The organism is Burkholderia ubonensis, assembly GCF_001718695.1.
Classification (GTDB): domain Bacteria; phylum Pseudomonadota; class Gammaproteobacteria; order Burkholderiales; family Burkholderiaceae; genus Burkholderia; species Burkholderia ubonensis_B.
Map to the genome: position 1 here is coordinate 114,506 of NZ_CP013422.1, position 112,791 is coordinate 227,296.

Consider the following 112,791-nt stretch of genomic DNA (forward strand, 5'->3'; position numbering starts at 1 on the left):
AGCGCCTGAGCCGGGCGGCCGGCGGCGATCGCGTCGGGCGGATAGAAGCGCGAGAAATGGCGGCCGACGATCTCGTCCTCGCGGTAGCCCTTGATGCGCTCCGCGCCCGCGTTCCACGTCGCGACGTTGCCGTGCGTGTCGAGCATGAACACCGCATAGTCGGTGATCGACGAGACGACCGTCTGGAACCGGAACTCCGCGTAGCGGTGGAGCAGCGGCTGATCGTGCGCGACCGGCTCGCGGTTCGAAGGGATGGGCGGCGGATGGTCTGGCGTCATCGGGATACTCGTTCTGCGTGGCGGTTGCGCCGCGTGCTCGGTCGCGGTGCGGTGGGTTCGTCGCTGGCTGGGCCGCGATGGGGATTGGTGCTCGCTTCGGCGTTGGCGTTGATGCTCGCGTGGGCGTTTGCAGCAGCACCAGCACCAGCACCAGCACCAGCACCAGCACCAGCACCGCGGCCCGTCGGCGCCGCCTCGCGACGGCGCCCGCACGCGGGCGCGCGACGCGGCGCGCTCAGGCCGGCATCGCCGCGAAATCGCGCTTCAAATTCTCCGGGTCTTGCGGCCGGTGATACAGAAAGCCCTGCGCATATTGCACGCCGACGGCGCGTAGTGCGCGATGCTGCTCCTCCGTCTCCACGCCCTCGGCGATGACGGTCACGTCGTAATGGCGCGCCAGCGCCGCGATGCCCTCGATCAGCCTGGCGTTGCCGGTCGTCAGCTGCGAGATGAACTGGCGATCGATCTTCACGTAGTCGAACGGAAAGCGCGACAGCAGGTCGAGATTGCTGTGATGCGTGCCGAAATCGTCGATCGCGAACTTCGCGCCCGTCGCGCGCAGCGCGGCGAACATCTCCGTCGTGCGTGCATTCTTCTCGAGCAGGACGCGCTCGGTGACTTCGAGCACCAGCGTGCATCCCGGCGGCAGCCGGCGAATCGCCTCGGCGACGAGGGCGACGAAGCGCGGCCGTTCGAGGTCCTGCGGCGCGATGTTGATCGCGATGCGCAGCGGCGTCGACGGCGCCAGGTCGGCCAGTTCCGACACGGCCGTGCGCAGCACGAATTCGGTGATCTTCGGCAGGATCGAGCTCGACTCGACCTCGGGGACGAATGCCGCCGGACCGATGGCCCCCCATTTGGGATGCTGCCAGCGCAGCAGCGCCTCGACGCCGACCGTTCGGCGCGTCTCGACGTCGACGATCGGCTGGTAGACGACGTGAAGCTCGCCGCGCTTGAGCGCGTGGCGGACCGCCTTCAGCAGCAGCCGGCGCGGCGCCATCGCCAGCAGGTACGCGGCCGCGACGAGACCGTTCACGAGCAGCGCGATCGTCAGGCAGACGAGCCGATAGCGCCGATACACCTGCGAGACGTACGGTTGCGACGCCGCGACCGACACCGTGAACGGCCACGCGCTCGACGTGATCGCGCTGCCCGCCGGCGCGGCCGCCGGGTGCGGCGGCATGAAGCGGCCGCGCTGATCGAGGCCGCCCCAGCCCGCGACCGACAGCGTGGCCGTCGCCGCGCCGAAGCGCGCGCCGTACGCGAGCATGTCGGCCACATAGTCGCCTTCGATCAGGTACAGCACGCCCGAGCCCGGCGTTGCCGCCCGCACGACCGCGAGCACCGGCACGCCGCGCTGAAACGGCGTCTGCTCCAGCAGCGCGAGCGTCGTGCCGGCCGACGCCGGCGTGCGCGTGTAAACGTCGAGCGGAACATCGACCGGGCCGAGCGCGGACGAGCAGGTGACGCGGCCGCCGTTGACCAGTCCGACCGCACGGAGGTAGCGCAGGCGCGTGGCCACTTCGGCGAGCGTTCTGGACACGCTGGCGCAGGGCCGGCCGATCAGCGCGTCGAGTTCGCCGGGATGCCGTGAGCGCACGCCGTCGAGGATATGGTCGATCGAGATCGCGATATCGGTCGCGACCGTGCGCTCGTGGCGCGTGACCGAGTCGCGCGCCATGCGGTCGGCCATGACGAGCGCGAGGACGAGCACGACGATGCAGGCGAGGAGGGCAATCGGCAACACGATGTGCTGCGCGGCGTCGGCGCGATGGAATACCGGCTTCGCGCCCGGCGTGGACGCGGACGTTCGTCGGGTCGCGCTCGTTGTTGTCCGTATGGGCATGCTCGTCGAACCGGTCGATGAATGGGCGCGAAGCATTCGCCGTGCCTGGCCGGAGCGCGGCGGTCCGCGCCGGTAGCGGGACGTCAGTCGATTCTACGCTCGCGACACACGCGAAGCGATAACGATGCGGGGACACGGGTTCGACGCGGCTCTCCATAACATACATCGATTATGCATATATATTGATGGCGCGTAAAAAAACCCGGCCGCATCGAATGCGGCCGGGCGGAACCCACCTTCTCTTGGCACGAGGACGGTGTGCGGCAAGTATACGATGGATCCCTCAATTGTTGATCGTAGTTTGTTAATTGAATGCTGTGTCGTAGATTAACGTGTGATCGTAAATATTCGTGGGACGGCGCATACGTTGCCATCAGCCGCCTATCTCGTATGAACGTCGGTTATCTGGGTGATACCGCGGCCAATCCGGGAACGCCGCGTTATGGCGCGCTGTAGGCCGAAGCGTCCGGCGCGCCGGGATTCAGAAATCGTCGCGCATCCGGTGCAACAGGGCGCGAGGCGATTGACGCGTGTCCACGGCGGTGAGCACGTCGGTGACGAACCACGGCAGGTTCAGCTGCGTGTCGGAATCGCCGACGCATACGCGGATCGGCGGCCGATTCGAAGGCTGACGCACGCTGGAGGACGGCACGCAGTTCTTCTGCTGCGGCGGAACCTGCGCGGTGGGGATGTTGGCGCTCGCGTCGGCGTATGCGGGCGAGCTGGCGGCAACGAGCACGAGCAGGATGGCGAGCGGGGCGGTGTGGTTCATGTCACTTTCTCCGACGATGCTCGTTCGACCTCGCGGTGTCGGCGGAGTTTCGGCGCGGCCGCTGGCTGTTCGCATGCGGTTCCGCGTTGGACCGTAGCCGCGCGTGCGGCGTTGCCATGAAAGCGTTCTTCAGGCCCATGACGGATGCGAATGGGAGCGCAGCGTTGCGGCGCGTATCGGGCCGCCGAGTGCGATTGCATCGACCACGTTGAAGAAATCGTCATGCAGCCGCTTTGTCATCCGGTACGTGACAGGCTCCGCGTCGCGGACGTTCAGCCTTTCCGATGACGGCGACCGTTCACCGCGTCGACCGCCGCAGCGATCTTCGTCTTGGTGTCACAACCTTCTGTGTATCGGTGAACCGGCGCCGTTGCGCGACGAGCGAGACGATGCACGCACCGTCCCGCCTCGGGAAGAAATCGATCAAGCCGGCGAATGTCGCAGCCGACTTTGACGGCAAAAATGCCAGCGCGTCGTCAGACGATGATCGGCATGGCGCGCCATCGCGCCCGACCAGCCGAGTGTATCCGTATGAACGCGCGCGGTTCAGTGCACGCTTGCCGATGCGAGCGCGTGCATCGTATCGGTGACGCGCATGCATCGCGACAGGCCGAAGATCTCGGCTTCGCGGCGCTCCGGCTCGCTGCTGGCGACGCCCACCGCGCATTCGGGCGGTACGCCGAGCGCTTGCAGCGCGACGTCGAACGGATGGCGGTTCGCTGCGGCATCCTGCTGATCGGCGTCGGTCACGACGACCGCGAAGCGGTCGAGGGTCGCGCGGCCGAACTGCCCCTCGAACATGTCGCTGAGGCGGGCGGCCGGCAGCGTCGTGACGAGGCCGAGCCGATAGCCTTGCTCGGATGCGCTGTCGAGCCACTGGATGATGGCGTCGCGCTGGTTGCGTGCTTCGTGCGAATCGGGTGTCGCTTCGATCTGCGCGAATGCAGCATCGAGTCGGGTGACGATGGCTTCGATGACCACGGTGATTCCTCTCCTGACACGTGACGATCCGTTCGCGGACGGGAATGCTCGACACCTTAGCGTCGATCCGGAATATGCGACCAATTAATATTTATATCCGACCCATACGATTCGACTAATGAATGGCATCGCGGGCCATGACTGGTGCGGAAGTGCGCGATGCAGCACGACACGCAGGTTCGGCATCGGCGCGACGGCCTTCGCCCGATGCACCAAACATGCGCAGCCGATCGCTGCACCACGGCCGTGCGCCGCAGCGGGCCGCGTATCGCGTGGTGCGCGCGATACGCGGTGTTGCGGCACCGTGCAAGCCGCGCTCAGTGCAGCTTGATCGACGGCTGGTTGCGACGCTGCAGCCAATGGCCGAACGCCTGGAGCAGCGCGCGCGTCACGCCGTGCACGCTGAACAGGTGCTTGCGATACAGAAACCGGTACAGCCCGGTCGCGGCGAGACCGTCGACGATCAGCGAGCGCGAGCGCATGCCGAGCTCCGCCTGATAGACCGCGCCGGCGTGGCCGAGCGACACGACGGTGCCGGCGTCGCGGAACGTGAAGCCGGCCACCGGCTTGCCGGACAGCCGCCGCGCGAACGCCTGGCTCAGGTACACGGCCTGCTGGTGCGCGACCTGCGCGCGCGGCGGCAGGAAGCCGTGCGCGCCGGCGGACGGGCAGGCCGCGCAATCGCCGAACGCGAACACGTGCGGATCGTCCGGCGTCTGCAGCGTGTCGGTCACGATCACCTGGTTCGCATTGTTGAGCGCAAGGTCGCCAATCGTCCGCAGCATTGCGGGGCCGGCCACGCCGGCGGCCCAGATCGTGATGTCGCTCGCGAGCCGCTCGCCGGTCGCGGTCGTGACCGCGTCGGCATCGACTTGCGCGACGCGCGTATCCGTCAGCACGTCGACGCTCAGCGTGCGCAACTGCGCATGCATGCGCGCCGACAGCCGCTCGTCGAGCACCGGCAGCACGCGCGGGCCGCCTTCGATCAGCCGGATGCGGACGTCGCGCGTGGACACCAGCGCCTTGAAGCGATACGTCGTCAGTTGCTGGACCGCGTGACGCAGCGCCGCGGCCAGTTCCACGCCGGTCGCGCCCGCGCCGATCACGTTGATGCAGACGGGCGTCGCGCGCCGGTCCGGCTGCCGTTCCGCCAGATGGTTGGCCTTCGCGCACGCGGCGAGGAACTTGCGGCGAAAATCCTCGGCCTGCTCGACGTTTTCGAGCGGGAGCGCATGGCGGGACGCGCCCGGCACGTTGAAGAAGTTCGTCACGCTGCCGACCGCGAGCACCAGGTCGTCGTAGTGCACGTCCCGCGGCGGCAGGATTTCCGAGCCGTCGCCGTCGCGCACGGCGCCGATCGTCGCGACGCGCCGCGCACGGTCCACGCGCTGCAGCTCGCCCTGGACGAACTGAAAGCCGTGCCGCTTCGCCTGCGCCGCGTATTCGATCGTGTGGCTCGCCGGGTCGCGATGCCCGGAGGCCGCTTCATGCAGCAGCGGCTTCCAGAAATGCGTCGGAGAACGATCGACGAGCACGACGTCCGCCAGGCCGCGCTGCCCGACGGCGTCGCCGAGGCGCGTCGCCAGTTGCAGGCCGCCGGCGCCGCCGCCGACGATCACGATGCGCGGAACGCGCGTCGCGCGATCCGTTGCTGGGGGGAAGAGGGGCGTGGCCATGAGAGGCTCCTCGTTGTTGTCGATACGGATGACAGATTTCGAGATACGACGATATAGTTCGGCATCCGCTCAGACAATTTAATGTTTATCGCCGACCCATATGTATTCGCTTATAGGAAAGACCGCGACGTTCCGGCAGCTGAAGGCGCTGGACATGATCGCGCGGCTGGGCAGCGTGTCTCGCGCCGCGCAGGAGCTGAACCTGACGCAGCCGGCCGTGTCGCTGCAGATCCGGCTGCTGGAGGAGGCGGTCGGCGCGTCGGTGCTGCAGCGGGTGGGGCGCGGCGTGCAATTGACCGCGGCGGGCGAGATCGTCGCGCGCTATGCGCGCGAGATCCTGCATCTGTGGAGCGAGGCGGGCGACGAGGTGGCGGCGCTGACCGGCGAGCTCGGCGGCACGCTGCGGATCGGCGCGATCACGACGGCCGAGTACCTGATCCCGCCGCTGCTCGTCAAGTTCACGGCGACGCGTCCGCACGTGAAGACGTATTTCAAGGTCGGCAACCGCGACGACATCATCCGCATGCTCGCCACGCATGAAATCGATCTCGCGGTGATGGGGAGCCCGCCGAAGGAGCTGCGCACCCACGCGGTCGAGTTCGCGAAGCATCCGATGGTGTTCGTCGCTGCGCCGGGACATCCGCTGATGCAGCGCAAGCGCGTGTCGCTGAAGGATCTCGAATCGGCGCACCTGCTGGTGCGCGAGCGCGGCGCCGGCACCCGCACGACCGTGGAGAGCCTGTTCAAGTCGTCAGGGTTCAAGTTTCATGTGGGCTCCGAACTGTCGAGCAACGAGGCGATCAAGCAGATGGCCGAGGCCGGGCTCGGCGTCGCGTTCCTGTCGCTGCATGCGTGCGCGCTCGAATTGCGCACGGGGCTGTTGGGCCAGCTGCCGTATCCCGGCAACCCGATCGAGCGAGAATGGGTCGTGGTGACGCTGGCCGACCGGCGGATCTCGCAGGTGACCGGGCTGTTCCGCGATTTCCTGATCAAGCAGGGCGCGCCCGTCATCGACGGCGCGACAGTGGCGCCGCACGAGCGGCGGCGGAAGCAGGCGATGTGAGTGGGTGATGCAAGCGGCCCGATACGGGCCGTGCCGTGCGGCGCCGCCGTCAGACGATGCCGAAGTCGTCGTTGCTGTCGGGAATCGACGCGAGCAGTCGCTCGAGCCGGTGCCAGCCGATCACGCGCAGGCAGCGTTCGGCAAGGGTCGGGCTGTGGTCGCGCGACGCGCCAAGCGCACGCAGGCGCACTGCGCGGGACGATGAAGTGGCGGCAAACGCCGCATGCGGCGGGCATGAACGGGGCATCTCGGTCTCCGTAGGTGTCGGATTCGCCCATCGTAGGCGGCGCGGCTGCGATTGGCGCGCACGCAAGGATTGGCCCGAGCAGAAACGGATGATCTTTTCCGACGCGACGTCGAAGTGACCGCGCAGGCCCGGCAAGCGCGCCGAAAAGGCGTCACAATGCGCGATCTGTATCCGCTTCGGTGGAGGGAAATCATGAGCGATCCGATTCTCGCCGCGCCACCCGACGAAGGCGTCCCCATCACGCTGCGCTCCAGCCGGGGGCTCGGATGGTGCGGCTTCGGCGCGGCGCTGCTGGGCATCCGCGCGGGCACCCACCGGATTCCGGCGGCCGACCATCACCGGGTCGGCGTGCACGTCGGCGCGCCCGTGCGCGCGCACTGCGTGTGCGACGGGAGCCGGTCCGCGCGCATCCAGGCGCACGGCGACGCCGACGTGATCCCGGCCGGGCTGCCCGGCCAGTGGACCGACGACGGCGACTGCCGGATCCTGCGCATTTCGATCAGCGACACGTTCGCGCGCGCGACCTTCGACCAGCTCGAACTCAAGCCGTCGCAGGCGCAGATCCGCCGCCGCATGCAGGTGCGCGACCCGCGCCTGCAGCACATCGCGTGGGCGCTGTCCGCCGAGCTGGAAGCGGACGACGCATCGGACCCGCTCTACGCGGAAAGCCTGTGCACGGCGCTGGTCGCGCGGCTGGCCGACAGCCGTCCGGCGCTACGCGAGCGCACGCCCATGCTGACGCCGAAGGCGGCGTCGCGCGTGATCGACTACATCGAGGGCAACCTCGAGCGGCGGCTGACGCTGTCCGAACTCGCCGCGCTGGCGGCGATCAGCGTGCCGCATTTCAAGGTGCTGTTTCGCGAGACGCTCGGCATGCCCGTGCATCAGTACGTCGTGCAGCGCCGCGTCGAGCGCGCGAAGGCGCTGCTGCTCGAAGGCCGGCTCAGCATCAGCCAGGTCGCGCTCGAAGCGGGATTCGCGCACCAGAGCCACATGGCGAACTGGATGAACCGCCTGCTCGGCGCGACGCCGACCGAAATTGCGCGCGCGGGGGGAAGGGCGGGCTGACGCGGGCTTAGGAGGTTGATGGCGGTAAGGGCAGCGTGAATGGCAACGCCAACCTGACAGCGCGCCTCCGATAACATCCACCGAGCCGCAGCTCACGCCGTCCACCCGCGCGCGCCCCGACCATCGCGTCATCCATTCCTGCTCGCTTCATCCATCCGTGCGCGCCATCCGAGTCGCGCACCGCGACAATCACCGCAACGTCATCCCCCAACAGGAGCGAATCGTGTTCGTGATCTTCGGCGCAACAGGCAATGTCGGTTTGTCGGCCGTCACGGCCCTGCGCAGCGCAGGCCATCCGGTTCGCGCCGTCCTGCGCGACGCAAGCCGGTGCGAGCGCTTCGTGCAACTCGGCTGCGAGGTGGCGATCGCCGACCTGACCGACGAGCGGTCGGTCGCCGCGGCGCTCGACGGCGCGCACGGCGTGCAGATGCTGTGTCCGGTGCCCGCCGCCGAGCGCGACCCGGCCGCGTCGATGGAGCGGATCATCGACGTCGTGACCGGCGCGCTCGTCGCCGCTGCGCCGCCGGCGCTGCTCGCGTTGTCGGATTACGGCGCGGAGCGTGACGGCAACACGGGCATCACGCGGCTCTTTCATCGGCTCGAAGCGGCGTTCAAGACGATCCCGACGCAGCTCACGCTGCTGCGCTCGGCCGAACACCTGCAGAACTGGGCGCGGGTCATGCCGGTCGCGCTGGCGACGGGCGTCCTGCCGAGCCTGCACCATCCGGTCGACAAGGTGTTTCCGACGGTCTGGGCGCAAGACGTGGGCATCGCGGCCGCGCGGCTGCTGACCGAGCCGGCCGCGGCGCGTACGGCGTTGCGCATCGTCAGCATCGAGGGGCCGCGGCGCGTGAACGTGCGCGACATCGCCCATGCGCTCGCCGAACGTGTCGGCCGCGCGATCGTCGCGCAGGAGCTGCCGCGCGACGCATGGACCGCTACGCTGTTGCGCGCCGGTCTCAGCGAACTTCATGCAAAGCTGATCGTCGATCTCTACGACGCGCACAACGCAGGACAGATCGACGTCGAGGCCGGCGTGTCGGAGCGCGTCTACGGCGCAACGTCACCGGAGCAGGCGATCGCGGCGCTGCTGCGCGAGCACACGCGCTGAGCCGACGTCTGCGCCGATGCGCGCGCGTCGCGTCACGCGTGGCGGCGCACCCGGCTTGACGCCGCATACGCGGCCGACCCGATCACGATGCCCCAGAACGCGGACCCGAGCCCCAGCCACGTCATCCCCGATGCGGTCGCGAGGAACGTGATCACCGACGCGTCGCGGTGCGCGTCGTCCTCGAAGATCCCGTGCACGTTCGCGCCGATCGCACCGATCAGCGCGAGCCCCGCGAGGATCGCGACGAACGCCTTCGGCAGCGCGAAGAACAGCGTGACGATCGTCCCCGCGAAGATCCCGCCGATCAGATAGATCACCCCGTTCGCGATGCCCGCGACATAGCGGCGGTCCGGATCCTCGTGCGCATCCTTGCCGGTGCACAGCGCCGCGGTGATCGCCGCGACGACGATCGTGATCCCGCCGAAGCAGGCGACGACGAGCGACATCACGCCGGTCGCGGCGATGATCGGCCGGGCGCTGGTGTGGTAGCCCGAGACGCGCAGGATCGTCATCCCCGGCAGGAACTGGCCGGTGAGACTGACGACGACCAGCGGCAACGCGAGGCTGAGCGTGGTGCCGAGCGTCCATTCCGGCGCGATGAACACGGGCCGCGTGATGCTCGGCGATACGTTGCCGATGTGCGCGATCCCCAGCAGCGTCGCGAGCGCGGCGCCCGTCAGCAGCACCAGCACGATGCTGTAGCGCGGCAGCAGGCGCCTGAAAATCACGTACGCGCCGATCATCCCGAAGCCGAGCACCGGCTGCGCGGTCGCGGCCGAGAACGCATGCATGCCGAACGGCAGCAGGATGCCGGCCATCATCCCGCACGCGATGCCGCGCGGAATATGGCGGACCAGACGGTCGAAACCGCCGCTCACGCCGATCGCCAGCATGATCGCCGCGGCCGTCAGGTAGGCGCCGACGGCCTGGTTCAGCGACAGTTGCGGAAACAGGCCGACGAGCAGCGCGGTGCCGGGCGCCGACCACGCGGTGATCACCGGCACCTTCAGCTTCCAGCTAGCGAACAGGCCCGACACGCCCGCGCCGATCGAAATCGCCCAGACCCACGACGCGACCATCTCGTTCGATACGTGCGCGGCCTGCGATGCCTGGAACAGGATCGCGAGCGGACCCGCATAGGAAATCAGCACCGCCAGAAAGCCCGCGGTGATCGCGGACACCGACCAGTCGTTGCCGATCGAGCGGACCGCGCCGGGTGAGGAGTTGGGTTGCATCGTCGTTCGGAGAGGGCGGCGCGCGGCCGCGGGCGGAGGCGGAGCGAATGATCGTGGGCGGCTCCGGACGAGCCGTCATTCTGGCCATTGCCGACGCAATTGGCAATTCGGCGGTAGAGCGCCGCATTGCGCTGGCGTCGGCGTTTCGTAAGGAATGCGCAGGGGGCGTGGACGGCGCGCCGTTGCGCGCAACGGCCGCCGCAACGGGCGGCTTCGCGACGCGACCGACGCGCTACGCGCTCGCGCGCATGACGTGCGTCAGGTACTGATCCGGAGATACCCGTCGACCACGGCGACCGTCGCGCCGCAGCCTGTGGACAGCGATGCGGTGCCGCGCTCGAACGGATGCACCGGCGCATCGGTCGGCCGCCACGCGTAGCGCGCGAGCAATGCCCGGTAGCCGCCGCGGATCACGAAGCCGCCGCACTTGTCCGCATACGCGTCGCGCCGCATCCGGTACGCGCGCGGCAGGTCGTACCAAGGCAGCTTCGGGAGGTCGTGATGCACGAGGTGGTAGTTGTTGTTCAGGTACAGGAGCCGCATCGCGAAGCCGGCCTCGTTGATCGCGATGCGCGCCTTCGGATCGCGGGCGGCGCGATGCTCGTACAGCGAGCGGATCATCGCGAGCGAGTGCGCGGGCCACGTGACCGCGAGCAGGTAGTACCACCAGGGCACGCCGATCGCGAGCTGCAGCCACGCGAGCAGCGCGACGACGCACGCGACGTGCGCGGTCCACATCGGCAGATAGCGCAGGTCGCCGCGCCGGAACGCCGCGAACGACGCGGCGAACATCGCGGCGACGCTCGCCGGCGGGCCGACCACGAGCCGCCCGATGAAGGTCTTGCGTGCGACCCACAGCGCGCGGCGCCAGCGCGGCAGCGCTGCCCATTGCCGGGGCGACAGGTAGTTCGTTTCCGGATCGACGCCGGGCACGGTGAGGTCTTCGTCGCGATGATGGTCGAGATGCGTATCGCGATACAGCGTGTACGGATACCAGACCGACAGCGGCGGATAGCCGAGCAGTTGGTTCACGCGCGCCGAGCGCGTCGGATGGCCGTGCAGCAGCTCATGCTGCAGCGACAGGTGCCACGCGCACAGCAGGATCAGCGGCGGCGTTGCGGCGGCGAGCGGCAACGCGCCCGCGCGCACGAGCAGCAGTACGGCGAGCCAGCCGCCGTAGATGACGGCGATCAGAAGCCAGGTCGGCCATTCGGTGCGCGCCGTGAAGCGGGCGTCGAGCGCCGCGATCGCGCGTGCGTGATCGACGTCGAAGTATTCAGCCATGGTGTGAAACGGGATGAAGTGCGCCGTCGGCGCGAAAGGCGGCAAGCGGACGAATGCGTCGATGCAGCGCACGCTCGATGTGCCCGCAGGTGTTTCGCCGGTGGCGGCCGTCACCAGGGCGGAATCCGACGGCGCCGCGCCATTTGAACGCTAACGGCGCGGCGTCGGCGCGCCAACCAAGCGTTTCGCATTTGCTTATCGCCGCGCGGCGCATAAGCATCGTTCGCGCGCTCGTGTTTCGGTGCCTGCGGAAGTTCGATCGAGCGTGCTTCCCGCGGTGCAGCGCCGCTGCGTAGAATGCGCGGATGAGCCGCTGGATTGCCGGACTGCCGATGTACAACGTGACGCCGCGCCACACCGCGCTGTGGCGCGCGCTGCTGCGCGACGCGCTCGACGCCTTCGCGCACGCGGGCGGGCCGGCCGGCATCGCGCTGCGCGACGAACCGTTCGGCGAGCTGCTGTCCTTCTGGCGCCGCGACGATCTGCTGCTGTCGCAGACCTGCGGATATCCGTACCGGATGCTCGGGCTCGGCGATGCCGTGCGCCTGATCGCGACGCCCGCTTTCGACGTGAAAGGTTGTGAAGGCGCGCATTATCGCAGCGTGCTCGTCGTGTGGGCGCGCGCGCACGCGGGCGGCGCGACGACGCTCGCCGCGTGTCGCGGCCTGCGTGCCGCATACAACGGCGACGATTCGCACAGCGGGATGAACGCGTTCCGGCATGCGGTCGCGCCGCATGCGCGCGACGGGCGCTTCTTCGCGTCGGCGGCGCCGTTCGGTTCGCATCTGAACGTGCTGCGCGCGCTGGGTGGGAACGAAGCGGACTGCGCGGCGATCGATTGCGTGACGTTCGCCTACGTGCGCGACGCGCTGCCCGGCCTGCTGCGCGGCGTGCGCGCGATCGGCATGACCGCGCCGGCGCCGGGTCTGCCGCTGATCGCGTCGCGCGCGCTCGGCGATGCGCAGGCGGTGCTGCTGCGCGACGCGCTCGATTATGCCGTCGCGGTTGATGCCGAGCGCGCGCGTGTGCTCCGGTTGCGCGGGTTCGAGCGCCTCGCGCCGGACGACTACGCGGCGATCGAGCGGTTCGCGACCGAGGCCGCGGCGCTCGGCTACCCGGCGCTGGGCTGAAGCAGCCCGCCCGGCGTCACTCGTCCATCAGCCGGACCTTCACCCGCTTGCCCTTGATCTTGCCCGCGTTGAGCTTGCGCAGCGCGTCGCGCGCGATGCCGCGCTCGACCGCGACGTACGTCGAGAACTCGGTCACGTTGATCTTGCCGATCTGCGCGCCGCTGAAGCCAGCGTCGCCCGTCAGCGCGCCCAGCACGTCGCCGGGACGGATCTTGTCCTTGCGGCCGCCGAGGATCTGCAGCGTTTCCATCGGCGGCAGCAGCGGTTCGCTGCTGGCGTCGGCCTTCAGCTCGGCGAGCGGGTGCCATTCGACTTCGCGCTTCAGCGCCTGCTCGATGCCGCCGACGCGCCCCATCTCGTCCATGCTCGCGAGGCTCAGCGCCCAGCCGTCCTGGTCCGCGCGGCCCGTGCGGCCGATGCGGTGCACGTGCACTTCGGGATCGGGCGTCACGTCGACGTTGATCACCGCCTCGAGCTGCGCGATGTCGAGGCCGCGCGCGGCGACGTCGGTCGCGACCAGCACCGAGCAGCTGCGGTTCGCGAACTGGATCAGCACCTGGTCGCGTTCGCGCTGCTCGAGCTCGCCGTGCAATGCGAGCGCGTGGAAGCCCTGCGCGTGCAGCACGTCGAGCAGGTCGCGGCATTGCTGCTTCGTGTTGCAGAACGCGATCGTGCTGACCGGGCGATAGTGGTTCAGCAGCAGGCCGACCGCATGCAGCCGCTCGTCTTCGGTCACTTCGTAGAAGCGCTGGCGGATCTTGCTGTCGTCGTGCCGCTCCGCGAGCTTCACTTCCTTCGGATTGCGCAGGAACTGCTGGCTCAGCTTCGCGATGCCGTCCGGGTACGTGGCTGAGAACAGCAGCGTCTGGCGCGTCGGCGGGCATTGCCGCGCGACCTTCGCGATGTCGTCGAAGAAGCCCATGTCGAGCATCCGGTCCGCCTCGTCGAGCACGAGCGTGTTCAGCGCGTCGAGCGCGAGGGTGCCGCGGTCGAGGTGGTCCATGATGCGGCCCGGCGTGCCGACGATGATGTGCGCGCCGTGTTCGAGGCTCTGCGTCTGCGGGCGCATCGGCGTGCCGCCGCACAGCGTCAGCACCTTCACGTTTTCCTCGGCGCGCGCGAGGCGGCGCACTTCCTGCGCGACCTGGTCGGCGAGCTCGCGCGTCGGGCACAGCACCATCGCCTGCACGTCGAAGCGGCGCGCGTCGAGGCGCGCCAGCAGCGCGAGCGAGAACGCGGCGGTCTTGCCGCTGCCGGTCTTCGCCTGTGCGATCAGGTCGTGGCCGGCCAGCGCGATCGGCAGGCTCGCGGCCTGGATCGGCGTCATGTCGGCATAGCCGAGCTGCGCGAGATTGGCGAGCGTGGCGGGCGTCAGCGGCAGCGTGCTGAACGGCGTGGCGGTCGGTTGGCTCATGTCAGGACAGGTCTCCGAGGTAAGGGCGGCCTTCCATCTGTTCGTAGACGACGGTGCCGTCTTCGGCTTCGAAGCGCTCGAGATAGTTGCGCGCGCCGCACAGCGGGCAGCGGAACAGCAGACCCTGGCCTTCGTCCTTGATGACGACGTCGGATTCTTCCCACTGCGTGCCGCAGCTCTGGTTTCGGCAGGTAAACACGGTCATTCTCCAGCTGAATTCGGTTGGTGGCGCGCCCGGCGGGCGCGGCAACGGCGTGCGGCGCTCGCGCGGCTCGGGCGCGGGCCGCACCGGCGGTCGCGGGGACCGCGGCGATGCGGATGGGTGGAGCGGGCGGCGACGGCGTCGCGCGTGCCCGCAATTCTAGCGGATGCGGCGCACCGGCAGTCGGGCATTCGGGCGGGCGCGCGGCGAGCGGGCCGATACGGCGGCAGCGCGCAACGGCGCGAATGCCGCGGCCGGCCGGTTGCGGCGGCCCGGACGCGGCCGCAACGACGGAAAGCGAACGCGTGCGGCCCGACCTGTGCGCTCGCGGCACGGCGCGAAGCGCGCCCGCCGATCGTCGAGCCGCGGCGCGGCATCGCGGGCCGGCGTTCGCGCCTGCCTCAGGTCAATTCGCGACGCCGTTCCCGCAGAACTGCTCGTACGCCTGCGCGCTGTTCGCGAAGCCGCGCGCGTGCGCGAGCTCCCATGGACGCTCGCATTGCTGCGTGTGCGCGCACCACGCGTAGCCGGCCGAGCCGATGCAGCCGTGCGCGTCGCGATCGCCGCCGAGTGCGGGCGGCGTGACCTGGGCGGTCTGCGTGCTCGGCGCGGACCGTCCGGCGACGTCCGGTGGAAGCGGCGACGGCGGTTCGGTGGTGCAGGCGGTCAATGCGAGCGCGAGCGCGAATGCGGCGGCGAGCGAGACGGAAGGCATGACGGGTTTCATGACGGGGTGCTCCATGGGATGACGATCGACGCGGATGCCGGCGCGGGCGGGAACGGACGCTTACGCATCGGGCACCGGCACGCGCGACGAGAACTTCACCTCGCGCAGCGCGAGGCTCGACTGAATCGACGACACGCCGGCCTGCTTCCTCAGCACGCGTTCGACGAACGTGGCATACGCGTCGAGATCGGACGCGACCACCTGAAGAATGTAGTCGGCCGCGCCGGTGATCTTGTGGCACGACGTCACTTCGTCGTGACTGCGCATCACGTCCTCGAAATGATCGGCGTCCTGGTCCGAATGCATGTTGAACGTGACGTGCACGAACGCGAACACGTTCATTCCGAGCGCGCGGCGGTCGAGATTGGCCTGATAGCCGGTGATCACCCGTTCGTCCTCGAGCCGCTTGCGCCGCCGCCAGCATGGCGTGACGCTCAACGACAGGCGCTCGCCGAGCGTCGCATTCGATAGCGCGCCGTCGTCCTGCAGCATGCGCAGCATCGCGCGGTCGACGCCGTCCAGTTCGAGCGGAGCGCGATTTTTGCTCATTGAGTGATCTCCGTAGGCGGTTTTTTCGAAATTGTAGGAAACGGCGAAGTCGAAAGCAAAACAATCGCCATCGGGCGTCGATAGACTGTCGCCTCAGTCACGCGTTTCACTGGAACGGCCAACCATGCTCACGATCTATAGCAGCGATCACCATCTGCATCGCGGCGTCGAACTGAAAGACGGCGCGATCACCGATTCGTTCGAAAACCCGCTGCGCGCCGAGACGGTGCTCGCGCAGGTGCGCGCGGCGGGCCTCGGCGACGTGCTCGTGCCGCGCGCGTTCGACCCCGCCTGCTACGCCGGCGCGCACAGCGCGCGTTACGTCGAGTTTCTTGCCGGTGCGTGGGACGAGTGGGCCGCGAGCGGCCGCAGCTGCCAGGCGCTGCCGCTGGTGTGGCCGGTGCGCGCGATGCCGTCGGCGGCGGCGCTGCCCGATTTCATCGACGGCAAGCTCGGCTTCTTCGCGATGGACGCCGGTGCGCCGATCAATGCCGGCACGTGGGACGCCGTGCGCGCGAGCGCGAATTCCGCGCTTACCGCGGCGGACCTGCTGTCGAACGGCGGCGCGCGTGCGGCGTTCGCGCTGTGCCGGCCGCCCGGTCATCATGCGGGTCGCGAATACATGGGCGGTTACTGCTATCTGAACAACGCGGCGATCGCCGCGCAGCGCGGCATCGCGAGCGGCGCTGCGCGCGTTGCGATAGTCGACGTCGATTTCCACCACGGCAACGGCACGCAGGACATCTTCTACGATCGCGCGGACGTGCTGTTCGCGTCGATCCACGGCGAGCCGGCCGTGTGCTATCCGTACTTCTCCGGCTACGCGCACGAGCGCGGCAGCGGCGCGGGCGACGGCTTCAACCTGAATCTGCCGTTGCCGAAGGGCACGCAGTGGGACGCGTATGCGCGTGCGCTCGAGCACGCGGCGGCAGCGGTCGCCGCGCATGCGCCCGATCTGCTGGTCGTATCGCTCGGCGTCGACACGTTCGAGCACGACCCGATCAGCCACTTCAAGCTGCGCTCGCCCGACTACCTGCGCATCGGCGAGGCGCTCGCGCGGCTGCGCGTGCCGACGCTGTTCGTGATGGAAGGCGGGTATATGGTCGACGAAATCGGCGTGAATGCGGTGAACGTGTTGCTTGGTTTCGAAGGGCGGGCGTAGGCGTTTCGCTGCGTTGTTGAACCGCTGAACCGCTGAACCGCCGCTTCGGCGAGCAGCGGCGATGCCGATCGAGCGCCCGCTGCGCCGCGCAGCCGCGCGACCATGCGGGCAACCGATCGAGGTACGAATTACGTGACGTACGCGACGCCGCGCATGCCGGAGCGTATCGCGCGGCGTGTCCTCGCGCGATACGCGCGGTCATGCACCGCGCCGCCTCACGACACCTGCGCGCGATGCGGATCGGCGCGTCGTTGCTGCTCGGCGTCGTGCACGATATGCAGCTCGCGGGTGCGGATCGGCAGTGCGCAGTCCGCATCGTCGAGCGTCTTGCGCACCTGGCGCGCGAGACGCCAGCGGGTCGCCCAGAACTTGTCGGTGTGGGTCCACACGCGCACGTTCGCGATCGCGGTGCTGTCGTCGAAGCGCATCACCATCACGTCGGGCGCAGGATCGCTCAGCACGTCGGGGTCGGCTTCGGCCAGCGCGCGCAGCGCGCCGAGTGCACGATCGATGTCGTCGTGCACCGACACCTCCACTTCGAGATCGAGACGGCGCGTCGGATTGCGCGTGTAGTTGCGGATCGAGCTGCCCCACAGCGCGCTGTTCGGCACGTATTCGCAGATGCCGTCGGGTTTGGTCAGCCGTGTCATGAACAGGCCGACCTCGTCCACGGTGCCCGCGACGCCGGTGCCGCCGTCGATGTAGTCGCCGACCTTGAACGGCCGCAGCAGCAACAGCATGATGCCGGCCGCGATGTTCTGCATCGTGCCTTGCAGCGCGAGGCCGATCGCGAGGCCGGCCGCGCCGAGCACCGCGACGATGCTCGCGGTTTCGATGCCGAGCTGCGACAGCGCGCCGACGATCGCGACGATGCGGATGCCCCACACGGCGACGTCGCAGAGGATCGGGCGCAGCGTGACGTCCACGCGCTCCTTGTTCGCGAGCAGACGGTTCAGCCAGTTGCCGATGCGCTTCGACAGCCACCAGCCGACGACGAGCAACGCGAGGCCGGCGCAAAGCCTGATCGAAAGCGTCGACAACGCGTTCCACAGGAACGTCCAGCGTTCCGGATGAAGATGATCGAGAAACATGACGGGATTCCGGTTCGATGACAAAAGGCGCGACGTGATGCACGGCTCGTCGTCGGACGGCGCTGCGCTCGCACGTCGGCAGCCCTCGACTGTACAACCTTCCCGTGCGCGGCGCGAACGCAACCGGGCGGGACGCATGCAGTGTCGCGCCGATCGTGCGCGCGCGTGCGCGGCCTGATACACCTGACAGGCGAACATTTTCCGGATTGGCGATATCGTGCGGGCAGCGCGCGCGCGCGTTTCAGCGGCTTTTCAATCAACCGGCCCGCGACGGGCCTTCACGAGGAAAATGCGATGACGAAACCCGACTCACTGCGAGGCGACATCAAGGAGCAGGCCCAGGAAGCAGACCGACACAACCTGGCGCGCCCGGCGACGAACGGTGCGTTGTGGGCGCGCGGCCTGACGACGCAACGCGTCGCCGATCTGTTCAGAACGCTGCCCGGCCTGGCCGGCCACTGGATGCAGCTGCAGAACGAAGTCAACGCGGGCAATCGCTATTTCTACGGCGTGCAGAACGGCCACCAGACCACCGACGAAGGCAAGGAACTGATTCGGTGGATCGCCGATGCGGTGGTCAGCGCGGCGCAGAAGGCGTCGTTCGACTTCCCGTTGCAGCAGCTCCGCTTTACCGCCGACACCGGCTGGCTCAAGCTTCAGCGCGTGTCGGGGCGCGTGATGGTGATGTCGCGGCCGTGACGGTCGCCGCCGGGCGCCGCGCGCATCACTGGCCGAAGTGCTGCGCCGCGGCGTCCTTCAGCCGTGCGGCCGTGATTTCACCCATGTGCGATTCGACGAGTTCGCCCTTCGCGTTGAAGAACAGCGTCGTGGGCAGGCCGCGCGATCCGTACGCATGCATCGCGCGCAGCGTCGGATCGAGCAGCACGGTGTCGAAGCGCAGCCCCTGCTGCGCGAGGAACGCGCGTACCGCCGATGCGCTTTCTCCCTGATTGAGCATCAACACCGTGATGTCCGGCCGATCGCGCTGCACCTGTTCGAGAATCGGCATTTCGCGCCGGCAGGGCGCGCACCACGTCGCCCATAGATTCACGACGAGCGGCTTGCCGGCAAAGCGTTGCGGCAACACGGGCGCTCCATCGAGCGCCTGCAACTGCATTGCGGCGAACGGCGGCGCATTGCGCTGCAGCGTCGCGAGCGTGCCCAGCGCAATGCCCCATGCGGCCAGCCCGGCGACGATGCCGGCGGCGACGGGCCGGCGCAGAGCCGGAAGGCGGCGCAGCCGCCACACCGCGAACACCAGCGCGGTTGCGAGGCCGATCCGCCAGTCGAAGCCACCGTCGCCCAGCGCGACGATCGAGCGCGGCGTCGCCGCGTATTCGCGCCACCATTGCGCGACATAGCCGATACGGGCGGCGACGAGCCCCAGCAGCAGCGCGTCGAGGATCAGGCTCGACGCGCTCTTGTGCTGGCCGTCAGGCGGGCGGCGCTGGATCAGGCGGGCAACGAGCCACGCCAGCAATGCCGCGGCGGCTACCGCGACGACGCGTATCGAGAAGGGACCAAGGCTCAACATGAAGGAAAAGTTTCGGGGAACGAGGGATCGACCGGTGAATGCGACGCGGTCGACGCGTGATGCGGCGTTTCGACCCGGCGCGGCGCTTGCGGTTCCCGTCGTGATCGAGCGGCCTGCGCCGCGTTGCGGCGGCCGCTCGAATGGCGGATGCGATCGTTCAGGACGACGTCGCGTTCGCCGCTGTGCGGCGGCGCGCCCGACGATACGCGCGGCGCTCGCGCCGCAGCCCTGACTACCGGATGTCGCGGCCCACGCCGGCCGACGTGCCGCCGAGCCGGTACGCCGTGAAGAACTCATCCCATGGCGTGCCGTGACCGACGGGCACGCCGAGTGCCGTGGTGCGCTGCTTCAACGCGGCGAACACGTCGCCGATGCGCGCGGTCTGCGCGGCATCGCTGAACGGACGCTGCTTCGCGCGACCGGCCGCGAACGCGCCGTAGGCGATCGCGAGCAGACGTGGGCCGTCGTCGATCGAGAAAATCGCCCCGTTGATCGCTTCGACGAGGCGCGGCCGCTCGGCTTCGCGCGCTTCGGCGATGCACAGGAACACGAGCGCCGACACTTCGTGCAAATCGCGCGCCCGCAACAATGCCGGCAGACGCGCGGCGATCCGCTCGGCCGGTTCTTCTTGCAGCGCGGTACCGAAGTCGACGACGGCGAGCATCGGATTGTCGTCGTGCACCACGCGCTCGAGCGCCGGTGCAGCGGCGCTCGCTGCCAACTGCGCGGCGTCGTCGGGTGCGCTGCGCAGCACGTCCGCCACCGGCTGCTGCCACGCCGGAAAGATCATCCGCACGTTGCCGAACTGCTCGCCGCCTTGCGCTGCCGGATTCCATCGATAGACGATCGTGCCGCCGTGGATGAACGGGGAATACAGATGCTCGGGCGTTTGCGGCAGCGGCCGCCGGTTGATCGGCAGCCACGCGAGCGTGAGCCAGTCGTAACGGCCGGTGGCCGGCACCGCGGGGCTCGACGTCGCGACGACCTGCCAGGTGCCGCGGTTCGCATAGCGCCTGCGCGCATCGGGTACCGCGACGGTTTGGCGGGTCGCGGTGTCGAAGTAGGTGGGGCCGGTCACCGGCGCGCCGCTGTCGGCGGCCGGCGTGATGGTCGCGATGACCCACGCCGTGCCGTCGGCCGACCGGTAGTCGGACGGCCGCAGCGTGGCGACGTCGCGCACCATGCGCGTTTCGGCGGCGACGGTGCTCGGCGGCAGGGCGGCGGAACCGGCGATGATGCTCGGCATGGATGTCCCTCGGAATCGGGTGTGTATCGCGGCACGTGGGCGATGCGCAACGGTGCAGGTCGGTTCCCGTAACTGTAGAACGTCAGCGCGGGAAACGGAAAGCGGCGCGGACGTGCCGTTGGTTTCGCGCACCGTGCCGCATCGTCCCGCAACGTGGTGCAGCGCATCTGCGCCTGCCGCAGCCCGATCACGCGACGGGCCGTTGCAGACGTTTCGTCATTTAGCTAATATGCGAAACGTTAACCGAGGCCGACCCCATGGACGACGTAACCCGCATCAGTGCCCTTGCCAATGAAAGCCGGCTCGCCGTCATGCGCTGGCTCAAGAACCCGAGCAAGCATTTCCCGCCGCAGGTGCATGCCGATATCGACGAAGTCGGCGTGTGCTGCACGTTCATCACCGAGAAGCTCGGCATCGCGCCGGCGACGACCACCCGTCACATGCAGATCCTCGCGGATGCCGGCCTGGTGCGCGCGACCCGGCTCGGAAAATTCACCTATTACAAGCGGATCGACGCCGAGCTGAAGCGGCTGAGCCGCGATCTGTCGCAACTCTGAGAGAACCCACATGGATGAACTTGCCCTGCTGGCGGACGCGGACCGACGCGCGCGCGCCTATCTGACGTCGGTGGACACGCGCCGCGTGTTTCCGGATGCCGCCGCGCTGGCGAATCTGGCCGCCTTCGACGAGCCGCTGCCCGAACACGGGAAGCCGGCCGACGACGTGCTCCGGCTGCTCGACGGCGCCGGTTCGCCCGCGACCGTCGCGTCGAACGGCCCGAACTACTTCGGCTTCGTGATCGGCGCCGCGCTGCCGGCCGCCGCGGCGGCCGAGCGCCTGATGCTCGCGTGGGACCAGTGCGCGTCGTCGTTCGACAACTCGCCGGTGGCCGCGACGATCGAACGGCAGGCGGCGCGCTGGGTCGTCGATGCGCTCGATCTGCCGCGCGACAGCGCGGTCGGCTTCGGCACCAGCGCGACCGCGTGCACGCTCGTTGCGATCGCCGCCGCGCGGCGCGCGCTGCTCGCGCGCAAGGGGTGGGACTTCGAGGGCGACGGCCTGATCGGCGCGCCGGAGGTCAAGGTGGTGATTTCGGCGCTCGCGCACATCACGGTCAAGAAGGCGCTGCGGGTGCTCGGCTTCGGGATGAAGCGCATCGTCGTCGCGCCGGTGGACGCGCACGGGCGCATCGACCCCGAGCGCCTGCCGCCGCTCGACGACATGACGATCTTCTGCATGCAGGCCGGCGAAGTGAACACCGGCGAATTCGATCCGTTCGCCGCGCTGATTCCACGCGCGAAGGCGGCGGGCGCGTGGGTGCACGTCGACGGCGCGTTCGGCCTGTGGGCGCGCGCGTCGTCGAAGGCGGCGCTGACCGACGGCATCGACGGCGCGGACAGCTGGACGACCGACGGCCACAAGTGGCTCAACACGCCGTACGACGGCGCGATGGTGATCTGCCGGGACGCGGCGGCGCTCGCAACCGCAATGAACAGCGACGCCGTTTACCTGAGCGGCGCGCACGACGCGCAGATGAATCTCAACCTCGAGTTCTCGCGACGGGCGCGCGGCATCCCGATCTGGGCCGCGTTGCGCGCGCTCGGCCGCGACGGCGTCGCCGCGATGATCGACCGGCATTGCGCGCTGGCGTCGCGCGTCGCGACGGGCCTGCGTGCGGCCGGCTACGACGTGCTGAGCCGCGTCGTGCTCAACCAGGTGCTGGTGCGAGCCGGCACGGACGACGAAACGATCGCCATCATCGGAGCCGCGCAGGATTCGGGCGCCGTATGGTTCGGACAGACCGTGTGGCAGGGCAGGCCCGCATTGCGCATCAGCGTGTCGTCGTGGCGCACGCAGGACGAACACGTCGATCGTCTCGTCGCATTGCTGACGCAGTTGCGCGGCGTGCACGTGCGTTGAGCGACCGCCGCGCGGGCGGCCGCGCGCACCGCTGCGCGCGTGCGCGAAAATGTCCGACAATACCGTCGCATGCTTGCCGTGCCGCTTCGGCGAGCCCGTTCAACCGCTGCATTGCTGCCGACGAGGTTGCCATGTCCCCGACGCCTGCCAGGGCACTGTTGAAAGCCGCCGATATCGCGAAGATGGAACCGGCGCGCGAAGTGCATCCGCTGAACCCCAATGCGGTCCGCCTGAAACGCCAGCTCGGCGACCCGACCGGCCTCACGCAGATCGGCGCGCACCTGCTGACGCTGACGCCCGGTCGCGAATCGGCCGAATATCACCGTCATCTGTACGAGGAAGAATGCGTGTACGTGCTGTCGGGCACGGGCACGGCCACGATCGGCGAGCGTGCGTACGAAATCGGGCCGGGCGATTTTCTCGGCTTTGCGCGCGGCGGCGAAGCGCACACGTTGCAGAACACCGGCGCCGCGCCGCTCGAACTGCTGATCATGGGGCAGCGCCTGGAACACGACGTGTGCGAGTATCCGAGAATCGGCAAGCGGCTTCACGTCGCGGGCGCGCTCGAGGATTTCGTCGAACTGCCCGGCCAGCTATAAGCCGCGCTTGCCCGCAGCGGCCGCCGTCGCGCTTATGATGCGGGAACGCCACTGACAGGATCGCATCCCATGGACGCGCCGCTTCCGCCGTTGAACGACCCGCTTTCCGAAACCGAAACCGAAACCGAAACCGAAACCGCGGTCGAGCCGCGCGCGCTGCGCGTGCATCGGCCGGTCGCGCTCGTCACCGGATCGACGTCGGGCATCGGTGCGGCGATCGCGCGCCGCCTCGCGGCGGATGGCCATGCGGTGATCCTGCATTCGCGCAGTTCGGTCGACGCCGGGCGCGCGATGGCGCGGGAGCTCGGCGGCACGTACGTGCAGGCCGATCTCGCCGACGATGCCGAGCGCGTGCGGCTGATACGCGATGCGCTCGCGGTGCATGGCCGGCTCGACGTGCTGGTGAACAACGCCGGCGTGAGCCGCGTGATCGCACATGACGATCTCGCGGCCGCGACGCCCGACGTGTGGCGCGAGATGCACGAGATCAACGTGATCGCGCCGTTCCGGCTCGTGGCGCTCGCCCAGCCCGCGCTGCTCGATGCAGCGTCGCGCGGGCGCGCCGGTTGCGTCGTCAACGTCAGCTCGCATGCCGGGGTACGGCCGAAGGGCGCGTCGATTCCGTATGCGGCCGCGAAGGCCGCGCTCAATCACACGACGCGATTGCTCGCGCGCACGCTCGCGCCGGCGATCCGCGTCAACGCGGTGGCGCCCGGGCTCGTCGACACGCCGCTGACCGCCGGCTGGACGGATGCGCGGCAGCGTTGGCGCGAGCACGCACCGATGCGCCGCGCGGCGCAGCCGGACGACGTCGCGCAGACGGTCGCGATGCTCGTCGCGTCCGATTACATGACGGGCGAGATCGTGATGCTCGACGGGGGATTGAATCTGACGTGATGGGGGCGAGAGCGGCGAGGCCGTTTGATACCGGTGTCGGTGGCCGCGGCGACGTCGCCTTGAGCGCGTACTGATCGCAACCATTCGGTTTGCTTCGACAAGCAACGGGGCAGCCGAGTAGCAGCGACCAGAGCCCGCAGCCCGCACCGCGTTACCGCGTTACCCCAGCAACTGCCGCAGCACTCCCGCCGACACGACCCCGGCGATGACGGTCGGCAGGATCGACAGGCGGGTCGCGGCCAGCAGCGTGACGGCCAGCGCGAGCAGGTCCGCGGGCCGGCTCGACACGAAGGCCGGCGCGATCACCGAGATCAGCACGCAGCCGGGCACGTTCTCCATGACCGCCGTCATGCGCGGGCTGAGCGTGCGGTTGCGCAGCATCACGTAGCCGAGGATGCGCGACAGGTACGTCGTCGACGCCATCAGCACGATGGTCGCGACGGTATGGAAATCAGGCATCATCGCGCGGCTCCCACAGCACGGCGGCGATCAGTCCCGCGCACGCGCCGGCCGCGACGTACCACGCGCCCGGGACGGCCAGGTGCGTCGCGGCTGCGACGACGAGACTGACGAACCACGGCCGGCTCGCGCGCATGCCCTTCCACATGCCTCGGAGCAGCACCAGGAAAACCGCCGTGAACGCCATGTCGAAGCCGTACTGCTCGACGTCGCCGATCGTCGGCCCGAGCGCGGCGCCGAGCGTCGTCATCGACAGCCACGTCATGTAGAGGCCGGCGGCCACGCCCGCGTAATACGGGACGCTGATGTGGTCGGCCGAGCGCCGCCGCGCGTCGGCGAGCGACATCGCCCAGCTCTCGTCGCACATGAAGAACAGCGCCGCGAATGCGCGCCTGCGCGGCAGGCGCCGGATGTACGGCGCAAACGCGGCGCCCATCAGGATGTGCCGCGAATTGACCAGGAACGACATCGCGACGATCAGCGCGATGTGCGGCGGCGAGGTCCACAGCCGGATGGCCGCGAATTCGGAGCCGCCGCCGAAATTGAGGCCGGTCAGCATCGGCACTTCGAGCAGGCTCAAGCCCTTCTGGGCGGCCTGCGCGCCGAGCACCAGCGCAAACGGAACGAAACCCAGCATCATGGGCAGCGACGCACGCAGGCCGCGGCTCATCTCCAGCAAGAACGCGGACTGCTGGCGCAGCCCGGTCGACGTTGAAACACTACTGCTCATCACACCTCCTTCGGGAGGAGGATTGTCTGCTTTTTTGACTCGAATCGGGTTGCGTTGTGGCCAGTTCTTTCGGAGAATTTGGCATCGAATACGCGATTCGCGGATTTCTTGGAATTGGATGCCAAAATGAAGCTTGATGCCATCGACCGGCGAATCCTGAGCGCGCTCCAGCGCGACGGCCGCATGCAGAACGTGGAGCTCGCGCACGAAGTCGGGCTGTCGCCGTCGCCGTGCCTGCGGCGCGTGCGGCTGCTCGAGGAAGCGGGCGTGATCGAGAAATACGTGGCCGTGCTGAACCCCGCGAAGGTCGGCAAGGGGCTGACGATCTTCACGCGCGTGTGGCTGAAGGGGCAGGACGCGGAATCCGTGAACCGCTTCGCCGAGGCCGTCCAGCAGATGCCGGAAGTCGTCGAGTGCCATCTGATGGCGGGCGACTGCGATTTCCTGCTGCGCGTCGTCGCGGCCGACATCGACGACTACCGGCGTTTCCAGATGGAATACCTGACGCGCATTCCGGGCGTGCTGAGCGTGAAGACCGACATTCCGATGCAGAAGGTCAAGCTCACGTCGGCGCTGCCGACGTAGCGCACGGCGGACGCGCCGCGCCGCATCGCCGTTTCGTCATCGGCCGGTGACGATCGCCCGCTACACTGTCGATGCAGTTTCGTTTCGCCGCGTCGCGGCCGATGCGCGCGTCGGCTGCACCGGCAACTAACCGTCATCGCGCGACGATCGCCGCGCGGTGCGTTCTTCTTGTCGAGCCCTTCATGCCGCCATTCAACAATCCGTGGAATTCGCTGGAAATCGTCAAGCTCGTGCTCGGCGTGCTGACGCCGCTGTCGGTGGCCTGCCTCGGCTGGCTCGTCGCGCGCCGGCTGAAGCGGCTGGAGCTCGTGCAGTGGACCAACCAGAAGCTGATCGAGAAACGGCTCGCGCTCTACGACGCGGTCGCGCCGCTGCTCAACCAGCTGCTGTGCTTCTACACGTGGATCGGCCACTGGAAGGACATTTCGCCGGACGACGTGATCCGCGCCAAGCGCGAGCTGGACCGCACGTTCCACATCTACCGCTACCTGTTCGGCGACGACGTGTACGACGCGTACCACACGTACATCCATGCGCTGTTCGAGACGCACACGGGGCCCGGCCGCGACGCGCGGATTCGTTCGCTGATCCACGCGCCCGATGGCGACCGCAGCGTGCACGGCGCGTACGAATGGAAACCGGCATGGGTCGAGCGCTTCGCGACCGCGAACGTGACCGACAAGGCCGACGTGCTGCGTCACTACACGGCGCTGATGGAGCGGCTGCGCGTGGCGCTCGGCGCGAATCGCTGAGGATCGCGCGCGGGTTCGCCCGTTGCCGCATGCCGCCGCGCGTGGCGGCGTGCGGCTGCGTAACGGCGGGTGCCCGAAGCCGGCTTCGCGCACCCGCCGTTACGTCGTTGCGCGCTCAGTGCTGCGCGATCACGTCGATGCGCAGCGGTTCGCCGCCGGCCGCGATCGCGAGCAGGTGGTCGACGTTCGGATGCGCGCCCGGACGGTTGCGCGCATCGGCCGTATGTTCGGCGAACACCGCGAGGCCGTGCTCGGCCGCCTTCGCGTCCAGCGCGCCGAACGTTTGCCGCAGATAGTGATACACCGCGAGCGAGCCCTGCTTGCCCGGCTTGTTCTCGATGTTCGCGACCACGTCGCCGTTGCCGTTGACGAGATCGATGCGCTCGATGCCGTCGATGGACGGCAGTTGCGCGAGGTTGTCCTTGAATACGCTGGTCGGTTGAATCACTGGAAACGCTCCGTCGGTTCGGTAAAGGGCATCGCGGGCCGTATCTTATCCGATCGCTATCCCGCAGAACGGGGCGCGTCAGCGGATCGCCCGTCTCGCCTCATCCGGATCGACCGGCGCGCCGGCCCGCCCGCCGCCGGCATCCCGCGCCCTTTTCCGCTACAGTAAGAAATCACCGGCCGCTCGTGCCGCGCACGCCGGCACGCGGCGGCCCCGTTCCGCCAATGCACACGAGGGCCTCGATGGAAACCGAGCAACGCTACACCGCCAACGCGCCGACGCGCGCGGAAGTCGACGCACTGACCGGTGCCACCGTCATCGAATTCGGCGCGAACTGGTGCGGCATCTGCGCGGCCGCGCAGCCCGCGATCGCCGCGTCGTTCGCCGCGCATCCTGCCGTGCGGCATCTCAAGATCGAGGACGGCCCCGGCCGCCCGCTCGGCCGTTCGTTCGGCGTGAAGCTCTGGCCGACGCTGGTTTTCCTGCGTAACGGCGTCGAGGTCGCGCGCGTCGTTCGCCCCGTCGATGCGCGGCAGATCGAAGCCGACGGCTTCGCCGCGCTGGCCTGAGGCCGTCGACATGCAACAGACCATCACGCACATCGCCGTCGACGCGCGCGGACGCGGCCTCATCGAGTTCACGTCGCAGGTGCGCGCGTTCGTCGACCAGCAGTCGATCCGCACCGGCCTGCTCACCGTGTACTGCCGGCACACGTCCGCTTCGCTGCTGATCCAGGAGAACGCGGATCCGTCGGTGCAGCGCGATCTGGAACGCTACTTCGAGGCGCTCGCGCCCGAGGACAGCTCGCGCTACGAGCACGACACCGAAGGCCCCGACGACATGCCCGCGCATTTGCGCACGGCGCTCACGCAGGTGCAGTTGTCGATTCCTGTGGAGCTTGGGCGGATGGTGCTCGGGACGTGGCAAGGGATTTACCTGTTCGAGCATCGGCGTGCCGCGCATCAGCGGGATATCGTGCTGCATCTGATCGGCGAATAGGCGCGGGCGTACCGCCGTCAGCCGGACAGCGTGTCGACGAGCGCGCCGAGTTCGCCCAGGTGAACGGGCTTCGGCAGGAACGCGTCGAATGCCTGCGGGTTCTCGCGCAGCGCCGCCGCCTCGTACGCGCTGACGCCGACGATCGACACGAGCCTGCCGTCGTCGTCCGGCTGGGCGGCCGCGCGGATGCGCTGCGCGACTTCGAAGCCGCTCAGGTCCGGCAACTCGAGGTCGAGCACGACCAGGTCGTAATGCGCGTCGCCGAAGCGCGCGACGCCTTCGCTGCCGGTGCCGCACAGGTCCGCGTGGATGCCCAACGCCGCCAGCATCGAGCCGAGCGTCTCGCGCGCGTTGTCGTTGTCGTCGACGACGAGCGCGCGCCGGTCGCGATGCGGCGCCGCGTGCGGCGATGCCGGCGCGTCGCCCGCCGGTTCGCCGCTGTCGGGCACCTCGACCGGCAGCATCACGACGAATTCGCTGCCTTCGCCGACGACGCTGCGCACGTCGATGTGCCCGCGCAGCGTCGTCACGATCTGGCGCACGACGGCGAGGCCCATGCCGATGCCGTCCACGTGCAGGCCCGCCGCGTCGTTCGCGCGGTAGAACGGCTCGAAGATCTTCGACAGATGCGGCTTCGCGATGCCGGCGCCGGTGTCGCGCACCACCAGCTTCAATTGCCGCCCGGCCGGCGCGTCGACCAGCGTGACCGACACGTCGACCGATCCGCCGACGGTGTACTTGACCGAGTTCTCGATCAGGTTGGACAGCACCTGCCGCAACAGCTTCCGATCCGAGCGGATCGCCAGATCGTGCGGCTCGACGCGCTGCGTGACGGCGATCCGCTTCGCCGCGATCTTCGCGCGCAACGGATCGAGCACCTCGGCGAGCAACGACGCGATGCCGACGGTTTCGGCTTCGGCGAGGCGCCGGGTGGAGCGCAGCTTGATGTAGTCGGTGAGCTCCCTCACCAGCGCTTCGAGCGACGACGCGGAGTTCTGCAGCCGCCTGATCGTCTTCAGGTTCGCGTCCGACTGCGGCCGCGCGAGCAGGATCTCGATCGACCCGCTGATCGCCTGCAGCGGCGTGCGCAGCTCGTGGCTGACCATCCCGAGGAACGCGTTCTTCGCGTCGACCATCTCGAACGCGCGGTCCGATGCCTGCTTCTCCGCGACGAGCGCCGCGTGCTGCCGCTCGAGCAGGTCGTCGCGCGTGCGCACGGTATAGAACAGCAGCAGGAACAGCGCGCCGAGGATGACGCCGAGGATGCTGCCGAGGATCAGGATCGCCTGCTGCTTTTCCTTCAGCTGGTGGAACGTGAAGTCCCGCTGCGCCATCTCCAGCGCGCGGAAGTAGTTGGCGAGGGCGTTCACTTTGGGCCAGTACGCGTTGACGTCGTCGATCATGCGGCGTGCGTCGTCGTGCGGCGCCGTGCGCAGCAGCGGCACGTCGTGCTTGAGGCGCGCCATGAAGGCGCCGAGCTCGGCGATCTCGTCGCGCGCGCGTGGAATGCGCAGCCAGTACTCGGACACTTCGGACGGCCGCCGCAGGAAGCCGAACGACGCCGACAGCGCGTCGAGCTGCGTCTCGACGCGATCGAAGTCGTCGTCCTGGCGCGTCGCGTAGAGGATCAGCTGCCGGTCGAACCGGCTGTACGCGTTGCGATACTGCGCGGCCGTCCAGAACACCCCTTCGCGCGGTCCTTCGAGCACGCCTTCGTTGACCGACGTCGCGAGCAGGTCATGCAGCAGGAACGCCCATGCGGCGAAGCCCAGGATCCACAGGGAGCCGAGGACGACGATGATCTTGCGCTTTTTCCATCGCCTGGCGGTCATTTCACGGTGAGGCCGATGACCTGCCACGCGAACTTCGCTTCGCCGAGCGGCGTCTTCAGCTCGTCCGCGAACTGGTCGCGCGGATACATGACCCACAGCGGGCCGTAGCTCGCGTTGTCGAGCACCTTGCCGTTCATCTTGCGGGCGAGGATCACGCCGTACTTGTCGGCGTCCGACGCGGGGATCGTGAACGTGTATTCGTCGATGCAGTGAAGCTCGATCTGCGTGCCTTTCGCGCCGACGATCTTCAGCACGTCCGCGAGGCGCGGGCCGCTGAAGGTCGCCACCGGCGTCCAGCTCGTCGACGTCGTGATCGTGTGCTGCGGCAGCGCCATCAGCGCCTGTTCGGAGAACACGTACGCGGTTTTCCCGGGCTGATTCGATTTCGCGATGTTGCCGTCGACGGTGAACTTGAACGGCGCGGCCCAGGACGCGGCGGCGGCGCCCAGCAGGCAGGCCAGCAGCAGGCCCTGCAACCAGGTTTTCGGATTTCGCATGGTTTCCTCTTGCGTGTTGTCGATGTGTCTTGAGTTCAATCCGCGGGCGCGTTGAACGGCTGGGCGATCTTCAGCTCGCGCGCCACCTCGGCGAACAGGATCGGCAGGCGGACCGGCTTCTCCTCGCAGCGCGCATTGAAGTGCGACACCACGCGCGCGATCTCGTCCTCGCTCGCCTCGCCGGTGGAGATCTTGCCTGTCAGCAGGAAGATCGGCGCATCGCCATTTTCGCTCGAACGGATGCCGCGCACGAGATCGGCGGCCGTCTGGTCGCCGAGCATCCAGTCGAGGATGTAGCCGTCGAAATCCTCGACTTCCAGCGCTTTCCGGAATGAGGCGACATCGTAGTACGGGATCGCGTTAACACCTTTCTCGATGAAGTATTCGCATACCGTCTCGGCCACGTCCGGCGAATCGTCGACCACGGCGATCCGCGCCGCGTATGCCTGCTGCCGGGTGGAGCGCAGCTCGATCACGTCGACGGGATGGGTGCGGCCTTCATGCGCGTGGTGGCGTTCCATGACGATCCATTCGCCTTGCGACTGGATCGCGACGAAATCCGTTTCGGCGTGGCTGCTGGCCTTCGTCGAGATCGCGGCCCGGCAGCGCAGGCGCCGCGATTCGATGACGAGCGTCGCGTCGAGCATTTCGGGAGCCGCGCCCGCGTGTGCGCCCTGGTCGTCGAGCAGGATCGCGGGCGGCACGCCGAAGTGCGTCGCGATGTCCCGCAGCTGCGACAGGTTCCACGGGATCAGGCCTTTCATCTTGCGGGTGACGACGGAAAAGCTCAGGCCGAGCACGTTCGCGATCGTCGTGTTGTGGCTGCGCGGCGGAATGCCGTTCCGGGTCAGGAGGTCGCGCACCTTGGTGGCGGTGATGAGGTCGGCGTTGGCCTGCTCGCTGTTGGGCATCTCGAAGGGGTCTCCTGCGGTTGAGCGACCGAGAGCATATTCAAAAGTGACGTGGTATGCAAACTTTTAATTCGAGATACGCCTTGACATGCCATTTTTCTGCATTATTATTGCTCACCACGTCACTATTGTTTGTTGCGTCATGTTTGGAGTCCGAATGTCGACCAATCGACACGGCGAAGCCGGCGTTGCGCAGGTGACAAAACAATCCGAAGAGAGCCTGAGAGAGCCTGAGAAAAGCTGGGACTGCGTGTCGGCGTGGGTGAATTGTATTCGCCCCGCCGCGCGCACACCCGCTGCGCGCGCACCGCATGCCGCGTGCGCCGGCGTGCGCTTCGCAGTACGCATTCTTCGCCGACGTTCACGGTGACGCGCAGCGACGCGCGTGCGCGCGCGATTCGACCACGCGATCGGTCCCGTCCGATCCGCCCCACCGGCGACTTGACGACGAAATATCGTTCAAGTTCAAAACGAACGTTCGAACGAGTCGTACGTGTACTAAAAGGATAATCCGCGACGGATTTCCGCGTCGTCATTTGGCATGATCGGCATTCGTCATCCGAATCTATCCGTCGACATGCCGGGCGCGGCCGCCGTTGCGCCGCGAGTCCGCCGCCCGGGCGTCGTCACGTCGCGCCATGCAAAACAGCACGCTCCAGTTCATTCGCCGCTATCAGAGCATTTCGATGTTCGGCGGCGGCATCGTCGTCACGATCCTGATCCTGATCGCCTGCGGGCTCGGCATCTCGTCGATCGTGTACGGCTATCTGGACGCCGAGCGGCGCAATTTCCTGAACGGCGTCGACGAGACCGCCGAGGAGCTGCAGGTCGCCGAAACCGCATTCGTCAACGACGTGATGAATGCGCAGCTGATCTGGAGCGAGACGGCGCCGGCGCCTGCCGATGTCGTCGACACTTTTTTCACACACGGCCAGGAACTCGCGGTCACACCGTATCAATCGCTCGTGGTCGGCGTGCCCGGCCAGACCGCGCAGCGTGACGAGGTCGCGCGCTATCTGGCGCTGTCGTTCATGCTGCCGCACCTGTGCGCGACGAGTGCGGACAATCGCGCATGCACGGTCGAGGGCTATCACTACAGTACGCGTACCGGCGTATTCGGCATCGTGCCGCGCCCGGCGCGCGACCACCCGGCGCTCGCGACCGCGCGCACGCGCGCGCAATTGCTCGCGGCGCTGCACGTCGATTTCGACGGGCCGATGCCCGCGCAGAGCGATGGCCGGCCGAGCGTGCGCTGGCTGCCGCCTTATGTCGACCCCGTGACGGGCCGCTCGCGCATCCGCATCGCCGCCCAGGCCCGCGCGGGCGGCGGCGCGTTCGCGGTCCTCGTGACCGAATATGCGCCGGAATACCTGCTGTCGTGGCTGCCGGATCGCGGCCTGGCCGGCCGGTTCTTCGTGGCGTCGGCGGACAACCGGCTCATCGCGATCGACCCGGCCGTCGAGCACACCGGCGCGCTGAACGCGCGCCTGCTCGCGCTCGACGTCGCCCGCGGCGACGAGTCGCTCGGCGAGCCGCTGTTTCGCAGCGGCTCGATCGTATTTCGCAGCCGGCTCGCGACGACCGGCTGGACCGTCGCGTACGTGCTGTCGTGGGGCGACGTCGTCCTGGGCGTCGGCGTGCAGGCCGCGGTGCTCGCCGCGGCGACGCTCGTGACGATCGCCGTGATGTGGCTGCTGCTCGTACGCTTTCACCGGCGCGTGCTCGCGCCGGTTTACGCGCGCTCCGCGCGCGTATTCGACAGCGAGGAGCTGTGCCGCAACGTGATCGAGATGGCGCCGATCGGCATCGGCCTCGTGTCGTTGTCCGACCGGCGCGTGATGCTCGCGAGCGACGCACTCGTGCAGATGCTGCTGCCGCACGGCGGCGATCACCACGCGCTGTCGGCCCGCGTGCTCGAGCGATACGACGCGTTCGTCGCCGACGGCGGGCGCGGCCGCACGCTGGTGACGGAGCTCGCGGTCGACGCTCACGGCGATGCGCCGCTGCATCTGGAAATCATCGCGCACGCGGCGCGCTATCAGGGCGAGGACGTGCTGATCGCCGTATTCACCGACACGACCGCCCAGCGCCGGCTCGTGCAGCAACTCGAGGAAGCGGTGCGCGCGGCCGATTCGGCGAATGCGGCCAAGTCGTCGTTCCTGGCCGCGATGAGTCACGAGATCCGGACGCCGCTCAACGTCATCCTGGGCAATCTCGAACTGCTCGAACGTTCGGCGCTCGACGTGTCGCAGCACGGCCGCGTGCAGACGTTGCGCACCTCGGCCGGGAGCCTGCTGGCGCTCGTCAACGACATTCTCGATTTCTCGAAGATCGAGGCCGGCGCGATGACGGTCGAGTCGATCGAGTTCGAATTGATCGCGGTGATCGAGCAGCAGCTCGCCGCGTTCGCGCCGATCGCGAAGGCGAAAGGGCTGCCGCTGTTCGTCGAGATCGACGCGAGCGTCGAGCAGCGCATGCGCGGCGATCCGATGCGGTTCGCCCAGGTGTTCGGCAACCTGCTGAGCAATGCGATCAAGTTCACGAGCGAAGGCCATATCGCCGCGCGCGTCGCAGTGTGGCCCGATGCGCGCGGCGTGCCCGAGGTCGAACTGAGCGTCGAGGACACCGGCATCGGCATCGAGCCCACGCAACGCGCGCGTTTGTTCAAGGCGTTTTCCCAGGTCGACGCGTCGATCACACGACGCTACGGCGGCACGGGCCTCGGGCTCGCGCTGTGCGCCCGGCTCGTCACGGCGATGGGCGGCACGTTGTCGGTCGACAGCACGCCGCAGGTGGGCAGCGTCTTCAGCGTTCATCTGCCGCTGCAGGCCGACATCGCGCCGACACGCCCGCTCGACGCGAGCCGCGGCCACGTGGTACTCGTCGTGTCGCAGGACGAGGCCTGGCGCAAGTTCGTGTCCGCGCATCTGCGCGCATGGGGTTTCGATGTCGCGGTACACGCGAGCCCGGTCGGGATCGCGGCCGAGCTCGTCGCGCGCGCTCGTGCGCTGGTGCTCGTCGGCGATGCCGACCGATGGCGGCGCGACGAACTGGACCGGGCCGGGCACGACACGCCGATCGTGCTGGCAACGCCCGATGGCCCGCTGCAACCGGATGTCGCTGGCCGCACGATTCGCGTATCGAGCTACTCGGTGAACGGGCTGCGCATGGCGCTCGAGCGCACGCTGAGGGCCGGCGGCGAGTCGCCGCATGCGCCGATTGCCGATCCGCACGCGGCTGCGACGGCGCCAGCGGAGTCGTTGCCGCGCGTGCTGGTCGCCGACGATGCCGCGATCAACGGCTCGATTTTCCTCGAGCAGCTGGCTGTGCTCGGCAGTCCGTTCGACTGCGTGTCGTCCGGCGCGGCCGCGCTCGACATGCTCGCGCGCGGCGACTGGGACGTGCTGCTGATCGCCGCGGAGCTTCCCGACATGCTCGCTCGGGAGCTGGTGGAAGCCGTCCATGCGCGCGCGCTGCCGTGCGACGTGATCGTCGTCGCGTCCCATCTGGGCCCCGACGACGCCAGGCTTTATGCCGCGGTGAAGGTGGACTGCGTATTGACGAAGCCGGTGATGCTCGCCGATCTGCGCCGCAGTCTGACGCGGATCGCACGCCGGCGCGGGATCGGTGTGCTGGTGGGCGCAATGAACGAGCGTTGTGTGGTTGGTAAGGCGCGGGCAACCGCGGATATGTCGGGAAGATAAGAAACCGACGCGTCACGGCGGCACAGACCGTCGGCGTCGATCATCGAAGGCAGACACGCCGCGTCGTGCGGGTGCGGTGTGATTTCGACTGAAGGAAGGGTACGGCCGTGCGCTATATGGGAAAGGTGTTCGGGCTGCTGCTTGCGTTCGCGACGTTGCCGGAGAAGTCCCGTCGGGATTTCCTGACCAGGCTGAACGAATTCATGATGATGTCGCCGGCGCAGCGGCGGCGCGTCATTGCCGAGTGGCAGCACGCCGCGGGCGAACGAGCGGGGCAGCCGGACGAGCCGGTGTCCGGACATTAGCGACTGCTGGCGATCGTGTCGCGCAGCACGTTGGATCGACGGCGTCGTCGGCGCCGCCGATCGGTTTTGCGCGAGCGTCGAGCGGCGGCGGATCGTGGCGCAACGCCCTGCGCGGTCATCTCGCCTCGCGACGGGTTCGTGTGGCGATCCTCGCTGCGGCAGGCCGCGAGGTGCGGTTGGCGCAAAGCGCGGCGCACCCGTTATTTTAGAATTGGACCGCGCGCCGCTCGGTCCGCCGAAGGCCGTAACACGAACCGTGTTGCGGAATCGATTCGAATTGCGACGCATTGTGCGACATCGCAGGTCGAGCGCCTGTATCGGGAGAAGAACGCAGATGGATGAATTCTTTGTACGCGTGATGGTGGCGGACGATCATCCGGCGTCCGCGCTGGGGATGTCGCAGGCGCTCGCTGGGAGCAGCACGATCCGGTTGCTCGGCACTGTCTCGAATTCGACCGATCTGGTGGAAATGCTCGACGCGCAGCAGGCCGACGTGCTCGTGCTCGACTATGTGATGCCGGCCGGCAAGTACGGCGACGGTCTCGCACTGCTGTCGTTCCTGCAGCGCCGCTATCCCGCGCTGCGTATCGTGACGATCACGATGATCGACAATCCGAGCGTGCTGCGCGCGATTCACCGGCAGGGCGTGAGCTGCATCCTCAGCAAGTCGGACGCGATCTCGCACCTGATCGGCGCCGTGCATGCCGCTTACGTCGGCGCGAACTATGTGTCTCCCGTCGTCAAGCAATTGCTGACCTGCACCGAAGCGCCGACCGGCGCGCGGACGCTGACGGCGCGCGAGATCGAGGTCGTGCGGTTGTACGGGGCCGGGCTGACGGTGGGTGAGATTGCCGTCCAGCTGCATCGCAGCAAGCAGACCATCAGCTCGCAGAAATCGAGCGCGATGAAGAAGCTCGGCATCGTGCGCGACGCGGACCTGATCCGCTATGCGAGCGAACGCGAGCTTCCGGATGCGGGCGGTGCGGATGCACCCGTAAGCGATGCGTAGTCGCCGCATGCGTGCTGCGACGATGCCGATTCGGCGGCGCATCCCGGCCGGTGGTTTCGGCTTCGGCTTCCGGTTCAGCGTAAAGGAGCGCCCATGCCAGCCGAGCTGAAGCGCATCGCGAGTCAGGTCGCGAATGCGGGGCGCAAGCCGTTCGAGCCCGGCCGCGCGCGTCGCTACCAGCAGTTGCTGCTGTACGGCGGCGGCTTCGCGGTGACGCTGTTCATCCTGATGTGCGCGCTGCTCGTCACGCGGCTCGACGTGCAGGACTATCGCGCGCAGGCCCGTTTGACGTTCCTTTATCGCAAGGCGCAATTCTCCCGCACGCTGGAGATGGCCGACATGGTGCTCGCGACCTATGGCGGCAGGATCGAGCAGCTGTGGAATCAGGGCGCGCGGCCGTCTGCCGATGCGCTCGCGCAATTCTCTGCTGCCGGCGGCGTGCTGGGTGCGAGCAACGGCGACGGCAGCGAGACGCTGCTCGCGCTCGCGCGGCTCACGCCGGATCGTCCCGCACCATCGTATGCGCGCTATCTCGGCGCGCTGTTCGGTCTGGTCCGGCAGGACGATCGATCCGGGCACGTGCTGCCGCCGGCGCTCGTGTCCGGCGGCGAACCGCTCGGTGGCTATCTGATCGGGCTCGATGCGCCGTTTCTGGCCGTGCTCGGCACCGAACTCGTGCCGCGCGCGCACACGCTCGAGCCCGGCACCGACCTGCACACGCTGATCGACGGGCTGATGCCGACCGGCATCGCACGGCAGAAGACGCTGATGCAGAGCCGTCCGTTCGTGTTCGATCGACGCCTCGATCCGCTGTCGGGCCGGGTCGTCATGCGCTTCGCGCGCCGGCTCGACGATGCGGCCGGCCGGCCGTTCGGCTGGCTGGTGATCAACGGCTTGCATCGTGTCGACGACGTGATGGCGCCGCGTTCCGACGACGAAGACGTTGCGATCGTCGACGCGCGCCATGACATCGTGTTCGGACGCGAGCGCGACCGGTCGATGATCGAGCGCGCGTTGCACGACGCGCGCGCGCCGCTCGGCGATCACGTCGCGGTGCGGCGCGTCGGCGCCCGCTTCGTCGTCTACGATCGCCTGCCGGGCACAGGCCTCGTGATGATGACGAGCTTCTCGTGGCGCAGCATGGTGCGGGAGATGCGTGTCGGCTTGGGCATCACGTTCGGCGCGGCGCTGGTCGCGATCGCGTTGCTGTGGCTGGCGATCATGCTGTTCGATCGCCGCGCGCTGCGTCCCGCGAACCGGCGCGCAACGCGCCTGATCGAGAGCGAGGCGCTCAACCGGACGCTGGCCCGTCATGCGCCCGCGGGTTTGTTGCTGCTGTCGGCGGCGGACGGCGAGACGATGGTGCACAACGACGCGGTGCGCGCGTACGACGGCGGCGCGGGCGGCCAGCGGCTCGGCAAGCGCATCTGGGACGCGTACCGCGAGCGCGCGGCGGCCGGCGACGGTCGGCTCGACGTGATGCAGCACGAACTGGCGGTCGAGCAAGCGGACCACGGCAAGGTTTATCTGGCATTGCAGGTCGTACGGACGATGTTCCACGGCGTCGACGTGCTGCTCTGCACGCTGCTCGACGTGACCGCGCGCAAGCGGACCGAACTCAAGCTGCGCGAGGCGCGCGAGGCTGCTGAGGACGCCAACCGCGCCAAGTCGACGTTCCTCGCGACGATGAGCCACGAGATCCGCACGCCGCTGAATGCGATCATCGGCAATCTGGAGTTGATGGCGCGCGCGCAATTGCCGTTGGCGGAACGGCGACGGTTGCAGACGGTGATGTCGTCGTCGGATGCGTTGCTGCACACCATCAACGACGTGCTGGACCTGTCCAAGGCCGAATCGAACCAAATGGTGCTCGAAGCCGTTCCGTTCGATTTGCGCGCGGTGCTGCACGAAGTTGCGGCGATTTTTCGTGCGCTCGCGGACGCGAAGCATCTGCGGCTCGAATGCGTGATCGCGGCCGGGCTCGGCGACGGGTACGTCGGCGATCCGGCCCGCGTGCGGCAACTCGTGTCGAACCTCGTCGGCAACGCGATCAAGTTCACCGAGCATGGCAGCGTGACGGTCGAAGCGCTGCCGGCAGCCGTGCCGGGGCGCGGTGTGGAAATCGTGGTGCGCGATACGGGCATCGGCATCGAGCCGGACAGCATGCCGACGTTGTTCGACGTCTATATGCAGGCCGATCCGTCCATTTACCGGCGTTTCGGCGGCACCGGGCTCGGGCTGCCGCTGTGCCGGCGTCTCGCACGGCTGATGGGCGGCGACGTGACGGTCGAAAGCCGGCCGGGGGCGGGCGCCGTGTTTACGGCATCGCTGCCGCTGGCCGATGCGCCGTTGCGGGGGCGCGCAGCGGTTGATGCAAGGGCGAGCGGCGCGAAAGGGGCCGGGGCGCGTCGCGCGGAGGTGGCCGGCGCTGAGGCAACTGAGGCTGAGGTAACGGGAGCCGACGCGGCTCGGGTCGACGGAATTGGAGCCGATGGAACTGGGGCCACGGGAACGGAAGCCGACGGAACTGGCGCGGAGGGAACGGAAGCCGAGGCAACTGGAGCCAGCGGAACAGAAGCCAAGAGAACCGGAGCCGACGCAATGGCGGCCGCAACGAGGGCCGCTGCCACACCTACGAATGCAACGAGCCGCCCCGCAGCGACTCCCAAACCGATAGAAACCCATGCCCGCACGTCGGCGCTCTCACCGGTGCAGCCCCCGGCACCGGCATGCAGCGCCGACGTCGAAACGCCGCTTCGCGTGCTGGTGGCCGAGGATCATCCGGCGAGCCGCGCGCTGCTGCGCGACCAGCTCGACGCGCTGGGCTACGACGCGACGATCGTGACGAACGGCATCGAGGCGATGCGGGCGTACTTCGAGCATCCGTTCGACGTCGTATTGACCGACTTGGGCATGCCGGAGCTCGATGGCTTCGCGTTGGCGAGGTTCCTGCGCGAGCAGGGGGCGAAGGTGCCGGTGATCGCGATGACCGCGCATGCTACCGACGAGGATTACCGCCGCTGCGAACAGGCGGGGGCGGCGGAAGTCGTGCTCAAGCCGTTGTCGATCGACGCGCTTGACGCGGTGCTGACGCGGCACGCGAGGCGCGCTGCGGCGGCCCGGTCGTCTACGGGCGATTCTGCCGATTCGGGCGACCGGCCGATACCGCCGATGACCGACGAGATCCGCGAGAATTTGCGGACCGCGACGCTGCTGTCTCTGGCATTGATCGACGACGCGCTGCCGCGCGGAGACGTCGAGCGCATCCGCGTGGAGCTGCATTCGATGCGCGGCGGGTTCGCGCTGGCCGGCGATATCGTCGCTGGCGCCGCTTGCGCGCATGCCGAGCGGATCTTCTCGCAGGGCCGAACCGCCGCGCTGCGGGCGGCATGGCCGGCGTGTCGCGCGGCCATCGAGCGGTCGGCCGAGCGTCTGCGTGCAGCCGGCTCGGGAACAGGGAGCGAGCCCGCGTGAAGCAAGTGGGGCGCGACGCGTCGGCGGCTCGCGACACGACGCGCCTCGCACCGCTCAGCCGTCGCGAAAGATCTCCGCGTAGGCGCTCAGCGCAGGCACTCCGCCGAGATGCGCATACAGCACCTTCGAGCCCGGTTCGAATTCGCCGAGCCGAACCTTGTCGATCATCCCGTGCATCGATTTGCCCTCATAGACGGGATCGGTCAGCATGCCTTCGACTCGCGCGCATAGCCGGATCGCGTCGAGCGTGCCGTCGTTCGGCAGCCCGTACTCGGGCCCTGCGTAGCGCGTGTCGAGAACGACGTCCGCGTCGGTGATCGCGCGGCCGAGTTCGACGCGCTCGGCCGTATGCCGCGCGATGCGCGTGATCTGCTCACGCGTGCGCTCGGGCGTCGCCGACGCATCGATCCCGATCACGCGGTCCGCGCGCCCGTCGGCCGCGAAGCCGACGACCATCCCCGCCTGCGTGCTGCCCGTCACCGAGCACACGACGATGTAGTCGAACTTGAAGCCGAGCTGCGCTTCCTGCGCGCGCACCTCTTCCGCGAAGCCGACGAAGCCGAGGCCGCCGAGCGGATGCTCGGAACACCCGGCCGGAATCGGATACGGCTTGCCGCCCGCCTGCCGCACGCTCTCCATCGCCTCTTCCCAGCTGCGGCGGATGCCGATGTCGAAGCCGTCCGCGACGAGCCGCACGTCGGCGCCCATCATGCGCGACAGCTGGATGTTGCCGACGCGGTCGTACACCGGGTCGTCGTAGTTGACCCAGTGCTCCTGCACGAGCACGCACTTCATCCCGAGATGCGCGGCGACGGCCGCGACCTGGCGCGTCTGGTTCGACTGGACGCCGCCGATCGACACGAGCGTGTCCGCGCCTTGCGCGAGCGCGTCGGGGACCAGGTACTCGAGCTTGCGGGTCTTGTTGCCGCCGAATGCGAGGCCGCTGTTGCAGTCCTCGCGCTTCGCGTACAGCTCGACCTTGCCGCCGAGATGTTCGCTCAGGCGCTTGAGGGGCTGGATCGGCGTCGGACCGAAGGTCAGCGGATAGCGGGGGAAGCGTTGCAGGTTCATCGAATGTCTCCGAAAGGCGCGGCGGATAGGTGACGGGACCGGCCGGCAGATGGCCCCCCGACGAAAAAATGATAGTCGGACGCGCGAGAAATGAGCTTGCGAAATAAATAACGTCGTCCTACGTTTCAAACGTGGTCATCACCTTGTGAACAATCCGAGTTCGTCAAACAGGAAATTTACGCAATGAAATTAGGCAGACGGCCGGCGCGGGCGCCGGAAGCCGCGCCCGCGCTCGATCGCATCGACCGCGCGATCCTCCGGCAGCTTCAGCAGGATGCGTCGATCTCGAACGTGAGCCTCGCCGCGAAGGTGAAGCTGAGCGCGCCGGCGTGCCTGCGGCGCGTCGAGCGGCTCAAGGAGATGGGGCTGATCCGCGGGATCGTCGCGCTGCTGGAGCCGAAGGCGCTCGGCGCGGGGATGCTGGTCGTGATCGGCTTCGTGCTCGACCGCTCGACGCCGGAAGCGTTTGCCGCGTTCGAGAAGGCCGCGCAGAAGGTGTCGGGGTGCGTCGAATGCCACGTCGTGACCGGCGAGTTCGACTACTTCATGCTGGTGCGCACGCGCGACAGCGAGAGCTTCAACCGGCTGCATGCGGAGCAGTTGCTGTATCTGCCGGGCGTGCGGCAGGTGCGCAGCTTCATGGTGCTGAAGGAGATCCTGTCGACGCACGCGTTGCCGATATAGCGGCGCGTGACGTTCGCCGCGCGGTGCGAATGCCGCCCGCATCCGCCCGCCGCGACAGCGACAGCGACGGAACGACCATCGTGCGCCAGGACCGCTCGTCCATCGTGCTGAAGGAGATCCTGTCGACGCACGCGTTGCCGATATAGCGCGGCGTGGCTTCCGCCGCGCAACGCTAACGCCGTCCGCGCCCGGCCGCCGCGACAGCGCCGCATGGCCCGTCATCACGCCGCCGCCGCATGCCGGCGGCCCGCACGCACCGTCACGACGCGTAATTGGGCGTTCGCGTATGCTCGACCCGGCGGCGGCCGGTGCCGCCGCGAGCCGGATCATTCATTCGTGCGACGACCATCAACGAGCGAGGGCACCATGGCTGGACAAACAATGGCGGAATACCTGGCGAAGACGCTGGCGGCAGCGGGCGTCGAGCGCATCTGGGGCGTGACGGGCGACAGCCTGAACGGGCTGTCGTTCAGCCTCGCCCAGATGGGCTCGATCCGCTGGATGCATACGCGGCACGAGGAAAGCGCGGCATTCGCGGCCGGCGCGGACGCCGCGTCGAGCGGACGTCTCGCCGTGTGCGCCGGCAGCTGCGGGCCGGGCAACCTGCACCTGATCAACGGCCTGTACGATTGCCATCGCAACCACCAGCCGGTGCTCGCGATCGCGGCGCACATTCCGTCGACCGAGATCGGCCTCGGCTACTTCCAGGAGACGCACCCGCAGGAGTTGTTCCGCGAGTGCAGCCATTTCGCGGAACTCGTAACCAACGCGTCGCAGTTTCCGCGCGTGCTCGCGCGCGCGATGCGCACCGCGATCGAGGAGCGCGGCGTCGCGGTGATCGTGCTGCCGGGCGACATTGCGCTCGGCGACGGCCCGCAGGAGCCGCCATCGTGGAGCGTATCGGCGCCGCCGTCGATCCTCCCCGCGGACGCCGATCTCGACCGGCTCGCGGCGCTGCTCAACGAATCGGACGCGGTGACGCTGCTCTGCGGCAGCGGCACGCAGGGCGCGCACGACGAAGTGGTCGCGCTCGCCGACATGCTCGGCGCGCCGGTCGTGCATGCGCTGCGCGGCAAGCAGTTCGTCGAATGGGACAACCCGTTCGACGTCGGGATGACGGGGCTGATCGGCTTCAGCTCCGGCTATCACGCGATGGAGTCGTGCGACACGCTGCTGATGCTCGGCACCGACTTTCCGTATCGGCCGTTCTATCCGGCCCACGCGAAGATTGCGCAGATCGACTGGAAGGGCTCGCAGCTCGGCCACCGCGCCCCGCTCGCGCTCGGGCTCGTCGGCACCGTGAAGGAGACGATCGCGGCGTTGCTGCCGCGCCTCACGCGCAAGACGCAGCGGCACTTCCTGGAGAACGCGCTGAAGCACTACGCGGCCGCCCGCAAGAGCCTCGACGATCTCGCCGTGCCGGAGCCGCCGGGCCGCGCGATCCATCCGCAGTATCTGACGAAGCTCGTCGACGAAATCGCTGGGGAGGACGCGATCTTCACGGCCGACGTCGGCACGCCGACGCTATGGGCCGCGCGCTACCTGACGATGAACGGCAAGCGGCAGCTGCACGGGTCGTTCAATCACGGCTCGATGGCCAACGCGATGCCGCAGGCGCTCGGCGCACAGGGCGCGCATCCGGGGCGGCAGGTGGTGTCGCTGTCCGGCGACGGCGGGCTGTCGATGCTGCTCGGCGATCTGCTGACCGCGCGCCAGCTCAATCTGCCGATCAAGGTCGTCGTGTACAACAACAGCCTGCTCGGCTTCGTGTCGATGGAGTTGAAGGCCGCCGGCTATCTCGACACCAACGTCGATCTGAGCGCGACCGATTTCGCGGCGATCGCGAAAGGCGCGGGGATCTTCAGCGTGCGCGTCGAGCATTCGGAGAACGTCGCTCAAGCGCTGCGCAGCGCGTTCGAGCACGACGGGCCGGCGCTCGTCGACGTCGTCACGTCGAAGTACGAGCTCGCGATGCCGCCGAAGATCGAACTCGCGCATGCAAAGGGCTTCAGCCTGTTCATGCTGCGCGCGATCCTGAGCGGTCGCGGCGACGAGATCGTGGAACTCGCGCGGACAAATCTGCGCTGAGGGGCGGGGTGGGGGCGCGGCGGGGCGCGATAGATGCGACGGATGCGCGCCCGGCGGGCGGCCGACGCTGCGCGCCACGCCCAGGTCAGCCCGGCCCAGCCCGGCCCAGCCCGGCCCAGCCCGGCTCAGCCCGGCTCAGCCCAGCCCAGCCCAGCCCAGCCAAGCTCAGCCCAGCCCAGCCCAGCCCAGCCCAGCCCAGCCCAGCCCAGCCAAGCCAAGCCAAGCCAAGCCAAGCCAAGCCAAGCCAAGCCAGCTAAGCGAGCTGAGCCGAGCCGAGCCGAGCCGAGCAAGCCGCGCCGGCACGGTCGGTTCGTCTGTGCGTTCGGGCGCGATTTTGACGGCCGGTGAGTCGGCGTTCCGTTGAAGCGCTACGTGGCGGGGCATTTGCTTGATGCTGCGGGGATTCGTCGTCGAATGAGCGACGTAGCGCCGACTTTCTTTCAATCGGGATACAGCCCATTGGGCCGCGCGGGCCGTCGAGAACGGGGCGCGATCGGACCGGCGTAATGAGGCGCTAGAGCATCGCTGAAGCGACCGACTGTCCTGCCATCCCAGCACGCCCGGCAAAGCGCAATCCCCGGCCGGCGCACTGATTGCGCGTCGACGCCCGCCGCCCATCGACATCGGCGTACCGTTTTTTGCACCGCAGTGCCGTTTTTTTGCACGGTGTTTATGCGCGGGCCTATAAGCTCCAGACGTATTCAATCGACGGAGATGCCTTCGACCCGCGCCATGACCCCCATTCTTCCCGTCCCACCTCCGCCGGTGTTTAGCTTCGTTCGCCATCCACTGCTTGCTGCAGTGCCGTGGCGTTCACGTCGCCGCGCGCCTGCGCAGTTGCCGATCACGCTGAGCGCCGATGCGGCGCGGCTGCATTCGCCGCTCGGCGCGTATGTCGTCGGCGCGACCGCCGGGCGCGACGCGATCCGCGTGCAGCTCGAGATCGCGCCGGAAGATCTGGACTTCACGCTGCACATGCTGATGGCGCAGCAGACCGACGCGATCATCGGTCCGCTCGTCCGACCCGTGGACCGCGTGGGCCGCCCGGACCGCACGGAACAAGCCTCGCCGCCCCGGGAACGCCGATTGCTGGTTGGATCCGCCACCTTTTTGCCGATCGCCGCGCCCTTGCACGGCCGGCTGCGGTGGACGATTGTGCGTCGCGTCGTACGCGGCGCTGGCCCTGGACACGGAGGATGCATGTACCTCACAGAAGAAGTGCACACCGCGCGCTCGGCAAGCCGTCGCGTGCGCGCGGTGACGCTGCCGTCGGGCACACAGCTGGCCCGGCAGTTGCTGATGACGGTGCGCGCGGCAGACGTGCTGCTGCGTCAGGCGATCCGGTTGCCGGATCGTCATCAATGGTCGGTCGACCTCGAGCGCGTCGACGCGGCCGGCGGCCCGCTGGCCGCGTGGGATTCGCACGTGACCTTCCGGATCGCGAAGGTGTTCGCGCCGACGGTCGATGCACAGACGCGCGCCGGCGATCCCGAGCAGGTTGCGGCCGAAATCCGCCTGTCTCTTCCGGAGCAGGCGTATCTGGGTGACGAGCGCGTCGGCATCTTCGGCCGGCGGCACGGCAACCGGTTCGGCGCGACGCTGTCGGTGACGGCGGGCTCCCAGTGGGGCGGCCGACGCCACGAATACGTTCCACCGGCCGCGCGGCACGTGCACGGCGACACGCTGGAAGCGCTCGTCGACGCGGTGGCCGGCATCGTCAACGCGGCGCACGCCGTGGCCGGCCAGCCGTGCCCGGGCGAGTCGTGACGACCGGCGCGGCGCGCGCCTGACCGACGTTCAGGCGTCGCCGGCCTGCCCCGTCTGCCGCTGCAGATCCTCCATGATCTGCTCGGCGAGGAAGTCGCACGGCGGCCGCTTCGATTTCGTGCTGCGCGCGAGGATCATCTCGAGCGGCGGCAAATCGGGCAGCCCGTGCGAGCGCCCGAGCACCGTCAGTTGCGCGGGAATCGCGCAGCGCGCGAGCGGCGCGACCGCGAGCCCCGCTTCCACCATGCTGATCAGCCCGAGCAGGCTCGGGCTTTCGTACGAGGTCCGGTACGGCACCTTCGCGCGTTCGAGGCTGCGGATCGCGTTCTCGCGCGCGACGCTGCCGGGCATGAACACCGCGATCGGCAGCGGCCGCTCTTCCCATACGCGCGGCCCGTTGGTCATCGCGGCCCACGCCATCGGCTCGTGGCGCACGAAATCGCCGGACAGCCCTTTCACGCGCGTGCCGCACACGAGATCGACGGTGCCGTCCTTGAGCAGCGGCGCGAGCGCGCTGCTCGGCAGCCCGATCACCTGGATCTCGACCTTCGGGTACGACGCCGAGAATTTCTTAAGCACTGAAGGAAGAAGCGACGACGCATAGTCGTCCGGCACGCCGATCACCACCTTGCCGGTCACCTCCGGCCGCACCACGGCGGCCCACGCCTCGTCGCGCAGCGCGAGCATGCGCCGCGCGAAGCCCAGCAGCACCTCGCCCTCGCGCGTCAGCACGATGCTGCGCGGCCGGCGCATGAACAGCGGCCGCCCCAGCGCGTCCTCGAGGCTCTTGATCTGCATGCTGACGGCGGATTGCGAGCGGTTCACGGCTTCGGCGGCCCGGGTCATGTTGCCGGTCTCGGCAACGGCGACGACGGTGGCGAGCACGTCGTGATCGAGCATCTTCATGGGTATCAGGAAAATTGAACGTAACGATCAACATTATGCGTTTTTATTGTCGCAACGTGCGTGCGATAGTGCGATCACGCAAGCGATTCCGCTGCGGCCGCAGGTGCGTCGGGCGATGCCGGGCCACGGTTGCCGGCATGCCGAACCCGCGCAGTTGAACGAGGAAAACGTGGTGTATCGATGATGGACCATCCGTTGCGCGCCGCACTGGCCGCGGAATTGCACGCCCGGCCGTTCCTGCGGCTGGCCGAATCCGTGGCGCTGACCCACTACGCGATCTATTCGGATGGCGAACCGGCGATTCACGACACGCTGCTGCACGCGCTGTGCAGCGACACCGGCATCGCCGCGCCGCACGAAGGCGCGACGCATTACGCGGTGCAGTCGCCGAGCGGCTGGCATCTGAAGTGGGAGCGCCACACCGAGTTCTCGACCTTCACGTTCGTCGCGCCGCGCCGCGATACCGGCTATTTCGACGATCTCGCGATCGAAGGCATCCCGGCCGCGTGGTTCGCGCGGCTGGCCGGAATTCGCTTCGTCGCGGTGCGCATGGAGCTGCTGTCGGGCGACGCCGCGCGGCTCGCGTGCAGCGACGTGCGGCGCTGGTTCGACGGGCCGATGATGGTCGGCGGCAACGTGCTCGGCGGCGGCAAGGTGTTCTGCGACTGGCACGTGCGGCACGACGGCTTCATGCGCTTTCTCGTCGTCGACGACGACTTCCGCGAAGAGCAGGGCGGCCGCTTGCTGCAGCGTCTGTATGAAATCGAAACCTACCGGATGATGGCGCTGCTCGCGCTGCCGGTCGCGCGCCGGATGAGCCGCGATCTCGACGAGATCCACGCGTCGCTGCAGGCGCTGATGCAGCGGATGGACGCGCACGGCGCGCAGGGCGACGACGCGGCGCTGCTGGTCGAGCTCACGCACCTGGCGGTGCGCGTCGAATCGCTGTCGGGGTCCGGCGGACGCTTCAGCGCGTCGCGTGCGTACGAGAAGCTCGTGCTCGCGCGCATCCAGGAGCTGCGCGAGGAGCGCATCGAGGGGATGCCGACGATCGCGGAGTTCATGGAGCGGCGCTTCGCGCCCGCGATGGAGACGTGCCGCAGCGTATGGGCGCGTCGCGAGCAGATCGCCGACCGCATCGCGCGCGCGGTCGACCTGCTGCGCACCCGCGTCAATCTCGCACAGGAAAAGGACGTCACGCGGCTGCTCGCCGGCATGGAGCGCACCGCGCGCAACCAGCTGCATCTGCAGCATGCGGTGGAAGGGCTGTCCGTCGCCGCGATCTCGTACTACGTGCTGTCGCTCGCGGCCGCCGCGTTCAAGGCGCTGCACGTGCTGAGCCTGCCGGTCGATCCCGAGCTGGCGGAGGGGCTGCTGATCGCGCCGGTCGTGCTCGCGGTGATTCACGTCACGCGACGCACGCGCGCCCAGCTCGCGCGCGCCGAAAACGCGCATGCGCCGGTGTTGAAACGGGCGAGCTAGAACACCAACGACATATCAAAAGGAGTGGAGATGACTTTTTCGCAATCGCAAACCGGCAACGTCGCAGGTCGTCACGCATTCGACGCGCCGCCGCAGTACGACGCCGACGCATCGCAAGAGGTACGCGCGACCTCGTACCATGCGGTGCTGCAGGAGCCGACCGCGTCGCTCGTCGGCGGCACGACCGATCGGCCGGACGTCGCGACGGCCGCGATCCTCGGCTACAACTGAAGCGGCTTCGGCGATAGGGCGCGCGCGTCGCTCGCACCGATCATTCGCCCCGCGCGGGCGGCACGTCGTCCGCCTGTCGCGCGGCGCGGCGGGACGCCGGCGCGGCGGCTCCCCATGCGGCGAGCTCGCGCTTGGTTCGCACGCCCAGCTTCGCGAACGCGCGCTTCACGTACGACTCGGCCGTCGCCACACGCACGCCGAGGATGTCGGCCGTCTCCGGCACGGTCTTGCCCGAGAGCAGATGCTTGCAGGTTTCGTATTCGCGCTTCGACAGCTTCGCGCCGTCGGCGGCGAGCCGCGCGTCGAATTGCGCGAGCGGATGCAGGTCGGCGGCCGGATGCGCGATACGGCGCGCGGCGGTGGTCGACGCATGCAGTTCGAGCAGCGGAAACAGCACGTCGCTGATGCTGCGAAAGCGGTTCATCTCGGCGAGCGTGAACGGCGGGCGGTCGCGACCGCGTTCGAGCGCGATCGAATGCTGCGCGTAGCGCGTGCCGCGCGCGAGCACGCATTCGTGGCCGATACGCACGTCGTCGAACAGCCGCTGACGGAATTCGCCGGGCGGGATCGCCGCGATGTCGCGCACGACCAGCATCGTGCCGGTCTTGCCGCGCAACCCGGCGAACAGCGGGTCGCTGTCGAGAAAGCGCTCGTAGTAGAGCGTCATCACGTCGGAGATTTCTGCGGTCGCGGTGCCGATGCCGCTGCTGCCGATCCATTCGCAGCGATAACCGGTCGGCATCGCGCCGTCGACGCGCGAGCGTTCGACGTGCGCGACGTCGAGCGGCACGACGTCGTTCAGCAGCCGCGTGAGGCGCGGCACGAAATGCGGCGTGCCGACCGTCTCGATCAGCTCGCCCAGCGCCTTGAACGACACGTCGAAGCGGTCGTCGTCGCGGTGGCAGGCGTTCATGTCGAGCGGCATGCGGGTCTCTCGGTAGGAAGCGGGCGCGATTGTAGCGGTTGCGGCGTCGGGCGTCATCACGGGGAACCACGGGGCGGCGGGCGATGGCTCCGCGCGTCGGACGACGCGTTCCGGCGGCCGTGAAGGCCGGCGTAACGGGCAGTGTAAAGGAGCGGCGGCGTCCGCGCGTTGTCGAGCGCGGCGCGTGGGCTTTAGTCGATCCAGTTAGTCGATGACGACGTGCTGCCGTACCGGCCGATAACCGACGCATCCGCGCGTTCGCCCAGCCTTGCGTCGGAGGAATGCGCCACCGCGGCCGTGCGTGTGGCCGGCACGCGGCCGAATGCAAGGCCAGCAGCTACCGCTTCGCTCGGCGTGCCTTAGTCGATCCAATTACTCGATGACGACGTGCTGCCGTACCGACCGATGACCGACGCATCCGCGCGTTCGCACAGCCCTGCATCGGAAGCCTGCGCGACAGCCGCCGTGCGTGTGGCCGGCACGCATCCGAACGCAAGGCCAGCAGCTACCGCTTCGCTCGGCGTGCCGCGCCCAGCCCGATCGTCGGCGCGACCACAAGATCGGTTCGGGGCCGCTCCTTACGCCTCGATCCGCTCGACCTTGCCGACCAGCAACCCGTACGACAGGCTGCCGGCAAGCGCCATCGCCGCGATGTAGGTGATCGCGCGCGAGAAGTCCGCGCCGTCGACGAGCAGGCCGATCACGATCGGCGTCGCGATCGCGGACAGATTGCCGATCAGGTTGAACACGCCGCCGGTGAGCCCGAGCAGCCGCGCGGGCGCGAGGCCCGACACGAGCGACCACGTGATCGACGCGAAGCCGTTGCCGAAGAACGCGATGGTCATGAACGCGATCACCCAGCCGGTCGACGTGACGTAGTTCGCGCCGATGATGCAGGTGGAGATCAGCAGCCCCGAGATGATCGGCAGCTTGCGCGCGAAGCCTTGCGACGCGCCGCGCCGCATCAGCCAGTCCGACAGCACGCCCGAGCACAGCACGCCGACGAACGCGGCGAGAAACGGCAGCGACGCGAGAAAGCCGGACTTGATGAAGTCCATGCCGCGATATTTGACGAGGTAGGTCGGGAACCACGTGAGGAAGAACCACAGCGTCGAGTTCAGCGCGAACTGGCCGAGATAGATGCCCCACAGCTTGCGCCGCCCGAGCACGACGCCGAGGTCGCGCCACGTCGACGGCACGCGTTCGGGGCGCGCGGCGATGCGGTCTTCGAGATCGACGAGGCCGCCGCCGTCGCGGATCAGCGCGAGTTCCGCCGCGTTGATGCCGCGAAACGCGCGCGGCTCGCGATACAGCGCGTACCAGATCGCGGCCCACGCGATGCCGGCGAGCCCGGTCGCGACGAACACCATGTGCCAGCCGAGGTGCAGCTGCAACCACGCCAGCACCGGCGTGAGGAACGCAAGGCCGACGAATTGCCCGGACGTGTAGCCGCCGATCGCGCCCGCGCGTTCGCGGGTGGGGAACCACGTCGTGACCACGCGGTTGTTGATCGGATAGGCCGGCGCTTCCAGCGCGCCGACGGCGAGCCGCAGCACGATCAGCCCGACGAACGAGCCGGCGAAGCCGAGCAGCAGCGTGGCGGCCGACCACAGGGCGAGCGCGAGCGCATACAGCACGCGCGGCGACACCTTGTCGACGAGCCAGCCGCCCGGTATCTGCATCAGCGCGTAGGTCCACCCGAATGCGGAAAACACCAGGCCCGCGCGCACGGGGTCGATGTTCAGCTCCTTGAACAGCGCGGGCGCGGCGATCGACAGGTTGCTGCGGTCGAGGTAGTTGATCACCACCGTGACGAACAGCAGCGCGAGGATGACCATGCGCTTGCGGCTGGCCGGCGCGGTGGATGCGGTGGATGCGGTAAATGCAGCGGACGCGCGAGCGTCGGGCGCTGCGGAATCGGCGCCCGTGCGCGCTTGCTCCGACGGCGCGGCATGGGTGCGTGACGCGGAATGGGCCACGGGTCGTCTCCTGTGCTTGTGCGGCGCGTGCCCGCGTGACGGGACGGCCGTATTCAATGGCATCGGAACAACGTTATGGCCCGCGTACCGCGCGCGTCAACATCTGGACAGTCATCCCCATTAATGGGACGTTGCGCGCGCAATGTGTGGAGATGCCTGCGCGCGCGGTTCGTCATACGCGCCGCGCGTCATATCTCGGCGATCCCGCGCCGATGTCGGCGCGTCACGCGCTCGCGGTGTCGTCGCGATATCCGCGCTTGCCGTCGAAGATTTCCGCCAGCGCGGCGCGCAGCACCGCGCGATCATGTTCGCCGGGCGCCAGATGAATCACGTAATGCGTATTGCCGTCGAGTCGCGCGGCGGTGCGTTCGTCGAGCTCGACTTCGAGCGTGCGTTCCGTCAGGCGGACGGACAGATCGTCCACGCGCGCGGTGAGCTGGTCGCGCACCATCACCTCGATCGTCGTGTCGTCCGGGAATCGCAGCAGCGAGAAGCAGTAGTCCTGCTCCGCGTCGAAGCAGTAGAGGTTCGCGAAGCTCTCGTCGTCGTCGACGTCGGCCGTCGCGGCGCCGAGCGTGGCGTGTAGTTCCATGATGTTTCTCTCGAGGTAGGGAAGCCGCTGCAGCGGCGCATGCGCGTCAATCCGGCGTCACGTGTCGCGCCTTCAGCCACAGCCCGAATTCGCGCATCGTTTCGACGACGGGGCGCAGCCGGTCGCCGTCCGCGCTCAGATCGTACTCGACCCGCACCGGCACTTCGGGATACACGGTGCGTCGCACGAGGCCGGCGTCTTCGAGCGCACGCAGGTCGAGCGTCAGCATCCGCTGCGAGATGCCCGGCATGTCGCGACGCAGATCGCTGAAGCGCTTCGGCCCATCGAGCAGATACGACACGAGCAGCAGCCGCCAGCGGCCGCCGAGCAGCCGCATCGATTCTTCCACGGAACATCCTGTCGCACTCGTTTTCATGCTGATGACTTTGCGTCGGTAACTTTTTTGTGACTACGGCACAAACGACTGCCTTCTTCTCAGCGCCGCGCCGATGCGAGATATTAGCGCCCGCGTCGCGGCGAATCGAGAGAGATACGAAACATTCACACAAGGAAACGCATGAAGCTCTATCACGCTCCCGGCAGCTGCTCGCAGGCGATCTGCATCGTGCTGCGCGAAGCGCAATTCGACGCGCAGATCGTCACGGTGGACGCGCGCCGGCATCGGTTCGACGATGGCCGCGACTATCGTGCCGTGAACGAACTCGGCTACGTGCCGCTGCTCGTGCTCGACGACGGCACCACGCTGCGCGAAGGCCCCGTGATCGCGCAGTATCTGGCCGACCGGCGCCCCGAAGCCGGACTCGCGCCGGCATACGGAACGCTCGCGCGCTACCGGCTGATGGAATGGCTGAACTTCCTCGGCACGGAGATCCACAAGGGGTTCATTCCGTTGCTGTACGCGGTACAGGCGGGCAAATACGTCGATCCGGTGCGCCGGAAGCTCGACAGCCGCTTTGCATGGATCGACCGGCAGCTCGACGGCCACACGTATCTGACGGGCGACACCTTCACGATCGCCGATGCGTATCTGTTCGCGCTGACCGGCTGGGGCAAGGCCGGCTGGCTGCGCTCGGTGTACGACGCGGACATCGACCTGAGCCGCCATGCGAACCTGCGCAGCTGGTACGAGCGTGTGCGGGCGCGGGCGGCCGTACAGCAGGTGCTGCAGGCCGACGGGCTGGCGAACGCCGCCTGACCGACGCGCGGGCCTCGGCGTGAATGGCGAGGCCCGCGCGCATTCAACGCGTGAGCGTCACGTACAGATAGCCGGCGTAGCCGGCGCCGTTCGCGAGCAGCGCCCAGATCGCGAGCCCGCGCGCCCGCGCATTGACGCGCAGCCACACTGCCGCCGCGAGCGTGATGACCACGCCGGTCAGCACTTCGGCGCGCGGCTCCCACGGCGTCAGCATGATGCCGATCGCCGGCAGCAGCGTGCCCTGGAACACCATCGCGCCGGTGATGTTGCCGAACGCGAGCGTGTCCTTCGAGCGGCGAATCCACAGCACGCTGTTGACCTTCTCCGGCAGCTCGGTCGCGATCGGCACGATGATCAGCGACAGCAGCAGCGGCGAGATGCCGAGCAGTTGCGACACGCCGTCGACGCCGTGAATGAAGCCCTTCGCGCCGCCGACCAGCAGCGCGACGCCGACGGCGAGCTGCAGCGCGATGGTCGCCAGATTGGTCGGCAGCCCGGTGCGCGACAGGAACATCGTGTGCGGCGCCTCGGTGCCGTGCCCGGCGTCGACGAGCTGCGTCGACGCGCGCAGCGTCATCACCACGTACATCACGTAGATGCCGACCAGCATCGCGCCGAGCATCGCGCGCACCGCCCAGACGTGATGCGGGACGAACATCGCGACCGTCGCGAGCGTGAACGCGGCGATGAAGTAGTTCAGGTCGCGCACGAAGCCGCTGCGCTCGGGTGCGATGGTGCCGGTCACGCCGCGCGAGCGGATCACGGCGAGCGTCATCAGGAAGGTGGTGAGCGTCGCGAGCATCAGCGGCGCGCCGAGAATCGCGCCGACGCCGATTTCCTCGTTCACCGCGGCGTTCGACGTGCCGCCGATCAGCGCGAGCAGCGGCACCGTCGTCTCGGGCAGCGCGGTGCCGACGGCCGCGAACAGCGAACCCGTCACGCCTTCGGAGATCTTCAGGCGTTCGCCGAGATGTTCGAGCGCATTGGTGAAGAGTTCGGCGGCGATCAGGATGACGATCAGCATGAACGCCAGTTCGACGAGCATCAACGTCATGCGGCACCTCCGCACGCGCGCGGGTTGGCGTTAGTGGGATGGCGGAAGCGGACGAAGCGCGACGGGAAAGGGACGAAGGACATGGGGGCTCCGTGGTCGGACGTTGACGAACCATGACGCATCTGCCGACGTCCGACCCGGAACGGCGCGATGCGTCGATGGTCTCGCCAAGCCGATTCGGCCGAACGCGCCACGGCCGCAAGCCGAGTATGTTGACGCGTTCGCTTTCCAGAGCGGAAAGCAGGCTACTCCCCAAAGACGAACGGCAGTCTAGCCGAGCCCGATGCTTTCGGCAAGCTGGTGCGGGCATGCGCTCGGGGCTGCATTCGGGCCTGCACGGCGGGCCGGCTGCCGACGAACGTGCGTACCGTATCGCGGAGCAAGCGCCGTGCCGCACATTACATCCATCTGTCGTTTGGTTACTAACAACTGTCATCGACCGCGGCTAAGCTTTCGGCACCCTCACAACCGGGTTTCCCGTCATGCGCTCGACACTTCGCCTGTTTGCGCCGCTCCTGCTGCTGCCCGCGCTCGCCGCGCCCGTCGTTGCCGCCACCGCCGCGCCCGTCAGCGCGACTTGCGGCGGCAGCGCGACGCCGATCGCCGAGATCCAGGGGCCGGGCGCGCCGTCGCCGCTCGCCGGCCAGAACGTCTCGATCGAGGCGGTCGTCACCGCCGATTTCGGCGGCGCCGACGGCTTCGGCGGCTTCTTCGTCCAGCAGGCCGATGCGCAGCGCCGCAACCAGCCGGGCGTCTCCGAGGGGCTGTTCGTCTATGCGCCGAAGGCGCGCGCGACGGCCGGCGATCTCGTCCACGTGACCGGCAAGGTCGAGGAGAAATACGGGCAGACGCAGCTCACGCTGTCGGGCGCCATCGCGGTGTGCGCGAACGGCCAGACGGTCACGCCGGCGACGCTCACGCTGCCGGTCGACGCCGCGACCGCGTTCGCCGCGTACGAAGGCATGCTCGTGCGGCTGCCGCAGACGCTGACCGTCACCGACAACTACGAGCTCGGCCGCTACGGCAGCGTGCTGCTCAGCAACGGCCGCCTGCGCACGCCGACGAGCGTCGTGCCGCCCGCGCAGGCGCGGTCGCAAATCGACGCGAACGCGCGCAACCGGCTGGTCCTCGACGACGGCTCGAACAAGCAGAACCCGGCGAGCGTCCCGTATCCGGCGCCCGGGCTTTCCGCCGCGAACACGCTGCGCGCCGGCTACACGGTGCGCGGCGTCGAAGGCGTGCTCGAGATGCGCTACGGCGCATGGCGCGTGCAGCCGGTGCCCGGCGCGGCCGCGCCGGCGTTCGACGCGCGCGCGAATCCGCGCACCGCGGCGCCCGCGCGCGATCGGCACGCGAACCTGCGCGTGGCTTCGTTCAATGTCCTCAATTATTTCAACGGCAACGGCCTCGGCGGCGGCTTCGACGATCCGGCCAACCGCGGCGCGAAAACCTATCAGGAGTTCGTGCGCCAGGACGCGAAGATCGTCAGCGCGCTGAAGGCGCTCGACGCCGACGTGATCGGCCTGATGGAGATCCAGAACAACGGCTACGGCGAACTGAGCGCGGTGCGCCAGCTCGCGGCGAAGCTCGGCAGCCGCTGGCGCGTGGTCGATCCGGGCGCGGCGCGCCTCGGCGGCGACGCGATCGCGGTCGCGCTGATCTACGACAGCCGCACGGTCGAACCGGTCGGCCGCGCGGCGACGCTCGCGATCGACGACAAGAACCGCCAGCCGCTCGCGCAGACGTTCCGGCGCGTCGGCGGCAAGCATGCGCTGACGGTCGTGGTCAATCATCTGAAATCGAAGAATTGCCCGGACGCGACGAGCGACGATCTCGACCAGGGCGACGGCCAGGGCTGCTGGAACGCGACGCGCACGCGCGCGGCGGCCAGGCTCGCCGACTGGCTCGCCGGCACGCCGACCGGCGCGTCGAGCCAGGGCGTGCTGCTGATCGGCGATTTCAACAGCTACACGCATGAAGACCCGATCCGCCTGCTCGAGTCGCGCGGCTACCGGAACCTCGTGTCGCGCTGGATCGGCGCGAATGCGTACAGCTACGTCTACAACGGCGAAGCGGGCTATCTCGATCACGCGCTCGCGTCGCTGCCGCTCGCGGCGCACGTGAAGGCCGTGCACGAGTGGCACATCAACGCGGACGAGCCGGTCGCGCTGCAGTACACGCTCGCGTACAAGAGCGCCGAGCAGCAACGGACCTGGTACGCGCCCGACGCGTACCGCTCGTCGGATCACGATCCGGTGCTGGTCGACATCGCGCTGCCGGGCCGCGCGCGCTGAGCGTGGGCGGCGGTGACGCCGCACATCGCCGCCATTTTCTCCGCTTCATGGGTCGCCCGCGTCATTCGCGGGCGATCCGCAATACGATGCGCCACGGTTCACGAGAATATCGGTTCATTCAGCCGCGTCGCCGATGCCGCGTCGCTCGCGATGCGATTCCGTCATCGTGTAAATAATTCCACTCGCCAACCTGAAACCGATTTGAATCGGTATTTTATGGGCGGTCGCGGATTCAAATCAGCGCGCCATTCGAATCGGTTTTAAATAATAAAAACGAAAGAGACGATTTGCCGATCTGAAAGCATTCGCCGCGCGATGCGTCGTTTCGTAGAACGCCGTGCGACAAGGGTGACGGCGCTCGCGTCGAATACGAAACGGCTCTCCTGCCGCTGCCCACGCGGGCCTGCGCCGCGGTCTTTCAAATCCCGGACACTGACGGCCGTTTGCATCATCGGCGATTTTTTAATATCCGAATGATCTTTGACAACGCGGCGCAGCACCGCCTATTTTTGTGGTGTCGTAAAACCGCGTAATAAAAAAGTATTCAAAACTGCAAGGGGGCGGCGTCTCGGCATCATTCTCCGCCAGCAGTGTGCTGTGTCCGTAGCGAATTCGGTCTCTCGAAGAAGTCCAATCCCCAACCGCCGTCTGCCGACCGTGCAACGCGAGTGGCGGGTGCGCCTGTGCGTTCGTTGCCGGCGACGACGGCCTGTGTGAAGCGGTATCCAACCCGACACAAAGGACAGAGATGAAACCAGACAGCAGCAGTACCCGCAGTCGCGCCATACGCCGCGCCCGGCTGGCCGCGCTAGGCGCATTGACCGTCGCGACGCTCGTGCTGGCGGGCTGCGGCGGCGACGATTCGTCGTCGGTCGGCGCATCGAGCCTCGCGCAGGCGGCCGCGAGCCGGCAGGCCGCCGCGCAGCAGGCGAGCAGCGATGCGACGCCGGCGGCGAACCAGCCGTACGTCGACCCGGTCGCCTATTCGATGAACGCGACCGACGGCCTCGCGCCCGCGCAAGTCGCGGAGAAGGCGGCCGTGATGCACTACCAGTGGAAGTCCGGCGGCACCACGATCGACTACACGACGACCACCGGCCACCTGACCGCGCAGGACGCGAACGGCAACGCGGAAGCGTCGATGTCGTACGTCGCGTACACCGCGCCCAGCACGAACGGCAAGCCGCGGCCCGTCACGTTCGTCTATAACGGCGGGCCCGGCTCGTCGTCGATCTGGCTGCGGCTCGGCTCGTTCGCGCCCACGCGCGTCGCGACGCCCGACCCGCTGTTCGGCAGCAACTGGCCGAACTATCCGCTCGTCGACAACGCGGAGAGCCTGATCGACACGACCGACCTGGTGTTCATCGATCCGCCCGGAACCGGGCTGTCCGAAGCCGTGTTGCCGAACACGAACCAGAAGTACTGGAGCTCGGACGCGGACGTCAACATCATGCGCGACTTCATCCAGCGCTACCTGAACGTGAACGGCCGCAGCGCGTCGCCGCTCTACCTGTACGGCGAGTCGTACGGCACGCCGCGCACCGACATGCTGGCGCTCGCGCTCGAATCGGCCGGCGTGCACCTGACGGGCATCGTGCTGCAGTCGGCGATCCTCAACTACTTCGCCGATGCGGTGGAAGCGGTCGCGATCACGCAGTCGACCGAAGGGCTGCTGCTCGACACCGATACCGTGGCCGGTTACCTGCCCGGCTACGCGGCCGTCGCCGAATACTTCAACCAGGTGTCGCCGGCGCCGGTGAATCCGTATCTGTATGCGTTGCAGACGGAGCTGTTCACCACGCTGATCTACAACCAGCTGCAGCGGTATTCGCAGTCGTGGGTGCTCAGCCAGCTCGGCATTCCGGATGCGCTCGGCACACCGGTGTTCCCGAGCGATGCGACGCTCAAGCTGTGGTCGATCCCGTCGAGCCTCACGATGCAGGCGCTGCGCGGCTACTTCAACGCGAATCCGTTCGGCACGAGCCTGCTGCCCGGCACGACGATCGGCCGCTACGACGGACGCGTGTCGTTGCCGAATTCCGATCCGCGCTTGCAGACCGACGGCGATCCGTCGGACATCCTGATCTCGCAGTCGTTCACGAACGCGCTCGCGACGCAGATGCCCGATTACCTCGGCTATACCGCGCCGAACGCGACCTACCTGCCGCTGAACGACAACATCATCCAGGTGTGGGACTTCTCGCACGACGGCCAGCCGATGCCCGACACGATCCCCGATCTGCTCGGCGCGCTGCAGCTCAACCCGAAGCTGCAGGTGCTCGCGGAGAACGGCCTGCACGATCTGGCGACGCCGTTCTTCAACACCGAGAAGCAGCTCGCTCGTCTGCAGACGGTGAAGGGTTTGAATCCGAAGCTGCAGGTGAATTTCTTCCAGGGCGGCCACATGACGTATCTCGACGACGTCGCGCGCCCGCAGATGAAGCGCGATCTGATGATCTTCTATCAGGGCCGGCGGATTCCGACCGCGCTGACGCTGCATACGCTGCCGCCGCCGTGGCCGGACGAGAACCCGGCCGGCACGCCGACCGGCAGCGCCCCGGGCGCGAGCGCCGCGACCACGGTGGCCGCGGCGCCGTAAGCGCCGGACCCGTTGCGAACGAGGAACCTTCTATTCATCCATCGAATGCGAGTGATCATGTCTCCAATCAATTTGATGCGACGTATGGCTGCGGTGATCGTCGTCGGCGCCGTGACGAGCGGTGCGTATGCGCTGCCGCCGCAGGCGGTCGCGCCGGTGAAGCTGCCGCCCGGCGCGCACGGCGTCGACGGCCCGTTCTTTCCGTCGACGCGCGCGGCGCCGGTGTTGCCTTCGACCGGCGCGACGCTGCAGCAACAGGCACAGCAGCGCGTCGACGCGCGGCTCGGCGGCAACACGGTGCTGAGCAACGGCGCGGCGGTGACGAAGGCGCAGGCGCAGAGCAGCGGGCTCGGCTTCGTCGCGAAGCACTTCGACGAGATCGACGCCAAGCATACCGGCCGCGTGACGATGAGCGACGTGCGGCAGTTCATCCAGCAGCGGCAGGTGCAGGCGCAGCAGGAGCAGCAGGACGACGAGTGACCGCGTAGCGGTCTTGCGCGGGCGCAGCGCGACGGTCGGTGCCGGGACGGCATCGGCCGGCCGTGGCGAGCGCGACGACCGCGACGATCGGCCGCCGGCATGCCGCGGCGCGGCTTCGGCCGCGGCTTTCCTCATCGACGCGCCGTCGCGCACGTCGGCGGCCCGAGGCGCGTGTCCGGTCGAGTCTCGCGTCGTGCGCGGGCGCCCGCGGCCGCTCGCCCGACATCGTGCTGCACTCCTGCACGTGTCGGCGACGCCGGCCGCCGGCCGCAGTTCATGTCTGACGTTTCCGCCACGCGAGCGCTGCACGTCGCGTCGCCGGCGATGATTCGTTCCGCGAAAGGCCCGCGCGCCGCGCGATGCGTCCTAGCGGATTGTCGCAATCCTTCTATCTGAACCGATCGGCGTCTGCTGGAATGGCGATGCCGCATGACCGCCGAGCCGACATCGCGCGGCGGCATGGCCGTCGACGTCGTCGAGCGCCTCGGCACGGCCGCCTGCGCGGTTCATCCATCACTCTCTTTCGATCCATCATCATGTTCAATCGCACTACCAGCACCGTCGCGAACGTCGATCCGGAACTGTGGGCCGCCATCCAGAACGAGAACCGCCGCCAGGAAGATCACATCGAGCTGATCGCGTCGGAAAACTACACGAGCCCGGCCGTGATGGCCGCGCAGGGCTCGCAGCTCACGAACAAGTACGCCGAAGGCTACCCGGGCAAGCGCTACTACGGCGGCTGCGAATACGTCGACGTCGTCGAGCAGCTCGCGATCGACCGCGTGAAGGCACTGTTCGGCGCCGAAGCCGCGAACGTCCAGCCGAACTCGGGCTCGCAGGCGAACCAGGGCGTGTTCTTCGCGATGCTCAAGCCGGGCGACACGATCATGGGCATGAGCCTCGCGCACGGCGGCCACCTGACGCACGGCTCGCCCGTGAACATGTCGGGCAAGTGGTTCAACGTCGTCAGCTACGGCCTGAACGAAAGCGAAGACATCGACTACGAAGCGGCCGAGAAGCTTGCGCAGGAGCACAAGCCGAAGCTGATCGTCGCGGGCGCGTCGGCGTTCGCGCTGAAGATCGACTTCGAGCGTCTCGCGAAGATCGCGAAGTCGGTCGGCGCGTACCTGATGGTCGACATGGCGCACTACGCGGGCCTGATCGCCGCGGGCGTCTACCCGAACCCGGTGCCGCACGCCGATTTCGTCACGACCACGACCCACAAGAGCCTGCGCGGCCCGCGCGGCGGCGTGATCCTGATGAAGGCCGAGTACGAGAAGCAAATCAACTCGGCGATCTTCCCCGGCATCCAGGGCGGCCCGCTGATGCACGTGATCGCCGCGAAGGCGGTCGCGTTCAAGGAAGCGCTGTCGCCCGAGTTCAAGGCGTACCAGCAGAAGGTGGTCGAGAACGCGCGCGTGCTGGCCGAGACGCTGGTCAAGCGCGGCCTGCGCATCGTGTCGGGCCGCACCGAAAGCCACGTGATGCTGGTCGACCTGCGTGCGAAGCACATCACCGGCAAGGCGGCGGAAGCCGCGCTCGGCGCCGCGCACATCACGGTCAACAAGAACGCGATCCCGAACGATCCGGAAAAGCCGTTCGTGACGAGCGGCGTCCGTCTCGGCTCGCCGGCGATGACGACGCGCGGCTTCGGCACGGCCGAGGCGGAGCTGGTCGGCAACCTGATCGCCGACGTGCTCGACAACCCGGAAGATGCTGCGACGATCGAGCGCGTGCGCGCGCAAGTGGCCGACCTGACCAAGCGTTTCCCGGTCTACGGGTGATGCGCGTTCCGGTGTGTCGGGGACGCCGGTTGGGGTGACACCGCGAGCGCGAATGCGCGGGCCGCATTACACGGCCCGCGCGGCCGCGTTCAAACCGTGACCGCGCGGCGCTCGGTCAGCCGGTTCCACAGCAGCGCGGAGCGGCTGCCGCTTCGACAATACGCGAGCACCGGCTTCGGCAGCGCATCGACCAGCGCGCCGAACGCGTCGACCTGCGCATCGCCGATCCCGTCGCGCTCGACCGGCAGATAGCGCGCGTCGAGCCCGAGTTCACGCGCCGCGGCGGCGATCTCGTCGAATGCCGGCTGGTCGGCGCTTTCGCCGTCCGGCCGGTTGCAGATCACCGCACGGAAGCCCGCATGACGAATCGCCGTCAGCTCGGCCGGCGTGATCTGCCGCGACGCGGTGAAGCCGGTCGCGGCCGCGGCCCGGCATTGTTCGAGCGCGCGAGCGAAACACGCGATCGCGAACTCGGCGTCCTGTTCCGTCGTGAAGCGGCCGAAGCTGATGCGCACCGTGCGGCTCGCGGCGGCGGCATCGAGGCCGATCGCGGTCAGCACGTGCGACGGCGCACCGCTCGTCGAGTTGCACGCGGAGGTGGATGACACGGCGAGCGCGTCGCCCAGCATGAACGGGAAGAAGCCCGGCACGTCGACGGTGAAGCTCATCGTGTGCGGAATGCGGCGCGCCGCTGCCGCGTTGTGCGTGATGTCGCCGAGCGCGAGCAGCGCGTCCTTCACGCGTGCGCTGAGCGCCGCGATCCGTGCGGCTTCGCGCTCGAGCTTGTCGGCGGCCAATTCACACGCGACGCCCATGCCGACGATCTGATGGGTGGCGAGCGTACCCGAGCGCAGGCCCCGCTCGTGTCCGCCACCGTGCATTTGAGGCGCGATTCTGTCCGCAATGTCTCGACGGACGAACAGCGCGCCGATCCCTTTGGGCCCATAGACCTTGTGCGCCGACATCGACATCAGGTCGATGCCGAGCGCGCGGACATCGATCGGGGTCTTGCCGAGCGCCTGCGCGGCATCGACGTGGAGCAGCGCGCCGGCGGCGTGCACGACTCGCGCGATCTCGCCGATGTTCGTGAGCGTGCCGATCTCGTTGTTCACGAGCATGAGCGACACGAGCCCCGTATCGGCGCTGAGTGCCGCGGCTACGGCGTCGGCGGTGATTTCGCCGTCGGCGTTCGGCGACAGATAGGTGACCGTCATTCCGTGCTTCGACAGGTTCGCCGTCGTGTCGAGAATGGCCTTGTGCTCGATGCGGCTCGTGATCAGGTGGCGCTTGCCGGTCGCGGTTTCCGCGTAGCCCTTCAGCGCGAGGTTGTTCGATTCGGTCGCGCCCGAGGTCCAGACGATCTCGTCGGCGTCCGCGCCGATCAGCGCCGCGACCTGGGCGCGTGCGTGCTCGACCTTCTGCTTCGCCAGCCGGCCGGCGGCGTGCGAACTCGACGCCGGGTTGCCGAATATGCCGTCGACGCCGAGACAGGCGGCCATCGATTCGATCACACGCGGATCGGCAGGCGTCGTCGCCGCGTAGTCGAGGTAGTGCAGCGGGGTGGTATCGCTCATGTGCTGATCGGCTCGTTCTTTTCGTGACGGAGGAAATGATACGAGGGTGAGCGGGGAAAAAGGATCCAAATTCAGCCGTGGATTCAGAACGATGTGGAATAACGTTTTATCGTTATCGAATATGGCGAATTTATTTTCTTGCGGGTTCGGCGGACGGACCGTCGCATGCGGCGCATCCCGCGACGATCGCGCCCGCCGCCGCGCTACCGGCCGTCCGCGGCTGCCGCCTTCGCCCGATCCTGTTCGGCCGCGAGCGCCGCATCTGCGGCCTGCGCGCGCTGGATCGCCGGGCGGGCCAGCACGCGGTCGATATACGCGCGCACGGGCGGCGTTTCCGGCATCAGCTTGAACATCGTGGTCCAGCTCAGCGCCGAGCCCCACAGCACGTCGGCTGCGGTAAACCGCTCGCCGAGCAGATACGGGCCGCCGGCCAGTTGCGCGCCGATCGCGGTGACGACGGTGTCGAAGTCGCCATACGGCGACGTCGAATACGCGGCCGGCGCGCGGTTCATCGAGCGGTCGACGATGGCCGGCTCGAAGCACGAACCGTAGAACGCCATCCAGCGCAGATACGGGCCGCGCAGCGCGTCGCCGGGCGCCGGCGACAGGCCGGCTTCCGGATACAGCTCGGCCGCGTACAGATAGACGGCCGTCTGTTCGGTGACGATCACGTCGCCGTGGCGCAGCGTGGGCACCTTGCCCAGCGGGTTGAGGCGAAGGAACTCGGGTTCGTGCTGCTTGCCGGCGGACAGGTCGAACGCGTGGATCTCATAGTCGGCGCCGAGCTCTTCGAGCAGCATGCGTGCGCCGGCCGACCGGCTGCGCGGCGAGTGATAGAGGGTCAGGTGGCGGTCGTGCGGCATCGCGGGCTCCGGTGGGGGATGGGACAAGCGCTCAATGTAGGCCGATCGCGCGGCGCCGTATTGGAAAAACCCGCCGTGGCGGTGCATCATCGCGCGGTCACCCCAACGGTTCGTCGCCATGACCGCCTTGCGTCACGTGACCGACACGCCGAAAGGCGTCGTCGGCCCGAAAGCCCTCAATCAGCGCTTCCGCCTGAATCGCTACTATCCGCGCGCCGAACTCGCCGGCGTGCTGGACCACCACTGGATCGTCGAGTGGGACTTGCGCGATCAGCCGCCGCACGTGCAGCGCACGCTGCCGTATCCGTGCGTGAATCTCGTGTTCGATCGCCGGCGCACGGGCATCTTCGGCGTGGTGTCCGGCGCGTTCGAGACGACGCTCGTCGGCGCGGGACGCGTGCTCGGGCTGCGGTTCCGGCCGGGCGCGTTCCGCGCGTTCTTCGGCAAGCCGGTGCACCTGATGACGGACAAGGTGTTGCCGGTGTCGACGCTCGGCCTCGACGAGGCCGACGCCGAGAACGCCGTGCTCGGCGCCGGCGACGATGCGGCGATGGTTGCCGCCGCGGAGGCGCTGCTGTTGCGCGCGCTGCCGCCGGCCGATCCGCAGGTCGAGCGCATCGATGCGATTCTGCGGTTGCTGCAGCAGGACGCGGCGCTCACGCAGGTGCGCGATCTCGCCGAGCGTGCGGGGTTGAGCGAGCGCACGCTGCAGCAGCTCTTTTCCAGCTACGTGGGCGTGACGCCGAAATGGGTGATTTGTCGTTATCGCCTGCACGAGGCGGCGGACCGGCTCGCGGGCGGCGAGCCGGTCGATCTCGCGGAACTCGCCCATTCGCTCGGGTATTTCGACCAGGCGCATTTCACGCGCGATTTTCGCAAGCTGGTCGGCAAGGCGCCGGCCGAGTATCGGCGCGACGACGGGCATGCGTGACGGTGCAGCGGCGGCTTCGCGACGCGCAACGGGAAGCCGTTGCATCATGCACGTCGGGGCGCTGTTCGGGCGTCGTCGATTCGCGTAGTCTGCGCGCTACGTTCGCGTTGCCGGTCGGCCACTGCCGCCCGGCCGGGCGTTTCGCCACAAAATCGGGAGCTTGTCGTGTTTCACCGGAATTCCATGTTGGGTCGTCTGGATCTGCTGCGGGTGCTGTGCGTGCCGATGGCGGCGCTGATGCTGGCCCCGACCGCGACACATGCGGCGGCCGAGCGCGTCGTTGAGCCCGCGCGCCCGCCACACGCGGCACGCGCGGCACACGCCTCGCCGGCCGGCGCGCGCGAGCCGTCGGCCCCGGCGCGTGTCGTCGGCGACGATCCCGTTGCGATCCGCGACGCGCTCGCGCAGCGGCATCTCGCGAGCACGCCGGCGTCGCTCGGCGATCGCGTCCGCCGCCTGATCCCGGGCGGCGACAAGCATCGCGCGAACCCCGAGCTGGCCGCGATCGGCCTGGATCGCAAGGTGACGTTCCTCGTGCCGGCCACGTATGGGCTGCGGTATCAGACGCAGCAGCGTCTGCTGACGGTGGACGTCGACATGGTCAACGCCGATGGCGAAGGCCGCACCGGCATCCTGCTCAGGAAGGCCATCACGGGGCCGCGCGGGCGCGGGCTGGTGATCGCCGCCGAGGCTAAAGCGAAAGGCTATATCCAGCGGATCGACATCATCGAGCTCGATCCCGGCAAAGGCGGGAAGACCACCGTGCGCGGGCGCGTGCGGCTTTCGTCCGCCGCGTACGCGCAAACGCACGGCGAATTCGCGATCGCGCTGTCGGGCCGGCTGGTGCAACCGTATCTGACCGAACACGTCGAGCACGCGGAGCCGACCGACGACGAGCCGACCGACATCACGACCCACACGTCGCGGCTGTACCTGGATATCGACACGATTTCGCTGGTGAACCCCGCAAGCGGCGCGGTGCTGTCGAAGAATCTGAGTTTGTCGAAGTAGTGGTCTTTCGTGCGCGGCCGGCTGGCCGCGCGTGCCGGCGCGAGCCGATGTTCTCTAGCGCGCCGCAGCACGCCCGGCGCGTCCCGCCCGACCCATCGCACCCCATCCCCCCTCGCCACGCCCCCCGAACCCCCGCCGCACGCCATCCGCGGTGCGCGCCCTAACACCATCGTATAAGGCGCGAACTCCCATCTGGTGATATTGCGCGGCCCGACTGTTCTCTAGACTTCACATCAATCCTTCTACCGCAACGAATTCCGGAGAACAGCATGGACCGTACCCTGCATGCGATGTCAGTGTTCAGCCAGGTCGCGCGCCTGGGCAGCTTCACCGCGGCGGCCGAGATGCTCGGCATCAGCGCGGCATCGGCCAGCACGCTGGTGCGCCGGCTCGAGGAGCATCTCGGCGCAACGCTGCTGCAGCGCTCCACACGCTGCGTCCGGCTCACCACGGAGGGCGAGCAGTATCAGGAGCACTGCCAGCGCATTCTCGGCGAGATCGAGCTGATGCAGCAGCAACTGAGCGGCGCCGGGAAGGTCGCGCGCGGCCGGTTGGCGGTGGATCTCGATCAGGAAGTCGCGCATTCGGTGTTGCCGTTCCTGCCGGTGTTCCGCGCGAACCATCCGGAAGTGGGCTTGCGGGTCGACGTCGGCGGCGACGCGGACGGCCTGATCGCGAACGGCGTCGACTGCGCGGTCGTGGTCGGCCAGCTGGCCGACTCGTCGCTGCGCAGCCGGCGCGTCGGGCACTTCCGTGCGGTGACGGTGGCGAGCCCCGACTATCTGAAGGCGCGCGGCACGCCGGTCGACCCCGACAGCCTCCATTGCCACGACGTGATCCATTACACGCCGCGGCGCTTCGGTCCGGTCCGCGAGTTCCGTTACACGGTGGACGGCGCCGAGACGCGGCTCAAGCTGGCGGAGCGCATTTCCGTCAATGACGTGCGTTCGGCCGTTCGATACGCGGTCGAAGGCGTCGGCATCGCGCAGGTGAGCGAACGGATGGTCGCGGAGGAGTTGGCGAAGGGCACGCTCGTCAGCATTCTCGGCGAGTACGGCCCGCCGCCGCTGCCGATTTCGGTGCTGTATCCGGATCGACGCCAGGTGCCGATGTCGATCCGCGCGTTCATCGACTGGATGCAGACGCAGCTTCGCGATCTGGAAATCGCCAGCTTCGACCACACGTCGGCGCCGAACGGCGGGCGCGACGCGGCGCCGTACTGGACGCCGAACAGCGAGCGCAACAACAGCGAGCGGCCGTTCATTACAGCGGGCTTCCAGCCGCTGTCGGCCACGGCGTGAGCCGCGCTGACGAGGCGACGGCATGCGGTTCGGGCGCGGCGTTATACCGAAGTATAGTTTTCGAGCCGATGCCGGCGGCATAGGATGCGGTCGAGCCCGCGGACCTCGAATGCGCGATCTCGCCATTTTTCTGAATTGAAGGTCAAGGACCGCTGGTATGCCGAACCGAGGTATTGTTTCCATCGTCGATGATGACCGGTCCATCCGTCGGGCGACGCGCAGTCTCGTCCGCTCGCTGGGCTGGGACGTGCGCGTCTACGAGTCCGCCGAGGCGTTCCTCGACGCCGATCCGATCGGCGACGTCGCGTGTATCATCTCCGACGTGCATATGAAGGGCATCACCGGCTTGGAGATGTATGCGGCCCTTCTCGAGCGCGGACCGGCGCCTCCCGTGATCTTCATCACGGCTTTCCCATCCGACGCAACGCGCGAGCAGGCGATGAAGCTCGGCGCGATCTGCGTGTTCAGCAAACCGGTCGACCCGGCGCAGATCCAGGAGCGCCTCGAGGACGTCGGCGCGAACAGCGGCCCCCAGTAATCCGAAATCCGTTTTTACCGAGTCACGAGATATGGATAGCAATCGCCAGATGAGCGAGGGTCGCGGCGTACGTGTGGACCACATCATTGCGCCGCCCGAGCTTGCGGCGGTGCCTGCGTCCGCGCTCGGCCCCAATGTCGACGCGCAGCTGCGCACCAGCCCGCGCGCGGTGTACGCGGTCGCGATCGCGCTGGGTCTCGCGGTGTTCCTCGTCGACGCGTTCGCGCCGGTCGACGTCGCGGTCGCCGTGCTGTACGTCGTGGTGGTGCTGCTGGTTGCGTCGGTGGCGTCCACGACGGTCACCGTCGGCACGGCGTGGGCCTGCGTGTCGCTGACCGTGCTCGGCTTCCTGCTCGCGCAAAGCGATCAGATCGCGGTCAGTTCGCTCGCGCGCTGCATCGTCAGCGTCATAGCGATCGTGACGGTGTCGGCGCTCGCGTTGCGCAATCAGAGCAGCCGAGCCATGCTGCAGAACCAGGTCGATCTGCTCAACCTCACGCACGACGCGATCGTCGTGTACGGCCTCGACGGGCGCGTCCGCTTCTGGAGCAAGGGCGCGGAGCGTCTGTACGGATGGCGCGCGCCGGAAGCGTTCGGCGCGGCGTTCTACGAGCTGACGCAGACGGCCGCCGCCGCGCCGATCGCCGAGCTGATCGACACGACGATCCGCGAAGGTTGCTGGCAAGGGGAGCTGACGCGCACGCGCAAGAACGGCGAGACGGTGCTGATCTCCAGCCGCTGGATCGTGTCGCGCGACAAGTCGGGCCAGCCGGTCGCGATTCTGTCGACCGACAGCGACATCACGCAGGCGAAGTCGCTGGAAGCCGAGCTGCGCCGCCAGAAGGAAGAGCTGGTGGCCACGATCGATGCGATCCCTGCGATGGTGTGGAGCACGGCGGAAGACGGCCGCCTGCTGTACCTCAATCGCCGCTGGACCGATTACGACGTCAGAACCCGCGACGGCGCGGACGTGTGGCGCGACATCGTCCATCCCGACGACATCGCGACGCTCGAGGCGGCCTGGCACGATGCGATTTCGTCCGGCAGCCCGTTCGAGGTGACGGCGCGCGTCCAGCTCGGCAGCGGCGAGTATCGCTGCATGATCATCGGCGCGGCGCCGTTGCGCGACGCGGACGGCCGGATTCGCCGCTGGTACGGCGTCAACACCGACATCGAGGCGCGCCGGCAGGCCGAGCAGGCGCTCGAGCGCTCGCGCGCGGAACTGGCGCATGTCACGCGCGTCACGATGCTCGGCGAACTCGCGGCGTCGATCGCGCACGAGGTCACGCAGCCGTTGGCCGCGATCGTGACGTCGGGCGAGGCCGGGCTTCGCTGGCTGAATCACGACGTGCCGGATCTCGAAGAAGTGCGCGACTCGCTCGAACAAATGACCGACGACGCGCGGCGCGCTACCGATATCATTCGTCAGATCCGCGCGATGGCGAAGCGCAACGACCGCGACGATACGCTCGTCGACGTCACGTCGCTCGTCGAGCAATCGATGGATCTGATGCGCCGCGAGCTGCAGAGCCACGGCGTCGAAGTCGCGCAGAGCTGCCAGCCGTCGCTGTGGGTGCGGGGCGACCGCGTGCAGTTGCAGCAGGTGATCATCAATCTGCTGATGAACGCCGTGCAGGCGATGAGCGGCGTCGCCGGCCGCAGGCGCACGCTGGCCGTGTCGACGCGGCTCGTCGACGGCGCGAACGCGCAGATCACGGTGCAAGACTCCGGCCACGGGATCAAGACGCAGGACGCCGATTCGCTGTTTACGCCGTTCTTCACGACCAAGAAGGAAGGCATGGGAATGGGCCTGTCGATCTGCCGTTCGATCGTCGAAGGGCATGGTGGCCGCATCTGGGCCGAATCACAAGAAAACGAGGGGACATCGATGCAGTTCGTTCTACCAGTCGAAGGAATCACGCAGCCATGAGCAACGGTCCCGATCTCATCGCAACGAACTCCGTCGTGTATGTCGTCGACGACGACGACTCGATGCGCAACGCGCTTGGCCGGCTGTTTCGCTCCGTCGGCCTCGGCGTGGAGCTGTTCGGGTCGGCCCAGGAGTTTCTCGATTTCGACAAGCGCGATGTGCCGAGCTGCCTGATCCTCGACGTCCGGCTCAAAGGCCAAAGCGGCCTCGCGTTGCAGGAGCAGATCGTCGCCGGCGATCTTCAGTTGCCGATCATCTTCATCACGGCGCACGGCGACGTCGCCATGTCGGTGAAGGCGATGAAGAACGGCGCATTGGACTTCATGTCGAAGCCGTTCCGCGATCAGGACATGCTGGACGTCGTCCAGAATGCGTTGCTGAAGGACGAGAAGCGCCGCAAGTCGGACGGTCGCCTCGCCGACGTTCGCCGCCGCTACGGCACGTTGACGCCGCGCGAGCGCGAGGTGATGAAGTACGTGGTGAGCGGCCTGCTCAACAAGCAGATCGCCGCGGAGATGGGGCTCAGCGAAATCACCGTGAAGATCCATCGCGGCCACGCGATGCGCAAGATGGGCGCGCGAACGCTGCCCGAATTCGTGCTCGGCGCGCAAGCGCTGGGGCTCGATCCCGCGGCGGAGTAACGCTGCCGGCCGCCGCGCCTGCACGAGGCGCTGCGGCGGCGTGAGCGCTGCGGCTTATCGGTTCACGATATGTTTGGGCAGCACCAGCGTGAGACCCAGGCCGGCCAGCAGGCACACGATCATGCACGATACGGGCAGCGCGAAGCTGCCCGACGACTGCTTCAGCACGCCGACCACGTACGGACCGAAAAAGCCGCCGATGTTGCCGATCGCGCTGATCCACGCGATGCCGCTGGCCGCATTGCTGGGGCCGAGCACCGCCGTCGGCATTCCCCAGAACACCGGCGGCACGGACAGCAACCCGGCGTTGGCGATGCACAGCGCGAGCACGGTCAGCCACAGGTTGCCATGCCAGACCAGCGCGAGCATGAGCCCCGCCGCGGCGAGCAGGAACAGCGCGGCCGTATGCAGGCGCCGTTCGCGGTGACGATCCGCGCTTTGTCCGACCGTGATCATCACGATCATCGCGACCGCATTCGGTAGCGCTGCGATCAGCCCGATGACGAAATCCCTTCCGACGCCGAGCGACTTGATCATCGTCGGCGCCCATAGCGTGTAGCCGTAAATGCCGAACACGTCGAGGAAGTAGATCACGCCGAAGGTCCAGAAAATCCAGCTGCCGAACATCTGGTCGTTGGACGCCGATGCGGCCAGCGCCCGATCCTGGGCGAGCGTGCGGCTGAGGTACGCGCGGTCGGCCTCGCTCTCGTGGCGGCTCTGGGTGACGTCGTCCTCGAGATACTTCCAGCAGAGCAGCGCCGCGACGAACGCCGGCAACGCCTCGACGACCAGCATCCATTTCCATCCGGACAGCCCGGCGATGCCGTCGAAGTATTCCATGATGAAGCCGCTCAACGGCGAGCCGATCAGCCCGGACAGCGGAAGCGCCGCGTAGAAGGTCGACAGCACCCGCGCACGGTGGTATCGCGGGAACGACTGCGAGATGTAGTAGACGATGCCCGGTACGAGCCCGGCTTCCGCGACGCCGAGCAGATAGCGCATCACGTAGAACTGCTTGGGCGTCGCGATGAACGTGGTCAACGCCGAAACGATCGCCCACGACAGGATGATGCGCGTGAGCCAGCGCTTCGCGCCGACCCGCTGCAGGATCATGTTGCTCGGCACCTCGAACACGACGTAGCCCAGCGCGAACGTACCGGCGCCGAAGCCGAACACCGCGTCGCTGAAACCCAGATCGACCACCATCTGCAGTTTCGCGAAGCTGACGTTGATGCGGTCGACGTAGGCGGCCACGTACGCGAACATGAAGATCGGCAGGATGCGCAGCGCAAGATGCCGCGAAATGCGCGTTTCCCGCGCCGCGTCGTTCGAGTCGCCGCCGTCGACCGGATGATCGGACGAGCGCGTCGCGTTCAGATCCAAGAGGTTCCCCCGTTGCTCGGCGAGAACGGCTGCGTCAATCTGTCCATGGCAATGCCTCCGGTCGTCGATGTCGAATGCCAACAGCAATTCAGGTGTCCGCGCCACGACGCACAGCCGCGCGTGCGCGTCGTTCGCGTGGGCAACGAAGCACAGCCGGGTACTGGATGCGAGTGGAAGAACGGCGACCTCGCCCGCGATCCGGCAACGCGCCCGCAGCGGAGCGTCGGTGTCGGCGAAGGCATGTTTTTCTCGGAGTTCGAAATGGCGCACGCGCCGACGTCCCAATCGATGGGAACGCCGGCGCGCCATTCGAACTCGCCCGCGGATTCTACCGGATCGTATCGGCGCGAGCGCGCTAAGTGCAGTTGCTTCGATCCGGGACGTGGAAGGCGCGCGGACGCGCCGATGCCGTCGCGACGCAGGACGCGTCGCGACGGCATCGGCGGCCGGCGTGGCCGGCACGATCAGCCGGGAAAACCCGGCCGTCGGCTTACTTGATCGTCGCGAACAGCAGGTTCAGCCCTTCGGCGAGAAGCGGGTGAGCGAGGATCGCGTCGCGCACGGACGTATAAGGCAGCTTGCCGATCATCGCCATCTGCACGGCCGACATCACTTCGCCCGCGCCCGAGCCGACCATCGTGAAGCCGAGGATCTGGCCGCTGTCGGGTGCGACGAGCGCCTTCATGAAGCCGCGCGTGGTGCCATTGGTGCGCGCGCGCGGCACGGCTGCCATCGGCAGTTTCGCGACGATGACCGGCGTGTTGCGCGCTTTGGCGTCCGTTTCGTTCAGACCGATGCGCGCCAGCTCCGGATCGGTGAACAACGCGTACGGAATCACCCGCGACGCCGTGCTGCCGCCGCGTCCGTCGATGCCGGCTTTCAGCACGCGATAGTCGTCGAACGACGCATGCGTGAACATCGGCGTGCCGGCCACTTCGCCGATCGCCCAGGTGCGTTGCGCGGTGGTCGCCAGCGTGTCGTCGACCTCGATGAAGCCGCGCGCGTCGCGCTCGACGCCGGCCAGATCGAGGCCGAGGTCGTCGGTGACCGGGCGCCGGCCCGTCGCCACCAGCAGATGGCTGCCTTCGACGGTCGTGCCGTCGGCGAGCACGACCGTGACGCCGGTGCCCGATAGGCCCTCCACGCTGGCAATGCGTGCAGACAGCCGCAACGCGATCCCGTCGGCTTCGAACGCGTTCTGGATCTCGATGCTGACGTCCTCGTCCTCGCGAACCGCGACGCGCGGCGCGTCGTGAATCACTACGACTTCGCTGCCGAGACGCCGGAACGCCTGCGCCATCTCGAGGCCGATGTAGCCGCCGCCGATGACGATCAGCCGTGCCGGCAGCACGTCGAGGCCGAGCGCCTCGACGTGGGTCAGCGGAGCGGCGTCGCGCAGCCCCGGCACGTCGGGGATCGTCGCCACGGTGCCGGTGTTGATGTAGACGTTCTCGCCTTCGAACAGCTGCTCGCTGCCGTCGGCGGCGCGCACGGCGATGCGCCGCGGCGCGACGAAGCGGCCGGAGCCGATCACCAGATCGAGGCCGGACTGCTCGAACGCGCGGCGGTTGACGTCGACCATCCCGTCGACCACGGCGCGGACGTTCGCGTGGACCCGCGCCATGTCGGCCACCGGATGCGCCGTCGCGTCGGCCGAGCGCCACGCATGCATGTTGCGGGCATTCTGGATCAGCGTCTTGCTCGGAATGCAGGCGACGTTGATGCACGAACCGCCGATCATCCCGCGCTCGATGATGGCCACGCGCTTGCCGCTACGCGCGAGATCCATCGCCAGCGACTTGCCGCCCTTGCCGCCGCCGAGGAACAGATACTCGTATTGTTTGGGGCTTTCCATGACGCGACTCCTCAGGTTGTCCAAAAGATCGAATCCGCGAGGACTCACGCGACCGGAATGGGGTTTTCCGCGAGCGCCTGATTGAACTGCTCGACGAATGCATGCTCGTTCGGGCCGACGTTGTTGCGCAGCGGCTGTGCGATCTCGACCACGACTTCGGTCGTCGCGGTTTCGAGACGCTGGATCGTCTCCGCGATGAACGCGTCGAGCGGCATCGCGCGCGGATCGCCGCTCTTGTGGACGAGGTCCGTATCGACCCACGGCGGCGCGATTTCGAGCACCCGCACGCTCGTGTCGCGCAATGCGAAGCGCTGCGACAGCGTGTACGAGTGAATCGCCGCCTTGGTGGCCGAGTAGAGCGCGGTGGACGCAAGCGGCACGTAGGCGAGAACGGAGCTGTTGTTGATGATGTACGACTCCGGTTGCGCCTTCAGATGCTCGACGAGCGCGGCGCTCAGGCGCACCGGGCCGAGCAGGTTGGTGTTCACGAGCCGCACGGCCTGGGCATCGTCGAGCGCACCGGCGGCATCGTCGAACGGCATGATGCCCGCGTTGTTGACGAGGACGTTCAAGGTCGGATAGTCGGCGATCAGCTGGCGTGCGACGCGCTCGATCTGCTGCGCGTCGCCGACGTCCAGCTCCACCGTGTCGATGCCCGGATTCGCGGCGGCGATCTCGTCGAGCAGGGCGCGGCGACGCCCGGCGACGATCACCTTGTTGCCGCGCCGATGAAGGTTTTCAGCGAGTGCGCGGCCGATGCCCGAGGTACCGCCGGTGATGAAGATGGTGTTACCGGTGAGTTTCATGATCGTGGTTCCTTTGAATGATTGACTTGAGCGGTTGCGAAGTTGGATGACCGAGGTCAGTGCGTGACGGCGTAACGTGCGGCGACGGTGCTGTTCGACAGATGGGGCGTCATGACGCGACGGGCGGCGTCGTAGGCATCCCATTCTTCCGCTGCGTGCAGCGACGGAATCGTGACCAGCTCGTGACGGTCGAAGCCGGTCAGCGCGGCGTCGACGAGGTCGGACGCCGACATCACGATCTCCTTCGGCAGGTTGTCGAGCGGCAGGCTGCCGTTGTCCCAGAACTCGGTGGCCGTCGCGCCGGGCAGAACGGCCTGCACCTGCACGCCTTTGTCGGCGAGCTCGTGATGCAGCGACTGCGTGAAGGCGAGCGTGAACGCCTTGCTGCCGCCGTACACGCCGTTCAGCAGCTCGGGGCCGATCGCGACGATCGACGAGATGTTGATGATCGCGCCGTGACCGCGCGCGACGAAGCCCGGTGCGGCGGCATAGGTCAGACGCGTCAGCGCGGTGACGTTGAGGTCGATCATGCGCGTCATGGCGTCGACGTCGCTTTCGAGCAGCGGCTTGTGCGTGCCGGCACCGGCGTTGTTCACCAGCATCGTGATGCTCGCGTCGGTGCGCAGCTTCGCTTCGATCTCGGCGAGCGCGCGAGGATCGCCGAGGTCGGCGGCGATCACTTCGACGTTGCGGTGCGTGTCGTCGGTGATGCGCTTGGCGAAGTCGTTGAGCCGGTCGCGATTGCGGGCGACGAGGACGAGATCGAAGCCGCGGCGTGCGAGCCGTTGCGCATAGATCGCGCCGATGCCCGACGATGCGCCGGTGATGAGTGCGGTGCCTTGATGTGCTTGCGTCATGCTGTTGCTCCGGTGAGGGTGTCGAAGTGCTCGACACGGGCCGGGGAAGCGCATGAGCCGCTTGCGTGATGCCGGTGGCTCGGTGCTGCATGCGCTTCCTCGTTCGTGTCGAGGTAGTGCGATGCAGTGTATGAGTCGTATGGCGGGTCGATCAACGCGCCCCGCCCATAAACTCAATTCATCCAGCATGAATACTGAATCGGCGCACGCAGTTCGGCCAGCGCGGCGGGCGCAATCGCGTGCAGCGACGCCTTTCCGATGAGCCGCGTGGCGTCGTCATGGTGTATTCGCACCGGCTCCAACCATTCAACGCACCTATACGCAGGTATAGAGCGGCCGTTTGGGCGGGCGCGGCAGACCATCATCGATGCGTGAATGCTGTTTTCGGAAATACGCCATTGAGCGCGGGTAGGCGCTTGTCTACCATTCGTTCGGGTTTCAGCCCTTGTCGAATTTCCACCAACGTCTTTTGAGGAGCCTGTGATGAAGAAGATTGTCGCGTCGGTACTGTACGTAACGTATTTGGCTTTCGGCGTGTCCGCCCATGCAGCGGAACAGGATGCCGCTCCGTCTTCTGATGCGGTCGTCAGTCAGAAAGAAGTGAAGAAGGCCGAACGAAAGACCGAACGCGCTGCCGATCGGGCGCTGTCGCGGAAAATCGTTTGGGCGTTGTCGAAAACGAAAGGGCTGAACGCGGTGAATGCGCGGGTGCTGGTCCGCCATGGCGTCGTGACGCTGACCGGATACGTGCCCGACAGCGAACAGGTGCAGCTCGCCGGCGACAGTGCGGCGCGCGTCGCGGGCGTGACGTCCGTGGTCAACAACCTGGTGCCGGGCGAACCGGGCCGGTGATTTCGCTCGCACACGTCGGTGTCGATTCACATGTTGGTGCGCGAGATCGATTCAAAGCGATGTCTGCCATGCGCACGTGACGACGAAGTCGATATCAGCTTCGACGACAAGAGTGCAAGGAAAAATCGGTATTGCGCGATGGCGCGTATTCGATCCTTGTCACGTTTGATCCGCAGTAAAGGCTCGGAATGCGGGCATTGGCCCGCGCTCCGCGCTATTGCGCCGACCTTCATCGGGCGGCTCCCGATTATCCAGCCTAGTGAGATATATATATGACCCGCTTGACCACCTTGAAGCCGTCGGAAGCAACCGGCGAAACCGCAGTCGTGTTCAACCAGATCAAGGCCGCGATCGGCAAGGTCCCGAACGCCTACGCGACCATCGGCACGCACAGTCCGGCCGGTCTCGCGGCGATGCTGAACGTCGACGCCGCGATCGCCGCAAGTTCGCTGGAGCAGGCCGATGTCGAGGCGGTGCGCCTCGCAGTCAGCGCGCTGTCCGGCTGCGATTACTGCCTGGCCGCCCATACGATGATCGGCAAGATGGCCGGCCTCGCGCCGGACGCGATGAAGCAGATCCGCGCCGGCCACGCAACCGGCGATGCGCGCCGCGATGCGTTGCTCGCGTTCGTGCGCTCGATCGTGACGAGCCGCGATACGGTGCCCGCTGCCGTGCTCGACGCAGTGCTGGAAGCAGGGTTCACGGAGCGCCAGGTGATCGAGACGATCCTGGTCGTCACATCGATCACGTTCACGAATCTGGTAAACCGTGTGAACGACACGACGCTGGATTTTCCGGCGGTCGATTGAGCGCGTGCGTATCCGGCTCGATTTGCACGGCATGACGCCGTGCTCGCGAGCTGGTGCGCTCCGATATCGCGACGCAGCTGCGTGTCGTGCGGAATGCTCGCCGTCGCTGCGTTCTGAAGCGATGCAACGCGCGCGCTCGCGCACGAAACGATCCAGTGGCGAATGGAGGCCATCGATGTCGAAGCAGTATGTGGTTGCCACGATTACCGCAGATCCGCGACACGTCGCGGCGGTGGAAGATGCGCTGTTGGCGGCAGTACCGGCCGTTCGAAACGAAGACGGGTGCGAGCAGTACGAGCTGCATCGACACCGCGACGCGTTTCATCGCTTCACGATGATCGAGCGTTGGCGGGATGAGCATGCGCTGCACGTGCATGGCGAAGCGCCGGCATTCCAGACGCTGGCGCGTGCGCTCGACGGTAAGGCGACGCTCCAAGTCGTGTTGCTCGAGAAGCTGATTTGAGCTCGTCGAGATCGGTTCTGAAACGGACGGCGGCCGGATTTCCGGCCGCCGTTATTCATTGTGGCGATGGAAGCGGGACCGCGGCGCGCGCCTGATTCACGGACAGCCTGAGCAGATATGCGATCAATGTCGCGAGCAGCCCCTAGAGAGGTTGCTGCTGCAACACCGCCTATGCGGGCGCGAGGTCAGAGGTCATGTCTGGATTCCGTTTTGTCGCGAGCGTTGCTGAGCCGCTGCATGAGCCAGTCGGTCGCCAACTGATCGAAAGCCGTCATCGCCCGGTAGCCGCGGGCACGAACAACATGGCGAGCCACGACAGCAGGCTTTTGCTCGAATCCTTCGAACTCCGGCGATGGTCCGCCTTTCCAGATCAGGAGGCCCGGCAGGAGCAGCTCGCCGACGAGAAGGGTCGACAACGCATTCAACATGATCGCCATGCCTCGAGAGGAAGAAGCGAACGCGCTTACGCGGTCGCAACGGTCATCCGGATTGTCGTCGGTCGCCCGGCGGTCGAGTAGCCGCAGATGGCGAGTAAGAGTTTCTGCAATGGAAGGAAAAAGCAGTTGCCGACCGCTGCGAAACGCTGGCCCGGCTGTGCGATGAACCGGGCCAGCGACGGCCGCGATGCCTGCACGCATCGTCGCGGCGCGCCGCGCGACGCGGAGGTCTGCGTGGCTTCGACGGCTTCTTCATGATTGAAGCGATGGGGGCGCGGGCGACACGTCGGCGCTGCGCTTCGCATTGACCGACGCGCGCGACACGAGCAGGCTGCCGGTCGCCAGCGCGAGGAACGCGAGCGAACTGCCGATCGAGCCTGTCAGGCCGAACGCGGGATAGACCCAGCCCGCAACGGCGGAGCCGACGCCGATTCCGCAAAACACGAAGGATGCCGTCAAGGCCAGTGCGATGCCGCGCCATTGCGGCACGAGTTCGACGATGCGGCGCTGCTGCGACGGCCACAGCAGGTCGGTTGCGAACGCCCACACGACCAGCGCGACGAACAGCAGGCGCAGGCTCGGCGGCGTGAAGCGGAGAAACACGAGGTCGAGCGCGAGCAATGCGAGGCCGGCGAACAGCATCGCTTCGGCGCTATAGCGACGCGCGGCGCGCGTCACGAACAGGTTGCCGGCGATGCCCGCGGCGCCCAATACGACGAGCGCGGTCGATACCGTATTGGCGCCTGCATGGAACGCGTCGCGAATGATGGGCGCGATGAAGGCGTAGGTCGAGTAGACGCCGGCCGCGATGAAGAAGACGACGAGGAACGCGCTGAGCGTATCGGTGCGCGTCAGGAGCGCCGAAACCGTCGCGAAATCGATGTTCTCGCCCTGGCTCGTGTCCGGGATCAGGCGGAGGATCAGCGCGGCGGTTACTGCGCCGGCGAGCCCGATGACGAGAAAGAGCACGCGAGCGCCCCATGCGTGCGCGATCCATGCGGACAGCGGCATGCCCACCAGGCCGGCGACGCTCAGGCCGAGCAGCACGACGGCGATCGCGCTGCCCTGTTGCTCGCGTTCGACGAGGCTCGAGCCCAATGCGCCGAGCACGGGGCCGATGAAGCCTGCACCGAGGCCCATCAGCACGCGCGACAGCAGCAGCACCGGGTAATTCGGCGCGGCCGCGAGCAGCAGCGCCGCCGCACTGAACAGTGTCAGGCCGAGCAGCACCTGGCGACGACGCGGCAGATGGCCGAAGCCGACCTGCAGCAGCGGCGCGGCGAACGCGAAGGTGACGCCGAACACGGTGACGAGGTAGACGCTTTGCGAATCCGCGAGCCCCCACTGACGCGAGATCGAATCGAGGCTGCCGACGACGGAGAGCGCACCGGTCGCCTGGACGAAGTATGCGAGGCTGAGGATGCGAAGCGCGCGTGCCGTGCGCGCGGGGAGGGGCGTAGTCATGTGTGGGTCCTTTTCAAGGCCGGTGGCCTGGGAGCATGCGGGCCGGGAAACTGGATGGATGCGCGGGGCAGCCGGTCAACGGTGCGTGCGACCGTGGGTCAGAAGCACGGGCACACGGCGCGTGGCCGGTGAACCGGAGTCCCGGAACGACACGCCGCCGGACATGTTGCCGAAATTGATGGGGCGGATCTTCAGGGCCATGGCTGCTCTCCGCTTGGATCGATGCTTATTGAACTGACCGGTTCAGTATGGGTGAGTGGCGGGCGGCGGACAAATTAAAAAAACCAATCGGTTCAGAAAGGGTGGGCTATCGGTCCGTGCTGCGCGCGGCGTGGCGCTTCAGAGGAGGCGCAGCGCCTGCATGAACGCGCCGACGGCGTCGCTTTCCGCCAGCTCGGGCAGATTGCGTTCGATGCAATAGCCGGCGAAGAACACCGAGACGATCGTGGCGATGGTTGCGGCGGGGAGTGTGTGAGGCTCGGCGTCGATGTTTTCGATGATCTGCGGCATCAGCCGGTGGTGGTACGCGGCGAGCACGTCGCGCACGCGCTCGGACAGCGACGGGAATTCGCGGATCGAATTGACCGAGAAACAGCCGACGCAGCCGTTGTCTTGCGGGTCGCCGAGGCGCAGAAAGCGCTCGATGTTGGCGTAGCCCTTCGGTTCCGCGGTGAGGATCCGCAGCGCGCCACGATGCTCGTAGTAATAGAGCAGGCTGTGCAGAAACAGGTCTTCCTTGTCCTCGAACTCGGAATAGAGCCCGGACTTGTTGACGCCGGTCGCCTGTTCCAGCTGCTGAAGCGATGTGCCGGCGGAGCCGTATTTCCAGAAGACCGGGAGCGCCTTTTCCAACACGCCTTCGCGGCTGAATTTTTTCGGTCTGCCCATGGGGGGTCATCTCTCTCGAGGTGGGATATGCGGGGATTTTAAACCGAACGGTTTTAAATGGGGGTAAGGGGGGCGTGGGACCGGCCCGTTTGCGGGAGGAGATGGGTTGTGGCTGGCCAGGCTGGGAGGCTTGGAAGCTCGCGTGAGATTCCTGCACACGGCGAATGCGTTGTCCTTTCGTCAGCGCCCCTGGTCTTGCACCAGCTTTCGAAAGTTCGACGCGAGTGACGCGAACGCAATGTGCTTGCAGCACTGAACGCAGGGTTGGTGTCCTGGCGCTCCATTTCGTCCGTGATTTCCAGCCGCGACGTTGGTTTTCACTTCCGGCGTCGGGTAACGAAGCAACGTGCGGTGCAACCGTGCACGCGCGATCTCACGATTTCGTGCCAAGCGATCGCGCAGAAGTAAAACCATCGCGCCCGCTGTCGTGCACGTACCCGTGACCGGACGCAAGAACGTTCAGCAGCCGGCTGGCGACGATAAACAGATGTCTTTCAAGTTACGGCTGCACATTCTTGTGCCGGCTTCAGTTCCTCGCCGGCGCACATATAACTGATCTCAATTCAATCCTGAACGCGCAGCACGTGCTCGCGGATACGCGTCGACAGCATCGAGCCGCGCTTGAGCAGGAATTCCATCAGCAGTTGCGGATAATCAGCCCGGACCGCTGCACGCACGGACGGCCGTTCGGCAAGCCGTTGCCGCCAGGCGGTGACCTTGGGCAGGGCCGCGAAGAACCCGAAGTCGTCGATCTGTTCGAACACGTCGAAGTAGCGGAACACCGGCCCGAATGCCGCGTCCACGATGCTGAAATGCGTGCCGCTGAAATACGGGCCAGCGCCGAGCGTGTCTTCGAGCTGCTGGAATCGCGCGCGGATGTCGCGGGTTTTCCCGGCGAGCGTCGCTTCGTCCGGAGCCGTGTAGAAGCCCGCTATGGCGCTGAGCAGTACCGATGCGAACTCGACCCAGGCACGGTGTCGCGCCCGCTCGAGCGGCGCATCGGGATGCAGCGGCGGCGCGAGCGTCTCGTCGAGATAGTCGCAGATCACCGCCGATTCGAAGATGGGCGCGCCATCGACGACCAGCACCGGCGTCTTGCCGAGCGGAGAAATCCTGAGAAACCAGTCTGGCTTGTTGCTCAGGTCGACATCCGTGTGTTCGAACGGCACACCCTTTTCGGTCAGCACGATGACGGCGCGCTGGACGTACGGGCAAAGCACGTGGCTGACGAGGTGGTATTGGAGCGTGCTCATGTCGATGCCTCGCTCCGTCAGGCCGCGCCAAGCGCGAAGCGCTCGCTGCGGCGTACCGCGAGCGCGCCATCGCCGAGCAGCCACAGCGCGACGGACGCGACGATGAGGAACACCGGGTATTCCCAGCCGCCGCCCTGGCTCGTATGCACCCAGCCATTGGACAAATGCACACGCGTCGCGCACACCATGATCGGCACCAGCAGCAATGCAACCTGGCGCGCATAGACGCCCAGCACGAGCGCGATCCCGCCGGCGAACTCGGCAGTGAAGACCGGATAGGCCAGGAAGCCGGGGTAGCCGACGCTCTGGAAATACTGCGCGGTGCCCGGCAGGGTAAAGACCAGCAATTTCAGCAGTGAATGGGCGATCCACATGACGCCCAATGCCACTCGGAGCAGCAACGCGCCATAGGCGGCGGCATTGGCATTTGTTGAAATCGATTGATTCATATCGGTACCCATTGCGAGAGTTGGCAAAGCGGGACCGAATTTAGCATTGCGGATATGCTTGAATAATAAGCATAATTACAAAGAGTGAATGCAAAAATGCAATGCACGGGAGACAACTGGATGCCATACAAGCTCAGCGCGGCAGATCTCGAAACGATCCTGGCACTTTTCCGCACGGGCACGCTCGTTCAGGCGGGCGAGCGACTGCAAGTGGACGCATCGACGGTGTTTCGCAATCTGCGGCGAATCGAGCGCGGCCTGCAGCAGCAGTTGTTCGAACGGACCCGTTCCGGCTATCGCGCGAAGGAAATCGGGCTGGCGCTCGCGGAACACGCCGAGCAAGTGGAAGTGCAGGTCGAATCGGCCCGCTCGATCGCCCAACAAGCGCCCGAGCAGGTGGGCGGCACGGTGCGCATCACGACCACCGACACGATCCTGCACGGGTTGGTCGGGCCGGCACTGAAGCAGTTGGAGGCCATACATCCGCGGCTTGCGTACGAATTGCACACGGGCAACGAGATCGCCGACCTCGGGCGCCGCGATGCCGATATCGCCGTGCGTGCGACGAAGGAGCCACCGGAATATCTCGTCGGCAAGCATGTCGGTCCCATTGACGTAGCGCTTTTTGCGTCGAAGCACTACGAGGCCGCGCGCAGTTATGACGACGTCACGGCGGGCAAGGTACGCTGGATCGCGCCGGACGACGCGCTGCCGGGCCATCCGTCGGTCATCTGGCGCAAGCGTCATTTCAGGAAAGTGGTGCCGCACTACAAGGTCAACAGCATCCTGACCGTGATGGAGCTGGTCGCCCTCGGCATGGGCGTCGGCATCCTGCCGACGTTCCTGACCCGCGGCCGCTCCGACCTCGTGCAATTGACCGATGTCCTGCACGACTGCCAGACCGAGCTATGGGTGCTGACTCACCGGGAGTCGCGGCATCTGCGGCGCGTTTCGACGGTGTTCAAATACCTGTCGACGACGTTGAAGATTTGAGCGCGCAAGGTGCAGCGCGCCACTTGCCGCGAGTAGACGTGCTATCGATTCCGGGTGCCAAGAACGGGTGAATTCGGCTCCGGTCACGGTTGACACGCTTCACAATCCCGGCGAACGCGTGAGCACACTAAATCTTCGCATTGCGCAACCGTAGCGCGTTTGAGATGACGGACGCGGAACTCAAACTCATCGCAAGCGCCGCAATCATCGGCGAGAGCAGCAATCCGGTGAACGGGTAAAGTACCCCGGCCGCCAACGGAACCCCGAGCGCGTTGTAAACGAACGCGAAGCCGAGGTTCTGCTTCATGTTCGCGACGGTTGCTTCGGACAGCTCCCGCGCGCGCGCGATGCCACGCAAGTCGCCCTTGACGAGCGTCACTTGCGCACTGCTCATCGCCACGTCCGTGCCTGTTCCCATGGCAACGCCGACATCCGCCTTCGCGAGCGCCGGCGCGTCGTTGATGCCGTCTCCCGCCATTGCCACAACATGCCGGGCTTGCTGAAGCTTCGTCACCAGGTCGAGCTTGTCGGCCGGCTTGACCTCGCCATGGAATTCGTCGACGCCGAGCTTCCCGGCAACGGCCTTGGCCGTCACCACGCCGTCGCCGGTCGCCATCACGACACGAATGCCGTTTTCCCTCAATGTCGCGAGCGCTTCCGGCGTCGTCGCCTTGATGGGATCGGCTACCGCCAGCAGTCCGGCCAGGCGTCCATCGACCGCCAAGTACATGACGCTTGCTCCTTGTGCTCGCATACTGTCTGCTTCATTGGCTAGCGACTCGACGGATACCTGGTCAGTCTGCATGAGCGCGGTATTGCCGAGCGCCAGCTGTCGGCCGGCGACCAGCCCGCGCACGCCGATTCCCGTCGCGGATTCGAAGGCCTCCGCCCGGTCCAGCGCAAGACCTTGCTCGCGTGCAGCTTTCACGATGGCGGCAGCAAGCGGATGCTCGCTGCCCTGGTCCAGACTGGCGGCCAGTCGAAGCACCTCCTCGTCGGTGAATCCATTTGCCGCTGCGGTGCGCTCGAACGCGGGACGGCCCTCGGTCAGGGTTCCCGTCTTGTCCACGATGAGAACGTCGACCTGGCGCAGGTTCTCGATGGCGGCCGCGTCGCGGAAGAGCACCCCGCTCGATGCCCCCTTGCCGCTGGCGACCATGATGGACATCGGCGTGGCGAGGCCAAGCGCGCACGGGCACGCGATGATGAGCACGGCGACCGCATTGATGAGGCCAAATACCCAGCTGGGCTCGGGCCCGAATATGCCCCACAGGAGGAACGTCAGAAGAGCGACGCTCACGACCCCGACGACGAATACGCCCGCAACCTTGTCTGCCATCCGCTGCATGGGCGCGCGAGACCGCTGCGCCTGCGCGACCATCTGCACGATTTGCGACAGCACAGTCTGGGAGCCGACCTTCTCCGACCGGATGACCAGACTGCCCGTTGCGTTCATCGTCGCGCCAATGACGTGGTCGCCGACGCGCTTCGTGACGGGAATGGGCTCGCCGGTAATCATGGACTCGTCCAACGAACTCGTGCCGTCGGTCACGACACCATCCACGGGGACTTTCTCGCCTGGCCGAACCCGAAGTGAGTCGCCTACATGCACGCGGGACAACGGAATGTCTTCCTCTGAGCCGTCCGGGTTAATGCGGCGCGCCGTCTTCGGGGCAAGGCCAAGAAGTGCCTTGATGGCCGCCGACGTCTGCGAGCGCGCCTTCAGCTCAAGCAATTGACCAAGCAGCGTGAGCGAGATGATGACCGCTGCAGCTTCAAAATACACGCTGACCCGACCGTGGGCGCGGTACGTCTCAGGAAACACACCAGGAAAGACTGTAGCGATGACGCTATATACGTACGCCGCTCCGGCCCCGAGCCCGATGAGCGTCCACATGTTCGGGCTGCGATTGACGAACGAGCGCACACACCGCGCAAAAAACGGGAAGCCGGCCCACAGGACGACTGGCGAGGTAAGGATGAATTCGACCCAACTCTCGGTCGACGACGGCATCAACTGGAACTGATGGCCGGACATTGCCAGGACGAAGACGATGGCAGTCAGCGGCAGCGTCCACCAGAATCGACGGCGGAAATCGACCAGTTCGGGGTTTTCACCTTCTTCAATTGTCGGCAGCACCGGCTCGAGCGTCATGCCGCACTTCGGGCATTGCCCCGGATGGTCCTGGCGGATTTCCGGATGCATCGGGCACGTGTAGATTGTGCCGTCCGGCATAGCAGGCGATGCCGCAGCACTCGATGGCTCGACGTATTTCGAGGGGGCGGCGTGAAACTTCGTCAGGCAGGCCTGGCTGCAGAAGAAGTATGGCTTCCCGTCGTATTCACTGCGAAAGCGTGATGTCTGCCTGACCGGCATCCCGCATACGGGGTCGTGGAGTTGCGCCCCCGTACCACCGTGGTCGCGGTCTCCCCCGTGGAGATGCGCATGCGCGTCATCTTCGTGTTCGACGGCATGCTGGTGCCCACGCGTGCCATGGGCATGATGTCCGTCTGACGAGTGCGCTGAAACCGGCTGCTGAGGTGCCCCATCGTCTTCACGTTGACTGTTCATCTTGACGCTCCTTCGCTATCGGCACTGATTCGGTGTTATTCGAACCCGGGTGCGAGGCCCGGCCTCTGTCCTGAGTCAGTCGCAATGCGTTTGCCTGGCCAACTCCGCCAATATCGGGCAATCCGGGCGCGAGTCGCCCTTGCAGTGCTGGGCCAGATACTGGAGTGTGTCGCGCATTTCGACGAGTTCGCGGATACGCTCGTTCAGGTCGTCGATGTGCTGCGTCACGAGCTGCTTGACCTCGCTGCTGGGACGTTCGCGGTCTTCCCAGAGCGCCAGCAACGCCGAAATCTGCGTAGTCGAGAAGCCGAGATGTCGCGCCCGTCGCACGAAGCGGAGGACCTCGACATCCTTGGCCGTGTAGACCCGATAGTTCGATGCCGTTCTCGTCGCGGGCCGGATGAGCCCGGCCTCTTCATAGTGACGAATCATCTTGGCTGAAACGCCGGAAGACTTCGCCACCTCACCGATATTCATGACCGCCTCCTTTGGTGGCCCATTTCGAGCCCCAATGATGCACATTCTTGACCTTCCCACTATGGGAAGGTCAAGGAACCTGACCAGATAGAGAAACGGATTTCCGGCGGTCAAGGTCGTTACTCGAGCACGACGTATCTACACGGGCGAACCACCGGCGTGAACGGACGATGATGCTGTGTCGCTCAAGTCGTTCCTGGCAACGGGCTCGAACCAAGCACGGCCGCTACCATCAGCACGCCGACCAGTACGAGAGATTCCACATGGAGCACCCTGCCGAATCGACGGAGCGGCCTCCCAGGAATCGCTTCCGACGGCTTTTTCAATGTCGACAGAAGCGTGGGCATCTCGAAGAAGCGATTGTGTCCGCCGAGTGCGGCGCCAAGCAGTACGAGCGCCAGCTTGAGCATGAGAACTTGCCCGTAAATCGAGTGCAACAGATTGGCGGGAACGTTGACGCCTCGCCATCCGTTGTATGCGCCCGTACTGAACAGGACGATCAGCGCCCAAGTCGATGCATCGGAAAGCGACTGCACGAACGATGCGCTGGTCTGCCGTTCGTTTCCCGGGGCATCGAGCAGGCGCGGCATAACCACGTAAGTCGTCACCAGCACGAGGCCGACCCACGCGCTGATGGCCAACAGATGCAGCCAGTCCACCCAGACCGGCACGCTGAACAGCCCTGCGTCGACGGGATGTCCGGCGTTACTGCGCGCCAGCGCGACGCCCGCTAACGCACCCCATATGGCGAACGGCAAGCGGGTTTCGTTTCCCGACCGCAGGAATGCCAGTACGGCTATGCAAAGCGTGAAAAACGCGCCGACCAGCCACGCATGCCCAAAGCCGGTTCCCGCGAGCATCGACCACACGGCCGGACCGGCGTCGAACAGCGTCGACTCGCTCATCAACGCGCAGTGCGCCCAGAACGACAGCGTGCTCGCCAGCAGCGAGACGATGGACGCCGCTCGAAGCGTGACGACCAGACGCCGGCCGACGCGCTGTTGCCAGGTCGACTCACCGCGCGCAAGCCATTGGCTGCTGAGCAGGGCGCCGACGACGACGGCGAAGCCGACGTTCTGCACGGCGACCGCGACCAGCCTCAAGATGCCGAGGAACCCGTCGTTCATCACTTCACCCTGAACACGTAGGTGCCTTTGGTCTTGTGCGAGTCGGAGGTCATCACCGCCCATTGCACGGCGTAGACACCCGACGCGAGCTTCGGCACGGCAACGGTCATGACGCGTGGATTGGCAGCATCGACCTTCGCTCTTTCCTTTCCGATGGAGGTGCCGCTCGCGTCAGTGACCTTTATCGTGCTGAAGGTCGGTTCGAGGTCTTCGTTGAAGGTCAGGCGCAACGCATCCGGCGCGGCGTCGACGATGGCGCCCGACGCCGGAACGGCACTTTCCAGCTTTCCGTGCGCCAATGCTGCGACAGGCACGACTGCGATAGCGCCAGCCGCAGCAAGGCCGGCAAACTGCCTGAATGTGAGAGTCTTCATGTTCTTGCTCGTCTCGAATGGTGAGGGCGGGGCGCGATACAGGCGCCCCGCTGGATGTCCTTATTGCTTCTGCAGCTTCGTGACGGTGAGCGCGCCGTTCACTTCCTCGGCGACGAAATCGATCTTGTCGCCGGCCTTCACCTGCGACAGCATCGCCGCGTCCTTGACCTTGAAAACCATCGTCATCGCGTCCATGCCGAGATTCTCGAGCGGGCCATGCTTGATGGTCAGCTTGCCGGCGGCCGTGTCGACCTTCCTGATTTCACCGTGCGACATGCTGTCCTTCATGTCGGCGGATTGCATGGTTCCACTGCCCATGCTCATGTTGCCCATGTCGCTGGCCGCGTACGTTGCAGCAGCGAAGGTCAGCGCACAGCCCATCGCAATCGAAACAAGTGCTTTTTTCATCGTGCTTTCTCCAGGGTTGAGGGGGTGAAACGGACGGCCGGGTCAGGCCCGGCCTGGTTGTGTCGTTCAGCCGTCCGGCAGTTCGCCGGTGTATTCGTAGGCCACGGTTCCCTTCGGATGCCTGAACCAGCCCGGGTCGCGGTAGTCGTTCCGGCCCAGCCCTTGCCGGACCTTGACGACGGTGAACATGCCGCCCATCTCCAGCGGACCGAAAGGCCCGGTGCCGGTCATCATCGGCAGCGTGTTGTCGGGCAGCGGCATCTCCATCTCGCCCATCGCGCCGCCGGTGCTGCCCATCGCCATGTAGTCGGGCACCAGCTTGTTGATGCGTTTCGCGAGATCCTTCTGCGGCACGCCGATGAGGTTCGGCACCTGATGGCCCATCGCATTCATCGTGTGATGCGACTTGTGGCAGTGGAACGCCCAGTCGCCGGGGCGGTTCGCGGTGAACTCGATCGCGCGCATCTGGCCCACCGCGACGTCGGCCGTCACCTCCGGCCAGCGCGCGGCCGGCGGAATCCACCCGCCGTCCGTGCCGGCCACCTCGAAGCTGTAGCCGTGCAGGTGGATCGGGTGATTCGTCATCGTCAGGTTGCCGAACCGGATGCGCACGCGGTCGCCCGCGCGCACCGGCAGCGGGTCGATGCCCGGGAACACGCGCGAATTGAACGTCCACATGTTGAAGTCCGTCATCTCGTTGACGCGCGGCGTGTAGCTGCCCGGGTCGATGTCGTAGGCCGCCAGCAGGAACACGAAGTCCCGGTCGACCGGCATCACGCCGCGGTCCTTCGGGTGCACGATGAACATGCCCATCATCCCCATCGCCATCTGCACCATCTCGTCGGCGTGCGGGTGATACATGAAGGTCCCGTGCTTCTCCAGCTCGAACTCGTAGACGAACGTCTTGCCGGGCGGGATGTGCGGCTGCGTGAGCCCCCCGACGCCGTCCATCCCGGAGGGCAGCAGCATGCCGTGCCAGTGCACGGTCGTATGCTCGGGCAGCCGGTTCGTCACGAAGATGCGGACCTTGTCGCCCTCGACCGCCTCGATGGTCGGGCCGGGCGATTGCCCGTTGTAGCCCCACAGGTTCGCCTTCATGCCGGGCGCCATCTCGCGCACGACCGGCTCGGCCGTCAGGTGGAATTCCTTCCAGCCGTTCTTCATGCGCCACGGCAGGCTCCAGCCGTTGAGCGTCGAGACCGGCGTATACGGGCGTCCGTTGGGCGGCACGAGCGGCGGCTGCGTCGCCGCCTTCGCCATCGTCGGTGCTTCGGGGAGCGACGCGGCGCCCGCCTTGCTGACCATCGCGGCACCCAGCAATGCGGCACCCGAGCCGCTCAGGAATGTTCGTCGTGACACCATCTCAATTACCTTCGGACTGCGTGTGCGGCGCCGCGAGCGTGGCTGCGGCCGTCGCTGATTGCTGGGTTGAACGGGCAAAAGCGTCTACTGGACGGTCGGGCGGAGGGAGGCGTCCACCCAGTGCAAGTTGCAGGTCGGTCTCCGCGAGCCAGTAGTCCTTCAGCGAGTCGATGTAGCTGTTGACCGCGCCGACCTGCTCGCGCGAATCCGCGAGCAGCTCGAAGACGCTGGCGAGCATGCCGTTGTAGCGGAGCAGCAGCTCGTCCGAGATGGTCTTGCGCAGCGGCACGACCTCGTCGCGATAGTGCTTCGCGATGTCGTAGTTCGTTACGTAGGCGACGTACGATTCGCGGACCTCGGAGCGTGCGTCGACGGCCGTCTGTGCCAGCTTGCTCGCCGATTGCATGTACAGCGCTTCCGCCCGCGCAACCTTGGCACTGCCCCAGTCGAAGACGGGAATCTCGATGCTGATCTCGTAGCCGTGCTCATGCCCCTTGTCGGTCTCGTAGTTGTTCAGATACCCGACATCGAGCGCGTTGATGAAGCGCGTCGCCTTGCTCAGGCCGAGGGACGTCGCGACACCTTGCGTGCGCAACCTGGCGGCCTGGATGTCGAGCCGGTTCTGCATCGCGAAGACCTCAAGGTCCTTCAGTTCCGGCCGCTCCTTGGGCAAGTCCGGCAGCCGCTCCGGCAAGCTGTATTGCGTCGCCGCGCCCCAAACGCCCATCACGCGAGTCAGCTTTTCTCGCGCTGCAAAGGCCTGTTGCCGCGCCTTCGCAACCTGAGTCGCCGCGTCGGCGTAAAACGCCTGCTCGCGCGCGTAGTCGAGCCGGCTGGCGTTGCCGGCCTGCTGCATCCGGTGCGCCAGTTCTGCTCCGGCACTGGCGGAGTCCTTGACCTGTTCCGCATACTTCGCGGACTGCTCCGCTGCCACGGCGCTCACGTATGCGCGGCGGGCGTCAGCGGCCACTTTGAGCATCGCATCGGCCGTCTCGAGTTTGGTCTGCTCGAAGCGGCGGCTTTCGATGCGCGTGGCCAGCGGCAGCGTCAGGATGGCCAGCACGTTCGCGGAAAACGTGCGCGTGATGCCGAAGTTGTCGCTCCAGTGCGTGCGGCTGAAACTGAAGCCCGGATTGGGGAGGCGACCGGCCTGGACAAGGTCCGCTTCCGAGATTCCCAACTCGGCGTAGGACGCCTGCAGTCCCGCGTTATTGAGCAAGGCGACCTGGACGGCGTCATCCATGGCCAGCGGTTTTCCGAGCAGTTCGCGCGTGCGTTGCGCGACCGCGTCACGGTCCTGCTCGGTACGGACGAACAGCGCCTCTTTCCCGAGCCGCTCCGATGCGGTGGTCGAGACGGTATTGAAACCGCCATCCCTGGAAAACGTCGTACAGCCGGCGAGCACGACCAGCGCGACGGCACCGGCAATCAACCGAATGGAAATGCGTCGCTCGATCATTGGCCGTCCCTCTCGTGTGTCGAGTGATGACTCGTGTTCGAGGGGCTGCTGGAGGTTGCCTCGCGCTTCGAGCTGGGGCGTGCCGGCGTGACGGCCCGATTTGCCTGTTGCCAGGTGGGCGCCTCACCGTCTTCGTACGGCTGGTAATCGTCAAATGCCGACGGGGCGGCAACGGCCGGGACCGACGCTACCGCGTCTGACGGGTCGGGAACGGACGTCGTAGCGAGGACGAGCGTCGGCAATGCTGCCGCCGCGCCGAGCAGCGCTGCAGATAGGATTCGCATGTTTTTTCTCGTCGAATGTCAGCCGGGCGGCCGGAACGCGCCGCCAAAGCGAGATGAACGCCGCAGCACACACGCTGCGACGCGAAGCTCAGACGAGAAGGATTCGGGGAGGCCGCTCGATGCCAGCGGTCAGAAATGACGCGGCTGCGGTAGAAGAGGAAGGGAAGACAGCGGTGAGTGCGGAATCGAACGACCGCGCGACCGACGGCGCGGTTGGCAATCCAGCGCCGACGCAACACGACACGCAGGTCGAGCACGAGTGCGCGTGGTGGGTATCTGCCAGACTGTGCTGGTGCGTGCCGTGGTCAGCTGCCGCGTGTACGTCGGCCGCTTCATGGTACTGCTCGGCAAGCGGTTGCCCGGCGCCAGTGGCGAACTCGACGTCTTCGTCCGCATGTGCCGCCGCGCACTGCATTGCAATCGCAGCGAACGACTGAACCGGAAGGCTCAGTGCGAGGAACAGAACGAGGAAGAGTTTGCGCCAGTACGACATGGGGCAAAAGTCTAGCATGACGTGACGCGCGTTGCGATGTCGTCATCGTGACGACGCGTAGCGGCATCCGCGAACCGACATGTCGTCGCCGGCGGGAGCGGCATGCGCTTCCTTAGCCGGTCACAGGTCGCGCCGCGTTATCGAATTGGCGGCAGGTCACATCACGACGGGCTTACTGGATAACTCGTCCTGAGGAGGACGGCGAGACGGGTAATGTTTCTTGAGCAGTTCGGTGACGAGCTCAATCCCGTGTATCGAGCCAGACTCGAAGCTGCCAGCCTTGAATGCGGTTTCCATGGTGCGGCAGACCACTTCCCATTCTTCACTTGTGACGCGCGAATGGATGCCTCGGTCCGCGACAATCTCGACGTCCCGGTCGGCCAGCAGCAAGTAGATGAGCACGCCGTTGTTGTGCTCGGTGTCCCAGACCCGAAGCTCCGAGAACACGTCAATCGCGCGCTCGCGGGCGGTCTGTCCTCGAAGCAACGCGGCGCTATGCAATGCGCCCTCTACCGCGAAGCGCAGCTGGCCCGCGTGCGCGACGTGGCTCGCCTTTACCGCTGCCTCGATCTTCGCCAGCGTCGGTTTCGGGAAGGCGGCGTTGACCCGCCATTTCGTCATGAGCAGGTGCCGGATAACGCGTCGGAAATCCATGATTACCATCTCCCCGACGCGCCACCGCCACCAAAGCCACCGCCGCCGCCGCGAAAGATGTCTCTTCCAGAACCTTGCCCCCCTGAATGTCCGCCGATGTAGGGGCCGCCGACGCGCATCCCCATCCCGGCGCCAATCAACGTGAATACAAGGGAAATGGCGCCGGCGACGATGGCGACGAGAACCGCGCCCGACAATAGCCACGCGACGAATCCAACTGCGCTTCCGGTGATGACGGCTCCGGCCAGTCTGCCGAAGAGGGTTCTCAGCACACCGCCCGCCACAATCGTCAGCACGAACAACACCGGCAATAGACTGCCGGCGCCTGGCCCCGGAGATTGGCGGGGAGCCGGAAGTGGTTCCCCATCCACCACGCGCATGATGCCGTCCACGCCGGCCGATACGCCGCCGTAGAAATCGCCCTGCCGGAATCGTGGGACGATGATGTCCTCGATGATGCGGTTGCTCGTGGCGTCCGTGAGCACACCCTCCAGGCCATAGCCGACTTCGATACGCAGCGTCCGGTCGTTTTTGGCGATGATGAGCAGAACGCCGTCGTCCACGCGCGTCCGCCCGAGCTTCCATTGTTCGACGACGCGGATCGAGTACTGCTCGATGGTCTCGGGTTGCGTCGTCGGTACGATGAGCACCGCAATCTGGCTTCCCTTGCGTGCTTCGTAATCCTTCAGCGATTGCTCCAGCGTGCTGCGCTGTTCATCGGACAGCGTGCCCGTCGCGTCGGTCACGCGCGCGGAGAGCGCCGGTACAGGCTGCGCCGTCTGACCGACGGCGTTGCTCCACCAAAACAGCACGGCCAAGGCGACCAGCGCCGCGCGAACCATCTTCAATTTGCGGCTCCGCTCGCCGGCCCCGGCGCGGCACCAAAGTCCACCCGCGGCGGCTTGGCGATTTCCGCTTCGTTCGTGACGGCAAAGTTCGGCTTTTCCTTGTAGCCGAACGCCATCGCGGTCAGATTGTTCGGGAACGAGCGAACCGTGATGTTGTAGTCCTGAACCGAGCGGATGTAGCGGTTCCGGGCGACGGCGATTCTGTTTTCGGTACCCTCGAGCTGGGCCTGGAGGTCACGAAAATTTGCGTCGGACTTCAGCTGCGGATAGTTTTCGGAAACCACGAGCAGCCGGGAAAGAGACGACGTCAGTTGTCCCTGGGCCGCCTCGAACTTTGCGAACGCGGCGGGGTCCGCCAGCAGTTCCGGCGTGGCGCGCATGGCGCCCACTTGCGCCCTGGCTTCGGTCACCCGCGTTAGAACGTCTCTTTCCTGATTCGCGTATCCCTTCACCGTATTGACGAGGTTAGGGACAAGGTCGGCACGGCGCTGATACTGGTTCAGGACCTCGGACCAACTGGCCTTCACCTGCTCGTCTTGGGCCTGTATGGCGTTGTAGCCGCATCCGGACAGCATCACGATGCAGGCCGTCATCAACACCGCAAGACACGCGGCACGAAAAGTCGAAAAGCGTTGCATGTCCTGCCCCCTTACGGCCGGTTGTGTCTGCTGAAACGATGCTAAGCGGCTCGCGTATGACGGGCTTGATTTGCGTCAATGGGGGGGCAGCCCGGCCTTGCGTGTCGACTTCGGATGGATGTCCGCCGCGACAGGCAGGAGGAACGCGACACGGACGCGCGATTCGGGCAAGTGTGGCGAGACTATGCGGCAGTCACACAGCGATTTTTTCGCGGTTGTTTGGTGACAAGGAATCATACGTTCACTGATTGCGACCGCCAAAACCCCCACCGCCCCTCACTCCACCGTCACCGATTTCGCCAGATTCCTCGGCTTATCAATATCCGTCCCTCGCGCAATCGCCGCGTGATACGCGAGCAACTGCATCGGCACCGTATGCAGAATCGGCGACAGCGGCCCGTAGTACTCATTGAGCCGAATCACGTCGATCCCTTCACCCGGCGCCAGCCCGCAATCGACATCGGCAAACACGAACAGCCTGCCGTTGCGCGCGCTGACCTCATGCATGTTCGACCGCAGCTTCTCCAGCAGCATGTCGTTCGGCGCGACGGCAATCACCGGCATCTCGTTACTCACCAACGCGAGCGGCCCGTGCTTAAGCTCGCCAGCCGGATACGCCTCCGCATGAATGTACGAAATCTCCTTCATCTTCAGCGCGCCTTCGAGCGCGATCGGGTAATGCATCCCGCGCCCGAGGAACAGCATGTTGTCCCGGCGCGCGAGCAGCTCCGACCACCCGATGATCTGCGGCTCGAGCGCCAGCACTTTCGCGATCGCATCCGGCAGGTGACGCAGCGCACGCAGATGCTGCTTCTCGTCGTCGTCGCTCAACCGGCCGCGCACCTGCGCGAGCGACAGCGCAAGCAGGAACAGCGCGACCAGCTGCGTGGTGAACGCCTTCGTCGACGCGACGCCGATCTCGATGCCCGCGCGCGTCACGAACTGTAATGCACACTCGCGCATCAGCGCGCTGGTGGCGACGTTGCAGATCGCGAGCGCATGCAGCATGCCCGCCTGCTTCGCCGCATGCACGGCGCCCAGCACGTCGGCCGTCTCGCCGCTTTGCGACACCGCGACGACGAGCGTCTTCGGGTTCGGCACGCTGTCGCGATAGCGGAACTCGCTGGCGATCTCGACGCTGGCCGGCACCTTCGCGAGGCGCTCGATCCAGTACTTCGCGGTCAGCGCCGCGTGATAGCTGCCGCCGCATGCGAGCAGCAGCACCGAATCGACGTCGTTGAACACGCGCCACGCGTGGTCGCCGAACAGCTCCGGCATGATCGACGTGACGTCGAGCAGCGTGTCGGCCACCGCCTGCGGCTGCTCGAAGATCTCCTTCTGCATGTAGTAGCGGTACGCCCCGAGATCGGCTGCGCCGCTGTGCGCGGCCACGCGCTGCACGGCGCGCTCCACGCGCAGGCCGTTCGCATCGACGATCCAGTAGCGATGCAGCTGGACGTCGGCGACGTCGCCGTTCTCCAGATAGGCGATCCGGTCCGTGATGCCGGCCAGCGCGATCGCGTCGGACGCGAGGAAGTTCTCGCCGTCGCCGGCGCCGACCACGAGCGGCATGCCGTTGCGCGCGCCGACGATGCGGTGCGGCTCGTCGCGGCACATCACCGCGATCGCGTAGCTGCCGCGCAGGCGCGTGACCGCGCGCCGGACTGCATCGAACAGGTCGCCGTCGTACAGGTGATCGATCAGGTGCGCGATCGCCTCGCTGTCGGTCTGGCTCGCGAACGCGTAGCCGTGCGCTTCGAGTTCCGCGCGCAGCGCGTCGCAGTTCTCGATGATGCCGTTGTGCGACAGCGCGATGCGCGCGTCGTCGTCGCCCGGCGAGAAATGCGGATGCGCGTTGAGCGTGACCGGCGCGCCGTGGGTCGCCCAGCGCGTATGCGCAATGCCGGTGTAGCCCGACAGCGCGCGCTCGGCGATCTCGCGCTGCAGGTTGGCGACGCGGTCGACGCTGCGCGCCCGCGCGAGCGCCCGGTCGCGGTACACGACGACGCCGCACGAGTCGTAGCCGCGGTATTCGAGCCGCTTCAGGCCGTCGACGAGATTCGGCAGGATGTCCCGCTGGGCCACCGCCCCGACGATTCCACACATATCGCGCTCCCTGAATACGTTGTCTGAGTCCGTGACCGCGATAGTAGAGGCAGCAAAATGGAATTAAATTTCAAAATTGGCGTAATCCTGAAACGATGCGGCAATGCGGTAGGATGATGAAATTAAATTCCACATCCATCTCGCAAGGAGCTGCCGATGGCCGGCATCACGCTCGACGATCTCGATCTCCGCATCCTCTCGATCCTGCAGGACGATGCATCGGTGTCGAACCTGGAGCTGGCCGAGCGTGCGCTGTCGTCGCCGCCGACCTGCCTGCGCCGGGTGCGCCGGCTGCGGGACGCCGGCGTGATCAGGCGGCAGATCGCGATCCTCGATCAGCAGATGATCGGCTCGGCGGTCACCGCGATCATCGAGATCAGCCTCGACCGGCAGACGGCGGAGGACTACGACGCGTTCGAGCGCTACGTGTGCGCGGAACCGGCGGTCACGCAGTGCTACCGCGTGTCGCCGGGGCCGGACTTCGTCGTGATCGCCGATCTTGCGGACGTCGCCGACTACGACGCGTTCGCGAGACGGCTGTTTACCGGCGCGTCGAACGTCCGCAACGTGCGGACGTTCTTCTCGACGCATCGCGCGAAGTTCGAGGCGAACGCGCGCGTCGCGCACGCAATGCGCAAGCGTCGCGACGATTGACCCACGGCGGCGCGTCGCACGCGATCCGACGCCTTCAGAACGCGAACGCCTGCTGCGCCGCGTGTCGGTCACCGCGCACGAAGCGCGCGCCTTCGAGCGACAGCAGCGCGCGCTTCCTGTCGATGCCGCCCGCATAGCCGGTGAGGCTGCCCGTCGCACCGATGATGCGGTGGCACGGGACGATGATCGACACCGGATTGCGCCCGACCGCGCCGCCGACCGCGCGCGCCGCACTCATCGGCAACCCCAGGCGCTCGGTGACGTCGCCGTACGACACGAGTTCGCCGAACGGGATCGCGAGCAGTTGCTGCCAGACGCCACGCTGGAACGCGGTGCCGTTCAGCTGAAGCGGTACGGAGAAGGTGTGGCGCGTGCCGCCGAAATATTCGGCGACCTCGTCGGCGATGTGCCGCGCGAGCGATGAAGCGGCGACGTGCGCGTGCTCATCCGCGGCGATCGCGAGCGACGGATAGTATTTCTGGCCGACGAAGAACAGGCCGGTCAGCGCATCGTGCTCGATACGGACAGCGATGTCGCCGAGCGGGCTCGGGATCAGAAGCGCGGGAGTCATCGCGAAGTTTCTCCTTGAGGGCGTTGGCTCGCGTAGCGCGGCATATGCACGCTATTGCGCGCCGCGGCGCCGGCAGCGAACGCATTCGGCGCGTTTACGCAGCGGACCATGTGGCGCTCCACCTAGGGCGACGATACGCACATCCGAACCCGCCGTTGAGGCAGCGATTGCGCGAAGGCATCGTGTCGTAGCAGACAGCGGAGCGGGATCGGCATACATCCGATGACTTTAAACGATCCGCAGCGCAGTTTCCGGCCGAACGCTGACTTGCGCATCCGCGCGCACGGGCTCCGTCACGACCCCGTTTCACCGCACGCGCATCGCGGAAAACGATTGATGTGCACTTTGCGAAACGGTCATCTCTTTTTGCGCGATCGAATTTGAGATGACTCATCGAAATCCCGGACTGACATCGCCCCGACCGGCGGCCTATGCTTGGAAAAACGTTTTCCACCCATCGGTGAAATAGCGGCTGCGCGATGCCTGCGCAGTTGCGGTTCGCCGCGGCGCCCGTCGCCGGTTACGGACTACGTATCGACAGTCGGCGCGACGGGCGCGGCCGCGCAACGGAGACATTCATGCAATCTGCCGTCGTCGGCGTCGCGCGCGTCGCGAGCCGCTACCGCTGGGCCGTGTGCGGGCTGCTGTTCCTGGCCACCGTCATCAACTACATGGACCGCCAGATCCTCGGCCTGCTCGCGCCGATGCTCCAGCACGACATCGGCTGGACCCAGGTCCAGTACGGCCGCATCGTGATGGCGTTTTCCGCGTTCTATGCGATCGGCCTGCTGGGCTTCGGCCGCGTGGTGGACTGGCTCGGCACGCGCGTGTCGTACGCGCTGGCGATGCTGTTCTGGAGCATCGCCGCGATGCTGCATGCGGCCGTCGGCTCGGTGACGGGCTTCGCGTTCGTGCGCGCGCTGCTCGGCATCGGCGAGGGCGGCAATTTCCCGGCGGCCATCAAGACCACGGCCGAATGGTTCCCGCGCCGCGAGCGCGCGCTCGCGACCGGCATCTTCAACTCGGGGGCGAACATCGGCGCGGTGTTCGCGCCGGCGATCATCCCGGCGATCGCGCTCGCCTACGGCTGGCGCGCGGCGTTCGTGATCGTCGGCGCGGTCGGCCTGCTGTGGCTGGTCGTATGGCTCGCGTTCTACCGGCCCGCCGACCCGCAGGCGCTCAGCCGGGCGTTCGACGAGCCGCGCGACGAGGCCGAAGCGCTCGACGCCGCCAACGCGAACGCCGGTGCGCCCGGCTGGGGCATGCTGCTGCGCAAGCGCGAAACGCGGGCGTTCCTGATCGGCAAGTTCCTGACCGATCCCGTCTGGTGGTTCTACCTGTTCTGGCTGCCGAAGTGGCTCAACGAGTCGCGCGGGATGGACATGCAGCACATCGGCCTGCCGCTCGTCTGCATCTATGCGCTCACGACCGTCGGCAGCATCGGCGGCGGCTGGATCTCGTCGACGATGCTGCGCTCCGGCTGGAGCGTGAACGCCGCGCGCAAGACGGCGATGCTGATCTGCGCGTGCTGCGTGCTGCCGATCGCGTTCGTCTCGCAGGTGCAGAACCTGTGGGCCGCGGTGCTGATCGTCGGGCTTGCCGCCGCCGCGCACCAGGGCTGGTCGGCGAACCTGTTCACGACGGCGTCGGATATGTTTCCGCGCCGCGCGGTGGCGTCGGTGGTCGGCATCGGCGGGATGGCCGGCTCGATCGGCGGCGTGCTGTTCTCCGAGGTGATCGGCCAGGTGCTGCAGCGCACGGGCCACTACTGGGTGCTGTTCGCGATCGGCGCGCTCGCGTATCTGCTGGCGCTCTCGGTCATGCATGCGCTCACGCCGCGCATGGCGCCCGCGAAGCTCGATGCCTGAATTGATGCGCGAATTGATGCCTGCATTGATGCCTGATGCCGCGACCCGGGCCGTTCGCGGCCGCGCGCAGCCGTGTTCAGCGGCACGCGGCCGTCGAGCCCCTGACGATCAGCCGCGGCTCGAACGTCGAGTAGCCGGCGTCCGCGTGGCCGGCGAGCGCGTCGATCAGCTTCTGCATCGCGAGCTCGCCCATCTTCTCGCTCTGGATGTCGACGGTGGTCAGCGCGGGCGATGCGTATTCGCCGTAAGGCACGTTGTCGATGCCCGCGACCGACACGTCCTGCGGCAGCCTGAAGCCGAGCGACGCGGCTTCCTTCATGAAGCCGAGCGCGATCAGGTCGTTGTAGCAGATCACGGCCTGCGGGCGCCGCGGCCCGAGCATCACGCGCGAGCACGCGCGTTCGCCGGCCTCGGCGGTCGGCGCGTGCGCGTCGTGCACGTCGAGCGTGAGCCCGGCTTCCGCGAGGCAGTCGCGCGCGCCCTGGATGCGCTCGTCGTTGATGCGCGCCTGCCCGAAGCCGAGGTACGCGATGTGCCGGTGGCCGAGATTCAGCAGATGGCGCGCGAGCATGTAGGTCGACAGCCGGCTGTCGATGCCGACGCCGGGAATCGGCAGGTCCGGGCTGCGCCGCAGCAGCACGAGCGGCTTGTGGAGGCCGAGCATCCAGCGCAGGCCCTCGTCGGGCGCGCGCGAGCTGACGATCAGCCCGTCGACGCGCGGCGCGAGCGCCTCGATCAGCGCGCGCTCGCGGGCCTGGTTCTCGTCGGTATCGACGAGCAGCAGCGTGTAGTCGTGCTGGAGCGCGACCCGGTTCGCGCCTTTCACGACGTTCGTGAAGTGCGGATTGCTGATGTCGAGGATGACGAGGCCGATGGTGCGCGTGCGCCCCGTGATCATCGACCGGGCGAGCGGGTTCGAGCGATAGCCGAGCTTGTCGATCGCGGCCTTGAGCCGCGCCTCGACCGTCGGCGAGAACCGCTGCGCGCCGTTCACGTACTTCGACACCGTCGCGACCGATACGCCCGCTTCGGCGGCGACGTCGCGAATCGTCGGGGAAACTTTTTTCATGCGGAGGGTAACGTTTTCTTCGCTGGGCACGGGATTGTGGCAGAAAAAGCCGGCGCGCAAAGCGCAAGCCGGGCGACGGCTTCGGTCATTGACGCCGCGCCCGCATCAAACCTATAGTTGGAAAACGTTTTCCAATCAAGCCAGTTCCAAGGAGATTCGATGAACGCCTCAACCACCGAAGCGGGCAAGCCGTTCCGGCGCCTGCTGCTGACGGGCGCGGCCGGCAATCTCGGCTGCCAGTTGCGCGGCGCGCTCGCCGACTGGGCCGACGTCGTGCGCGTCAGCGACGTCGCGCCGCTGGGCGACGCGGCCGCGCACGAGGAGGTCCGGGTCGCCGACCTCGCGGACCGGCAGGCGGTCGCGGCGCTCGTCGACGGCGTCGACGCGATCGTGCATCTCGGCGGCATTTCGGTCGACGCGCCGTTCGACGACCTGCTCGAAGCGAACATCCGCGGCACGTACAACCTGTACGAAGCGGCGCGCAAGCACGGGGTGAAGCGGATCGTGTTCGCGAGCTCGAATCACGCGATCGGGTTTCATCCGGTGACGGAAGTGCTCGACGCCGATGCGCCGCAGCGTCCGGACAGCCTGTACGGCGTGACGAAGTGCTTCGGCGAGGCGCTGTCGCGCTACTACTTCGACCGCTTCGGCATCGAGACGGTGTGCCTGCGGATCGGCTCGTCGTTCGAAGCGCCGAAGAATCCGCGCATGCTCGTCACCTATCTCAGCTATCGCGACTTCATCGAGCTCGTGCGCTGTTCGCTGCTGACGAACCGCGTCGGGCACGTGGTCGTGTACGGCGTGTCGGACAATCCCGTCAAGTGGTGGGACAACACCAAGGCGGGCTTCCTCGGCTTCCGTCCGCGCGACAGCTCCGAGCAGTTCGCCGGGCGCTTCGCGCTCACCGCGCCGAGCGCCGATCTCGACGATCCGGCGCAGCGTTTCCAGGGCGGCGGATTCGTCGTCGGGGAGCCGATGGAGCGCGGCGCGAACTAGACGCCGCGGCGGCGGCGGGTTCAGCGCAGGATGTCCGTCGCCTTGTGCGACGCATCCACGCCGTCGATCAGGATCAGCGGGCCGCTCGCGTGCCGCGTGCGCAGCGGCTGGATCTGCCGGTAAGCGTCGGAGTCGTACCACGCGCGCGCGGCGGCGAGATCGGGAAACGCGATCGCGATCAGATCGCCGTGCCACTCGCCTTCGCGCACGTCGGGCCGTGCGCCATGGATCGCGAAGTGGCCGTCGAACGGCGCAAGCGTGCCGTCGATGCGTTCGAGGTATTCGACGATGTCGTCGCAGATTTGAACGTCGTGCAGGTGGGCGATGGCGTAGGCGGTCATGTCGGGCTCCTTGGCGTCGATGCGATGCGTTGATCGATGACGCCATGATCGGCACGCGCGCGACGCGCGTCGATTACCTGCGACGTAAGCAAATCTGCGCGGCTGTATGCGATGCGTTCACGCGCGCTGGCGCACCGGTGGCGGCGCCGGATCGGGTGTGGAATGGGCCGCTGGCGACGATGGTCGCGGGCCGCGCGGGTGGTGCAGCCGCTGGCGGTGTAGCAGATCGCCGCGCGATGTTGAGCGCGGCGTTACCGGAAGGGGATGGCGGGCGGCGCACTAATGGCGCCGACGGTGCGTCGCTCGGGTGCGCTCACACCGCTCACACCGGATACGCATCGTCGACTTTGAGGTTGGCGAGGCGGAACAGCGTGCGCAGCGTTTGCGGGTGAATGTCGCGGTGCGCGGCGAGCGACGTCAGCATGAAGTCGAGGACTTTCGCGTAGCGCAGCAGCACGAGGCAGCGCGCGAGGTCGGCGCGGCCGCGCATGTCCTCGGCGTAGCGCACCATCTCGGTCGACAGCGAGCGGGCCATCTCGAGTTCCATCTGCTGCTTTTCGGTCCATTCAGGCTGCGGCTGTTCGAGCAGCTTCGCGAGAAAGATCTGGAACGACGTATCGGACGAGTTGGGCAGCGTATCCATGAAATGCCTCGCAACTGGCGTGGATCGTTCGGGCTTGGCCTGAACCGGGTTCGTATATGCGCCGCTCGGCGGCGCGGCTGTTGCTGCAACGAATGCAGGTTCCGTACCAGCAACGCGATCCACTTGCCCGGCCGGTCGCGCGCGGCGCGCCGCGATGGCTGCTGTGGCGCGTCGGGACTGGCTCGCGCGGGATGTCGCGGCGTCCGGCGGACGGTCGTGTATGGTGGCGTGCGGCACGGAAAACTCGTCCGGACCGATGAAATGCTTCACCGATGTAACGTAACGCCATGGTGACGCCAGTCGCATTTTCGGGCGCGGACGCGGTGGTGTCGAGGCGTGTGCGCGGGAGGTGCGCCGGGCGGGGGTGTGCGCGGTGGGGGCGGTTGCGTGGGGTACTCGATACGGGCGTCGGTCCAAGCACGCGATTGCGTGCGGTGCGCACCGGACGTTTCATCGGTGAGACGTCCTGCCGTTGCCAGGAGTTCGTGTCTGACATGCGTTGAACTTCGGGCCTCAGACCTCTGGCCGACGTTCGAGCGCTCGGGGTAAACCAGCGCGGGCTGCGTCATCGCGCACTCCAACCGTGCCGGGATGCGGTGCGCTTCCCAACTATGTTGCGCGGGGCGGCTCCCCTCTGCGTCAACGCAGCGACCTCCGATCGGAAGCGACCGTACGGGCGCCGATCTTGTGGCGCTGCATCTGCAACCGCTCGACGGTCGTGAGCGCGTAGCGTTCAGCGGCGGGCGATGCCTCGACGCCGTATGCCTCAGCCGGAAACCGGAAATCCTTTGCCCGCGCGCACACGCATATCAGCCGCGCGTCCCAATTCGACACGCGATCACCATGCAGGGCGGTCTCAAGAATCAAGTGCAACGTTTAGCCAACCCGGTGGCAGCCAATTCCATCGCCATGGCCTCTTCGGGGGTTTTCCAGTTGAGGGTTTGACGAGGGCGTCCGTTCATCAGCTTGGCAATATCGTTCAACTGCATCTGGGTCACGCCTGACAGGTCCATTCCTTTGGGTAGAAACTGGCGCAGCAGGCCGTTGGTATTTTCGTTGCTGCCTCGTTGCCAAGGCGCGTAGGGATCCGCGAACCAGATATCCAGATTCAATCGTTCAGCCAGCTCGACATGACAGGTCATTTCCGATCCGCGATCGTAGGTCAGGCTTTCCCGCAGAAAGGCCGGCAGCTTCTTCATCTGGCGCGTGAAGCCTTCCAGTGCATCCTCGGCCGTGCAGCCATCCATGCGGCACAGCACCACGAAGCGCGTCTTGCGCTCGACCAGTGTGCCGACGCAGGAACGATTGAAGGCCCCCTTGATGAGATCGCCTTCCCAATGACCGGGCCATTGGCGCGTTTCGATTGCCTCGGGCCGATGGACGATGCGAAGTTCTTCCGGCACAAAGCTCTTGCGGGCCAGCGTCTTGCGTGCGTTGCCACGCACCGGTTTCTCCTGACGCAGGGCCTCAATCATGGCCTGCTTCAAGCCGCCGCGGGGATGGGTATAAATCGCCGCGTAGATCGTTTCGTGGCTGACTCGTTGCTCGGGGTTGTCTGGATGCATCTCGCGAAGTCTCGCAGCAATTTGCTGCGGCGACCAGCACCGATAAACCAGATCGTGATGCACCCGCCAGTACAGCGTGCTTCCTGCTGCCAGTTTCGCCTGACGCCGACTTCGCTCGCGGCGCGTCCGATAGGCTCTGGCCGCGCTTGTGGCGTCATAGCAGCGAGGCGCTTCCGTACGATTGCGCGCCAGTTCTCGTGTGATCGTCGACGCGCTGCGGCCAAGCAGCCTTGCAATCGCTCTGACGCTCGTGTTCCGGGCCTTCTCGATCATGATCACCGCGCGCTCTTCGGCGCTCAGATGCTTGTAATTCGTCATCGCAACACCCTATCTCATCAAAGGTGTTGCACTTGAAGCTAGAGTCTAAGGAGTGCCTGGTTTCTTCATATCGATGCGCTGTTGCGAATTGGAGACGCGAGTCGTAGAGCAAGTTGAAGCGGCCACCGCAATTCGCGATCGGACTTGCTAGTTGTTTTAAATGTCAATTGGCTTATTTTGAGATGGTGACGACTCAATGGTCACGCGACTAGTCGCGAGTAACGTTGTACGAGTGAGCGGCCATTGAAAATATTCCGTTGAGTCGGATCGGGTGACGATTCGGGTTGACTGAATGGTGAGTGCCGGCCACTCGATACGGATTTATATCAATCGCTGGTCGATTATAAAAATATTTCGGAATGTCAATTCCGCATCCGCGTTTCGAGCGGAAGGCGGTCGATATGGTGCGTCCCGCACGGCATCTTCCACGCTGTCGACGATCACGCGCGCGGCGGCGTGCAATTTATTAGTCGATGACTTGCAATCTCTGACACTGTGAATGCGGACCTTTCGATAGATTTCGGCGTGAGTGGCCGCCATTCGATCGCGATCACACGTTGCGACGTGCAGACAAACTCAGACAGCGTTGCTTTCGGAATCGGAGAGCGTCTCTGTACTCGTGGGGGCTTCCCGATCGATTTTCTCCATGTCTAGAAGCGTTTGCCGTATCCATGAACAAGAACCAATATCGTCTGGTATTCAGCCGCGTGCGCGGCATGCTCGTTGCAGTCGAGGAAACGGCTCACGCGACGGGGAAAGTCACCAAGGGTGAAGCGTCGCGCGCCGTTGGCGATCGCGTGGCGAGCGCGTCGGCGAGCTTTGCCTTGCGCCATGCTGCATTCGCGGTGCTGGTCGCGGCCGGGATCACGCCGATGTGGGCAAATGCGCAGGTCGTGGGCGCGGGCGCGAACGCGCCGTCGGTCATCCAGACGCAAAACGGTCTCCAACAGGTCAACATCACGAAGCCGTCCGGTGCGGGCGTGTCGTTGAATACCTATTCGCAGTTCGATGTGCCCAAACCCGGCGTGATCGTCAACAACTCGCCTACGCTGACGAATACGCAGCAGGCGGGCTACATCAACGGCAACCCGAATCTCGGCCCGAACGGTTCGGCCAGGATCATCGTCAACCAGGTCAACAGCCCGAACCCGTCGCAACTGAGGGGTTTCGTCGAGATCGCCGGCCAGCGTGCGGAGATGATCATTTCCAATCCGTCGGGACTGGTCGTGGATGGTGGCGGCTTCATCAATACCTCGCGTGCAATCCTGACCACCGGCACGCCGAACCTGAATCCGGACGGATCACTGGCGGGTTTCAGTGTGACGCGCGGCCTCATCGCGGTACAGGGCGCGGGCCTGAATGCCACGAACGTGGATCAGGTCGACCTGATTTCCCGTGCCGTGCAGGCGAACGCGGCAATGTATGCGAAAAACCTGAACGTCGTCGCGGGTGCGAATCAGGTCAATCACGACACCCTCGAGGCGACCCGCATTCAGGGCGATGGTGCGGCGCCTGCGGTTGCGATCGACGTCGCGCAATTGGGCGGCATGTACAGCAATCGCATCCTGTTGGTCGGCACCGAGGGCGGCGTCGGAGTCCGAAACGCCGGGACGATCGCGGCGGACGCGATGGGGCTGACGTTGACTACCGACGGGCGGCTGATTCAGTCGGGCAAGGTTTCGTCGGCCGGGAACGCCGCCATTTCTGCTGCAGGCGGAGTCGAGAACAGCGGCACCACCTACGGCCAGCAGTCGGTGTCGGTGAATACCGGTGCGGACGTCGTCAATACCGGTACGCTGGCTGCGCAACATCACGTCGGCGTGACCGCGGGCTCGCTGAATTCGACCGGGTTGCTCGGCGCAGGCGTGAACAGCGACGGTTCCGTGACGCAAACCGGCGACCTGCAACTCGCGACGACGGGCCAGCTCAATGCGACCGGCAAGAACGTTGCGGGCGGCAACGTGAGCGCGAAAGGCTACGGCGTGAACCTCGCGGGCAGCACGACGGCCGCGAACGGCGATCTTTCGCTCACGGCCACGGCCGGCGACGTCAACTTCACGAACGCGACGGCGAGCGCCCAAGGGGCCATCACGGCGAATGCCGCAGGCACGGTCATCAATGATCGAGGCAACCTGACGAGCGGCGGTGCAACGAGCCTGACGGGCAACGACGTGTCGAACCGGAACGGCGCGGTGTCGTCGCAAGGGCCGCTGTCGGTGACGGCCGCCGACCAGATCGCGAACCAGTCCGGCGTATTCGTTTCGCAGAGCACGATGGCGCTGCGCGGCAGCACGGTCGCGAACAACCAAGGTACGGTCCAGAGCGCTGGTCGTGCCACGGTCGATGCAATCACGATCGACAATACGGCCGGCCGCATTACGTCGCTCAATAGCGACGGGATGGTGTTGACCGCGACGGGCCAACTCACGAATGCGGCAGGTACGACGGCGGCCGGCGCGCAAGGTGGCGTGATCGGCGGCAACGGCGACGTGACGGTGCAAGGCGGGGCGATCGCCAACCACGCGACGATCACGTCCAATACGAATTTGCACGTGGCCGGCCAGTCGATCGACAACGGCAGCGGGTCCTTGCAGGCCGCGCAGAACGTGGCGGTCGACGCCGCTGCGCACCTGGCCAACAGCGGCGGCACGATCATGGGCCAAACCGCCGCGTTGAACGGCACTACGCTCGACAACAGCTCAGGCACCGTGCAAGCCCAACAGGTCGCGTTGACCGGTACCAGTCTCGTCAATCGCGGCGGCACGATCACGCAGATCGGCACCGGCACGATGGCCGTCAATGTATCGGGCACGCTCGACAATTCGAGTGGCGGCACGCTGCAGACGAACGGCACAGACGTCACGCTGGCCCCTGCTGCGCTGGTCAACGATGGTGGCACGATCGTCCACGCCGGCACGGGTACGCTGACGTTGGGCAACGGTGCGGGTTCGGTGTCGAACGTCGGCGGCGCGATTGCCAGCAATGGACATATCGCGGCGCAAAGCGGCTCGCTGAACAACACCTCGGGTTCCATCAACGCGCAAAGCGGGCTGATCGCGGTGGTTGGCGGCACGCTGAACAATACCAACGGCAAGCTGCTGTCCAACACGGAGCTCGGCTCGACGAGCGGCACGTTGACGAACGATGGCGGCCAGATCGATGCGAGTACGAACGCGACGATCCATACGGGCTCGATGACGAACCAGGGCGGCTCGATCGTCGCGCCGAATCTGTCGGTTACGGCCGACGCGACGCTCGACAATAGCGGTGGACAGCTCACAGCCAATCAGCTCGCACTGAGCACGCCGAATCTGACGAACCACGGCGGTACGATCACGCAGTACGGGGCGTCGGCGATGGGCCTCAACGTCAGCGGCACGCTCGACAACTCGGCCGCCGGCGTGGTCCAGACCAACAGCACGGACCTGACGCTCGCTCCCGCGCAATTGAACAACGCTGGCGGAACGATTACGCATGCCGGCGCGGGTACGCTGACGATTGAACCAGGCAGCGGTGCAGGTGCAGTGAACAACGCGGGCGGCACCGTTGTCACCAAGGGCAATGCAGTCGTCGGCGCGAGCGGCTGGGACAATACGAGCGGCATCTTCGCGGCACAGGGCGACATCGCCGCGACGATCGCGGGCGACGTGAACAACGCACAAGGGCTGGTGCGTGCGGGCGCGTCTCTGTCGTTAACGAACGGCGGCGCGCTGGTGAATCAGGGCGGGCATATTCAGGCCGGCCAGACCGTGGCAGGCGACACGAGCACGCTGCGCATCCAGTCCGCGTCGATCGACAACGCCGACGGGTCGATCGCCGACCTTGGCGCCGGCCAAATGACCGTGCAGGGCGGCAGCCAGATCACCAACAGCAACGCCGGTGGTGTGTCGGGGATGGGTGCGATCACCGGTAACGGTGACGTGATGGTGAACGCTGCGTCGATTTCCAACACGCAAGGTGGCCAGCTGAGCGGCGCCTCGCTGCATGTTCAGGGGACGACCTTGGACAACAGCGGCGGGAAAATCGGCAGCGTTGCGAATTCGAGCGGCAACGTAGACGTGACGGCGAGCGCCGCAATCACGAATACGAACGGGCAAATCAGCTCCACGCACGACCTGACGGTGACAGCGCCGACGCTGCAAGGTGGCGGTACCTATAGCGCGGCCCACGATGCGAGCGTCAATTTGCAGGGCGATTTCTCGGTGACGCCCGACTATCAGTTCAACGTCGGCCATGATCTTGCGTTTGCGTTGCCCGGTACGTTCGACAACAGCGGCAACGTGCAGTCGGTCAACGATCTGAGCGTCAATGCCGGCAACATCGTCAACTCCGGCGCACTGTCAGCCGGCGGTTTGCTGCATACGCAATCGAGCAATCTGTCCAATACCGGGTCGCTGGTGGGAGGGAGCGTCTCGCTCAACGCAACCGGCACGGTGTCGAACGTTGGGCCGACGGCGTTGATTGGCGCATCGGATAGTAACGGCAAGCTTGAAATTCTCGCGCACGACATCGAAAACCGTGACGACGCGACGGCGACCGACTCGATGCCGACGACGGCGATTTTCGGGATGGGTAAGGTTGTACTCGCGGGCGGCAAGGACGCGAGCGGCAATTACACGAATGCGGCACTCGTCAATAACTCGTCGGCTTTGATCCAGTCCGGCAGTGATATGGAACTGCACGCCGACAAGGTGACGAGCACGCGTCGCGTGATGAGCACGACGGGAAGCACGAGTAACGTCGATCCGGCGGTACTTGCGCAATACGGCATTAGCCTGTCAGGTTGCGCATCGTACTTCGCGGTGAATTGCGCGGGAGGGGGACAGATGATCGCCGGTCTCCGGTCCGACAACATCACACCGGCCGAAACGGCCGCGTTGATCAAACAGCCGGGCGGCATGTATATCGAGCCGCCGCACGGCGGTCAATGGAACAGCAGCTATCAGTACACAACCTATACCGGCACAGCCGTTGCGAACATGGTCACGGCATTGAGTCCGGCCGCGCAGATTGTGTCGGGCGGCAAGATCGATGCATCATCGACCGGTACCCTGCAAAACTACTGGAGCAGCATCACGGCCGTTGGCAATCTCACCATGCCGCAGCACTATGACAGTGACGGTTGGGCAGCGACGGGCCAGCAGGCACCGACCGTGACGGTGACGTACTCGGGACAGTATCACTACAACAACTACGACAACTCTGAGCACAACTGGCAGTTGCCGTTTGGCGATGCCACGTTCGTGACGGGCCATCCGGGCGGCTATACCCAAGTCGCGCCAGCAGACGTCAAGCAATACAAGCTGCCAGGCTACGATTCGACGTTGGGTTCGAACGGCACGATCTCCGGCACGGGCGTGAGCATCAATAACACGGCCGCAAACGCGTCGATTCCGTCGCTCGGTCTGCTGCCCGGTCAATCCGTCCCCGGTCTGATGATTGGTGGGCTGAGCGGAAGCGCGAGCGGCACGAAGTCGGGCGCTTCGGCCGTGCATGGTGGGGTGATCACGGTCTCGCCGGTCATCGCCAGCGCGACCGCGCTGAATGTGCTGAACAACCTGACGATTCCGCAGGGCGGACTGTTCAAGCCGACCACCGCGCCGAATGCGAACTACGTGATCGAGACGAACCCGGCGTTCACGAACCAGAAGAATTTCATTTCGAGCGACTACTTCTTCGGTCAGCTCGGCGTCGACCTCACGCATATTCCGAAGCGCCTCGGCGACGGCTTCTACGAGCAGCAGCTCGTGCGTAATCAGGTCACTTCGCTGACCGGCCGTGCGGTATTGGGTCCGTACACGGATCTTCAGACGATGTATCAGCAGTTGATGGCGGCGGGTGCATCGTTGGAGAAGACGCTTAATCTCTCGCTGGGCGCGAGCCTGTCGGCCGAGCAGGTGTCGACGCTGACCAGCAACGTGATCATGATGGAAACGCGGGTGGTCGACGGGCAATCGGTACTCGTGCCGGTCGTGTATCTCGCGAAGGCGAGCCAGCAGAATGTCAACGGTCCGCTGATTACCGCGACCGACATCGATTTGAAGGACGCGCAGAACTTCACGAATAGCGGCACCGTGAAGGCGGACAACACGCTGGCGATCCAGGGCAAGCAGATTGACAACGCGTTCGGCGCGTTGCAGAGTGGTGGGCTCATGTCGTTGACGACGACTGGCAATGTCGATTTGACGTCGGCGAAGGTCAAGGCCGGAAGCCTGTATCTGAATGCCGGTGGCGACCTGATTCTCGATTCCGCCGTGAAAAGCGACACCCGGGTGAGTCGCGATGGCGCAACGAGTGTGACGACGACGCTCGGGCCGATTGCTCAGCTCGACGTCAAGGGCGATGCGGGAATCATGACAGGTGGCAATGTCGAGCAGCATGCGGGCGCGCTGACGGTCGGCGGCAATCTCGGCATGCTGATTGGGGGAAACTACGACCTCGGTACGCAGCAAGTCGGCGAGCAAAAGATCGTGCAGCGCGCAAACGGCGTGTCGAACACCGACATCAATGGCGTGGTTGGTAGCGCTGTGAATGTCGGCGGCGTGTCGATGATCGGAGTGAATGGGGATCTGACCGCGAGCGGCGCGCAAATCAACCTGGGCAACGGCGGAACGATCGCGGCCAAGGGCAATATCACGCTCGGCGCTGCGAGCGCTACGTCGACGGTCGACAGCAACAGTTCGGGTAGCGATCACCACGGCAGCTATTCGGAAACGTTGCACACGTCCGACCAGACCGTCGTTGGCACGACGGTGCATAGCGGCAATACCTTGAGCGTTGCTTCGGGCAAGGACATCAGCGTCATCGGAAGCACGATCTTGCTTGACCAGGGCAACGTGGGCCTGATGGCGGTCGGCAACGTGAACGTCGGCGCGGCGACCGAAACGCACGTGTCGAACATGAACGAATCGCACGACCACAGCGGCGTTGCAAGTCATGCGAGCGCGACAAACCGCGTCGACCAGACCACCACGTATGCCAATGGCAGCGCGATTTCGGCTGACGGCGTAACGGTCGTCAGCGGGAAAGACATCAACGTCACCGGTAGCGCCATTGTCGGGACGCACGACGTGGCGCTGTCCGCTAAAAACAACGTCAACATCACGGCGGCGACCGACACGTATCAGGACAACGAGTATCACCAAGAGAAGCATTCGGGCTTGTCTGGCTCGGGTGGACTTGGCATTACGATCGGATCGAGCGAACAGAGCGACCGGTATAACGCGGCTTCGACGACGCAGAGCCAGTCGCGCAGTACGGTCGGCAGCGTTGAAGGCAACGTGACCGTATCGGGCGGGAAGGACGTCCATATCAGCGGCAGCGATTTCGTGGCAGGCAAGGCGGCGGGCGACGTCGACGGAAACACGGGCAATATCAGTATCACCGGGCAGAACGTGACGATTGATCCAGGGCAGGATGTGGCGCAATCGCACGATCAACGCGAAGCGCATTCGAGTGGCCTGACCGTTGCCGTGACCGGTACGCCGTACGATACGGTACGCAACCTGAAGGCGAATGCGTCGTCGGGTAACGCCTTCCAGCGCGGCCAAGCAGTGGGCAACGAGATCGGCGCAAGCGCGGCAGACGTGCCGGGGATCTCCGTGTCGTACGGACAGAGCCGTAGCAGCTCTACGACCGATATGTCGAGTTTGACGAACTTGGGAAGCACGGTTCGCGGTGGTGGAAACGTGACCGTGAAAGCGACTGGCGGCGCGCAGAAGGACGCGAACGGCAACATCGTGGATGGCGATATTTCCGTGATCGGCTCGGCAATCAGCGCGGGCGGCACGGCGACGCTGGATGCGAACCGTAACGTCAACTTGCAGGCATCGACTGATCACTTGCAGCAGTCGACACAATCGTCCGGTTCGTCATGGGGCGTTCAAGCGGCATCGCCGAGCCTGGGCGATTTGGGGCGCTGGGTGGGTGGCACGGCGAACACGGGTGGCAACAGCCCGTCGCCGTACAATGCGAGCCGGAGCAATTCGGACGGCAGCCAGACGATGACGCAGCAAACGGCGGCATCGGTCACGGGTAATAGCGTCGTCATCAAGAGCAAGACGGGCGACATCAACGTCGTCGGCTCGGGCATCAGTGGAACGCAGGGCGTCGATCTCGTCGCCACACAGGGCGCAATCAACGTGCTGGCCGGGCTTGACACGAGTACGAGCCACCAGGAATCGAGCAGTCAGCAGATCGGCAGTCTGGGCAGTAACGGCACGGCTACCGGTTTTAGCGTCGGTGTGGCGAAGAACCATAGTGTCCAGGACACGGCTTCGCAGACCCAAAGCACGATGCGCAGCCAGATCGTCAGCGGCAACGGCAACGTGACGCTCGATGCGAAGCAGGACATCACGGTCGCCGGTTCCGATTTGAGCGCGGGTAAGGATCTGACGCTGATCGGCAAGAACCTGAATCTCGATCCGGGTACGGACGCGACACAGAGCCGGATGAGTCAGGATTCCAGTCAGTTCGGCGTGAGCGTGGCGCTTGGCGGTGCGATCGGGAACGCCGTCGCGCAAGCCAATCAAGCATTTGCGCAGCCCGCGCGCGGGGGCGATTCGCGGTTGGCGGCGCTGGACAAGGCACAGGCCGGACTTGCGGCGTACAACGCGTATCAAGTTGGTACGGCGTTGAGCAAGGGGCCGACGAGTCAACCGTTGATCAAGGCCACGGTGAGCATCGGAGGCGGCTCGAGCCATAGTGACTCGCAGAGCAGTTCCCTGTCGAACGACGGCAGCACGCTGCACGCGGGCGGCAACGTGAACCTGATCGCGACCGGCAGCGGTAAGCAGGACGCGAGTGGCTTTGCGACGGATGGCGACATCAACGCGCGTGGTACGCAGATTTCCGGGCAGAACGTGACGTTGAATGCGGCGCGCGACATCAATCTCCAAAGCGCCCAGGACACGAACCAACTTGCGAGCCACAACAGTAGCAGCGGAGGTAGCGTCGGTGTCGGGCTGGGTATCGGAGGACAGCAGAACGGCTTCACGCTGGAATTGGCCGCGAATGCATCCAAAGGCCATGCGAATGGCCAAGGCGTGACCAATCGTGACACGCAAATTACCGCGGGCGATACGTTGTCGATGACGAGCGGGCGGGATACGAATTTGCGTGGCGCGGAGGTCTCGGGCAATGCGGTCAATACGAGTGTTGGGCGCGACCTCAATATCGCGAGCCAACAGGACACCGCCACGTACGACAGTAAGCAGTCGAGCGCTGGATTCCAGGCAAGCATTTGCGTGCCTCCGTTCTGCTACGGCCAGACCGTTAGCGGTAGCGCGAGCGCGAGCCAGCAGAACATCAACGCGAACTACCAGTCGGTGAACCAGCAAAGCGGCATCTATGCAGGCACGGGCGGGTATGACGTGAATGTCCGGAACCATACGCAGCTTGACGGCGGTGTGATCGCGAGCACGGCGACGCCGGACAAGAACAGTTTGTCGACCCAGACGCTGGGCTTCACGAATCTGGAAAATCACGCGAGCTATTCGGGCGATACGGTCGGCTTCAGTGCGAGTGGCGGTTTTGGTTGGAGCGGGCCGGGCGGAGCCATGTTGAAGACACCGGTCACCTCGATCGCGAACAAGTTGCCTGGGCCGCAGAACTCGCAAGGTTTGGGACCGAGCGGATTCTCGGCGGCGGGCACGAGCAGCGACGCGTCGGGGACGACGTATGCGGCGGTGAGTCCGGGCGCGATCACGGTGCGGGGCGACGCGGGTACCGGGCACGACAGCACCGTCGGTTTGAGCCGCGACACGGCGAATGCGAATGGTGCGGTACAGAACACGTTCAATGCGCAGAACGTGCAGAACGACATTGCGGTTCAGCAGT

Annotated in this window: 104 protein-coding genes, 2 pseudogenes and 1 riboswitch (2 of these 107 only partly in view); of the genes and pseudogenes, 46 read left to right on the top strand and 60 right to left on the bottom strand. The window is 66.7% G+C overall.

Annotated features, from left to right (window positions below):
• The 6 genes and pseudogenes from WJ35_RS20530 to WJ35_RS20550 all read right to left on the bottom strand — a co-directional run.
• On the bottom strand, nt 1–278 hold the beginning of the coding sequence (locus WJ35_RS20530; RefSeq protein WP_069239869.1) for an ATP-binding protein. 1,315 nt of this gene lie to the left of the window's left edge; only the first 278 of its 1,593 coding nucleotides appear in the window; it begins with the start codon at nt 276–278; the stop codon falls past the left edge of the window.
• A 235-nt stretch (nt 279–513) separates the two neighbouring features.
• On the bottom strand, nt 514–2,160 hold the full coding sequence (locus tag WJ35_RS20535) for an EAL domain-containing protein (protein WP_080484399.1): 1,647 nt from the start codon (nt 2,158–2,160) through the stop codon (nt 514–516).
• A gap of 445 nt (nt 2,161–2,605) precedes the next feature.
• Nucleotides 2,606–2,896, bottom strand: coding sequence for a hypothetical protein (locus tag WJ35_RS20540; RefSeq protein WP_011881233.1), 291 nt, complete (start codon nt 2,894–2,896; stop codon nt 2,606–2,608).
• Between the two features lie 97 nt (nt 2,897–2,993).
• Nucleotides 2,994–3,166 (bottom strand): annotated as a pseudogene (locus WJ35_RS32305) (histidine-type phosphatase); the annotation flags it as partial.
• 276 nt (nt 3,167–3,442) lie between these two features.
• The gene (locus tag WJ35_RS20545; protein ID WP_011881235.1) at nt 3,443–3,877 is read right to left on the bottom strand and encodes a hypothetical protein; all 435 of its coding nucleotides are present in this window, start codon (nt 3,875–3,877) and stop codon (nt 3,443–3,445) included.
• 317 nt (nt 3,878–4,194) lie between these two features.
• On the bottom strand, nt 4,195–5,553 hold the full coding sequence (locus tag WJ35_RS20550) for an NAD(P)/FAD-dependent oxidoreductase (protein ID WP_069239871.1): 1,359 nt from the start codon (nt 5,551–5,553) through the stop codon (nt 4,195–4,197).
• A gap of 100 nt (nt 5,554–5,653) precedes the next feature.
• Between WJ35_RS20550 and WJ35_RS20555 the strand changes: the two genes are divergently transcribed.
• Nucleotides 5,654–6,616, top strand: coding sequence for a LysR family transcriptional regulator (locus WJ35_RS20555; protein ID WP_069239872.1), 963 nt, complete (start codon nt 5,654–5,656; stop codon nt 6,614–6,616).
• Nucleotides 6,617–6,665: 49 nt separating this feature from the next.
• On the opposite strand, the gene WJ35_RS30580 is transcribed toward WJ35_RS20555, so the two are convergent.
• Nucleotides 6,666–6,863 (bottom strand): hypothetical protein, encoded by a 198-nt coding sequence (locus WJ35_RS30580; RefSeq protein WP_059622495.1) that lies wholly within the window; start codon nt 6,861–6,863, stop codon nt 6,666–6,668.
• 192 nt (nt 6,864–7,055) lie between these two features.
• Between WJ35_RS30580 and WJ35_RS20560 the strand changes: the two genes are divergently transcribed.
• Both WJ35_RS20560 and WJ35_RS20565 read left to right on the top strand, forming a co-directional pair.
• The gene (locus WJ35_RS20560) at nt 7,056–7,931 is read left to right on the top strand and encodes an AraC family transcriptional regulator (RefSeq protein ID WP_069239873.1); all 876 of its coding nucleotides are present in this window, start codon (nt 7,056–7,058) and stop codon (nt 7,929–7,931) included.
• 223 nt (nt 7,932–8,154) lie between these two features.
• Nucleotides 8,155–9,042, top strand: coding sequence for an NAD(P)H-binding protein (locus tag WJ35_RS20565; protein WP_069240588.1), 888 nt, complete (start codon nt 8,155–8,157; stop codon nt 9,040–9,042).
• 32 nt (nt 9,043–9,074) lie between these two features.
• Here the strand turns inward: WJ35_RS20565 and WJ35_RS20570 are convergent, their stop codons facing one another.
• Nucleotides 9,075–10,277, bottom strand: a complete 1,203-nt coding sequence (locus WJ35_RS20570; RefSeq protein ID WP_034193707.1) for a benzoate/H(+) symporter BenE family transporter — start codon at nt 10,275–10,277, stop codon at nt 9,075–9,077.
• 47 nt (nt 10,278–10,324) lie between these two features.
• Between WJ35_RS20570 and WJ35_RS31460 the strand changes: the two genes are divergently transcribed.
• Nucleotides 10,325–10,546 carry a hypothetical protein gene (locus WJ35_RS31460; protein WP_124259667.1) on the top strand — a complete coding sequence of 74 codons (222 nt, stop codon included), beginning with the start codon at nt 10,325–10,327 and terminating at the stop codon, nt 10,544–10,546.
• Here the strand turns inward: WJ35_RS31460 and WJ35_RS20575 are convergent.
• A complete protein-coding gene (locus tag WJ35_RS20575; protein WP_069239874.1) occupies nt 10,536–11,561 on the bottom strand; it encodes a fatty acid desaturase in 1,026 nt (341 codons plus the stop codon). The two genes, WJ35_RS31460 and WJ35_RS20575, sit on opposite strands and share 11 nt — an antisense overlap.
• A gap of 13 nt (nt 11,562–11,574) precedes the next feature.
• Here WJ35_RS20575 and WJ35_RS31465 point away from each other — a divergent pair, with 13 nt between their 5' ends.
• Nucleotides 11,575–11,715, top strand: coding sequence for a hypothetical protein (locus WJ35_RS31465; protein WP_155121953.1), 141 nt, complete (start codon nt 11,575–11,577; stop codon nt 11,713–11,715).
• Nucleotides 11,716–11,866: 151 nt separating this feature from the next.
• A complete protein-coding gene (locus WJ35_RS20580) occupies nt 11,867–12,691 on the top strand; it encodes a phosphate/phosphite/phosphonate ABC transporter substrate-binding protein (protein ID WP_060231587.1) in 825 nt (274 codons plus the stop codon).
• A 16-nt stretch (nt 12,692–12,707) separates the two neighbouring features.
• Here WJ35_RS20580 and dbpA read toward each other — a convergent pair whose 3' ends face one another.
• From dbpA to WJ35_RS20600, 4 genes are all read right to left on the bottom strand, one after another.
• A complete protein-coding gene (gene dbpA, locus WJ35_RS20585; protein ID WP_069239875.1) occupies nt 12,708–14,105 on the bottom strand; it encodes an ATP-dependent RNA helicase DbpA in 1,398 nt (465 codons plus the stop codon).
• 1 nt (nt 14,106) lies between these two features.
• A complete protein-coding gene (locus WJ35_RS20590; RefSeq protein ID WP_010089753.1) occupies nt 14,107–14,304 on the bottom strand; it encodes a hypothetical protein in 198 nt (65 codons plus the stop codon).
• Nucleotides 14,305–14,713: 409 nt separating this feature from the next.
• Nucleotides 14,714–15,034 (bottom strand): hypothetical protein, encoded by a 321-nt coding sequence (locus WJ35_RS20595; RefSeq protein WP_014724346.1) that lies wholly within the window; start codon nt 15,032–15,034, stop codon nt 14,714–14,716.
• 60 nt (nt 15,035–15,094) lie between these two features.
• Complete coding sequence (locus WJ35_RS20600; protein ID WP_014724347.1) at nt 15,095–15,583, bottom strand: Lrp/AsnC family transcriptional regulator; 489 nt, start codon at nt 15,581–15,583, stop codon at nt 15,095–15,097.
• A 124-nt stretch (nt 15,584–15,707) separates the two neighbouring features.
• Between WJ35_RS20600 and WJ35_RS20605 the strand changes: the two genes are divergently transcribed.
• Complete coding sequence (locus WJ35_RS20605; RefSeq protein WP_011881248.1) at nt 15,708–16,745, top strand: histone deacetylase family protein; 1,038 nt, start codon at nt 15,708–15,710, stop codon at nt 16,743–16,745.
• 215 nt (nt 16,746–16,960) lie between these two features.
• Here the strand turns inward: WJ35_RS20605 and WJ35_RS20610 are convergent, their stop codons facing one another.
• Entirely contained in the window at nt 16,961–17,836 is an 876-nt protein-coding gene (locus WJ35_RS20610; protein ID WP_011881249.1) for a mechanosensitive ion channel family protein, read from the bottom strand.
• Between the two features lie 294 nt (nt 17,837–18,130).
• Here WJ35_RS20610 and WJ35_RS20615 point away from each other — a divergent pair, with 294 nt between their 5' ends.
• On the top strand, nt 18,131–18,535 hold the full coding sequence (locus WJ35_RS20615) for a hypothetical protein (RefSeq protein ID WP_011881250.1): 405 nt from the start codon (nt 18,131–18,133) through the stop codon (nt 18,533–18,535).
• A gap of 25 nt (nt 18,536–18,560) precedes the next feature.
• Here the strand turns inward: WJ35_RS20615 and WJ35_RS20620 are convergent, their stop codons facing one another.
• Both WJ35_RS20620 and WJ35_RS20625 read right to left on the bottom strand, forming a co-directional pair.
• Complete coding sequence (locus WJ35_RS20620) at nt 18,561–19,370, bottom strand: TlpA family protein disulfide reductase (protein ID WP_059460418.1); 810 nt, start codon at nt 19,368–19,370, stop codon at nt 18,561–18,563.
• A 232-nt stretch (nt 19,371–19,602) separates the two neighbouring features.
• Nucleotides 19,603–20,616, bottom strand: a complete 1,014-nt coding sequence (locus WJ35_RS20625) for a hypothetical protein (RefSeq protein WP_069239876.1) — start codon at nt 20,614–20,616, stop codon at nt 19,603–19,605.
• A gap of 257 nt (nt 20,617–20,873) precedes the next feature.
• On the opposite strand from WJ35_RS20625, the gene WJ35_RS20630 reads away from it, so the two are divergent.
• The 4 genes from WJ35_RS20630 to WJ35_RS20645 all read left to right on the top strand — a co-directional run bounded on the left by WJ35_RS20630 (nt 20,874) and on the right by WJ35_RS20645 (nt 24,032).
• Complete coding sequence (locus WJ35_RS20630) at nt 20,874–21,173, top strand: ArsR/SmtB family transcription factor (RefSeq protein ID WP_010100493.1); 300 nt, start codon at nt 20,874–20,876, stop codon at nt 21,171–21,173.
• Between the two features lie 10 nt (nt 21,174–21,183).
• Nucleotides 21,184–22,536 (top strand): pyridoxal phosphate-dependent decarboxylase family protein, encoded by a 1,353-nt coding sequence (locus tag WJ35_RS20635; protein WP_069239877.1) that lies wholly within the window; start codon nt 21,184–21,186, stop codon nt 22,534–22,536.
• A gap of 131 nt (nt 22,537–22,667) precedes the next feature.
• Complete coding sequence (locus WJ35_RS20640; RefSeq protein ID WP_059462833.1) at nt 22,668–23,135, top strand: cupin domain-containing protein; 468 nt, start codon at nt 22,668–22,670, stop codon at nt 23,133–23,135.
• Nucleotides 23,136–23,204: 69 nt separating this feature from the next.
• The gene (locus tag WJ35_RS20645; protein ID WP_069239878.1) at nt 23,205–24,032 is read left to right on the top strand and encodes an SDR family NAD(P)-dependent oxidoreductase; all 828 of its coding nucleotides are present in this window, start codon (nt 23,205–23,207) and stop codon (nt 24,030–24,032) included.
• 159 nt (nt 24,033–24,191) lie between these two features.
• Here WJ35_RS20645 and WJ35_RS20650 read toward each other — a convergent pair whose 3' ends face one another.
• Both WJ35_RS20650 and WJ35_RS20655 read right to left on the bottom strand, forming a co-directional pair.
• Nucleotides 24,192–24,491, bottom strand: coding sequence for an AzlD family protein (locus WJ35_RS20650; RefSeq protein ID WP_069240589.1), 300 nt, complete (start codon nt 24,489–24,491; stop codon nt 24,192–24,194).
• Nucleotides 24,484–25,221, bottom strand: coding sequence for an AzlC family ABC transporter permease (locus WJ35_RS20655; protein WP_010097873.1), 738 nt, complete (start codon nt 25,219–25,221; stop codon nt 24,484–24,486). Before WJ35_RS20655 ends, WJ35_RS20650 begins: the two co-directional genes overlap by 8 nt.
• Before the next feature lie 126 nt (nt 25,222–25,347).
• Here WJ35_RS20655 and WJ35_RS20660 point away from each other — a divergent pair, with 126 nt between their 5' ends.
• Nucleotides 25,348–25,806 carry an Lrp/AsnC family transcriptional regulator gene (locus WJ35_RS20660; RefSeq protein WP_006486309.1) on the top strand — a complete coding sequence of 153 codons (459 nt, stop codon included), beginning with the start codon at nt 25,348–25,350 and terminating at the stop codon, nt 25,804–25,806.
• Between the two features lie 182 nt (nt 25,807–25,988).
• A complete protein-coding gene (locus WJ35_RS20665; protein ID WP_069239879.1) occupies nt 25,989–26,558 on the top strand; it encodes a hypothetical protein in 570 nt (189 codons plus the stop codon).
• 115 nt (nt 26,559–26,673) lie between these two features.
• On the opposite strand, the gene WJ35_RS20670 is transcribed toward WJ35_RS20665, so the two are convergent.
• Nucleotides 26,674–27,006, bottom strand: a complete 333-nt coding sequence (locus WJ35_RS20670) for a DUF2322 family protein (protein ID WP_069239880.1) — start codon at nt 27,004–27,006, stop codon at nt 26,674–26,676.
• A gap of 242 nt (nt 27,007–27,248) precedes the next feature.
• Between WJ35_RS20670 and WJ35_RS20675 the strand changes: the two genes are divergently transcribed.
• Nucleotides 27,249–27,575, top strand: a complete 327-nt coding sequence (locus WJ35_RS20675; RefSeq protein ID WP_069239881.1) for a thioredoxin family protein — start codon at nt 27,249–27,251, stop codon at nt 27,573–27,575.
• Nucleotides 27,576–27,585: 10 nt separating this feature from the next.
• Nucleotides 27,586–28,005, top strand: a complete 420-nt coding sequence (locus WJ35_RS20680; RefSeq protein ID WP_069239882.1) for a secondary thiamine-phosphate synthase enzyme YjbQ — start codon at nt 27,586–27,588, stop codon at nt 28,003–28,005.
• Nucleotides 28,006–28,022: 17 nt separating this feature from the next.
• Here WJ35_RS20680 and atsR read toward each other — a convergent pair whose 3' ends face one another.
• From atsR to WJ35_RS20695, 3 genes are read right to left on the bottom strand one after another with little or no spacing between them, the layout of a single operon-like run.
• Nucleotides 28,023–29,837 carry a hybrid sensor histidine kinase/response regulator AtsR gene (gene atsR / locus WJ35_RS20685; RefSeq protein WP_069239883.1) on the bottom strand — a complete coding sequence of 605 codons (1,815 nt, stop codon included), beginning with the start codon at nt 29,835–29,837 and terminating at the stop codon, nt 28,023–28,025.
• Nucleotides 29,834–30,334, bottom strand: a complete 501-nt coding sequence (locus WJ35_RS20690; RefSeq protein ID WP_029226998.1) for a molybdopterin-dependent oxidoreductase — start codon at nt 30,332–30,334, stop codon at nt 29,834–29,836. Before WJ35_RS20690 ends, atsR begins: the two co-directional genes overlap by 4 nt.
• A 35-nt stretch (nt 30,335–30,369) precedes the next feature.
• On the bottom strand, nt 30,370–31,245 hold the full coding sequence (locus WJ35_RS20695) for a helix-turn-helix domain-containing protein (RefSeq protein WP_060231655.1): 876 nt from the start codon (nt 31,243–31,245) through the stop codon (nt 30,370–30,372).
• 638 nt (nt 31,246–31,883) lie between these two features.
• Between WJ35_RS20695 and WJ35_RS20700 the strand changes: the two genes are divergently transcribed.
• The 4 genes from WJ35_RS20700 (at nt 31,884) to WJ35_RS20715 (ending at nt 39,737) form a co-directional block, all read left to right on the top strand.
• A complete protein-coding gene (locus WJ35_RS20700; protein WP_069239884.1) occupies nt 31,884–34,949 on the top strand; it encodes an ATP-binding protein in 3,066 nt (1,021 codons plus the stop codon).
• A gap of 116 nt (nt 34,950–35,065) precedes the next feature.
• The gene (locus tag WJ35_RS20705; RefSeq protein ID WP_085954502.1) at nt 35,066–35,254 is read left to right on the top strand and encodes a hypothetical protein; all 189 of its coding nucleotides are present in this window, start codon (nt 35,066–35,068) and stop codon (nt 35,252–35,254) included.
• A 334-nt stretch (nt 35,255–35,588) separates the two neighbouring features.
• The gene (locus tag WJ35_RS20710) at nt 35,589–36,263 is read left to right on the top strand and encodes a response regulator (protein WP_069239885.1); all 675 of its coding nucleotides are present in this window, start codon (nt 35,589–35,591) and stop codon (nt 36,261–36,263) included.
• 93 nt (nt 36,264–36,356) lie between these two features.
• Nucleotides 36,357–39,737: an ATP-binding protein gene (locus tag WJ35_RS20715; protein WP_069239886.1), complete on the top strand. Its 3,381-nt coding sequence runs from the start codon at nt 36,357–36,359 to the stop codon at nt 39,735–39,737.
• A gap of 54 nt (nt 39,738–39,791) precedes the next feature.
• On the opposite strand, the gene WJ35_RS20720 is transcribed toward WJ35_RS20715, so the two are convergent.
• Nucleotides 39,792–40,808: a 1-aminocyclopropane-1-carboxylate deaminase gene (locus WJ35_RS20720; RefSeq protein ID WP_069239887.1), complete on the bottom strand. Its 1,017-nt coding sequence runs from the start codon at nt 40,806–40,808 to the stop codon at nt 39,792–39,794.
• 183 nt (nt 40,809–40,991) lie between these two features.
• Here WJ35_RS20720 and WJ35_RS20725 point away from each other — a divergent pair, with 183 nt between their 5' ends.
• From WJ35_RS20725 to WJ35_RS20735, 3 genes are all read left to right on the top strand, one after another.
• On the top strand, nt 40,992–41,492 hold the full coding sequence (locus WJ35_RS20725) for an Lrp/AsnC family transcriptional regulator (RefSeq protein ID WP_069239888.1): 501 nt from the start codon (nt 40,992–40,994) through the stop codon (nt 41,490–41,492).
• A 366-nt stretch (nt 41,493–41,858) separates the two neighbouring features.
• Nucleotides 41,859–43,580, top strand: coding sequence for a ubiquinone-dependent pyruvate dehydrogenase (poxB, locus tag WJ35_RS20730; protein WP_069239889.1), 1,722 nt, complete (start codon nt 41,859–41,861; stop codon nt 43,578–43,580).
• Nucleotides 43,581–44,780: 1,200 nt separating this feature from the next.
• Complete coding sequence (locus tag WJ35_RS20735; protein WP_011881274.1) at nt 44,781–45,347, top strand: hypothetical protein; 567 nt, start codon at nt 44,781–44,783, stop codon at nt 45,345–45,347.
• Nucleotides 45,348–45,377: 30 nt separating this feature from the next.
• Here WJ35_RS20735 and WJ35_RS20740 read toward each other — a convergent pair whose 3' ends face one another.
• The gene (locus tag WJ35_RS20740; protein ID WP_010097423.1) at nt 45,378–46,253 is read right to left on the bottom strand and encodes a LysR family transcriptional regulator; all 876 of its coding nucleotides are present in this window, start codon (nt 46,251–46,253) and stop codon (nt 45,378–45,380) included.
• On the opposite strand from WJ35_RS20740, the gene WJ35_RS31470 reads away from it, so the two are divergent.
• Genes WJ35_RS31470 through WJ35_RS20750 form a run of 3 tightly spaced genes read left to right on the top strand, consistent with a single transcriptional unit; the run spans nt 46,252 to nt 47,966 of the window.
• Entirely contained in the window at nt 46,252–46,437 is a 186-nt protein-coding gene (locus WJ35_RS31470; RefSeq protein WP_155121954.1) for a hypothetical protein, read from the top strand. The two genes, WJ35_RS20740 and WJ35_RS31470, sit on opposite strands and share 2 nt — an antisense overlap.
• Nucleotides 46,434–47,735, top strand: coding sequence for a DUF3422 family protein (locus WJ35_RS20745; protein ID WP_069239890.1), 1,302 nt, complete (start codon nt 46,434–46,436; stop codon nt 47,733–47,735). Before WJ35_RS31470 ends, WJ35_RS20745 begins: the two co-directional genes overlap by 4 nt.
• Nucleotides 47,736–47,765: 30 nt before the next feature.
• Nucleotides 47,766–47,966 carry a hypothetical protein gene (locus WJ35_RS20750; RefSeq protein WP_069239891.1) on the top strand — a complete coding sequence of 67 codons (201 nt, stop codon included), beginning with the start codon at nt 47,766–47,768 and terminating at the stop codon, nt 47,964–47,966.
• 40 nt (nt 47,967–48,006) lie between these two features.
• Here WJ35_RS20750 and WJ35_RS20755 read toward each other — a convergent pair whose 3' ends face one another.
• The 4 genes from WJ35_RS20755 to WJ35_RS20770 all read right to left on the bottom strand — a co-directional run bounded on the left by WJ35_RS20755 (nt 48,007) and on the right by WJ35_RS20770 (nt 51,838).
• Nucleotides 48,007–48,891 carry a helix-turn-helix transcriptional regulator gene (locus WJ35_RS20755; protein WP_069239892.1) on the bottom strand — a complete coding sequence of 295 codons (885 nt, stop codon included), beginning with the start codon at nt 48,889–48,891 and terminating at the stop codon, nt 48,007–48,009.
• Nucleotides 48,892–49,469: 578 nt separating this feature from the next.
• Nucleotides 49,470–50,870 (bottom strand): MFS transporter, encoded by a 1,401-nt coding sequence (locus WJ35_RS20760; protein WP_043292008.1) that lies wholly within the window; start codon nt 50,868–50,870, stop codon nt 49,470–49,472.
• A gap of 223 nt (nt 50,871–51,093) precedes the next feature.
• On the bottom strand, nt 51,094–51,462 hold the full coding sequence (locus WJ35_RS20765) for a hypothetical protein (protein WP_011881280.1): 369 nt from the start codon (nt 51,460–51,462) through the stop codon (nt 51,094–51,096).
• Between the two features lie 46 nt (nt 51,463–51,508).
• Entirely contained in the window at nt 51,509–51,838 is a 330-nt protein-coding gene (locus WJ35_RS20770) for a winged helix-turn-helix transcriptional regulator (protein ID WP_046423512.1), read from the bottom strand.
• Between the two features lie 141 nt (nt 51,839–51,979).
• Here WJ35_RS20770 and WJ35_RS20775 point away from each other — a divergent pair, with 141 nt between their 5' ends.
• On the top strand, nt 51,980–52,618 hold the full coding sequence (locus WJ35_RS20775; RefSeq protein ID WP_014724373.1) for a glutathione S-transferase C-terminal domain-containing protein: 639 nt from the start codon (nt 51,980–51,982) through the stop codon (nt 52,616–52,618).
• 43 nt (nt 52,619–52,661) lie between these two features.
• Here WJ35_RS20775 and WJ35_RS20780 read toward each other — a convergent pair whose 3' ends face one another.
• Nucleotides 52,662–53,672, bottom strand: a complete 1,011-nt coding sequence (locus tag WJ35_RS20780; RefSeq protein ID WP_034193685.1) for a sodium:calcium antiporter — start codon at nt 53,670–53,672, stop codon at nt 52,662–52,664.
• Between the two features lie 130 nt (nt 53,673–53,802).
• Nucleotides 53,803–53,938, bottom strand: a riboswitch (yybP-ykoY riboswitch).
• A 216-nt stretch (nt 53,939–54,154) separates the two neighbouring features.
• Here WJ35_RS20780 and WJ35_RS20785 point away from each other — a divergent pair.
• The 4 genes from WJ35_RS20785 to glyA all read left to right on the top strand — a co-directional run bounded on the left by WJ35_RS20785 (nt 54,155) and on the right by glyA (nt 60,829).
• The gene (locus WJ35_RS20785; protein WP_069239893.1) at nt 54,155–55,966 is read left to right on the top strand and encodes an ExeM/NucH family extracellular endonuclease; all 1,812 of its coding nucleotides are present in this window, start codon (nt 54,155–54,157) and stop codon (nt 55,964–55,966) included.
• Nucleotides 55,967–56,714: 748 nt separating this feature from the next.
• On the top strand, nt 56,715–58,565 hold the full coding sequence (locus WJ35_RS20790) for a S10 family serine carboxypeptidase-like protein (protein WP_069239894.1): 1,851 nt from the start codon (nt 56,715–56,717) through the stop codon (nt 58,563–58,565).
• Between the two features lie 45 nt (nt 58,566–58,610).
• Nucleotides 58,611–59,045, top strand: a complete 435-nt coding sequence (locus WJ35_RS20795; RefSeq protein WP_011881287.1) for a hypothetical protein — start codon at nt 58,611–58,613, stop codon at nt 59,043–59,045.
• Nucleotides 59,046–59,581: 536 nt separating this feature from the next.
• Nucleotides 59,582–60,829, top strand: a complete 1,248-nt coding sequence (gene glyA / locus WJ35_RS20800; RefSeq protein WP_069239895.1) for a serine hydroxymethyltransferase — start codon at nt 59,582–59,584, stop codon at nt 60,827–60,829.
• A gap of 89 nt (nt 60,830–60,918) precedes the next feature.
• Here glyA and WJ35_RS20805 read toward each other — a convergent pair whose 3' ends face one another.
• Together WJ35_RS20805 and WJ35_RS20810 are read right to left on the bottom strand one after the other, a co-directional pair.
• Nucleotides 60,919–62,403, bottom strand: coding sequence for an aminotransferase class V-fold PLP-dependent enzyme (locus WJ35_RS20805; RefSeq protein ID WP_069239896.1), 1,485 nt, complete (start codon nt 62,401–62,403; stop codon nt 60,919–60,921).
• A 203-nt stretch (nt 62,404–62,606) separates the two neighbouring features.
• A complete protein-coding gene (locus WJ35_RS20810; RefSeq protein ID WP_069239897.1) occupies nt 62,607–63,266 on the bottom strand; it encodes a glutathione S-transferase family protein in 660 nt (219 codons plus the stop codon).
• A gap of 118 nt (nt 63,267–63,384) precedes the next feature.
• Between WJ35_RS20810 and WJ35_RS20815 the strand changes: the two genes are divergently transcribed.
• From WJ35_RS20815 to WJ35_RS20840, 6 genes are all read left to right on the top strand, one after another.
• Entirely contained in the window at nt 63,385–64,197 is an 813-nt protein-coding gene (locus WJ35_RS20815; protein WP_059462083.1) for an AraC family transcriptional regulator, read from the top strand.
• A gap of 183 nt (nt 64,198–64,380) precedes the next feature.
• The gene (locus WJ35_RS20820; protein WP_230459743.1) at nt 64,381–65,208 is read left to right on the top strand and encodes a hypothetical protein; all 828 of its coding nucleotides are present in this window, start codon (nt 64,381–64,383) and stop codon (nt 65,206–65,208) included.
• Nucleotides 65,209–65,477: 269 nt separating this feature from the next.
• Complete coding sequence (locus WJ35_RS20825; RefSeq protein ID WP_069239899.1) at nt 65,478–66,509, top strand: LysR family transcriptional regulator; 1,032 nt, start codon at nt 65,478–65,480, stop codon at nt 66,507–66,509.
• A gap of 157 nt (nt 66,510–66,666) precedes the next feature.
• The gene (locus WJ35_RS20830) at nt 66,667–67,047 is read left to right on the top strand and encodes a response regulator transcription factor (RefSeq protein WP_011881294.1); all 381 of its coding nucleotides are present in this window, start codon (nt 66,667–66,669) and stop codon (nt 67,045–67,047) included.
• 31 nt (nt 67,048–67,078) lie between these two features.
• Nucleotides 67,079–68,977: an ATP-binding protein gene (locus WJ35_RS20835; RefSeq protein WP_069239900.1), complete on the top strand. Its 1,899-nt coding sequence runs from the start codon at nt 67,079–67,081 to the stop codon at nt 68,975–68,977.
• Nucleotides 68,974–69,618 carry a response regulator transcription factor gene (locus WJ35_RS20840; protein WP_011881296.1) on the top strand — a complete coding sequence of 215 codons (645 nt, stop codon included), beginning with the start codon at nt 68,974–68,976 and terminating at the stop codon, nt 69,616–69,618. Before WJ35_RS20835 ends, WJ35_RS20840 begins: the two co-directional genes overlap by 4 nt.
• 54 nt (nt 69,619–69,672) lie before the next feature.
• Here the strand turns inward: WJ35_RS20840 and WJ35_RS20845 are convergent, their stop codons facing one another.
• A complete protein-coding gene (locus tag WJ35_RS20845; RefSeq protein ID WP_034194849.1) occupies nt 69,673–71,001 on the bottom strand; it encodes an MFS transporter in 1,329 nt (442 codons plus the stop codon).
• Nucleotides 71,002–71,013: 12 nt separating this feature from the next.
• Here WJ35_RS20845 and WJ35_RS31475 point away from each other — a divergent pair, with 12 nt between their 5' ends.
• On the top strand, nt 71,014–71,499 hold the full coding sequence (locus WJ35_RS31475) for a hypothetical protein (RefSeq protein ID WP_124260260.1): 486 nt from the start codon (nt 71,014–71,016) through the stop codon (nt 71,497–71,499).
• Here the strand turns inward: WJ35_RS31475 and WJ35_RS20850 are convergent.
• The 3 genes from WJ35_RS20850 to WJ35_RS20860 are packed head-to-tail and all read right to left on the bottom strand — an operon-like array spanning nt 71,492 to nt 74,519.
• Nucleotides 71,492–72,856, bottom strand: a complete 1,365-nt coding sequence (locus WJ35_RS20850; protein ID WP_060090746.1) for an FAD-dependent oxidoreductase — start codon at nt 72,854–72,856, stop codon at nt 71,492–71,494. The genes WJ35_RS31475 and WJ35_RS20850 overlap by 8 nt on opposite strands.
• Before the next feature lie 44 nt (nt 72,857–72,900).
• Nucleotides 72,901–73,662, bottom strand: a complete 762-nt coding sequence (locus tag WJ35_RS20855) for an SDR family oxidoreductase (RefSeq protein WP_011881299.1) — start codon at nt 73,660–73,662, stop codon at nt 72,901–72,903.
• A 56-nt stretch (nt 73,663–73,718) separates the two neighbouring features.
• The gene (locus WJ35_RS20860) at nt 73,719–74,519 is read right to left on the bottom strand and encodes an SDR family NAD(P)-dependent oxidoreductase (protein ID WP_069239901.1); all 801 of its coding nucleotides are present in this window, start codon (nt 74,517–74,519) and stop codon (nt 73,719–73,721) included.
• Between the two features lie 483 nt (nt 74,520–75,002).
• Here WJ35_RS20860 and WJ35_RS20865 point away from each other — a divergent pair, with 483 nt between their 5' ends.
• The 3 genes from WJ35_RS20865 (at nt 75,003) to WJ35_RS20875 (ending at nt 76,643) form a co-directional block, all read left to right on the top strand.
• Nucleotides 75,003–75,371 (top strand): BON domain-containing protein, encoded by a 369-nt coding sequence (locus WJ35_RS20865; RefSeq protein ID WP_014724390.1) that lies wholly within the window; start codon nt 75,003–75,005, stop codon nt 75,369–75,371.
• Nucleotides 75,372–75,643: 272 nt separating this feature from the next.
• Entirely contained in the window at nt 75,644–76,180 is a 537-nt protein-coding gene (locus WJ35_RS20870; RefSeq protein WP_011881303.1) for a carboxymuconolactone decarboxylase family protein, read from the top strand.
• A 175-nt stretch (nt 76,181–76,355) separates the two neighbouring features.
• On the top strand, nt 76,356–76,643 hold the full coding sequence (locus tag WJ35_RS20875) for a putative quinol monooxygenase (RefSeq protein ID WP_014724392.1): 288 nt from the start codon (nt 76,356–76,358) through the stop codon (nt 76,641–76,643).
• 185 nt (nt 76,644–76,828) lie between these two features.
• On the opposite strand, the gene WJ35_RS31860 is transcribed toward WJ35_RS20875, so the two are convergent.
• The 6 genes from WJ35_RS31860 to WJ35_RS20900 form a co-directional block, all read right to left on the bottom strand.
• Nucleotides 76,829–77,281, bottom strand: a complete 453-nt coding sequence (locus WJ35_RS31860) for a hypothetical protein (RefSeq protein WP_174479781.1) — start codon at nt 77,279–77,281, stop codon at nt 76,829–76,831.
• Between the two features lie 51 nt (nt 77,282–77,332).
• Nucleotides 77,333–78,544, bottom strand: a complete 1,212-nt coding sequence (locus WJ35_RS20885) for an MFS transporter (protein ID WP_011881306.1) — start codon at nt 78,542–78,544, stop codon at nt 77,333–77,335.
• Between the two features lie 75 nt (nt 78,545–78,619).
• On the bottom strand, nt 78,620–78,745 hold the full coding sequence (locus WJ35_RS32550; protein WP_257785827.1) for a hypothetical protein: 126 nt from the start codon (nt 78,743–78,745) through the stop codon (nt 78,620–78,622).
• Nucleotides 78,746–78,883: 138 nt separating this feature from the next.
• Entirely contained in the window at nt 78,884–79,399 is a 516-nt protein-coding gene (locus WJ35_RS20890; RefSeq protein ID WP_224056470.1) for a TetR/AcrR family transcriptional regulator, read from the bottom strand.
• Between the two features lie 596 nt (nt 79,400–79,995).
• Nucleotides 79,996–80,685: a glutathione S-transferase family protein gene (locus WJ35_RS20895; RefSeq protein ID WP_069239903.1), complete on the bottom strand. Its 690-nt coding sequence runs from the start codon at nt 80,683–80,685 to the stop codon at nt 79,996–79,998.
• Between the two features lie 17 nt (nt 80,686–80,702).
• Nucleotides 80,703–81,134 carry a DoxX family protein gene (locus tag WJ35_RS20900; protein WP_011881310.1) on the bottom strand — a complete coding sequence of 144 codons (432 nt, stop codon included), beginning with the start codon at nt 81,132–81,134 and terminating at the stop codon, nt 80,703–80,705.
• Nucleotides 81,135–81,254: 120 nt separating this feature from the next.
• Here WJ35_RS20900 and WJ35_RS20905 point away from each other — a divergent pair, with 120 nt between their 5' ends.
• Nucleotides 81,255–82,127 (top strand): LysR family transcriptional regulator, encoded by an 873-nt coding sequence (locus WJ35_RS20905; RefSeq protein ID WP_011881311.1) that lies wholly within the window; start codon nt 81,255–81,257, stop codon nt 82,125–82,127.
• 127 nt (nt 82,128–82,254) lie between these two features.
• Here the strand turns inward: WJ35_RS20905 and WJ35_RS20910 are convergent, their stop codons facing one another.
• From WJ35_RS20910 to glmS, 13 genes and pseudogenes are all read right to left on the bottom strand, one after another.
• The gene (locus tag WJ35_RS20910) at nt 82,255–84,699 is read right to left on the bottom strand and encodes a heavy metal translocating P-type ATPase (protein WP_080484400.1); all 2,445 of its coding nucleotides are present in this window, start codon (nt 84,697–84,699) and stop codon (nt 82,255–82,257) included.
• A gap of 75 nt (nt 84,700–84,774) precedes the next feature.
• The gene (gene cueR, locus WJ35_RS20915; protein ID WP_034194857.1) at nt 84,775–85,176 is read right to left on the bottom strand and encodes a Cu(I)-responsive transcriptional regulator; all 402 of its coding nucleotides are present in this window, start codon (nt 85,174–85,176) and stop codon (nt 84,775–84,777) included.
• 185 nt (nt 85,177–85,361) lie between these two features.
• A complete protein-coding gene (locus WJ35_RS20920) occupies nt 85,362–86,303 on the bottom strand; it encodes a copper resistance D family protein (protein ID WP_069239905.1) in 942 nt (313 codons plus the stop codon).
• Nucleotides 86,303–86,677 carry a copper resistance CopC family protein gene (locus WJ35_RS20925; protein WP_069239906.1) on the bottom strand — a complete coding sequence of 125 codons (375 nt, stop codon included), beginning with the start codon at nt 86,675–86,677 and terminating at the stop codon, nt 86,303–86,305. Before WJ35_RS20925 ends, WJ35_RS20920 begins: the two co-directional genes overlap by 1 nt.
• 60 nt (nt 86,678–86,737) lie before the next feature.
• Entirely contained in the window at nt 86,738–87,085 is a 348-nt protein-coding gene (locus tag WJ35_RS20930; protein ID WP_069239907.1) for a copper-binding protein, read from the bottom strand.
• Nucleotides 87,086–87,151: 66 nt separating this feature from the next.
• Complete coding sequence (locus WJ35_RS20935) at nt 87,152–88,447, bottom strand: multicopper oxidase family protein (RefSeq protein WP_069239908.1); 1,296 nt, start codon at nt 88,445–88,447, stop codon at nt 87,152–87,154.
• Between the two features lies 1 nt (nt 88,448).
• Complete coding sequence (locus WJ35_RS20940; protein WP_069239909.1) at nt 88,449–89,906, bottom strand: TolC family protein; 1,458 nt, start codon at nt 89,904–89,906, stop codon at nt 88,449–88,451.
• Nucleotides 89,907–89,980: 74 nt separating this feature from the next.
• Nucleotides 89,981–90,190, bottom strand: a pseudogene (locus tag WJ35_RS32315) (hypothetical protein); the annotation flags it as partial.
• An 88-nt stretch (nt 90,191–90,278) separates the two neighbouring features.
• Nucleotides 90,279–90,683, bottom strand: coding sequence for a hypothetical protein (locus WJ35_RS20945; RefSeq protein WP_069240590.1), 405 nt, complete (start codon nt 90,681–90,683; stop codon nt 90,279–90,281).
• Nucleotides 90,684–90,839: 156 nt separating this feature from the next.
• A complete protein-coding gene (locus WJ35_RS20950) occupies nt 90,840–91,337 on the bottom strand; it encodes a TPM domain-containing protein (protein WP_011881320.1) in 498 nt (165 codons plus the stop codon).
• A 2-nt stretch (nt 91,338–91,339) separates the two neighbouring features.
• Nucleotides 91,340–92,179 carry a TPM domain-containing protein gene (locus WJ35_RS20955; RefSeq protein WP_011881321.1) on the bottom strand — a complete coding sequence of 280 codons (840 nt, stop codon included), beginning with the start codon at nt 92,177–92,179 and terminating at the stop codon, nt 91,340–91,342.
• A gap of 2 nt (nt 92,180–92,181) precedes the next feature.
• On the bottom strand, nt 92,182–92,823 hold the full coding sequence (locus WJ35_RS20960; RefSeq protein WP_069239910.1) for a LemA family protein: 642 nt from the start codon (nt 92,821–92,823) through the stop codon (nt 92,182–92,184).
• Nucleotides 92,824–93,099: 276 nt separating this feature from the next.
• A complete protein-coding gene (gene glmS, locus WJ35_RS20965) occupies nt 93,100–94,929 on the bottom strand; it encodes a glutamine--fructose-6-phosphate transaminase (isomerizing) (protein WP_010089977.1) in 1,830 nt (609 codons plus the stop codon).
• 156 nt (nt 94,930–95,085) lie between these two features.
• On the opposite strand from glmS, the gene WJ35_RS20970 reads away from it, so the two are divergent.
• The gene (locus tag WJ35_RS20970; RefSeq protein WP_069239911.1) at nt 95,086–95,583 is read left to right on the top strand and encodes an Lrp/AsnC family transcriptional regulator; all 498 of its coding nucleotides are present in this window, start codon (nt 95,086–95,088) and stop codon (nt 95,581–95,583) included.
• A 34-nt stretch (nt 95,584–95,617) separates the two neighbouring features.
• Here WJ35_RS20970 and WJ35_RS20975 read toward each other — a convergent pair whose 3' ends face one another.
• Nucleotides 95,618–96,154: a methylated-DNA--[protein]-cysteine S-methyltransferase gene (locus tag WJ35_RS20975; protein ID WP_069239912.1), complete on the bottom strand. Its 537-nt coding sequence runs from the start codon at nt 96,152–96,154 to the stop codon at nt 95,618–95,620.
• Between the two features lie 578 nt (nt 96,155–96,732).
• On the opposite strand from WJ35_RS20975, the gene WJ35_RS20980 reads away from it, so the two are divergent.
• Nucleotides 96,733–98,022, top strand: a complete 1,290-nt coding sequence (locus WJ35_RS20980) for an MFS transporter (RefSeq protein ID WP_060231869.1) — start codon at nt 96,733–96,735, stop codon at nt 98,020–98,022.
• Between the two features lie 76 nt (nt 98,023–98,098).
• Here WJ35_RS20980 and WJ35_RS20985 read toward each other — a convergent pair whose 3' ends face one another.
• Nucleotides 98,099–99,091 (bottom strand): LacI family DNA-binding transcriptional regulator, encoded by a 993-nt coding sequence (locus tag WJ35_RS20985; protein WP_230459744.1) that lies wholly within the window; start codon nt 99,089–99,091, stop codon nt 98,099–98,101.
• Between the two features lie 159 nt (nt 99,092–99,250).
• Here WJ35_RS20985 and WJ35_RS20990 point away from each other — a divergent pair, with 159 nt between their 5' ends.
• Complete coding sequence (locus WJ35_RS20990; RefSeq protein ID WP_069239913.1) at nt 99,251–100,087, top strand: NAD-dependent epimerase/dehydratase family protein; 837 nt, start codon at nt 99,251–99,253, stop codon at nt 100,085–100,087.
• 20 nt (nt 100,088–100,107) lie between these two features.
• On the opposite strand, the gene WJ35_RS20995 is transcribed toward WJ35_RS20990, so the two are convergent.
• The 4 genes from WJ35_RS20995 to WJ35_RS21010 form a co-directional block, all read right to left on the bottom strand.
• Nucleotides 100,108–100,428: a DUF1330 domain-containing protein gene (locus WJ35_RS20995; protein WP_045578281.1), complete on the bottom strand. Its 321-nt coding sequence runs from the start codon at nt 100,426–100,428 to the stop codon at nt 100,108–100,110.
• Between the two features lie 322 nt (nt 100,429–100,750).
• Nucleotides 100,751–101,071, bottom strand: coding sequence for a DNA-binding protein (locus WJ35_RS21000; RefSeq protein ID WP_011881331.1), 321 nt, complete (start codon nt 101,069–101,071; stop codon nt 100,751–100,753).
• 639 nt (nt 101,072–101,710) lie between these two features.
• Nucleotides 101,711–101,938 (bottom strand): hypothetical protein, encoded by a 228-nt coding sequence (locus WJ35_RS21005; protein WP_069239914.1) that lies wholly within the window; start codon nt 101,936–101,938, stop codon nt 101,711–101,713.
• A complete protein-coding gene (locus WJ35_RS21010; protein WP_080484403.1) occupies nt 101,935–102,954 on the bottom strand; it encodes an IS30 family transposase in 1,020 nt (339 codons plus the stop codon). The genes WJ35_RS21005 and WJ35_RS21010 overlap by 4 nt, the downstream gene beginning before the upstream one ends.
• Before the next feature lie 671 nt (nt 102,955–103,625).
• On the opposite strand from WJ35_RS21010, the gene WJ35_RS21015 reads away from it, so the two are divergent.
• Nucleotides 103,626–112,791 carry the 5' portion of a hemagglutinin repeat-containing protein gene (locus WJ35_RS21015; protein ID WP_230459745.1) on the top strand. 1,343 nt of this gene lie beyond the right edge of the window, so only the first 9,166 of its 10,509 coding nucleotides appear in the window; its start codon is at nt 103,626–103,628; the stop codon falls past the right edge of the window.

What these genes read in the sequence shown, in the direction of transcription:
- WJ35_RS20535 (WP_080484399.1), bottom strand. Translation starts at nt 2,160, where the DNA reads ATGCTTCGCGCCCATTCATCGACCGGTTCGACGAGCATGCCCATACGG.
- WJ35_RS20540 (WP_011881233.1), bottom strand. Translation starts at nt 2,896, where the DNA reads ATGAACCACACCGCCCCGCTCGCCATCCTGCTCGTGCTCGTTGCCGCC.
- WJ35_RS20550 (WP_069239871.1), bottom strand. Translation starts at nt 5,553, where the DNA reads ATGGCCACGCCCCTCTTCCCCCCAGCAACGGATCGCGCGACGCGCGTT.
- WJ35_RS20555 (WP_069239872.1), top strand. Translation starts at nt 5,654, where the DNA reads ATGTATTCGCTTATAGGAAAGACCGCGACGTTCCGGCAGCTGAAGGCG.
- WJ35_RS30580 (WP_059622495.1), bottom strand. Translation starts at nt 6,863, where the DNA reads ATGCCCCGTTCATGCCCGCCGCATGCGGCGTTTGCCGCCACTTCATCG.
- WJ35_RS20560 (WP_069239873.1), top strand. Translation starts at nt 7,056, where the DNA reads ATGAGCGATCCGATTCTCGCCGCGCCACCCGACGAAGGCGTCCCCATC.
- WJ35_RS20570 (WP_034193707.1), bottom strand. Translation starts at nt 10,277, where the DNA reads ATGCAACCCAACTCCTCACCCGGCGCGGTCCGCTCGATCGGCAACGAC.
- WJ35_RS31460 (WP_124259667.1), top strand. Translation starts at nt 10,325, where the DNA reads ATGATCGTGGGCGGCTCCGGACGAGCCGTCATTCTGGCCATTGCCGAC.
- WJ35_RS20575 (WP_069239874.1), bottom strand. Translation starts at nt 11,561, where the DNA reads ATGGCTGAATACTTCGACGTCGATCACGCACGCGCGATCGCGGCGCTC.
- WJ35_RS31465 (WP_155121953.1), top strand. Translation starts at nt 11,575, where the DNA reads ATGAAGTGCGCCGTCGGCGCGAAAGGCGGCAAGCGGACGAATGCGTCG.
- WJ35_RS20580 (WP_060231587.1), top strand. Translation starts at nt 11,867, where the DNA reads ATGAGCCGCTGGATTGCCGGACTGCCGATGTACAACGTGACGCCGCGC.
- dbpA (WP_069239875.1), bottom strand. Translation starts at nt 14,105, where the DNA reads ATGAGCCAACCGACCGCCACGCCGTTCAGCACGCTGCCGCTGACGCCC.
- WJ35_RS20595 (WP_014724346.1), bottom strand. Translation starts at nt 15,034, where the DNA reads ATGAAACCCGTCATGCCTTCCGTCTCGCTCGCCGCCGCATTCGCGCTC.
- WJ35_RS20600 (WP_014724347.1), bottom strand. Translation starts at nt 15,583, where the DNA reads ATGAGCAAAAATCGCGCTCCGCTCGAACTGGACGGCGTCGACCGCGCG.
- WJ35_RS20605 (WP_011881248.1), top strand. Translation starts at nt 15,708, where the DNA reads ATGCTCACGATCTATAGCAGCGATCACCATCTGCATCGCGGCGTCGAA.
- WJ35_RS20610 (WP_011881249.1), bottom strand. Translation starts at nt 17,836, where the DNA reads ATGTTTCTCGATCATCTTCATCCGGAACGCTGGACGTTCCTGTGGAAC.
- WJ35_RS20615 (WP_011881250.1), top strand. Translation starts at nt 18,131, where the DNA reads ATGACGAAACCCGACTCACTGCGAGGCGACATCAAGGAGCAGGCCCAG.
- WJ35_RS20620 (WP_059460418.1), bottom strand. Translation starts at nt 19,370, where the DNA reads ATGTTGAGCCTTGGTCCCTTCTCGATACGCGTCGTCGCGGTAGCCGCC.
- WJ35_RS20625 (WP_069239876.1), bottom strand. Translation starts at nt 20,616, where the DNA reads ATGCCGAGCATCATCGCCGGTTCCGCCGCCCTGCCGCCGAGCACCGTC.
- WJ35_RS20630 (WP_010100493.1), top strand. Translation starts at nt 20,874, where the DNA reads ATGGACGACGTAACCCGCATCAGTGCCCTTGCCAATGAAAGCCGGCTC.
- WJ35_RS20635 (WP_069239877.1), top strand. Translation starts at nt 21,184, where the DNA reads ATGGATGAACTTGCCCTGCTGGCGGACGCGGACCGACGCGCGCGCGCC.
- WJ35_RS20640 (WP_059462833.1), top strand. Translation starts at nt 22,668, where the DNA reads ATGTCCCCGACGCCTGCCAGGGCACTGTTGAAAGCCGCCGATATCGCG.
- WJ35_RS20645 (WP_069239878.1), top strand. Translation starts at nt 23,205, where the DNA reads ATGGACGCGCCGCTTCCGCCGTTGAACGACCCGCTTTCCGAAACCGAA.
- WJ35_RS20650 (WP_069240589.1), bottom strand. Translation starts at nt 24,491, where the DNA reads ATGCCTGATTTCCATACCGTCGCGACCATCGTGCTGATGGCGTCGACG.
- WJ35_RS20655 (WP_010097873.1), bottom strand. Translation starts at nt 25,221, where the DNA reads ATGAGCAGTAGTGTTTCAACGTCGACCGGGCTGCGCCAGCAGTCCGCG.
- WJ35_RS20660 (WP_006486309.1), top strand. Translation starts at nt 25,348, where the DNA reads ATGAAGCTTGATGCCATCGACCGGCGAATCCTGAGCGCGCTCCAGCGC.
- WJ35_RS20665 (WP_069239879.1), top strand. Translation starts at nt 25,989, where the DNA reads ATGCCGCCATTCAACAATCCGTGGAATTCGCTGGAAATCGTCAAGCTC.
- WJ35_RS20675 (WP_069239881.1), top strand. Translation starts at nt 27,249, where the DNA reads ATGGAAACCGAGCAACGCTACACCGCCAACGCGCCGACGCGCGCGGAA.
- WJ35_RS20680 (WP_069239882.1), top strand. Translation starts at nt 27,586, where the DNA reads ATGCAACAGACCATCACGCACATCGCCGTCGACGCGCGCGGACGCGGC.
- atsR (WP_069239883.1), bottom strand. Translation starts at nt 29,837, where the DNA reads ATGACCGCCAGGCGATGGAAAAAGCGCAAGATCATCGTCGTCCTCGGC.
- WJ35_RS20690 (WP_029226998.1), bottom strand. Translation starts at nt 30,334, where the DNA reads ATGCGAAATCCGAAAACCTGGTTGCAGGGCCTGCTGCTGGCCTGCCTG.
- WJ35_RS20695 (WP_060231655.1), bottom strand. Translation starts at nt 31,245, where the DNA reads ATGCCCAACAGCGAGCAGGCCAACGCCGACCTCATCACCGCCACCAAG.
- WJ35_RS20700 (WP_069239884.1), top strand. Translation starts at nt 31,884, where the DNA reads ATGCAAAACAGCACGCTCCAGTTCATTCGCCGCTATCAGAGCATTTCG.
- WJ35_RS20705 (WP_085954502.1), top strand. Translation starts at nt 35,066, where the DNA reads ATGGGAAAGGTGTTCGGGCTGCTGCTTGCGTTCGCGACGTTGCCGGAG.
- WJ35_RS20710 (WP_069239885.1), top strand. Translation starts at nt 35,589, where the DNA reads ATGGATGAATTCTTTGTACGCGTGATGGTGGCGGACGATCATCCGGCG.
- WJ35_RS20715 (WP_069239886.1), top strand. Translation starts at nt 36,357, where the DNA reads ATGCCAGCCGAGCTGAAGCGCATCGCGAGTCAGGTCGCGAATGCGGGG.
- WJ35_RS20720 (WP_069239887.1), bottom strand. Translation starts at nt 40,808, where the DNA reads ATGAACCTGCAACGCTTCCCCCGCTATCCGCTGACCTTCGGTCCGACG.
- WJ35_RS20725 (WP_069239888.1), top strand. Translation starts at nt 40,992, where the DNA reads ATGAAATTAGGCAGACGGCCGGCGCGGGCGCCGGAAGCCGCGCCCGCG.
- poxB (WP_069239889.1), top strand. Translation starts at nt 41,859, where the DNA reads ATGGCTGGACAAACAATGGCGGAATACCTGGCGAAGACGCTGGCGGCA.
- WJ35_RS20735 (WP_011881274.1), top strand. Translation starts at nt 44,781, where the DNA reads ATGTACCTCACAGAAGAAGTGCACACCGCGCGCTCGGCAAGCCGTCGC.
- WJ35_RS31470 (WP_155121954.1), top strand. Translation starts at nt 46,252, where the DNA reads ATGGGTATCAGGAAAATTGAACGTAACGATCAACATTATGCGTTTTTA.
- WJ35_RS20740 (WP_010097423.1), bottom strand. Translation starts at nt 46,253, where the DNA reads ATGAAGATGCTCGATCACGACGTGCTCGCCACCGTCGTCGCCGTTGCC.
- WJ35_RS20745 (WP_069239890.1), top strand. Translation starts at nt 46,434, where the DNA reads ATGATGGACCATCCGTTGCGCGCCGCACTGGCCGCGGAATTGCACGCC.
- WJ35_RS20750 (WP_069239891.1), top strand. Translation starts at nt 47,766, where the DNA reads ATGACTTTTTCGCAATCGCAAACCGGCAACGTCGCAGGTCGTCACGCA.
- WJ35_RS20755 (WP_069239892.1), bottom strand. Translation starts at nt 48,891, where the DNA reads ATGCCGCTCGACATGAACGCCTGCCACCGCGACGACGACCGCTTCGAC.
- WJ35_RS20765 (WP_011881280.1), bottom strand. Translation starts at nt 51,462, where the DNA reads ATGGAACTACACGCCACGCTCGGCGCCGCGACGGCCGACGTCGACGAC.
- WJ35_RS20770 (WP_046423512.1), bottom strand. Translation starts at nt 51,838, where the DNA reads ATGAAAACGAGTGCGACAGGATGTTCCGTGGAAGAATCGATGCGGCTG.
- WJ35_RS20775 (WP_014724373.1), top strand. Translation starts at nt 51,980, where the DNA reads ATGAAGCTCTATCACGCTCCCGGCAGCTGCTCGCAGGCGATCTGCATC.
- WJ35_RS20780 (WP_034193685.1), bottom strand. Translation starts at nt 53,672, where the DNA reads ATGACGTTGATGCTCGTCGAACTGGCGTTCATGCTGATCGTCATCCTG.
- WJ35_RS20785 (WP_069239893.1), top strand. Translation starts at nt 54,155, where the DNA reads ATGCGCTCGACACTTCGCCTGTTTGCGCCGCTCCTGCTGCTGCCCGCG.
- WJ35_RS20790 (WP_069239894.1), top strand. Translation starts at nt 56,715, where the DNA reads ATGAAACCAGACAGCAGCAGTACCCGCAGTCGCGCCATACGCCGCGCC.
- WJ35_RS20795 (WP_011881287.1), top strand. Translation starts at nt 58,611, where the DNA reads ATGCGAGTGATCATGTCTCCAATCAATTTGATGCGACGTATGGCTGCG.
- glyA (WP_069239895.1), top strand. Translation starts at nt 59,582, where the DNA reads ATGTTCAATCGCACTACCAGCACCGTCGCGAACGTCGATCCGGAACTG.
- WJ35_RS20805 (WP_069239896.1), bottom strand. Translation starts at nt 62,403, where the DNA reads ATGAGCGATACCACCCCGCTGCACTACCTCGACTACGCGGCGACGACG.
- WJ35_RS20810 (WP_069239897.1), bottom strand. Translation starts at nt 63,266, where the DNA reads ATGCCGCACGACCGCCACCTGACCCTCTATCACTCGCCGCGCAGCCGG.
- WJ35_RS20815 (WP_059462083.1), top strand. Translation starts at nt 63,385, where the DNA reads ATGACCGCCTTGCGTCACGTGACCGACACGCCGAAAGGCGTCGTCGGC.
- WJ35_RS20820 (WP_230459743.1), top strand. Translation starts at nt 64,381, where the DNA reads ATGTTGGGTCGTCTGGATCTGCTGCGGGTGCTGTGCGTGCCGATGGCG.
- WJ35_RS20825 (WP_069239899.1), top strand. Translation starts at nt 65,478, where the DNA reads ATGGACCGTACCCTGCATGCGATGTCAGTGTTCAGCCAGGTCGCGCGC.
- WJ35_RS20830 (WP_011881294.1), top strand. Translation starts at nt 66,667, where the DNA reads ATGCCGAACCGAGGTATTGTTTCCATCGTCGATGATGACCGGTCCATC.
- WJ35_RS20835 (WP_069239900.1), top strand. Translation starts at nt 67,079, where the DNA reads ATGGATAGCAATCGCCAGATGAGCGAGGGTCGCGGCGTACGTGTGGAC.
- WJ35_RS20840 (WP_011881296.1), top strand. Translation starts at nt 68,974, where the DNA reads ATGAGCAACGGTCCCGATCTCATCGCAACGAACTCCGTCGTGTATGTC.
- WJ35_RS20850 (WP_060090746.1), bottom strand. Translation starts at nt 72,856, where the DNA reads ATGGAAAGCCCCAAACAATACGAGTATCTGTTCCTCGGCGGCGGCAAG.
- WJ35_RS20855 (WP_011881299.1), bottom strand. Translation starts at nt 73,662, where the DNA reads ATGAAACTCACCGGTAACACCATCTTCATCACCGGCGGTACCTCGGGC.
- WJ35_RS20860 (WP_069239901.1), bottom strand. Translation starts at nt 74,519, where the DNA reads ATGACGCAAGCACATCAAGGCACCGCACTCATCACCGGCGCATCGTCG.
- WJ35_RS20865 (WP_014724390.1), top strand. Translation starts at nt 75,003, where the DNA reads ATGAAGAAGATTGTCGCGTCGGTACTGTACGTAACGTATTTGGCTTTC.
- WJ35_RS20870 (WP_011881303.1), top strand. Translation starts at nt 75,644, where the DNA reads ATGACCCGCTTGACCACCTTGAAGCCGTCGGAAGCAACCGGCGAAACC.
- WJ35_RS20875 (WP_014724392.1), top strand. Translation starts at nt 76,356, where the DNA reads ATGTCGAAGCAGTATGTGGTTGCCACGATTACCGCAGATCCGCGACAC.
- WJ35_RS31860 (WP_174479781.1), bottom strand. Translation starts at nt 77,281, where the DNA reads ATGCGTGCAGGCATCGCGGCCGTCGCTGGCCCGGTTCATCGCACAGCC.
- WJ35_RS20885 (WP_011881306.1), bottom strand. Translation starts at nt 78,544, where the DNA reads ATGACTACGCCCCTCCCCGCGCGCACGGCACGCGCGCTTCGCATCCTC.
- WJ35_RS32550 (WP_257785827.1), bottom strand. Translation starts at nt 78,745, where the DNA reads ATGGCCCTGAAGATCCGCCCCATCAATTTCGGCAACATGTCCGGCGGC.
- WJ35_RS20895 (WP_069239903.1), bottom strand. Translation starts at nt 80,685, where the DNA reads ATGAGCACGCTCCAATACCACCTCGTCAGCCACGTGCTTTGCCCGTAC.
- WJ35_RS20900 (WP_011881310.1), bottom strand. Translation starts at nt 81,134, where the DNA reads ATGAATCAATCGATTTCAACAAATGCCAATGCCGCCGCCTATGGCGCG.
- WJ35_RS20905 (WP_011881311.1), top strand. Translation starts at nt 81,255, where the DNA reads ATGCCATACAAGCTCAGCGCGGCAGATCTCGAAACGATCCTGGCACTT.
- WJ35_RS20910 (WP_080484400.1), bottom strand. Translation starts at nt 84,699, where the DNA reads ATGAACAGTCAACGTGAAGACGATGGGGCACCTCAGCAGCCGGTTTCA.
- cueR (WP_034194857.1), bottom strand. Translation starts at nt 85,176, where the DNA reads ATGAATATCGGTGAGGTGGCGAAGTCTTCCGGCGTTTCAGCCAAGATG.
- WJ35_RS20920 (WP_069239905.1), bottom strand. Translation starts at nt 86,303, where the DNA reads ATGAACGACGGGTTCCTCGGCATCTTGAGGCTGGTCGCGGTCGCCGTG.
- WJ35_RS20925 (WP_069239906.1), bottom strand. Translation starts at nt 86,677, where the DNA reads ATGAAGACTCTCACATTCAGGCAGTTTGCCGGCCTTGCTGCGGCTGGC.
- WJ35_RS20930 (WP_069239907.1), bottom strand. Translation starts at nt 87,085, where the DNA reads ATGAAAAAAGCACTTGTTTCGATTGCGATGGGCTGTGCGCTGACCTTC.
- WJ35_RS20935 (WP_069239908.1), bottom strand. Translation starts at nt 88,447, where the DNA reads ATGGTGTCACGACGAACATTCCTGAGCGGCTCGGGTGCCGCATTGCTG.
- WJ35_RS20940 (WP_069239909.1), bottom strand. Translation starts at nt 89,906, where the DNA reads ATGATCGAGCGACGCATTTCCATTCGGTTGATTGCCGGTGCCGTCGCG.
- WJ35_RS20945 (WP_069240590.1), bottom strand. Translation starts at nt 90,683, where the DNA reads ATGTCGTACTGGCGCAAACTCTTCCTCGTTCTGTTCCTCGCACTGAGC.
- WJ35_RS20950 (WP_011881320.1), bottom strand. Translation starts at nt 91,337, where the DNA reads ATGGATTTCCGACGCGTTATCCGGCACCTGCTCATGACGAAATGGCGG.
- WJ35_RS20955 (WP_011881321.1), bottom strand. Translation starts at nt 92,179, where the DNA reads ATGGTTCGCGCGGCGCTGGTCGCCTTGGCCGTGCTGTTTTGGTGGAGC.
- WJ35_RS20960 (WP_069239910.1), bottom strand. Translation starts at nt 92,823, where the DNA reads ATGCAACGCTTTTCGACTTTTCGTGCCGCGTGTCTTGCGGTGTTGATG.
- glmS (WP_010089977.1), bottom strand. Translation starts at nt 94,929, where the DNA reads ATGTGTGGAATCGTCGGGGCGGTGGCCCAGCGGGACATCCTGCCGAAT.
- WJ35_RS20970 (WP_069239911.1), top strand. Translation starts at nt 95,086, where the DNA reads ATGGCCGGCATCACGCTCGACGATCTCGATCTCCGCATCCTCTCGATC.
- WJ35_RS20975 (WP_069239912.1), bottom strand. Translation starts at nt 96,154, where the DNA reads ATGACTCCCGCGCTTCTGATCCCGAGCCCGCTCGGCGACATCGCTGTC.
- WJ35_RS20980 (WP_060231869.1), top strand. Translation starts at nt 96,733, where the DNA reads ATGCAATCTGCCGTCGTCGGCGTCGCGCGCGTCGCGAGCCGCTACCGC.
- WJ35_RS20985 (WP_230459744.1), bottom strand. Translation starts at nt 99,091, where the DNA reads ATGAAAAAAGTTTCCCCGACGATTCGCGACGTCGCCGCCGAAGCGGGC.
- WJ35_RS20990 (WP_069239913.1), top strand. Translation starts at nt 99,251, where the DNA reads ATGAACGCCTCAACCACCGAAGCGGGCAAGCCGTTCCGGCGCCTGCTG.
- WJ35_RS20995 (WP_045578281.1), bottom strand. Translation starts at nt 100,428, where the DNA reads ATGACCGCCTACGCCATCGCCCACCTGCACGACGTTCAAATCTGCGAC.
- WJ35_RS21000 (WP_011881331.1), bottom strand. Translation starts at nt 101,071, where the DNA reads ATGGATACGCTGCCCAACTCGTCCGATACGTCGTTCCAGATCTTTCTC.
- WJ35_RS21010 (WP_080484403.1), bottom strand. Translation starts at nt 102,954, where the DNA reads ATGACGAATTACAAGCATCTGAGCGCCGAAGAGCGCGCGGTGATCATG.